The following is a 114,239-nucleotide window of genomic DNA, read 5'->3' on the forward strand; positions in this document are numbered from 1 at the left end:
GCCGCACTGGATGTTCTCCAAATACGATCTGAAATACCTGGAAGATCCGAAGAAATCGTACGGCGACGCGGAAGAAATCCATACGATCGCCCGCAAAGGACTGGAACAGGATCACCCTGAAGCTTACCAGTTCCTGAGCAACTTCAAATGGACGGAAGACGAAATGGGCGAGCTCATGATCGCGATCCAGGACGGCACGCCGGCCGAACAAGCGGCCAAAGACTTCGTAGCCGCCCATCCGGAGCGCGTCGCCGAATGGACCGACGGCATTACGCCGGCAAGCGGCGACACCGTTACCCTCGCGTACGTCGCTTGGGATTCCGAGATCGCAAGCTTCAGCCTCGTGCAGGAAATCATGCAGGAGAAACTCGGCCTGACAGTCAAAGGCCTGCAGGTCGAAGCCGGCCCAATGTGGCTCGGCGTCGCTCAAGGCGATGCCGACGCGAGCCTTGCCGCATGGCTGCCGCTTACCCACGCCGACTACTGGGGCCAGTACAAGGACAAGCTGGACGACCTCGGCGCCAACATGACGGGCGTCAAGACCGGCCTGGTCGTACCGGCTTACGTCGACGCGACTTCGATCGAAGACATGGTCGACGCGAAGTAAGATTCGAAGTGAAATTCGAAGTAAGCAGTAAGATTTGAAGTCATGATGAAGCGATCCTTTCGGGGATCGCTTTTTGTTATGGATTCGGCGATAGCAGCGCCCGATCCACAGCAAAACGATACACCAAAAAGACGCGGCCCCAACCGGGGTCGCGTCTTTGGGCTGCCTTGCGGCAGCGCAGGCATGCGGGAACTTCGAACCGTCAGCCTGCGAAAAGCGCGTCTTATGCTTTCTCGCCGACTACGCTGAAGCGTTGGTTCACATGCTTGGCGTTCTCGATCTCGTCGACGATCGCGATCGCGTAATCGGCGTAGCTGATATAGCTGTCGCCCGCGGCATTGACGGTGAGCACTTCGCCCGCGGTCTGGTAGCGGCCGGTTCTGGCTCCGGCTTCGTCGAAGAACGCGGCCGGGCTCAGGAACGTCCAGCGGATGCCTTCGGAAGCCTGAAGGTCCTGCAGGTTCTGGCCCTGGCTGGACGCGGTCGGCTTGAACAGGTCGGGGAAGTCCGGCGTATCGACCAGGCGGGTCGTCTGCGCTTCGTCCACGAACAGGCTGCCGGCTCCGCCGACGACGATCAGGCGGGAATCCGGCGCGCCCTGGAACGCTTGGATCAGCGTGCGGCCCGCTTCGATATGGCCCGATTCCCGGCCGGGAGGCATGCCGATCGCGTTGACGACGGCGTCGAAGCCGATGACGTCTTCGGCGGTCAGGTTCATCACGTCTTTTTGCACGGCCTGCACGCCTTCCAGATCGAACTTGGACGTATCGCGCACAAAGGCCGTCACGTCATGGCCGCGCTGCACGGCTTCCTTCACGATCAACTGTCCCGCTTTGCCTGTGGCGCCGATTACTGCAATCTTCATAATATAAAACCTCCATTGGGTTGAGTGTGGACCGATCCGTGTCCGGCCGCCGAACCGCAGTGCGCATCCGGCGAATCTCTCGAATCGATATAATGTAACTATTATAGTTACATTAACTTTCTTTTGTCAACCCTCTTCTGCCCGTTCCAATCGTTCGGCGTACAAAAAAACGGCTTTTCGCGTCAACCCTCGTTGAAACGCGAAAAGCCGTCCAGATCAAACAGGATGTTTTTTTACGAACAAGACGCCGACAAAACAACGTTGTTAAAAAACGATCAGGCTTCGCCCTTAGGTCCGCGGTACAGCGCTTTGCCTTCCAGCACGCGCAGGGGTACGGTCCATTGTTCGTTGTCCGGCATCATGTCGAGCGCGTCTTCGGCCGCCTGCAGCTTGGCATCGAGCTGATCGATATAATGCAGCGCGATCGCTTCGGCCGTCTGCGGCTGCACCGGGCTGCCCCACTCGCCTTTGTTATGGTGCGCAAGTACCATATGCTGCATCAGGATGACTTTCTCCGACGCCGGGTCCATCGCAAGCTTGATCGCCGCTTCCGTGATCCAGGTCGAAGCGAGCGCCAGATGTCCCATCAGTTTGCCGGTGAAGCTGTACTCGGACACAACGCCGAGTTCGGCGGTCATCTCTTCCGTCTTGGCGATGTCATGCAAGATGATGCCCGCGAGCAGCATGTCCCGGTTCAGGAACGGACGCTGTTTGCAGAGGAATTCCGCCAGTTCGAGCATGCGGACGGTGTGGTAGGCGAGACCCGCGTAGAACGCGTGGTGCATCGCTTTGGCAGCCGGATAATGCATCAGCTTGTCGCCGACTTTGTCGATGCAGTAATCGACGAGGCGGCGCAGATCCGTGTCCGAGATGCCCGCGGCGGTCGTCTTGATCGTGTAGACCAGATCGTTCGGCGGCACGGGAGCGGAGCGGATAAAGTCGGTCAGCGTGTAGCCGTCTTCCGGATCGGCCGGACGAAGCTTGCTGACTTTGAACTGCGGCTTTTCTCTGTATTTCTGGACGATACCGCGCACTTTGACGAGCATGGGCGGGAAAAAGGTCTCTTTGTCCGCGGTGCTGACGTCCCAAAGCTTGGCCGGAATCTCGCCGCTGGCATCCGCCAGCACGAGATCGAAATAGTCTTTGGGCGGCGTGGAATTGGTCTGTTTGAGATCGGCGGACTTTAACAGGTAGAACCCGATAATATCGTCGCCTTCGATAAATTCTTTGATGGTTTTCATTGCGTTCCTCCATGAGTTGAGTCCGGGGACGAAAAACAGATTGTTCTGGCGCCCCTTTCTTCTATTATATAGGTTTACGGCTCAGGAACGAAATACGAATCCGCACGGGTGGGTGCGATTTTTGCGAAGAGAACGTATTCATTCGGCAAAAAAAGTTTCGCGGCAGGCGGACCGAACCGATTCGGGCCGCTGCGCCGCGAAGCACCATGCACAATCCGGGCTTATCGGATCAACCGGACTTTGCCGCTTCCGGCCGGAACATGGAACGTCGTCCCGCGGATTTCCGCCAGAAAAGGAATCGCTTCCCCGTTCAATTCTACCGACGAAGCGGAGCGTCCGTGTACCGTCAGCCGGAACGAGGCGTAAGTCTCCCTGTCATAACCGGCATGGCCGGCTTCCCAGGCGATCTCAAGCTCGCCGTCTTGTTCGCTCTGGCTGAAGCGGTACTCGTTGTAGCTGCCGCTGCGGTAATCGAAGCTCTCGCCGTCGTCCTGCGTATGCACGTATTCGCCTGTGCCGGGATAGACGTCCAGCAGCAGTTCCTTGATCTTCAGCTCGCCCACATACTTCTGATCCGGGTAAGCGGGCAGGAACGAACCGGCGCGCACGTAGATCGGGCAGACGTCGAGCGGAGCTTCCGCCAGAATGACGCGGCCGCCTTCGAGCGTCTCGCCGCTGCGGTAATCGATCCACGAGCCTTCCGGCAGGTAGACGGCCCGATGCCGCTTGCCCTGCTCGATCACGGGCGCGACCAGCATCCGGCTGCCGAACAGGAACTGATCGTCGAGTTCGTGCACGTGCTCGTCTTCCGGGAATTCCAGCAGCAGCGGACGCATCGGCGGCAGGCCGGTCTGTTCCGCTTCGCGCATCAGGTCGTACAGATACGGCAGCAGGCGATAGCGCAGCTTCATCGCTTTGCGGTACGCGTCGAGCGTGTCTTCGTCGTACGCCCACGGTTCCTGATCGCGCGTGCCGATCGCCGTGTGGTTGCGGAACAGCGGGCTGAACGCCCCGACCTGCACCCAGCGCGCAAGCAGCTCCGGCGTGCAGTCGTGCGAGAACCCGCCGACGTCGCAGCCGTTGAACGCGAATCCGCTCAAGCCCAGATTGAGCGTCATCGGAATCGACAGCCGCAGATGTTCCCAGAAGCTCTGGTTGTCGCCGGTCCAGACGGTCGAATACTTTTGCGTGCCCGCGTAAGCGGCGCGCGTAATGACGAACGGCCGTTTGCCGGAAGCTTCGAGTATGCCGTCATACGTCGATTTGGACATCAAATGGCCGTAGACGTTATGGATCTCCAGGTGATCGGCGCTTCGTCCGTCGTTCTTGAAGCGCACGTCGTCCGGCAGCGGTCCGTTGAAGCTCGCCGGTTCGTTCATGTCGTTCCAGATGCCCGCGATGCCGGCGTCGAGCATGATCTTCTGGTTATTCGCCCACCATCGGCGCACCGGCTCGTCGGAGAAGTCCGGGTAGACGGAGTCGCCCGGCCAGACCGCGTTGACGTAAGGCACGCCGTCGCGGTCGGTCGCATAGAACCCTTTTTCCAACCCTTCTTCATAGATGCCGTACCCGCGGTCTTTTTTGACGCCCGGATCGATGATCGTGACGACCTTGATCCCCATTTCGCCGAGCCGTTTCGTGAGCGCCGCCGGGTCGGGGAAGCGTTCGTCGTCCCACGTGAACACGCGGTAGCCGTCCATGTAATCGACATCCAGATGGATGACGTCGAGCGGCAGATCGTGTTCCCGGAATTTCTCCGCGATCTCCAGCACTCTCGATTCCGGCGCGTACGACCATCTCGACTGATGCGCACCGAGCGTCCACAGCTGCGGAAGCGGCGTGCGGCCGGTCAATGCGGTGTAGCGCGACACGACGTTTTTGGGATCGGGACCGTAGATGAAGTAATAATCCAGATTGCCGCCGTCGGCGCCGAAGTAATAGTAGTCCGAATTTTCTTTGCCCAGATCGAAAAACGTTTTGAACGGATTGTCGAAAAAGAGCCCGTACGCGGCCCGCTCCTTCAGCGTAATGAAAAACGGAATGCTTTTGTACAGCGATTTATGGCTCTCGACATGCGGCGACGGATCGTCCGTATTCCACATTTCGTATTCGTAGCCCCGTTTGTTGAGCGGTCCCGTCTTGTCGCCGAGGCCGTAAAATTTCTCTTCGCCTTCCATTGCTTTGAGGACCTGGATCTTGTGGTGTTCGCTCGTGCGCATGGCGGCGTGGCCTTCGCCTTCCGCGATGCTGACGTTGCCCCGGCGCGGGAACGGTTCGCGTTCGCCCCGGTAATCGAGGCAGAGCGGCGTGCCCGCGGCATCGTAAAAATCGACTTTGAAATGATCGTAGACGCGCACTGTCAGCTGCTCCGTGACGATCTCGATCCGTCCGTCGCGTTCGCTGACCGTATAATCGCATACCACGAACGCCGGATTCGGCTGCTCGACCGCGCGTGATTCGTGCTCCTGCGTGTGCAGCGGCGCAAACACGTTGATGACCCCCGCATTCACGACTTCGATCCGCCCGATGCCTCCTTCGAATTGAATCGAGACGCGGCGTCCTTCTTTTTCGTATGCTGTTCGTTTGCCCCACATATCGCTGTTGTCCTCCTTCGGCGTCATATCGTGCTTTCTCTCTATTAACCTTGAACGATGGGGGAAGCGTTGTCAAATGGGCAAAAAAGAATCAATAAATCGCTTATCCGCTGCGCCCTGCCGGAAAACCGGTGTTCGCGGAAGCCTCAAGTTGACACCTTCGCTTATATATCGTATTATTTGAATATTACGATATATAAAAGGAGTGAGCCGTATGACTCTTCCCGACTTCAACGGGAACGACCTGCAAAAATTCGACGAGCCGGCCAATCTACTGAAAGCTCTGTCCCATCCGGTGCGGCTGTGCATCGTGCGCGGACTGATGCGCAAAAAGAAATGCAACGTGTCGTACATGCAGGAATGCCTCGGCATCCCGCAGTCGACCGTCTCGCAGCATCTGCAAAAGCTGCGCGGCGCGGGCATCGTCTCGACCGAACGCAGCGGACTGGAAATGAACTATGTGTTGGCGGATCGACGGATCGAAGAAATCGTAAAAGCGTTATTCGGAGAGGAAGAGTGCGAATCGTGAGCAAAAAAGTATTGATCGTCGGCGGCGTGGCGGGAGGCGCTTCGGCCGCCGCGCGGCTGCGGCGTCTGGACGAACACGCGGACATTATCCTGTTCGAAAAAGGCCCTTATATCTCGTTCGCCAACTGCGGCCTGCCTTATTACATCGGCGGAGCCATCGCCGATCGCGAACGGCTGCTCGTGCAGACGCCCACAGGAATGGCCGACCGCTTCCGCATCGACGTGCGCACGAGAAGCGAAGTGATCTCGATCGATCCGCAGCGCCGCACCGTGCAGGTGCAAAGCGGGGAACGCGGCCTGTACGAGGAAAGCTACGACGAGCTGATTCTGTCGCCGGGCGCCCGCCCGGTCGTGCCGGACGTGCCGGGTGCCGACCATCCGCTGATCCACACGGTGCGCAATATTCCGGATATCGACCGGATCAAAGAACAAGTATCGCCGGGCGGCGGCAAATCCGCCATCGTGATCGGAGGCGGATTCATCGGGGTCGAAATGGCGGAGAACCTCAAGGAAGCCGGTCTGGACGTTACGCTCGTCGAAGGCAATCCGCAGCTGCTCGCGCCGTTCGATCCCGAACTCGCCGCGATCTTGGCGCAGGAGATGGAGCAGCGCGGCGTTCGGCTGCTGTTCTCGCAGCGCGTGCAGGGCTTCCGCTCTGTCGGCGCGGGCATCGGCGTCGAGCTGCCCGACAATCGCGTACTGACCGCCGATCTCGTCATTCTGGCGGTCGGGGTGAAGCCGGATACGGCTTTTCTCGCGGCTAGCGGCCTTGAACTCGGCCCGCGCGGACATATCGTCGTCAACGAGGCGCTGGAGACGAGCGCTCCGCACGTGTACGCGGTCGGCGACGCGATCGAAGTCGCCGATTACGTGCACGGCACCCGGACCGCGGTGCCGCTGGCCGGCCCGGCCAACAAGCAGGGCCGGATCGCGGCGGACCGGATCGGCGGCCTGAACTCGACGTACCGCGGCACGATGGGCACCGCCGTCATCAAAGTGTTCGACCTGACGGGCGCTTCCGTAGGCAGCAGCGAGAAGACGCTCAAACGTCTCGGCGTCCCTTACCGCAGCGTCATCGTGCATCCTTCGTCGCACGCTTCCTATTATCCGGGCTCCAGCGCGATCACGCTGAAGCTGCTGTTCGCGCCGGAAGGCAAAGTGCTCGGCGCGCAGGCCGTCGGCTACGCAGGCGTCGAGAAACGGATCGACGATATCGCTGTCGCGATCCATTTCGGCGGTCAGGTGCAGGATCTGACCGAACTGGAACTGAGCTATGCGCCGCCGTTCTCTTCCGCCAAAGATCCGGTGAACATGGCCGGCTACGCGGCGGACAATATTCTCGCCGGCCGGGTCCGGTCGTTCTCCTACGACCAACTGGCCGACCGCCGGCCGGAAAGTTCCGTGCTGCTCGACGTGCGCAGCGAACTGGAACATGCCGGCGGGCATATTCCCGGCTCGATCTCTATCCCGGTCGACGAGCTGCGCGACCGGCTCGGCGAACTGGACCCGACCCTGGAAGTCTGGGTCTACTGCCAGGTCGGCTTGCGCGGGTATACCGCGTCCCAAATCCTGCGCCAGCACGGCTTCGACGCGCGGAATCTCAGCGGCGGCTACAAGACGTACCGGCAGGCCGCGTTCCGGCCGCGGGAGCTGCCGTTCGAGCCCGATTCCGAGCCCAATTCCGATTCTGGTTCGGGCTTCGGTTCCGATCGCAAGCCCGATTCCGATCCCGATCGCAACTCCGGTCTCTACTCCGATTCGGACTCCGGCTTCGACCGCAGCCCGGATGCCGGGATGCTTCCGCAGAAGACGCGGCCGCTTGCGGTCGACCGCGAGCTGGATGCCCGCGGCTTGAGCTGCCCCGGTCCGCTTATGCAGGTCAAGCAGGCGATGGATCAGCTCGCGGACGGGCAGACGCTGCGCGTGCGCGCGTCCGATCCCGGCTTCTACGAAGACATCCGCGCCTGGGCCGATATGACCGCGTCTTCGCTGCTGCGGCTCGAACGCGGAGCCGGCGGCGTTATCGAAGCGACGCTCGCCAAGCGCGCAGCCGCGCCGGACCCCGCTGCGCCGCATACGCCGGCCGCGGCCGAGCCGGCCAGTACGATGGTCGTATTCAGCGGAGAACTGGACAAAGCGATCGCGTCCTTCATCATTGCGAACGGCGCGGCGGCCAGCGGACGCAAAGTGACGATGTTCTTCACGTTCTGGGGACTGAACGTCATTCGCAAGCCCGAACGCCAAGCCGTCAAGAAGACGACGATGGGCCGCCTGTTCGATCTTATGCTGCCCCGCAGCAGCCGCAAGCTCGGCTTGTCCCGCATGAACATGCTGGGCGCAGGACCCAAGATGATTCGCGGGCTGATGAAGACCCACAACGTCGATTCGCTGGAATCGCTGATCCGGAGCGCGGCCGATCAGGGCGTGGAGATGGTCGCCTGCCAGATGTCGATGGACCTGATGGGCATCCGGCGCGAAGAATTGATGGATCACGTACAGAGCGGCGGCGTCGGCCATTATCTCGGCCGGGCGGCGCAGGCCAACCATAATCTGTTCGTCTGAATGCCGTGCGTACGTCCGAACGCCGGACGCACGTACGGCATCGGCAGACATACCGAAAAGATCCGCTCCTTCCAAGTAAGGGAGCGGATCTTTGGCATGCAGGATGCAAGTCCTATCGGAGCGGGGCGTGTCTGGAAGATCCGAAGACGGAACCTGCGCACAAGCCTGCCCTTTTTGGCGTATACTGGTCAAGAGGAACTTCGAATTTTCGGCTCGTTAGCCCAGAAATTGTTCGGCGGACGTCACGCGGGCATACATGCCGTCGAGCGCGCCAATGAAAGAGTAATGAACCTGTTCGGCCGTTACGGTCTTGCCTCCGTAAGCCAATTCTCTCGTTGCGCAGGCGTCTTCGATCAGCGTCACTTTGTAGCCCATGTCAACCGCGGCGCGCACGGTAGCATCAATGCACATATGCGTCATCATGCCCACGATCACGAGATCGGTCACGTCTTTGGCTTTCAGTTTGCTTTCCAGATCGGTCTGCAGGAAGCTGTTCGGGAAATGCTTCGTCGTGACGCTCTCGTCGCCTTCCGGCTTGACGGCGGCGTGGATCTCCACTCCGTTCGTATCCGGCAGGAAGAAGCCCATAGCCGGATCGGCCGCGATATGCTGCACATGGAAAATCAGATCCTGGCGGTCTTGTCTGAATGATTCAAGTACTTGCGCGGCCTTGGCGGCAGCTTGCTCCGGCTGGCTCAGTTCCATATTGCCGTTTGGGAAATAGTCGTTCTGAATATCGATCAAGATCAAAGCGGTTGTCATTAGGTTCACCTCATCCGTAATTTGCTTACCTTCCAATCATAGAGAACAATCGGGAAACGGTACAGGCGCCGGCGAAACGCTTTGACGCCAACCGGTTTCACCGCGAAAGGAGTTGCACGATGCAGCTGGATTCCATCGACGTTCAGATTCTTCAAGCGCTGTCCGAGCATTCGCGCATTCAATGGAAAGACCTCGGGGAACGTATTCACATGACGGGACAAGCGGTCGGCGCCCGGATCAAAAAGCTGGAAGACAGCGGCGTCATCAAAGCGTATTCCCTGATTCTGGACGAGGTGAAATTGGGTTTTCCTTATACGGCGTTCGTCATCATCTATATGAAAACGACCGACCACGACGCGTTCGTCCGTTTCGTCAACGAACGCAGCGAGATTACGGAAGCCCACCGTATCTCCGGGGAAGGGTGCTATCACCTGACGTTGAAGATCGAATCGCAGGAGCGGTTGAATGCCTGCCTGGACCAACTGCTGCACTACGGCAATTACAACGTCAACCTGTCGATCAAAACGGTCAAAGACCACGGCCGCCCGATGCCGCAGCTGTCCCCGCAGCCTGCGCAAACAGAGACCTGAGCCTGCTCGGGTCTCTGTTTTTTTCTATTTTTCGCAGCGTCTTATCCGTTCAGGTCTTCCCCGTTCGTTTTACCGGAAAGTCCGGCGAACCCATTCGGCTATGCCGGACAAGTCAAGCTGTGCTTTTACCTCGTCGTCCACGTCTGCAAATTGTGGAAGAAGGTTCGTATGGGCGCTGACCCATTGATACATCCCTTTGAGGCCCGCCGCGGTTTGCGCACCGAGCATCGGCGCCATTGCGGCTTCGAAATGGTCGAATGGAAGCGACACGAACCGTACGTCTTGGCCAAGCGCGCTTGCGAAAATATTCGCCAGCTCGTCGCCGGTCACGTTCTCCGCGCCCGGAGCCGTTAATACGCTTCCCGCCAATTCCGGATGCGTCAACGCATAGACATGATACTGCGCCGCGTCGTCCAGACTGATCCAGGAGATCGGCCGATCGGACGGAACCGGATAAGCGAGTACGCCTTCGTTAAATACGCCCGGAATCAAAAGGTTTTCCAAATAATTGATCGGCTCTACCCCGATCCACGGAAGCCCGCTTTGCCGCACCTGATCGAGCAGGTTCCGTCTGATCTCTACGGCCAGCGTATCGGTAGGCTGATCGGCCGGAACGTAGCCGCCCGTATTTACGACGAGCAGCTCGACTTTGGCTTGAACGGCCGCTTCGATCGCATTCTTCACGTAAGTATCGAACCTGGCCGTGTCGAATTCGACGGGAATGTTCAGGAATACCCGATCCACGCCCGCATGCGCTTGATGCAAAGCTTGCATATCGGCCATATCTCCCACGAAAGCTTCGATGCCCTGCTCTTCAAGCTTCTTCGCGCTGGCCGAATGGCGCGTGAGGCTGCGTACGTGTTGTCCTTGGTCCAATAAACGGGCGGCGACCGCTCCTCCTTGTGCGCCGGAAGCGCCATATACGAAATAAACCGGGTTTTTGGGCATGTCCAACAACCTTCCTCTCTCCAAGCTGATTATTCCAAGCGGGTTCCCGACCAGATATTTGTGCAAACGATCCTATCTGTAGTCTAACGAACCTGAATCCGCAAAAGAAGTACGCACCTTTCGGATAGAAGGTATCCTGCAAGATACCCGGCTATTACGCTTTGTCCAGCACGATCGACAGTTTGTAATTGGCATGCTCGTTCAGCTCGACCAAAAATTCGTTCAGCGCTTCGTTGCTCGGAAACCGGCTCTCCAGCAAGTAGCAGCCGTCTCCGCTAATCTTGTAATTGTTCAGCACATACCCTTTTTTCTCCCGGGTAAACGCCAGATAAGGTTGATGCGACGTTTCCTTAATGTAGATATTCAAAAAAGCATACGTGTAACAGCCCATCTTCGCATGGTTGACCTGCACCCCGTAGCCTTCGATAATCCCTTGGTCTTCCAACTTCTCGACCCGCGTGGCGGCGGCCGGGCCGGTCAGATGTACCCGTTCTCCCAATTCTTTCATCGTGATCCGGCTGTTGAGGCCCAATTCTTCGATAATCCGTTTATCGGTCTGATCCACAACCAATCTCCTTTCAAAAACAAAGTAAATCGGGCCGAACGCTTTATTTAGGCCGTTTATTCGAACCCGCTGTCTAGTATAGACTGAAAAGCGTACGAAAAAACAGACCCGATAGGAGAATTTACAGTCATGCACATTCAACAAATCCGAAACGCTACCGTTATCCTTCAATATGCAGGCCAGACCTTTCTGATCGATCCGATGCTCGCCGAACAAGGCCGCTACGAACCTTTTGCTCTGGGTTACGGCGAACAGCTGCGCAATCCGACCGTCGAGCTGCCGATGCCGATCGAACAGATTCTCGACGGCGTCGACGCCGTCATCTTGACGCATCTGCATCTGGACCATTACGACGAAGTCGCCAAAGAAGCCATTCCCAAAACTCTCAAAATGTTCGTTCAAAACGAGCGCGATGCGGACCTTATCCGGGCGGACGGATTCCTCGACGTGGAAGTGCTGACGGCGCAGACGCGGTTCAACGGAATCTCCCTGATCAAAACGCAGGGCGAACACGGCAGAGGCGAAGTTCTCCTCCAGCAGATGGGCGACGTATGCGGCGTCATGTTCAAGCATGCCGACGAGAAGACGCTGTATTTGGCCGGCGATACCGTCTGGTACGCAGGCGTCAAGCACGAGATCGACGCGCACGAACCCGAAGTCATTATCGTGAACGGCGGCAAGAACAGCGTTCGGGATCAAGGCGCACTGATCATGGGCGAAGACGACATCTACGAAGTGCACCGGGCCGCTCCGGACGCCGCCCTGGTCTCTGTCCATATGGAAGCGGTCAACCACTGGCTGCTGCCTCGGGCAGACCTGAAGCGGTTCGCGCAGCACAAAGGCTTCGATGCCAAGCTGCTCATTCCGGAAGACGGCGAATCGCTCGTGTTCTAAGATGACGAACTTTCCGCAGGACCGGCAGGGCCGGCCGGAACAGGCCAGGCTGTGGACGAAAAACTTCGTTGTGCTGTCGACCGTCAACTTTTTCGTCACGCTGATTTTCTTTTTGCTCAACGCGACGATCGCGCTGTACGCGATGCGGGAATTTCAGGCGTCCAGCGGCCAGACCGGCCTGATCGCCGGCATTTTCATTATCGGTTCTTTGACGGGCCGATTGTGGGTCGGGCGCCTTGCACCTTCCAAGACCAAGCTGCTGCTCGCGCTGCTGCTGTTCGCCCTCACAACGCTGCTCTATTTCGTCCAGCTCGGTATCGGATTCCTGGTGCTGAGCCGCTTTCTGAACGGCGTGACGCTCGGCGTAATCTCGACGGTCGTCAGCACGATCGTCGTGCTCAGCCTGCCCGCATCGCGCAAAGGCGAAGGCATCAGCTATTTCGCGGTCAGTACGGCGCTTGCGACCGGTCTCGGACCGTTTATCGGCTTGTACATGATCCAGCACACGAGCTTCGGCGCGATTTTCGTCTTCTGCCTTGCGCTTGGCCTCGTCAATCTGCTGATCGCCTTTCCGCTGGCCGTGCCCGCTTTTCCCGCCAGCCTTCCGCAGCCGGGCTCGCGCTTCAAGCTGTCCAACTTCATCGAGCCGAGAGCGCTGCCGATTTCGATCCACATATTCGTCATGACATTTTGCTTCTCGGCGATCGTCTCGTACCTGAACCTGTATGCGATAGAGTTGGATCTGGTCGATACGGCCGGCTTTTTCTTCATGGTCTATACCGTGTTCGTGCTTGTGTCGCGGCCGTTCACCGGCAAATTGATCGACAAAAAAGGCGCCAATCTCATCATGTATCCGGCATTTGTCTTGTTCGGCGCCGGAATGATCCTGCTCGGCTCCGCCTGGGAAAGCGTCGGCCTGCTGGCCGCGGCCGCGCTGATCGCACTCGGGTTCGGCAATCTCTCGTCCGTGTCGCAGACCGCAGCTGTGCAGTCGGTCGAACCCGGAAGGGTCGGCCTTGCGACCGCGACGTTCTTTTTGTTTTTCGATCTCGGGAACGGATTCGGGCCGGCGCTGATCGGACTGCTGATCCCGCTGACCGGTTATCGCGGCTTGTACGTGCTGCTCGGCGGAATCATCTGGGCTTCCATTCTGCTTTATTACTTTTTGTACGGCAAAAAAGAAAGTCGGGTACGCAAGCTTGAAGCGGCGACCCGGAAAAACGGTTGACCGCCACATCACGAACGGTTGACTCGTTCAACACGCACGCCAAAAAGCCCAAACTCAGGTTTGGGCTTTTTGGCGTGCAATTCATATTCATGCGCTTCGCGCGATAGACAAGCGTTCCGGTGTATGCAAGCGCAGAATCAGCGATGTTTGTCGATCATCTGCTTCAACGCGCTTTTGCTCTGTACGCCGACGACGCCTTCGACAGGTTGGCCGTTTTTGAACAGGACCAACGCCGGAATACTTTTCACGCCGATCGCGCCCGAAATTTGCGGATTCTCGTCCACGTTCAGCTTGATGATATGCGCGGAACCCGCGAGTTCGGTGTCCAGCTCGTCCAGAATCGGAGCGATCGTCCGGCACGGGCCGCACCACGGCGCCCAAAAGTCGACCAGTGTCAACCCGTCTTGAACATCCTGCATAAAAGTCTGATCGGACGTATGTGTAACAGCCATTATAAATTCCTCCTATACGGTTATGGGATTGGGATTATGGGATTAGAGTCATGGAATTACGGTTGTGGCATTGGATGGGACAAGATTCATCCCGCATACAATTCGTGAATGCGGTCCAACCGCTCCCGCAGCGGACCGAACCGCACGAAGCGGTCTTCCCGCAGGTATTCCCGGCCGTCGATCAGCAGCAGCAGAATCGGCGCGGCCAGAATAAGGAAACGTTCCGCGACTTCTTCGACCTCGGCGGCGTCCACATGCGCGAACTCAATCGCGGGATAATCGCCGAGCAGCTCTTGCAGCTTGGGCAGCAGCGCCCGGCACGTGCTGCAATCGGGCGCGGACACGTACAGGAAACGCAGCCCCGGCTGTCCGACGAACTCGTCCATCGCCTGGGCCGTATGCAGGTCATGCCCTTCTTTCATGCGTGTTGCACCTCCTCGATCTTGCATTCCGGTTCAGAAAGCGCCGGCGCCGGCCGATACGCGGCCTTCGATCTCGATCTCGACGCCGGCTTTCTTGAGCAGATTGCCTACGCTGCACTGGCGGTCGGCCGCTTCGAACGTCCGCTCGGCAAGCTGCAGCGACTCGTCCGGCGTGCCGTCGGCAAATACAAGCTCCGGACGATGGATCATCTTCATGATCCCTTCCGGCGAAATCGACACTTCCGAGTTCATCGCCAAGCGGACGGCAGGCAACTTGCGCGATTCCAGCAGCCCGATCAGCGTCATCGTGAAGCAGGCCGAGGCGGAAGCCAGCAGCAGTTCTTTCGGTTCCGTGCCTGCGCCTGTTCCGCCGAACGCCTGCGGAATCGCGATCGGCGCGTTCAGGGAACCGGACTCGATCGTACCTTGACCGCTTCGGTCTCCGTGCCAAACCGTGCTTATACTCGTTTTCGATTGATCCATGTTCATTCACTCCTTTTCAATTAACTAGTTAAATAATCATTTGTGTATATAGAATATTCCTTTTGCTTGAGGTTGTCAAGAGAGCACGAACGTTCAGCCTGCCGAATATAAGAGGCGAAGGCGGTAAAGCTTGATTTTTACCGGATTCTTTTTTAAGCTTAACTTATCTATATCAATAGGCAACCCAGAAAGCAGGTCGTGTCCCATGCAAACGTCGAGCCCTTTATTCAGAGTCGATCCCCAGTCTCCGCTGCCTATCCATGTCCAGATCAAGGAACAGATCAAATGGCTGATCGGCAAAGAGCTGCTCAAACCCGGCGATGCGCTGCCTTCCACGAACCAGTTGGCGGATCAGCTGTCTATCAACCGCAACACGATTCAGGGCGTCTACACGCAGTTAAAAGAAGACGGCCTGCTGCTCATGCAAAAAGGCCGCGGCACGCAGGTGGCAGGCGAACGGCAGATCGAACGGTTCAAGGCGGACCATCCCCATTTTGCTTTTACGGAAAAGATGATCGAACAAGCCCGGCAGGAGAAGCTGAAGCCGGACGACGTGCTGTTGTCGGGCTTCGCTTACGTGCAGCTGTTCGGAGAACGCCGGCAGCCGCAGCCGCGCTATCTGTTTATCGAATGCACGGACAGCTCCTGCATTTTCTATCTGGACGAAATCAGGCGCCTGACGTCGGCCGACGTGCAAAGCGTGGACATCTCTTCGCTGTCGGAAGAAGAAGTGACGCGGGCGATCCGCGCCGCGGACGTGATCGTCACGCGGGCGGACCTGGCCGAGAAGCTGCAGCGATTCGCCGACGAAGCCGGCAAACGCATCATCTCCGTCGGCTCGGCCCGCGACGTGCCGCTGCTGCTTAATCTGGTGCGGCACGACTGACGGCGGCGTCTCCGCAGGGAGGCGCCGCGCCAAACAGTGAACAGGCTTTTCCCGCTGCGGGAAAAGCCTGTTTGTCCTGCCGGGCCTGCTTGGTCTGCTTGGTCTGATTGAGGGCCGCTCAGACGCCGGCTTTCTCAAGCTTCGGGGCGAAAAACTGCGGCAGATACGCTTGATGCGCGTCCAGCAGTTCGTCCAGCACGAGTCTGGCGACGTCGCCGCTCGTGACCAGCGGATTCAGCGTGAACGCCTGAAGCGCCGTCGCGTAATCGCCGGTCACCGCCGCTTCGACGGTCAGTTCCTCCATCGCTTTCATCACCTGCAGCAGACCGCGCTGCGCGGGCGGAAACGCGCCGAAATGGACCGGCTCCGCGCCGTGCGCCGTAATGAGGCAGGTCACTTCGACGGCGCTGTCGTACGGCAGATCGCTTATGGCTCCGCGGTTGCGCGTATTGACAACCATCTGCGTGCCTTTGTTGTTATGGATCGCGTTGATGGTCTCGCAGGCGGCATCGCTGTAATAGGCGCCGCCGCGCTGCTCCAGCTCTTTCGGTTTGTAGTCGAGCTTCGGATCCTGGTACAGCTCGAACAGACTCTCTTCCAGCTGCTTCACGACCTGTCCGCGCGTGCCCGCCTGCCGCGCTTCTTCGCGTTCTTCTTCCAGCATGTTATCCGTCATGTAATAGTAGCGATGATACGGACACGGCAGCATGCCGAGCTGGGCGATCTGCTCCGGCAGGAAGCGCATATCGCGAATATTCTCGACAATTCGGCCCGGATCGGCCTCCGGCCCGTACAGCTTGTCGATCAGCTCCGCCGTCACTTCGCTGCCGTCCTTGTCGTAGACCCGATGCCAATGCAGATGGTTGATGCCCGCAAATTTGAAAAACAGCTCCGACTCTTCTTTTTGCAGCAGCGCCGATTCCGTCTTGACCGCCATGACCGGAACGTTGCACAATCCGATCACCTTTTCCCACTGTCCGTAACGCAGCACCGCTTCCGTGACCATGCCGGCCGGGTTCGTGAAGTTGATCAGCCAGGCGTTCGGGCACAGCTCTTTCATGTCTTCGACGATGCCGAGCACGACCGGAACGGTCCGGAACGCTTTAAGCATGCCGCCGGCTCCGTTCGTCTCCTGCCCGATCATGCCGTGCTTGAGCGGAATCGCTTCGTCCTTGATCCGCGCGTCGAGCAGGCCGACCCGGAACTGGGTCGTGACGAAGTCCGCGCCCTGCAGCGCCTCCCGGCGATCCAGCGTCAGACGGATCTCGCAGTCGATGCCGGCCGCTTGCACCATCCGCTTCGCCATCGCGCCCACGATCTCCAGCTTCTCCCGGCCGGCTTCGATATCGACCAGCCACAGTTCGCGTACGGGCAGTTCGCCGTGACGCTTGATAAACCCTTCGATCAATTCCGGCGTGTAGCTCGATCCTCCGCCGATCGTGACGATTTTCAGTCCTTTTTCCATCCAAAAAACCTCCTCGTATTCGGGTTGAATGCTTCCTGCATTCACCTTAATCCCTGTCATGCATTACAGGTCAAGCTTCTTTTGGGAACGTTCTCAACAAGCCGGCTCCGGAAAAGCGAACAATCCGCGGCCGGGCCGAATTATGCTATGCTTACACGAGAGGTGAAGCCCATGACGAATATTCGGGAAATCGCGCGGCTTGCCGGCGTCTCCACCGCCACCGTATCCCGCGTACTCAATAATCATCCTTACGTAAACGAGGACAAACGCCGCAAAGTGCAGGATCTGATCGACCGGTTGGACTATGTGCCCAATTCGAATGCCACTTCCCTCAAAAAAGGCATGACCCGTATCGTCGGCGTCGTCAGCAGCATGTATACGGCGTCTTCGACTTCGTTCATTCAAGCGTTCAGCCTGATCGCGCAGCGGCACGGCTTCAATATCATGATTTTTCTGACGGATCAGGACCCGGGCAAAGAAAAGGTGGCGCTGGAGATGCTGCGCAGCAAGCAGTTGGATGCGCTCGTCTGCCTGCACCGCTCCAACGAATGGAACTTTATCGAGTCGTATGCCAAATACGGACCGATCGTCACCTGGCAGCGTCTCGTGAGCGACCGGATCCCCTCGGTCTTCATGGACCAGTACGAAGGGTACCGGCTCGGACTGGAACATCTGTATGCGCGCGGGTTCCGGCGCATCCTGAACGTGTATTCGTCGCGGGGGCTGAATACGCCGCAGCGGATGCGGGCGTACGCGGACTTTGCGGCGGCGCACGAACTCGGCGGATCCGGCCATGCGGACTTTCACGGCAAAATGTCGCTCGAAGACGGCGAGGAACTGGCGCGTTGGTGGATCGATCAATCCGATCCGCCGGACGCGATCGCCTGCTCGAACGACGACGTGGCGGCCGGGCTGCTGACCGAACTGCGGCGCCGCGGCGTCTCCGTTCCGGGCGAAGTCGGCATCCTCGGCTTCGACAACAACGATCTGGCGCGGCTGCTCGATTTGTCGACGGTGCATTATCCGTCGGACAAGCAGGCGGAGAACGCTTTTTCCATCCTGTTGGAGCGGCTGGGCCAGCCTGCTCCGCAGACGCATGAGCTGGCGTTCAAACTGATTGCGCGCCAGTCCACGTAACCTCTTCGCGCAACGCCAAAAAAGCCTGTCCGGGGCGGATTCAGCTGCTCCGGTCAGGCTTTTTTGAAGCTTTTTTGGCAATTCGGATCGCTCGGCTCATTAGGACTAGGACACAGCGTTCGGACCTACCATTCGCTCGGGCGAAGCCACGCTTTCCCGTCAGCCCAACCGCACAAAGTAAGCGAACAGCTCTTCCATTTCCTCATACGCGATCGTGCCGTTTACGGCCAGCGTCTCCAACACGACCCCTTTTTCATTGGTAAACAGATAAGGCTGCGATTCAAATCCCAAGGACAGATAAAAATCTTTGCGTTTCACCCGCTGCGTATAATTCTCGTATTTGGCATCGACTTCTTCGATATTGAGGTAAATCCGATAATCGGGATACCGGCGCAGGATTTCACGGATGACCGCTTTGCCGTAGCCTTTGCTTTGGTGACCGTCGGCAATTGCCAAATATAGCACGTAGAGCCGGTCTTCTTTTACAATCAGATAATTCAACCCGACCAAGGCTTCGTCGTCACAAATTGCATAGAACAGATGATCCGTATCGTTGCTCACGTCAATCAGCGCCTGATACGTAATCTGTTCTTCTTCGGGAAACGAATATCCGTAAATCTGTTCCAGCGCTTTGAAGTTTGTGCCGTCCGCTTTTCTCAACTGTATCGTCATGTCCATTCTCTCCTGTTCTGTGCGTTTACCGGATCGGCTGCGCCGATTATGTTCGCCGGTTCCAGTGTATCCCGGAATCGGTATGCACATACACGGAAATAGTGAAGTATATCGGCCGATAATCTTCATTATTCAAAGAAATTCAAGGCGCGGACGACCGGATCAAATCTCGCGTACGAGGATAAGCGTCGGAGACTGTATCGATCCTTCCTCTCATCCTTCCCCTTCTGCCGGCTCCGGCAGGGCGGACAATTTCGGAATCGGCGAGAACACGATCCACAGCAGCGCCAGCAAAGTTCCGGCCGCTCCGATAGCCAGCGTGGTTTGGAGCCCGAACGTACTGCCGAGAACGCCGCCCAGCAGCGATCCGACCGGCGCGGCACCCGTAACGACGAAGCGATAACTCGCATTCATGCGTCCGAGCAGGCGATCGGGAGTTACCGTTTGCCTCAAGCTGACGACATGGATGTTGGAGATCACTACCCCAAGCCCGCCGAAGAAAAAAGATACGAACAAAATGACCCCGGAAAGCATGTCCGATCCGTACGTCAAAAGCACAAGCATTGGGGCGCCGCAGCCGAGCAGCATCGAGACGTAGGTCGCCCGCCCCAATCGGAACCGCTTCGCCAGAGGTCCGGCCAGCAGCGAACCGAGAATCGAACCGGCTCCGGCTGCGCCCATGATCAATCCGAGCGGCCCGGCCCCGATTCCCAGTTCGCGAGTGATATACAAGATCAGCACGGCGCCGGTCACCTGACTGAAAAAGTTGTAGGTCGTCGCTTCACCCGCAATGGCTTTGAGATAAGGATTGCGAAAAACGAGCGATAAACCTTCCCGAATCTCGGACAACAGCATCCCTCGCTCCGGCGGACGCGGATCTGGCTTTCGTTCGATCCGGCGAATCCTGCCTATGGACGCAGCCGAAATCAGCAGCATGGCGGAATGCACGAGAAGAGCAAACGGAGCGGCCAGAATACCGATCAAGGCCCCGGCCAACCCGGGACCGGCGATCTCGGCCGCCGAACGGCTGATTTCCAGTTTGCTGTTTCCTTCTACCAGGTCTTTCCTTCCGACCAGCGCAGGCAGATACGACTGATATGCCAGGTCGAATACGAGCGTGCAAGCCCCGATCCCAAATCCGCACGCGTACAACATGCCCATGCCGAGCAGATCGAGTGCGTACGCGGCAGGAATGAACGACAGCAGCAGCGCGCGGACCAGATTGGCCGTCAACATCAGCGGTCGCTTGCGCATACGGTCGATCCATACGCCTGCCGGCAGCGTCAGGAGCAGATAAGGCAGAATCTGTACCGCGTTGAGCATCCCCATTTGAAGCGGCGTGGCGCCCAGCGTCAAAGCGGCAACAAACGGAATCGCCAGCAGCGTAATCCGTCCTCCGAACATGGCCAGCGTCTCTCCGAACCAGAATACCGCAAAATCCCGATTGCCCGACAATCCTGTCTGTTTCCCTATCGTTTTCTTTTTCATACGCCGCTCCTTCGTAATGTTTTAAATAACTTTTAACCATTACAAATTCATAAAAAAATAACCTCACTATGTAATGTCTTATTTCAATTTTACACATTACATGGTAAACTGATAAAAATCAACGGCGAACTTTAAGGAGGCGAATGAAGATGGGCGAACGCCTATTGGCGGTAGAAGTCGTCAATTCGATGTGGTACGACCATCTGGGCACCCGATCCGAAGACCGATTGGATTATGCAAGCTGGCTCTCGGCGTTTTTGGAAGATTGGAACGCTTATGCGGCGCCGGACGCCAAGCAGCTCGAACAGCTCAAACATTTGCGTGCGCTGCTGCGCGACATGCTGGATTTGACCACCGCGGGTGAACCGGTCACGGACGCTCAATTGAATCGGTTGAACGCGTACATGGCTTGTGCCCCCAGACACCCGGGTTTGATCCGGCAAAACGGCGAGTACAAGTTGGAGCACGTTCCCGCCGAACAAAACTGGGACGCTTTTCTCGCCGAAGCGGCTTTGTCGTTTGCGAGCCTCTGTGCGGAAAATCGGATTCAGCGCGTCAAAATTTGCCGGAACAGCGTGTGCAAGTGGGTCTTTTACGACGATACGAAAAACGGCAGGCGTCAATGGTGCAGCAGCGACACTTGCGGCAACGTGGCACGCGTAAGGCGTCATCGGGACAAGCATTGACCAATGCGGCGAAACGGCAAACAGGACCGAAGCAGGATGCTCGATCCTTGATCCGATCCGTTTGGTTTTTCGGTTTGCATACAGGTTCCGGCCTGTGCCAGCAACAGCCTAAGCGCTCGTTCGCTTGGCGGCCGCGGCAGTTCCCGCCTTCATTGCCAGCAGCATCTCGACCAGTTCGTCGCGCGCGATCAGCCGCACGTTGTTGGACCTGGCCAGCTTCTTCGCCTGTTCCGTGTACTGGCTGTTGGTCACGACCCACGCTTCGTTCGCCCGGTAATGCGCTTTGGCGCTCTGCACTTCCTGCACCGCTTTGAGCCCGACGTTTTTGGTATACCGTTTGGCCTGCACGACGATCCGCCGATTGCCCTGCGTCAGCACCAGATCGGCGCCGTAATCGCCCCGGGCCTGCGTCACTTCGGCTCTGAAGCCCTGCGACCGGAACAGATGGCCCAAATACTGCTCGAAGCGGACCCCGTCCATCCGGTCGATCTCGCCGATGCCGGAACGCTTGAGCCGCGCCGAACGCGCGAGTCTGACGTTGATCAGGATGAAGACGGCCACGATAAATCCGGCTGCGCCGACGCCGGCCGCGATCTGCCACGATTGCGTGAAATGCAGCGTCGCAAGTCCCGGCACGACCGCCGACAGTCCCATCACTCCCTGCAAAAATTCTTCCTGCTGTTTGGCTTTGCTTTTTCTTCTGGCCAACCGAACCCCTCCGCTATGTCCAATGCTTGCTTGCCGCAGCATGATCCAGTATACACCAACATGAGGGTTTCTTCCTTAATTTGTCTGAATTAAAAAGAGATTTTTCGCGTCTTTGCGCGGCGGATGCGTCCAGACTACGATTTGCGGCCGCCCGTTTCCTGAACCGTCATCCCTCGTTCGAACTCGTCCGGCGGAACCGGGCGCCCGAACAGGTAACCCTGAATCTCGTCGCAGCCGTTCGCTTCCAGAAAAGCGAGCTGGTCTTCGTTCTCGACACCTTCGGCGATTACCGTAATCTTGAGGTTATGCGCCATCGCGATAATCGCTTTGACGATATCGCGGTCGCCCAGATCGGTCTCGATATCGCGGACGAAAGAGCGGTCGACTTTGAGCCGGCTGATCGGCAGGCGCTTCAGGTAATTGAGCGAACTGTAGCCCGTACCGAAATCGTCGATCGAAATCTGGACGCCGAGATCGCGCAGCTGCCGCATTTTGCCCGAAGCCGATTCCACGTCCAGCGTCATGCCTTCGGTCACTTCGAGTTCCAAATATTCGGGCGGATACCCGGTCTCGCGCAAAATGCTGCGAATCAGGTCGACCAGCCCGGACTGCCTGAACTGACGCGGAGACAGATTGACGGCCATAATGAAAGGTTCGTATCCGGCATCGATCCACTGCTTGCCCTGCCTGCACGCTTCCCGGATGACCCATTCGCCGATCTGGAGAATCAGGCCCGTTTCTTCGGCAAGCGGGATGAAATCGCCCGGCGAGATCCATTCGGATTGCCCGCGATGCCAGCGCAGCAGCGCTTCGGCCCCGATCCGCCGCGTCGGAAACAGCGACACCTGCGGCTGATAGAACAGCTGCAGCTCGCGGCGTTCGAGCGATTTGCGCAGGTCGTTCTCAAGCAGGATGCGCGCTCCGTCCTGCGTCTCGCTATGCGCGTCGTAGACGGCATACGTGTCTTTGCCGGCTTCTTTGGCCGCATACATGGCGGCATCGGCGTTTTGCAGCAGCGCCGCCGCGTCCGCGCCGTGCTCGGGGTAGATGCTGATGCCGATACTCGGCGTGACGAACAGTTCGTACCCGCCGACCTCGAACGGCCGAATGAAGATGTCGAGAATGCGCTGGGCGATCAGCTCGCTCTCCGGCACCTGCCCGTCGATCAGCAGGACGACGAATTCGTCGCCTCCGTGCCGGGCCACGAATTTGTCCGGGCCGAGCGAAGCGCCGAGCCGCCGGGCGATTTCGACGAGCAGCTCGTCTCCCGAACCGTGGCCGAGCGAATCGTTGACCATTTTGAAGCGGTCGAGATCCAGATACAAGATGGCCAGTTTGAGCCCGTCCGCCTCCACCTGCCGGATCGTCTCGCTCAGCTTCTCCTGGAAAAAGCGCCGGTTCGGCAGGCCGGTCAGACTATCATGGTAAGCCATCCGGTAGATCATGGCGTCGGAGCGGTTCTGCTCGATCGCAAGCTTCGCCAAATAACACACTTTGCGGGTCAGCTCCAGTTCTTTTTCGGTCGGCAGGCGCACCTGCTCGTAATACATGGCGAACGTCCCGAGCGCTTCGCCTTCGCCGTCCAGCATCGGGAGCGACCAACTGGCGCACAAATTGTATTTGAGCGCTACCGTCCTATATTTTTCCCACACTTCGCTGCGCTGGATATCTTCGACGATCACGATTTCTTTGCGCAGCACGGAAGCCCCGCACGAACCGCCCCGTTCGTCCGCGGAGATGCCGTCGATCGTGCGCAAATAGTCCCGAGGCAGGCTTGGCGCGGCCAGATGAAACAGCGCGTTGCGGCTCGGATCGTAGCGCAAAATCGAACATTTCGCCCCCGTCTGGTATTCCGTCATCCGCAGCAGTTTGTCGAGCGTCTCTTCCAGCGGAGTCGATTTGGCGATCATCTCCAGCACCCGGTTCTGATCGTCCAAAATTTGCACAGCCTGCTCCTGCTGCGTAATGTCCCGCGATATGCCGAGCAGGCCGATCACCTCGCCCTGCCTGAGCACGGGCACGACCCTGGCATCGACCGTGACGAGCCCGCCCGTTTTTGACCGAAAAGAAAATCCGACCTGCTCGGGACAGCCTTCCGTCAGCACTTTCCGAAAGCTTCGTCTGGCCCGGCGCAGATCGGTCGGCAGCAGGTAACTGCTGAATCGGGTTCGCAGCAGTTCCGCCCGCTCGTAACCGCTTACCCGTTCGCCGCTCGGATTGGTGTCCGCGATTCGTCCGTCGGCATACAGCAGAAACACCGCCTCCGTGCTGTAGATGTACAAAGAACGGTAAATTTGCTGTGCTTCTTCGAACAAGGGATGCGACGTATCCGGATTTTCTTCTATTCCGCTCATGGTCATCTACCTTTCGGATTGCTTCTCTATCTCAATACCTTTAAAAGGGACTATTGTAACACATTCTCTTCAAAAGGGGACGTGTCCTGTCGGCGCAAAATAAAAAAACCGGGAACGCCCGTCAACTGCCGGGAATTCTCGGTTTTTGTTTGTGTAAGACGACGCCAAGCGCAGGCAGCAGAATGCCTTTATTCCAAAATCAAGACGCCGTAAGCCGGAATCTCTACCCGGCCTTCGATTTGCGTTCCGCCCAGCAGCTCGGTCCGGCGTTCGCTTAGCACGATCGCCGCCGGAGCCGCTCCGTAATTGAGCAGGAACACATAAGAGCGATGATCGTCCGCCCGGATGCCGATCTCGACCTGTTCCGGCACGCTCAGCCAGTCCGCGGTCGGCGATTGTACGTCCAGCAGGTCGAGGATACCGTCCACGACCGGTTCGCTGAAAGCCGCCCCGTAATACCACGCTTCGCCGGCGCCGTGACGGCGCTTCGTCAGCGCAGGACGGCCCGCATAATACTCTTCCGCGTATTCCGCCATCACCTCGACCGCCGGATCTTCCACCGCCAAAATGTCGTTGAACCCTTCGGCCCAAGCCTCCGGTCCGCTGCCGCCCTGCGTCCAGCGCAGCGCCGGGGCTGCGGCCGTGCCGGCGATCGCCGTAAAATCTTCGACCGTAATGCCGCACAGCTGCGCTACCGGTCCCGGCATCGGCTGCATCGGACATTGTCCCCGCTCGTCCTTGTACCCCGTGCGCGCGCCGAAGATCAGCTTTCCGCCGCTCTCGACATAAGCGCTCAGCAGCCCGGCCGTCTCCGGCGTCAGAATCGCGGCATGCGGATAGATCAGCACTTTGTATTTTTGCAGCACTGCCAGTTGGTCTTGGGCCTGCGTCCGCAGGTAGACCAGATCGACCGGAATATGCCGGTACTGAAGCTGCTTGTACCAGGCATGGGCGCTGCGCCCGGTCAGCGGACCGTGCCAAATATCGAATTCGCCGTCCCATTCGTTGTCGTAATCGCGCAGAATCGCCACGTCGGCCCGGTACGTCGTGCCCGCGATCTTCCCGCCGATTGCCGCAAACTCCCGGCCGACTTCGCCCGCTTCCCACACCCGGCGGTTCGGACGATTGGCATAGTCGTTCAAGCCGTGCCAGTAGATTTCCGTGCCGACCGTCGCCGTGCGCCAGCGGAAATACAAGACCAGATCGGCGCCGTGCAGCACCGATTGATACGTCCACAGCCGCATCTGCCCCGGACGCGGAGACGGCATCTTCATCCGGTTCACCCAGCCGCCGGGTCCGGCCTGCTGCTCCATGACGCAGAAGTTCGGCGATACGTCGCGCACGGCGCTCAGATTGAGACTCCATTTGCGGTCCGACAGCGGCTTTTCTTCCGTACTCCCGGAAATGCTGGCGAACTGCGGATACGAATCGTACGAGAAAAAGTCCAGCATCGAATCCGTCAGCGCATGGCTGTCCAGATGCCCGAACATGCCGTTGGTCGTGACGTAATGGCCGGGAGCGGCTTCCCGCACAATATCGGCCTGAATCTGAGCGAATTCCAGCACGCTGTCCGAGATGAACCGTTTCTCGTCCAGTGCCAGATGCGGGTTCGGCGAATCGGCCACGGTCGGGCGCGGCAGATGCACCTGCTCCCAATCGGTATACGTCTGGCTCCAGACGACCGTTCCCCACGCTTCGTTCAGCGCGTCCAGCGTGGAATATTTGCGGCGCGCCCAGGCCCGGAACGCGGCGTGATCGGCTTCGGCGTAGAAGACGTTCGTCTCGCAGTTGAATTCGTTGTCGAGCTGCCAGCCGACGACCGCCGGATGGTCTTGGAAATGCACGGCCATTTCCCGGGTAATGATCGCGCACAGTTCCCGGTACTTGGGGCTGTTGTAGTTATAATGGCGGCGCATGCCGTGACGGTATAACGTCCCGTCCTGCGCGGCGTTCAGCACTTCGGGATACTTGTGCGTCAGCCAGGCGGGCGGCGTTGCCGTAGGCGTGCCGAGAATGACCTTGAGCGCGTAGCGATGCGCGGCATCCAGCGCCCGGTCGAACAGGCCGAATTCGAACACGCCTTCTTGCGGCTCAAGCAGCGCCCAGGCGAATTCGCCGACGCGGATCGTCGACATCTTCAGCTCGCGCATGCGTCTGAAATCGTCTTCCCACAGTTCTTCCTGCCAATGTTCCGGGTAATAGCACACGCCGAGTTCCAGCTGCTTCAGGCGAATCGATTTGACCATCGGGATATTCCTCCGTTTTCGTTAATGAGTCCTGCCTGTATTGTAAGCGGATTCGGCCTCATGCGATATAACGGGTTCTTGCGCCGATACCATTTTTTTGCGATTGCAGCGTTATGATCATCCCTTTGCGATGGTATAATCCGTTCAGGCATAGCATTCATTTCTTCTACTCCAAAGGAGCTCAACCATGCAGGAACATCTTTTTTTCCCGACGCCTTCTTCTCCGCATCTGCTCTGTTACCCGGACTTCGTCGGCGGCTACAGCGAGCATCCTTCGCACGCGGTAGATCGGCCCGCCCGAAGCGACGACCTCCAGCTGAACAGCCTGTACAATCTGCATCTGATTCTCGGCGGCACAGGCACCGTTCATGCCGCTAACGGCACGTTCGAACTGGGCGCGGGCTGCGGCTTTCTGTACGGCCCCGGCCTCGCGCAGCGCTACGCGTCGGGCACGGCCGATCCGTGGAATATCCGCTGGGTCCATTTCGCCTGCCCGTCCGCCGACCGGCTGCTCGGCGGCCGCGGATTAGGCGAACCGTGGCTGTTCCGCATGCCCGACCTGTCCGCGGTCATGCTCTGCATGGACGGGCTGCTCCGGCTCGGCCGGTCTGTCGACCGCGACCGGGAAGCGGAAGCGTCGGCGCGGCTGTACGAGCTGCTGCTGCATCTCGTCAACCGGGCGTCGCCGCTTGCGGTGCCCAGCGATCCGTCGATTCCGGGCATCCGTGCGGCCGCCGACCATATCCGCAGCCGCTGCACGGACGCTGCGCTGTCCATGAGCGAGGTCGCCGCCTTGACCGGCTACAGCGTGCCTTACTTCAGCCGCAAATTCCACCAGCTCATGGGCCGCACGCCGAGTGCTTACCTGCTCGAATCGCGGGTGCTGCACGCCAAGCATCTGCTGGTATCGTCTTCGCTCACCGTCCAGGAAATCGCGGCGGCGTCCGGCTTTTCGCGAAGCAGCTACTTTATCCACTGCTTCCGCAAGCTGGAGCGCACAACGCCGGAGCGCTTCCGGTTGAGCCGGCGGGCTTAATCCCCGAACGGGCCGAACGGGCTGAGCGGGCCAAGCGAGCCAAGCGGGTTAAGTGGGCCAAGCGGGTTAAGCGGATTCAGCGGGCCAAAAGAGGCCGGCCGCTAAAGTTAGGACGCTCGGCCGGCTTTACGAGTTCTTTACGAGCCTTTCACGAGCGCTTTACGAACCTTTTACGAGACCTTGACGAGCCCGTTACGAGCCTTTTTCTCGCGCCTTTCACGCGCCGAAATCGTATCCCTGCTTCAGCTCGTCCGTCAGGCTGCGCTGCATCGGCTCCCAGCCCAGCCGCGAGCTCGTAAGCTCGGCCGATACGGGATTGTCGGCCGCCGCAAAAGGGCTCAGCCAACCGAACTGCGCCGCGGCCTGATTCGCGCCAATCGATTGCGCCGGCCTGCCGACCTCCCGGCCGATCGCTTCGGCAAGGTCCGCAAAAGCCATGCCTTCGTCGGCGATCGCATGGTACCTCGCGCCTGCGGCTCCCTGCTCCGCGGCCAAGCGGAACAGCCGCGCCGCATCCAGCCGATGAACCGACGGCCAACGATTCTGTCCGTCCCCGATGTACGCCGCCGATTCGGTCCGCTTGGCGATTGCAATTAGCGAAGGCAGCAGGCCGCTCCGGTCTTCCCGGCCGTACACGATCGGCGGCAGCCGCACGATCGAAGCCCGGATGCCGCGTTCCGCCTGCGCCAGCAGCGCTTGTTCCGAAGCCGCTCGGCCGCCGCCGACCGAACCGGGGTCCGCGAAGTCTTCTTCGGTCGCCAGCCGACCCGGAGCAAGCGTCATCGTCGGCATCGCGATCACGAGCGCCCCCTGCTTGGCAGACAGCGCCGCGCCGAAGATCCCGATCGCGCGCCGCTCCGCGTTGATCGCCGCCGCCATGAAGCGCGCGGGCGCCTGCCGCGGACTGCCCCCGAGCGCGATCCGCAGCCGCGTCGACAGCCCCGCATGCGTAAATTTATGGAAAAACGCCGTATGGATGACCGCATCCATGCCGTCCGCCGCTTGGCGCAGCACGTCCGTCCGTTCGACCGAACCCCGAACCGCCGCCGCGCCGATCTCTTCAAGCCGCTGCGCCGCTTCCCGCGAACGAACGAGCCCTACGACTTCATGTCCGCTGCCGAGCAGTTCCCGTACGACGGCCGACCCGATAAATCCGCTTGCTCCCGTAACCAACACACGCATCGTATATCCTCCTAGTATGAACAACCTTTTTTGACAAATCGCACGAACGATTTGAGCTTGTTCTTACTATAGTAGGAAAAACGAGGCCACGATTGACCGTTCCGCGCCGCTTCTTGCCCGATTCGGGGCGTCTGCGCGCGGCGCTTACGATCTCCATTTGGCGATGTCGCGACTGGGCGGACTGCCGAAAAAGCGGCTGTAATCGCGGCTGAACTGCGAATCGCTGATGTAGCCGACCAACCGGCAGGCGGTCATCGCGTCCCTTTCGCCGGACAGCATCAGCCGCCGCGCTTCCTGAAGGCGAAGCGCTTTCTGGTATTGCAGCGGGCTGACGCCGGTGACCGATTTGAAATGTTCGCGAAACGACGATTCGCTCAAATGGACCCTGTCCGCGAGTTCCGCGATTTTGAACGACTCCGCATAATGGTTCCGCAGCCAGTCGATCGCTTTGGCGACGCGCTGGACGCTCGATCCGGCCAGCACCGTCTCCGCCACGTAGACGCCGATCGGACTGCGCAGCAGGCGGATAAAGATTTCGTTCTCGGCCAGCGAGATCAGCAGCTCGTCGTCGACGGCGTCGTCCAGGCACGAGACGAGGCGGGACATGGCTGCGATCAGCGCGGGTTCGGCTTCCAACGCGTAGCTCGGACTGCGCTGTTCGATATTCGGCAGGCCGTCCGGGTACACGCTCGGCACCAGAGCCGCGATCTTCTGCGGATCGAGATAGAGCCCGACGGCCAGAAAAGGTTCGGACGGACTTGCCTGCACGGTCCGAATCGCCACCGGGAGCGCGACCGGCGCGACGAGCAGCCGGGCTCCTTCATATTCGACCGTTTCTTCGCCGATCCGGATGATCTTTTTGCCCTGCGCCGCGATGCCTACGGTCGGCCAATACATCGTATGCAGGTAAGCGGACGGTTCTTCCTGCGAGTACCGGTTAAAATAGACGCCCGGAATACGCGCGGCGGCGGTTCCGTCCCGCTTCATATGGGCATCGATCAGTCGGGCCAGCCGTACCGTCTCTTCCTGCGCCCGTTCCCGCTTGTGCTCCATCGCATATTCGCTCCCTTTGTTCATGGTCCGGCATACAGCTCCTGTCGAATCGTTTTGATGTTTATTTTACCACAGTTCGAATTTGCAAATAAAAAAGGCGAACAGAACTGGGAATTTGTTTCCTTTTGCAAATTTGGTGGTATGTATACTTAGCCATTACGATTTGCAGGAGGAGAACATCATTTTGATCAATTTGAACCAAGCCATCCAAATTTCGCTGCCTGTCCGTTTACACGCCATCAGCGGCGAGTTTTACGAAGGGGTCTGCACGCCAAATCCCAAAAACTCGTCGATGTTCGATATCCATGTCGATCAAGAAATCGTTACCCTGCCGCATTGGGCGGTCAAACGCATCTGGAAAAAGAAAACGACGTAACAAGCGCCCCGGCAGCCAACAATTGCATGCCTCTGCGGGCGTTTTTTTTATGCGAAAAATTCGGGATAAGCTAATCCGGATTTTTTCCCGCTGCAGGCCGGAACGGCTTGTTGAAAGCCGTTTCGGCGGTAAGCTGATCGTTCAAACTATCGTAACGCGCGAAAATAACTGCGTGAATCCAGCTATTTCCGGGAGTTGGCTGTTGGCTGGAGTTGGATGACGTTCTGAAGAAGATCAGTCATCTTGCCCACTTTTTAATCCAATCCCCCTCAAACAAGAAAAAAGACTCCGAAAGGAGCCTTAACCACACATCTCTTAGATTTTCTCTCAAAGCGTCGACCAAAGTTCAGGACAAATCGTCCGGCGTCCGGCACGCTGCGGCCAGCCCGCCGATACCGTACACGCCGGCCGCCCCTACGGCATTCACACCTTGATCTTGCGCCCTTTCCAACTCACGGAATGGAAAACGTTCACGCGGATGAAGGAATACAAATAGATGCCTGCAAAAAACGCAAACCAAATCGGATGAACCGCAAACACCGCTTTGTGGAAATTGCCGATCCTGCCGGCAAACACGGCGGTCTGGATCGCATACAGAAGATACAAGCCTGCGCTGAGCGCGATCGCGGCCGGATTCCATGAGACCAGAGCCGAGATCAGGGCCGCGGCAGAGATAAAGCTGCCGGCAATCCAGAAGATGACCAGCAGCATGACGGCCGGATGCGTCGATTTGGACCCGACGGCAAAGCTTTTACACCAACCTTCGATCAGGCTGCCGACGCCTTCCGGGTACATGCGGAAAGACAGAATGCCTTTGCCGCCGAGGCAGCGAACAGGAAGATCCTGTTCGAGAAATGCTTCGCCCAGCGCCAGATCGTCCATGATGGCGCCTTCGATTTTTTTATGCCCGCCGGACACAAAGTAATCGTCGCGATTGCATAAAATGCACGGGCCGAACGAACCGGCCGTTTTGAAGCGCGATCCCCACACCGTAAACAGGTTCATCCCGACTACGACAATGATGTTAAACACGATAGAGATGTATTCGTACAAACGCTCTACCGTATGAAAAGGCTGGAGCGCGGTAATGCCTCTGGCCCCTTTTTCCCGATAAAAATGCAGCAGATGGCTTAATCCGTCCGCGCTTTCGAACCGGGTATCGGCGTCCAAAAACAATAACCAGCTTCCTTGGGCCTGTTCGGCGCCGTACCAGCAGGCGGACGATTTGCCCGACCCCTTGTTGCGCAGCACGGTGGCCCCGTAGCTTGCCGCGATGGCGGCGGTCCCGTCGGACGAGTCGTCGTCCACGACGAGAATCTCGAATGCGGTGAACCGCTGCTCCTGCAGCGACTTCAGCAGCGGCACGATACGGCCCGCTTCGTTTCTGGCCGGCACGATAATGGACAGAAACGGCAGGCCGGACACGGCACCGGAGGAAGAAGACGCCGGCACCGGCAGCGACCGGAATACGAGGAAGCCGGCCACGACTGCCGCAAGTCCGATCCCAAGTTTGATAAGGTCCACAACCGTTATGATTTTCGCCACCTTTCTTTAGTCCTTGTTCTTCGTTATCCTCTTCTTCATTGCACCGAATAATCAAAGATATTGCCCGTATCGTCCTGGATCAATTCCTGGGCGGCGATGCGAGCCGACAGAAGCACGATCGGAACGCCGGCGCCGGGATGCGTGCTGCTTCCAGTAAAGTACAGATGCTCGCAATCGCTCGCTTTGCTCTGCGGGCGGTAGTGGTTGCTCTGCTTGAGAATAGGCTGCAGCCCGAACGCGGCGCCGTGATGCGCATTGAACCTGGAACTGAAATCCAGCGGCGTCGTATGCGTTTCGGCCACGATCTCGTTCTCGATATTTTCAAAGCCGCGTATCTTCTTCAACTCGTTCAGGATGTACCCGCGATAATAAGACACCGTCTCTTCGTTCCATTCGTACTTGGATTCGGCCACATTCGATACCGGCATCAGAATATACAACCCCTCTTTGCCTTCGGGCGCCAGAGACGCATCCATTTTCGAAGCGATGTACACGTAGAAAGAAGCATTCGTCAGTTTTTTGCCGTCAAAAATATCTTTGAGATTCTGGTCGAGGTTCTCGTTGAACATAAAATTGTGCACATGTTCGATTTCTTCGTACTTTCGGTCCATGCCGAGATAGAGCAGGAAGCAGGAACACGAATATTTCATGCTGTCCACTTTTTTGTCGGTATGTTTGCCTTTGGAAGGCTTGTCCTGCACCAGATTTTTGATCGCGTACGGGAAATCGGCGTTGCACACGACGTAATCCGAAGCGATCTTTTGCCCGCCCACGACGATCCCTTCCGCTTGTTGATTCTGAATCGAGATCTGCTGCACGTCCTGCCCGTAATGAACGACTCCGCCGAGCTCTTTGAACAGCCTTTCCATCGACAAAGCCATCGTATACATGCCGCCTTTGATAAACCAGACTCCGTACAAAAATTGCAGCATCGGAATCATCGTATAAAAAGAAGGGCTGGTCAGCGGAGAGATGCCGATATACAACGTTTGAAAACTGATCATCTGTCTCAACCGCTTGTTTTTGATATACCGACCGACAAATTTGTCCGCGGTGTCGTACGGTTTGAGCTTCAACGCTTTTTTCAGCATCGCCAGGTTATAAAAGTCGCTCCGTTTGCGGAAAGGTCTCGGCAAAATATAACGCTTGGCAATAATGAATTTCTGGTAAATCTCATGCAAATATCGAAAAAAACCGGCCGTATCTTCTTCGCTCATCGCTTCGATTGTTTGGGTCAGCTTGGTGAGGTCGGAGGAAATATCGAACGGCTGGTCGGGAATATCGCTAAAATAAGCCCGGTAAATCGGGTCCAGCCGCTCCATCGGAATGTAATCGTCCGGATTGCGGCCGCACACTTCGAAAATTTCCCGGTACAGTTCCGGCATCATGACGATACTCGGTCCCAGATCGAATTTGTAGCCTCCGTCCAGTTCGATCCGATTCATTTTGCCGCCGGGCGTGGACCCTTTTTCATAGATCTCTACCCGGTAACCGGCATGCTGCAGCCGGATAGCCGCAGCAAGCCCCGCTACACCTCCTCCGATGACGATGACCTTTTTACTCATGCCAAGAACCCTCATTTCCGTCTCGTATTTGCTTTGTGCTTTTTTCCTACAGCAGCCATTTTCTTAACTTCTTCAACGCGTTCAGGTTGGTGTCGGAATACGGCGGAAATTTGCCTTGAAAACGCAAATAATGATACGTTCGGTAGTTGGTTTTCTCGTAACTGAACGCCAGAAACCCGGCTTTGCCGTGGTAAGCGCCGTATCCGCTGCGGCCGACCCCGCCGAATGCGATATGGGGACTCGCGGCATGATGGATGACCTGATTGACGCCGATCGTCGACGAGCGCATATAGTCGTTGAACCGCCGAATGCGGTCGTTGTTCTGACTGAACATGTAGCCGGTGAGCGCATCACGCTGCAGGCTGCCGCCGGACAGCAAAGACTCCAGATCGGCATAGGGAATGACCGGAAGAACCGGCCCGAAAATCTCTTCTTCCAACACCGGACTGCCCGGTCGAATATCCGTCAGCACGGTCGGCGCGACGAACCGGTCGGCGCGATCGGACGCGCCGCCGTGCCGAACCGTTCCCTGCCCGACAAACCCGGTCACTTTGTCAAAATGATTCTCGGTACAGATCCGGCCGTAATCTGTGCTTGCCTGAGGCAGCTCGCCGTAGAAAGCGGTCAGCGCCGCGGAAATTTCGTCCAGCGTCTGTTCGTACACGGACTGATGGACATACAGCGTATCCGGCGCGATGCAGGTCTGGCCGGCATTCAGAAATTTTCCCCAGACGATATCCCGGACAGCGGCTGCGGAAAAGCCCGTTTCATCCAGAATGCACGGATTTTTCCCGCCCAGTTCCAGAATGACCGGCGTGAGCCGTTTGGCGGCCTGATCGGCTACCGCTTTGCCTGTTCCGCCGCTGCCCGTGAAAAAGATCAAATCGAACGGAGCCGAAGTCAACTGCTTGGCCGTCTCCGCATCTCCGGTCACGACATACAGCTGTTCCGGCGGAAACTGTTGATTGATCAGCCGTTTGAGCAGTTCGGCCGAAGCCGGCGCGGATTCGGACGGTTTGATGACGCAGGCGTTGCCGCCGGCGATCGCTCCGATGACCGGCATCAACGTCAGCTGGACCGGATAATTCCATGATCCGATCACAAGTACGCTTCCGTGCGGATGCCTTTTTTTGTGAAGCGATTGGATATAGCCCAGCTTGAGATGCCGCGATCTCCGGGGCCGATTCCATTTGTCGATATGCTTGCAGACGTAATCGATTTCGTTCAACAGAACGGCGAGCTCGGACGAAAAAGATTCAAACGCCGGTTTGCCCAAATCGGCATGCAGCGCATCGGTCAACGCTTTTTCGTGCTCGACCAGCATATTTTTCAGCTGGATCAGCCGTTTTTTGCGCTGCTCGCTCGAAGGAACTCCTTTGGACAAAAGTTCTGCCCGCTGCCTGTCCGGTAAATTCTCCGGAAGGAGGTGTTCATTGTCCGGCATGGCCGGAATCTCTTTGCACGATTTTTTTGCTGACCAGTTGGCCGCTCAACGTTACCATCGGCATGCCGCCTCCCGGGTTTACCGTTCCGCCCACGAAGTACAGGTTGTTGTACCGTTCGCTTTGTTTCGGATGTTTGAAGCCTTTATTTTTTTTGCGATCGGACAACGTTCCATAGATGGCGCCCCGATCCGAGCCGTACATCTGTCTGATCTTGTCCGGCGTCCAGACGTCTTTGGTCACGATGTTGGCCCGCAGATCGTCCAGACCCATTCTCTCCAACTTCATCAGCGTACGCTCGGCAAACTGCTCGTATTCCTGCTCGGTAATCGGTTTCTCGTCTTGAATATAAGGAATATGCGGCAGCACTTTAATATTCTCGTGTCCTTCGGGAGCCTGCGACGGGTCTGTCTTGTTGACGTTGACCAAATAAATGACCGGATCGTCCGGCAGTCTGTGCTCATGGAAAATCGACTGCATCTGCTGCTTCATATTTTCCGCGAAAAAGAAGTTGTGGTGACGAAGCTGCGGATAACTCTTCTTGACGCCCAAATGCATAACGAGACCGGAACTGGCCGGTTCGAATTTTTTCTTCAATTTGCCGACAAAATCTTTGTCTTCTTCCAGCAGCCGTTCGTACACCGGAATGACTTCCATATTGGAAACGTAATAGTCCGCGGTCAGCTTCGTGCCGTCCGGCAGCACCGCTCCCGTAATCTCGCCGTTCTTCTTCTCCAGCTTGGCGATCGGGGTTCCGAGATGGAACTGGACGCCGACTTCTTCGGCCAACTTCACCAGACCGTCCGCCAGTTTGTTCAACCCGCCGGGTACGTACCAGACGCCCTGATCATGCTGCATGTAGATCATCATGTTCAACACGGCCGGCGCGTCGTAAGGCGACGAACCGACATATTTGATAAAGTAGGACAGCATATCGCTGAACTGCTTGTTGCTGATCCGTTTGTCGATCGCTCCGCGCACGGTCGAGAACAGATCGAAATTGCGCAGAGCGCCGAGCAGCGTCGTATGCTTCATGATCTCTCTCGTCGAATCGACGCCATGCTTGAAATACGTTTTATCCGTCATGTCATACAGCTTTTTGGAATAGTTCAGCAAATTCTGATACTCGCGCATGTCTTTTTCGCTCAGTACGGTGTTCTTCTCCTGCATTTCCTGCAAATCTTCGTACAGGTCGATAATATTGCCGTCCGGGAAAAACGAACGCCATTGATGATCCAGCTTCTCGGTCCGCACGTAGTCCTGCATCGATTTGCCACTGGCCGTGAACAAATCTTCGAACACCCGGGGCATCGTCAAAATGGACGGGCCCAAATCAAAGCCGAACCCGTCCTGATCCAGCCGGTTCAGCTTGCCGCCGATATGATCGTTTTTCTCGTACAAAGAGACGCCGTATCCGGCTTGTGCCAGCGAGATCGCGGCCGACAGTCCTCCAAGTCCGCCTCCGATAACCAGTACGTTTTTGTTTGTCGTTTTCACTTGTCGGGTTTCTCCTTCCGGTAAATCGAAAATGGGGTTCAGCGTTGCGCCAAGCAGGCTTGCACCTTCCGTTATTCTACACGCCGTTTATTGGGCCGTCTCCCTAATTTTGCGGGCGATCAGCTCCCACGCTTCTTCCGCTTTTTGTCTCGGACCCAGATGGGTAAACGCGTGTTTGCAGTTTTTGAACAGCTTTTGCTCGACAGATACGCCGGCTACCTGTAATTTCTTCGCATAATGTTCCGCTTCCGGTCTGAAAGCGTCGAATTCCGCGATAAGAATAAAAGCGGACGCCAATCGATCGCTGACGACAGCGCGAACCGGGGAAGCGAGCGGATGCTCCGCCTGGCCTTTGCCCGGTACGTAGCACAGGTTCAAAAAATGGGCGACTTGGGGATACCGCGCACGCCATGGATTCGGTTCCGGTTTATGCGAAAAAGGAGTGGCAAAATCGAGCATCGGGCAGGACAGCATCTGGAGCAGCGGCTGCTCTTCTTCTTTTTGTTCCAAATACAGACAAAGCGCCGCGGCCAGATTAGCCCCCGAACTTTGTCCGCCGACCATCATTTTGTCCGCATCGATGTTCAATTCGCCGGCGTTCTTCTTGATCCAGCGGAACACTTCATACACCTGCTCGACCGGGCCGGGAAAAGGACACTCCGGCGCTTTGGCGTACTCCACGTTCGCGATGACGCAGCCGGTCCGGTTGGCCAGGTAGCGGCAGTACGGATCGTCCATCTCCTTGTCGTGCATAATGAACGCTCCGCCGTGAAAATTAACGTAAACCGGAAGATTGTGCGATTCGGTATTCGAGGGATAGTAGAAGGAAATATCCGTGGTTTTGACGGAAGTTTCGACCTGCATCTCTTTTTTGTCTTGTACGGGCTCACTCGGGAGCATCGGCGTCTTTTTCGCCCGATTGGGCAGAAGACGAAGGCACCTTGCCGCCATAAGGGTCAACACTAGCATTACCTCGCTTTTTACGGTTTGAACTTGAACGTCGATCGGGGCCAACATTTGTTCTCTATCGCTATTACCCTTTATTCCATTAAAGGTACTAACATAGCAAAAAAAAAGCCTGCTGCGGGCTGGAACCCGAGCAGGCTTTCGCTTAGGCGGCCACAACAATGGCATCACCAAGCTGCATATATTTTGGAAGCAGAAAAATTAATGGGACCTCCTACTATACCGCCACCCCAAAATGTGTCAACATACACACCTCTGCCTTGGTCTGTATAGACCATTCGAGCACCTGTAAATACTACGACACCAATTATAATGTTAGAGATCCACCCAGGAATACCTAACTTAGTTAATGTTCCATTTAACAAACCTGTGGCAATGCCTCCTGTACTCGCTACATATAATGTATGGGACTTAATGTCCTGAATCAGAGCATGAGAAAAGAAATTGCGATTGCCCCACCAAAGCACTTCAAAATCATAATATGAAGAAGTATTGATAGCATTAATTGCTATCTCATCAGAAGGTTCTGCGGGAGCTGTAAATCTAATTTTAATACTATCTCTTTCGATGGTCGCATAACCTTGATCGTCGTCTAAAATCAATTTGGCTTGTAAATTGGCTGTTTCCAATGCAGAAGTAACAAGGGAAATTTCATCTTTGTTTAGTACTTTAAAAGCTTCTGGGGAAAGTTTGAATTGTGATTTTTCCAAAGTAACATAAGGATCCGCCTTTTGTTTTAATTCTGCACTGATTTTAAGATCGGTTTGATCTGCCAACAAAATCTCCGTTGAATTCTCAGCAAAAGCAGACGATACAACCGTAGTCATAAGCATAACACTAGCCATAGCAGCTGTTACAATTTTCTTCATTTTCAATCTCCTTTTAAAAGAAATATGATATAATTTAAAAATACCACATTATTCTTATGATGTGTATAATATATTTATTTTATTTTATTAATTTCTCTAAATCTATTTTATATAATACGTTGTGTATTCTTAATTAAATGATTAAACAGAAGATGAAAATACTTGCATAGCTAGACAATGCATATTCCAATAGTCTATTGAATGCCGATTGGATAAATGCCTTCTATAGGAGTTGACTTAGAAACCACGAAATTAAGCATTCAAAACAAGAAAAGAGGAATATCATGAAACGGAATGAAATGATTAGCAATCTGATTTTAACGTTTTTAACCGGGATTTTTATCGCTTATGTACTAGGTCGAACTTTAACGCTCGCTTCCGTACTCGCTTCCCTACTGGCTACCGTAGTCGTCGCTTTAGGCTATCTTTTTCTACATGTACTCCAAAAAAGGAAAGCTAAAAAAAAGGAAAAAGGCTCTCAAAGAAGACTTTAAATATGTATGAGTAAGGTTCTGAGCGAATCTGTTATATCATACCTCTATATCCTAATGACGTTGTAATAACTTTTGCTTATAAGAATGTATGGAATTATGGTATTTAAAGGTCCTATGCGCCGTCAGCTTTAGCATCTTTAACGAGACTTAAATTTATTTGACAAGAGCGCGTTAAATTTTCGTTAAATTTAACATGATATCGGCGATGAAAAATTCATATCTAACTTCTCTTCTATTCTAGTACCCTTTTGATGGTCCATATCAGGTAGGGGAATAATTTTGACAGCAGTATTCGGCATTTTTTTATCGCTTTCATCATCTTTTGGATGATGGCTATGGTCAATCTCCTACGGAAGAAAAAGCCTAAACTTAAACACAATGGCCTAATCGCGCTCGGGTGCTTCGTAATCGCGACGATCACAGTTGCCAACTCTCCGGCAGCAACGACGGCAAAAGCTACAGTCGAAAAAAAGTAGTAACCAAGCCGATAACTGAAGAACTTTTTACTGAACCTGCAGTCGAACCTGCTATTGCTGGAGATTGGCGAGCCGAGATCGAGAAGATCGAAAGCTTCAACGGATCACCGCCCGAAAAGGCTGATGCGCTCGAAGCTGTGGCTATGGATTATGCTTCGAGCAACAGTGAAATTAAGGAGTTTAAAATATATGTCATCGGCTAATTTGAGAGTAGAAATTATCTGACTGAGCTAACCGATGATAGGTATGAGCTAACAAATATCCCCCAAAATCTTTAGAAGAATTTATTTAAGTCCATTTTAATTAAGGACGGGTTAGTGTTACTCAAGAAGAAGCAAAGCCGAGACATGCAATTCATTATAGGAATGTAATTATGCGAAGAGACGAACTTATAATTAATAAATATAGAGAAGAGGATTGGCCGGAAGACATCATGCGTATTACACTGAATGGCTTCTGACATAATCAGATGTATAAAAAATAATTACTATAGATAAAAAAGAATTATCCTATATAAAAAATCCCGCTACAGGATTTCTCCTGTGCGAGTTTTTCGGAAAACTAATGTAAAAAATCAGTTCTTCTCTTCAGTAATCAATTCTTGTCCGAGATTTGTCTTTTTGTCTTCTTTATTTTTGGTCGGTATATTCAGCTTATTATTAACCCCAGTAATACTTGGGGTGTCATTGATTTGTTCACCACTTTGCGTAGAGTCAGACTTGAACAATATTTCGAGCAATAGACGAATCACTCGGAAAGAAGAAATTACGAATAGACAGCAAAAAAATAACCAGGTTGCAAAAAAATACTGTACCCACGATTCTTTTGAAGCCAAGAGCAATTGAAGTATGGTAGACATGATAACGACGATAAATCCACATAATATAGGTTCTATGAAATAGTATTTCAATACAGGCAATTGTTTTTCTTTTTCTATAACTTTCATTATTGGCGTATTACGAATAGTCATTAAAATACCTAATAATGTAGCCAAGAATCCGACCATGATAGAACTAAATGGAATGAAGGAATCGAGCACTTTCTCAAATTTATTTAACATGTAAGAAAAACCTAAGTAAAGAGAGAGCGTAACAATAGAAATCGAAACAAGCCATGGAATCAAGCGAGGAATCCACTCTTTATACTTGCTTTTATCACTCATCGCACTCTCCCTCTCAGGTTTACTTTAGCGTAAATATGCCATTACTTCTGCTTGTCTATTGCCGTTTCGAGGATGGTATTTTAAATACATAGCTTCAGCAATAGCATAGTGATTTAAAGTTGTTCTGGCCTCCATTCTAAACGTGGCATAATCGTGTGCCACATTATTCAAGAGGTCGATTAATTCAACTTTCCCTTCATCACTTTCTTTGACTGTTATTTCTGCCCCCGAAAACAACTCTGGATTTTCCTCGATATCATTCAGTATACGTCCCACTTCTTCTTCATTCAAATTTTCTTCTTTTTTCATACCCATTGTTATTGTAATCTGTGCATTAACTCCATTAAGTGACCCAAAAGAATCGACGATTTGAGAAAGTCGTGAATTTAAATTATTTAAAATTCCTTGTTCTTTTGCTTGGGTAACATTTGCAAGTCGAAGATTTATTTTTCTGTAGATAGTAGGTCTCCTTGCCAGCATAAATGGATCGGGTATTGCAATCGCTCTTAAAGAGAGAGTTTCATTTCCACCCCAAGATAAATTAAAATAATCTTCAATTCCTGTCGGACTCAAGCTGTATTTATTTCTTTGGAGCATAAGTATATTGCGAGACTCATCATAAAGCGCTGAGACCTCTTCTCCTAAGTATTCGTCATCCTCTAACTCCATAGGTTCGACGTTGGTGTCTAGTTTTGCTCTTGAAGGAATATTAGTGGCTCTGAGTCTTACAAAATGAAGAAAATAGAATTCGAAGTCCTCATCATAATACGCTTCTTCTAACCGTGCACTCTCTCTCCATTGTATTCTTTAACTCTGTTCTCTAAAGAGGTTGTTGCCATTTGAGATATCCACTGCTTGAGATCAAAAAGGTTCGGAGCTCCCCCTAGAGCTTGACTAAAAACTTGAAAGTATTGAAATTTAACTTTCCTGTAATTCATTATAATCATCCTCTGCTATTTACATTATTAAGCATAGTTGCTCAGTAATGTATTCTTCAGAAGATCAAAATCACCTTTTATAAATAAATATTTTTCGATTTTTTTGAATTATCTTTATAATTCAAGTATATACGAACAAATGTTCCTAATCAATATAATATCACTTTTATCTCATTATAAAAATAAACCTAATCAAAATTGACCTAATTAGGTTTATTACCAATGCTATTGGATTACGACCGTAAAGCTTCGGAATGTATCTAAATCATATTTCCACCAGCTTTAACGAGCTATTATGCTTTTCACATGCAGAAGCTACGTTTAGTAGGCGCTTTAATGGCTACCTGAACAAGACCAGCAATTTCTTCGGAGTTTGCTTAGCCGGTCAGTCACGTTGAGCATTGTGTGAATGTTTGTCGTATGTCAAACACGCTTACAAGATGTTATGTAGTCATTGAAATTACTCAAAATTCGACAAGCAGACTTCAGGCTCCAAACTCCAAAATATTTTAATGGCGGATTTGTTTCTGCAATTATGGGTAATCGCAAAAATCCGGGCTACCCCGACGTTTTTAAAAAGATCGCACTGCGCATGCAGCGCATTATCAAAATCTCCGGGCTGAGTGAGTCATTCACGCCGCACACCTTCCGCCATACGCATACCTCTTTGCTGGCTGAGGTTCGAGCCACGCTCGATTCTATCATGGAGCGTCTGGGCCACGCTGACGACGAAGTAACGCGGCTGATCTAAGCCCACGTTACACAAAACCTCAAAAAAGAAGCCGCCCAGAGATTTAGTGATCTCATGAGCGGCCTACGTTAAACATTCGTTAAATATTCAGTTCGTGTGTCGAGGCAAAGCCTTATGCAGCAAGGGTTTGAAACGCCTACTTACATCATGCCGCCCATACCGCCCATGCCGCCCATATCCGGAGCCGCAGCGCCGGCCGGTTCAGGCTTGTCGGCGATAACCGCTTCCGTCGTCAGGAACATAGCTGCTACGGAAGCCGCGTTTTGCAGAGCGGAACGCGTGACTTTCGCAGGGTCTACGATGCCCGCTTCGAACATGTTGACCCATTCGCCGGTAGCGGCGTTGTAGCCAATGCCCACTTCTTCTTTTTTGAGACGGTCCACGATAACGGAACCTTCTTCGCCGGCGTTAGCCGCGATCGTGCGGATCGGTTCTTCCAGAGCGCGCAGAACGATGTTGACGCCCGTTCTTTCGTCGCCGGTTACCGTCAGAGCCGCTACAGCTTTGTATACGTTAACCAGAGCCGTGCCGCCGCCGGATACGATACCTTCTTCAACGGCTGCGCGAGTCGCGTTCAACGCGTCTTCGATGCGCAGTTTGCGTTCTTTCAGTTCCGTTTCCGTTGCCGCGCCGACTTTGACAACCGCTACGCCGCCGGCAAGTTTAGCCAGACGCTCCTGCAGTTTTTCTTTGTCGAACTCGGAAGTCGTTTCTTCCAGCTGCGAACGAATTTGGTTAACGCGAGCGTCGATGTCGGTCTTCACGCCGGCACCGTCCACGATCGTCGTGTTTTCTTTCGTTACGCGAACCTGGCGAGCCGAACCCAACTGCTCGATCGTCGTCGCTTTCAGTTCCAGACCGAGCTTCTCGGTGATCACTTGTCCACCGGTCAGAGCGGCGATATCCTGCAGCATCGCTTCGCGGCGGTCGCCGAAGCCCGGAGCTTTGACGGCAACGGCGTTGAACGTGCCGCGCAGTTTGTTCAGGACGAGCATCGGAAGCGCTTCGCCTTCGATATCTTCAGCCACGATTACGAGCGCGCGGCCCTGCTGAACGATTTTCTCAAGCAGCGGCAGAATTTCCTGCGTCGTGCTGATTTTCTTGTCGGTGATCAGGATGTAAGGGTTGTCGAGAACCGCTTCCATCTTGTCCGTGTCGGTAATCATGTAAGGGGAAATGTAGCCGCGATCGAACTGCATACCTTCCACGACTTCCAGCTCCGTTGCGAATCCGCGGGATTCTTCAACGGTGATAACGCCGTCTTTGCCCACTTTTTCCATCGCTTCGGCGATCAGTTCGCCCACTTCTTCGTCAGCCGCGGAGATAGCCGCAACCTGGGCGATCGATTGTTTGCCTTCGATCGGCTTCGCGATGTTCTGCAGTTCGATGACCGCAGCTTTGACCGCTTTGTCGATGCCTTTGCGGATAACCATAGGGTTTGCGCCGGCCGTTACGTTCTTGAGGCCTTCGCGGATCATCGCTTGAGCGAGAACGGTAGCGGTTGTCGTTCCGTCACCGGCTACGTCGTTCGTTTTCGTTGCGACTTCCTTGACGAGCTGGGCGCCCATGTTCTCGAAAGCGTCTTCCAGTTCGATTTCCTTTGCGATCGTCACGCCGTCGTTCGTGATCAGCGGGCTGCCGAATTTTTTCTCCAGCACCACGTTGCGTCCTTTTGGACCGAGCGTTACTTTTACCGCATTTGCAAGTGCATCTACGCCGCGAAGCATCGAGCGACGGGCTTCTTCTCCGAACAGAATCTCTTTAGCCATGGTCGAATAACCTCCCTGGGATATGGAATTGCGCTGCTGCGTTCAAGACGCTGCATTCAATCACTTTCGTTCAAAAAACGTATGTGTAAGGGGACATTTACGCCAGGATGGCGTGGATGTCGCTTTCTTTCATAATCAGGTATTCTTTGCCTTCGTATTTCACTTCGGTGCCGGCATATTTGGAGAACAGTACCACGTCGCCTTCTTTCACTTCGAGCGGAGTACGAACGCCGTCTTTGAGGGTTCCGCTGCCTACGGCAACGACTTTACCTTCCTGCGGCTTTTCTTTCGAAGCATCCGGAAGCACGATACCGAACGAAGTCGTTTCCTCCTGCTGGATCGCTTCTACGAGTACGCGTTCACCTAACGGTTTGATCATGAAAAATAGCCTCCTTGTAAAGGTTGATTGAAGTGTTGAATCTTCTTCGTTAGCACTCGACAACGCCTAGTGCTAACAGCCAAGTCTTATATTACTAGTCTCGCCGCAAAATTTCAAGTCCCCCCCGCACAAAAAAAGACACCCCGCATGCCTGGGGCCGTCCTTCTTGTTGCGTGCCCGGGATTACTGCCGGTACTGCCCCGTCACCATCAGCAGCGCTTCCGGCAGTTGGTCCATGATGGCCGCCAGGTTCTCGTGCACGCCTTTTGGCGTGCCGGGCAGATTGACGATCAGCGAACGGCCGCGAATGCCGCAGATGCCGCGGAACAGCATCGCCGCCCGGTTCTTGTGCATCACGTTCATCCGCATCGCTTCGGCCATGCCCGGCACTTCCCGCTCGATGACCCGCTTCGTCGCCTCCGGCGTCACGTCGCGGTTCGCAAGCTCGGTGCCTCCGGTCGTCAGCACGAGATCCGCCTGGAAATAGTCCGTCATTTCGATCAATGCCGCCACGATCTCGTCCGACTCGTCCGGCACGATCCGGTATTCGATAATTTCGCCGCCTACTTCTTCCTCCACCAACTCCCGGATCACCTGCGCGCTCGTGTCCTCACGCTCGCCTCGTGCTCCCTTATCGCTGGCCGTCAAGATTGCCACTTTCCACAGCATGGGGTCACCTCTTCTCATCCATCGCTCTTCTTGCGTCCGTTCCTATCTATACGACCGAAGCCGCTGCCGTCAGACCAGGTCCTGCGTACTGTTCATGCCCGACGGCACGATCAGAAGTTCTATCCGGAAATCGTGCGGTTCCATCGGCACTTCCTCCACCGTCTGCTCGGCAAAAGACAGCGCCCAAATGCCCGGGCTTGCGCCGCAGGCTTCGAAACGCTCCATCAACCGGTCGTAAAACCCGCCTCCGTAGCCGACGCGCCCGCCCTTGAAGTCGAAAGCCAGGCCCGGCACAAACATCACGTCGATGCTGCCGAGCCGGTCTTCCGGCCATTCGGACAGATGCTCCTTCGGCTCGGGAATGCCCCAACTACCGGACGCCTCGTCTGCCGCGCTCTTGAGTTCCAACAGCCGCATGCGGCGCGTTCCCCGCTCGATGCGCGGCGCAAGCACCGTATCCCCGCAACCGCGGCATGTCTCCAGCAGCGGGCGGATATCCAGTTCTCCGCGGTAAGGCAGGTAGCCGAGCACGACCAGAGGAGAACCTTTGCGCTCGCGCAGGGCGTCCAGCCGATCGGCGGCATATTCGCAAACGAAGGAAGAAGCCTCAAGGCGCAGCGATTCGGGCAGCTCTGCTCTCACCCGTTCCATTCGAAGCCGCAGCTCCGTCTTGTCCGGTAAAGGTTCGATGCCGCTCGCCTCCCGTATTCTCTTCTGTTCTCTTTTTTGTTCTCACATGCTCAAGTTTATCATTGTTTTGCGCAAATAACCACCGCTGTAGAGGCTCTGCGAAGCCCCCGGAGGCTTTTTCCTAAAAAAACTTTCGCGCCCCGATCGCCGCCGATTTTCCGGCCGCGCCGCGCCCGCAAACCGTTTGCGCACGTCCTCTTTGGTTTTTTCACCTTTCTACGGTAAAATGAAATCACAAAAGACCAATTTGATAAGCGCGGAGGACTTCGAATTATGCTGCTGCAAGCAACGGGAATCGCAAAAAGATACGGCGTCCAGAGCATTCTGGAAGGCATTACGTTTCAAATACTGGAGCGCGAACGCATCGGCCTCGTCGGCGTCAACGGCGCGGGCAAATCGACGCTGCTCAAAATTTTGGCGGGCGAAATGTCTCATGAAGAAGGCCAGATTTTCAAAAACAAAGAAACAACCATCGGCTACCTGGCCCAGAACAGCGGGCTGCAGTCGGATCGCACGATCCAGGAAGAGATGCTGGACGTTTTCGCCGACCTGCTGGAAGCCGAGCGGGAAATCCGCGAGATGGAGCTTGCGATCACCGAAGGCTCCTCGCACTCCGAGCAGGACAAAGCGTATCAGGATCTGCTGAACCGCTACGCCATGCGTTCGGACTGGTTCCGCGACCACGGCGGCTACGAGATCGGCACGAAGATCCGCAGCGTGCTGCACGGGATGGGCTTCGGCGATTTCGATCCTTCGACGATCGTCTCGACGCTCAGCGGCGGACAGCGGACCCGGCTCGCGCTGGCGAAAATGCTGCTGCGCGGACCCGACCTGCTCATGCTCGACGAACCGACCAACCATTTGGACATCGAGACGCTCACCTGGCTCGAAGATTATTTGCGCGGCTATGACGGCGGCCTGCTGATCGTGTCCCACGACCGCTATTTCCTCGACAAGACGGTTACGGCGATCGTGGAGATCGAACGCCACCGGGCGCGCCGCTATACGGGCAACTACAGCCGGTATACCGAGCTCAAAGCGGCCGAGTACGAAGCGGACCTCAAACAGTTCGAGAAGCAGCAGGGCGAGATCGCGAAGATGGAAACTTTCATTCAGCAAAATATCGTCCGGGCTTCCACGACGAAGCGGGCCCAGAGCCGGCGCAAAGCGCTGGAGAAAATGGATCGGCTCGACCGTCCGGCCGGCGATCTCAAACGCGCCAACTTCTCGTTCCAATCGGCATATTCGTCCGGCAAGGACGTGCTGCACGTGGACGGGTTGTCCGCGTCCTATGACGACGGCGACAAGCTGTTCCGGCAGACGTCGTTCGCGCTCAGCCGCGGCGAGACGGTCGCGCTGATCGGGCCGAACGGCGTCGGCAAGTCGACCCTGCTCAAAGCGCTGATCGGCCGGCTCAAGCCGGACGAAGGCCGGATCACGTGGGGTGCCAAAGTCCAGATCGGCTACTACGACCAGGAGCAGGACACGCTCAATCCGCAAAATACGGTGCTCGAAGAACTGTGGAGCACGTATCCGCATATGGAAGAAGCGCGGATTCGCACCGTGCTCGGCAGTTTCCTGTTCAGCGGCGAAGACGTGCTCAAGCGCATCTCCGCACTCAGCGGCGGGGAAAAAGCGCGCGTCTCGCTGGCCAAGCTGATGCTGCTCGAAGCGAACACGCTCGTGCTCGACGAACCGACCAACCATTTGGACCTGTACAGCAAAGAAGTGCTGGAGTCCGCCCTGATCGATTTTGACGGCACGCTGCTGTTCATCTCGCACGACCGTTACTTCCTGAACAAGATGGCCGAACGCGTGATCGAACTGAGCGCAAACGGCGTGACCAGCTACCTCGGCAACTACGACGACTATGTCGACAAAAAGCAGGAGCTCGAAGAGATCGCCCAGGAAGCGGCGCTGTTCGGCGGGAAAAGCAAGTCCGCGGCCGCCCAGGCCAGCGAAGCCGACGAGTCCAAAAACACGCAGGCCGTGTTCGAGGAAAGCAAGCAGGCCAAGCGCGAAGAACGCGCCCGGCAGCGCCGCATGGAACAGCTGGAGACGCTGATCGCGGAACTGGAGAGCTCCGTGGCCGCTCTTGAACTGGAGTTGACACTTCCGGAAATTTACGAAGATTACATGGCTATTCAAGAACGCCAGACGCAGATCGATACCCACAAAACGCAGCTCGCCGCCGCTTACGAAGAATGGGAAACACTCGCGGCGGAATAATTTTTTTGTCAATACGATTTTTCGCTTATCCCTGTTATCCACCGTGTTATCCACAGAAATAGGTATGAATTGCAGATTGAGCCGGCCCTTAGGGTCGGTTTTTTGCTTTTATACCGCCTATTTTCACTCCAAACCAATTTTATCCACTTTTTCGTCCACATTATCCACAGATTGCGAACTTCCATTTTGAAAAACATATCCCCTTTTGCATAAAAACCGAAGCAGGCATTTGGCGCGGGATTGAAGCACTTACCCACAAGCGGACGGGGATATGTGGACAAGTTTATGCAGGGATTGACAACGGGGAGTAAAGCCTGCGTTAACTGCCGATACGGCACACTTGCGAATAACGATCAACGTTTACACAAAAAGACCTCTTCCGCCGGGGAAGAGGTCTTGATTGAGAGGCGAAGCGGGCAAGTCTCCGCTTCGTGGCGGCTGGCAAACGGATCACTCCGCGACCGACCATTGTTCCAGCGACATGCCGGGTTCGCCTTTGATGAACAAATCGCTCAGTTCGCCGCGGGTCCACTTCACGTAAGCGGCGGCTCCGATCATCGCGGCGTTGTCGGTGCAGTATGGCATCGGCGGAATCGCGAGCGGAATCCCTTCCGCCGCGCAGCGCGCCGTCAGTTCGCGGCGCAGGCCGCCGTTCGCGGCGACGCCGCCGCACAGCAGCAGCTGCTTCGCGCCGAATTGGTGCGCGGCGCGCACCGCTTTGGCGACGAGCACTTCGACGACGGATTCCTGGAAACCGCGCGCGATCGCGCCTTGATCGATCTCCTCGCCTTTCATCCGGCTCTGGTTGACCAGGTTCAGCACGGCGGACTTCAGTCCGCTGAGGCTGAAATCGTACGAGCCTTCTTCCAGCCAGACGCGCGGCAGCGCGGCAGCCGTGTCCGAAGCCTGCGCCGCCCGGTCGACGTGCGGCCCGCCCGGATACGGAAATCCGAGCGAACGCGCGACTTTGTCGTACGCTTCGCCGACCGCGTCGTCGCGCGTCTGCCCGACCACTTCGAACCGGCCTTCGCTCTCCATGCGGACGATCTCGGTATGCCCGCCCGAGACGACCAACGCGATCGCCGGATATTGAATCTCGTCCGTCAACCGGTTGGCATAAATATGCCCCGCGATATGATGCGTGCCGATCAGCGGCTTGTCCAGCGCGAACGCCAGCGCTTTGGCCGCCATGATGCCGACGAGCAGCGCGCCGACGAGTCCCGGCCCTTCGGTGACGGCGATCGCCGACAATTCGTCCGGCTCAAGCCCGGACTCCGCAATCGCCTGCTCCATCAGCCGCGTGATGCATTCCACATGCTGGCGCGAAGCCACTTCGGGCACGACGCCGCCGAACGCTTTGTGCGTCTCGATCTGGCTGGCCACGAGATTGACCAGCACGTCGCGGCCGTCTCTGACGATGGCGACCGACGTCTCGTCGCAGCTCGTCTCGACCGCGAGAATGTACGTGCCTGCCCGCCCTGTTTGCTGTTCTGCTACGTTATCCATGCCTGTTACACGCTTCCTTCCGTATGCCCTGCCGCGCCGGAGCGCCCCTGCAGGCCAATCCACATGATGACGGCGTCTTCGTTGTTGTCGGAATAATACCCTTTGCGGATTCCGACTTCGCGGAACCCCGTTTTGACGTACAATTTGCGGGCCACATCGTTGCTGACCCGCACTTCGAGCGTCGCCCGCTCCAGGCCGAGCGACCCGGCCATGCCGAGCAGTTCGTCCAGCAGCCGTTCGCCCAACTTGCGTCCACGGTACGCTGTGCGCACCGCGATATTCGTAATATGCGCTTCGTCCATAACCGTCCACATGCCGGCATAACCGGCCGCTTCGCCGTCCACTTCCATGATCAGGTAGCGGGCAAAATGATTCAGCGTCATCTCGCTGCGAAACGCCTGTTCCGTCCACGGCAGCGAAAACGATTCATGTTCGATCACCATCACGTCCGGGATGTCTTCGAGCCGCATCGTCCGAAAATGTACGGACGGCTCGTTCGAAGACGACGAAGATTCGATTTCTCTATGCTGCATGCTGCGCGGATCCCCTTTCTCTGTTCCATTCGGCCTGCGTTATGGTCGGCTGCGCAGCAGATTCGCTTCCGCTTCCGTAACCTGCGTATAATTCGGCAGCAGCGCATGCGCGTCTACCGTGTCGCCGCTCTCCAGCTTGCGCGTGCCGATCCGCCCGATCCAGCGGGCTTCGGCCGTGCAGTCCTGCAGCAGCACCCGCTCCGCTGGCAGGCCGGTCAATCCGGCCAGACTGCGCACGGTCTCACCGTGCTTGTCCGTCTCGCCGGTGAACAGCACGTATTCCGGGCGTTCGCCAATCGGCAGCGCGTTCCATCGTTCGGCCAACCGCGCCGTCCAGTCGTCCACCATCAAGATGGCGTCGTCGGCCAACCGGGTCAGCGGCTGCGCCTCTTGCCCTTCTGGCGCCGCGCCGATCGGGCCGGCCGCTTCGAACAGCGCCGTATACGCCTGGCCGCGCCGCGCGTCGACGAGCGGCACGATCCAGCTCCGCCCCTGCGGAGCGGCAACTTCCAGTCCGGAGCAAGCCTGAGCTTCCAGGCTCGATACGGCCGCGACCGGCAGCTTCAGCGCCCACGCCAGCGTCTTCGCCGTCGTAACGGCGATCCGCACGCCCGTATATGAGCCGGGTCCGATGCCGACGGCGATACCCGCAAGCGCCCGCTTGTCCGTGCCGGACTCCCGCAGCGCGCGTTCGATCTCCGGCAGCAGATTGACCGAATGGTTGCGCTCGGCCAGGCTGCTGCTTTCGAACCGTATGTCTTGTCCTTCGAGTACCGCGACGGCCTGGGAAGCGCTCGACGTATCGAGCGCCAACACCCGGCCCTGCGCCCCGTTATTGTTTTCCATCTGCAATGTCTCCATCCCTGTTCGATTATTCAGGCTTATTCGGTCATTCGGAATTGTTCGACTGTTCGAGCACGCCCGGTTCCGGCAGGTTCTCGACCCATGCCGCATACGGCGCGCCGATGCCTTCGCATGTCACGAGGCGGCCTTCTCCGCCCGCATGTTCGATATGCAGATTCAGCCGGCCCGCCGGAAGCAGGTCGGGAATGATCGAAGCCCATTCCACGAGCGATACGCCGCGGCCTTCGAAATATTCGTCCAGCCCCAGGTCTTCGGCTTCATCTTGCGTAATCCGGTAGACGTCCATATGGTACAGCGGCAGCCGGCCTTCGTATTCCTTGATCAGCGTGAACGTCGGACTGTTCACGATGCCTCGCACGCCAAGCGCGGCGGCAAACCCCTGCGAAAACTTCGTTTTGCCCGCTCCCAGATCGCCGTCCAGCGCAATGACCGTTCCGGGCTGCGCCAGCGCGGCAAAATAGCCGGCCAACCGCGCCGTATCGGCTTCGCCGCGCGAGATCCATGTCCTGCTGTATGTTTCGTATGCCTCCACGCTTCGTTCCACCTTCATTTCCTCACCGGCACGAAGCTCCCGCGAGCGGTCCGGTTCGTTGATCTCTCCATTATAACGCAAATGTTTCGCCGAGGGCACCCTGCCGCTTCCCGAATCCGGGCAAATCAAAACCCGTTTCCGCACCCGCCGAAGCGGAAGCGAAAACGGGCCGAGTGTCCGGGCACAGCCGGCTCCCGTTCGGGCGCCGAAGCGCCGCCGGTTACGCCGCGACGTCCCTTTTGCGGAAAACCCAGAAGGTCAACGCCAGGAAGACGACGTAATAGACGGCCAGTACCGCCAGCGAAAATCCGAGCGACGACACGCCGTAAGCGCCGGTCTCCGCGTTGATATACTGACTCAAGTTCAGGTTCGCGAACAGCAGGTAGCGGCCGATCTCGTATTTGGCCGGATCGATCAGCAGCGTGATCAGCCCGCCCATGAACAGCAGGATAATCGTAAGCGCCACCGACAGCGAATTGCTGCGGAACACGGCCGAGAACATGAAGGCCATCGTGACATAGATCAGGCAGTCGACGATCCGGTACAGCAGCGCCCACCAGAAGTAATCGGACATACTGCCCATCAGTTCGCCCAGCACGTCCGTCGTGCCGGTCGAAGTCCCGAACAGCAGCGCCGACATCCCGAGTCCGAGCCCGAACAGCAGCGCGTACAGCGTAAGCATGAACATCAGCACCGCGACGTATTTGGACAGCAGAATCTTGACGCGGCTCCACGGGCGAATCAGCAGCAGCTTGATCGTGCCGCGCGAAAATTCGCCGGCGACCGTATCCGCGGCGACCGCGATCGTGAACACCGTCGGCAGGAACCAGAACTGCAGCAGCGCGTTCATCGAACTCCACAATCCGATATTTTCGCTGACGTACCGAAACAGCACCGGCATCAGCAGGCCGACCAGCCCGATAACGCCGAGCATGATCCAGGTCCGCGTCCTCGCGTGAATTTTAATATTTTCGTTATGTACCAGCTTGAAAAAGTTAGACAATCGGTCCGCCTCCCGTCATCTCCAGGAATTGATCTTCCAGCGTACGGGTCAGCGCGCGAATGCCGTAGACCGGTATGCCCGCCTGCACGAAGCGAAGATTAATCTCCGCGATGCCCTGCCGGTTCGTGCGCACGACCAGCTGCCTGCTGCGGATCTCGCCGCCGCCGAGCAGGGACAGTGCTTCTTCGATCCGTTCCCCGACGTCGAACATCGTTTCGAGCGTTGCGTCGGCGTCCGCCTCGCCGTGCAGCTCGTGCACGTCGATCAGCCGGCCGGCCTGAATGATCGCCACCGTATCGCACATCAGCTCCATTTCGCTGAGCAGATGGCTCGATACGAATACGGTCGTGCCGTCGACGCGCGTCAGTTCGCGCAAATAATCGCGCAGCTCGCGGATGCCCTGCGGATCGAGTCCGTTCGTCGGCTCATCGAGGATCAGCAGCTTGGGACGATGCAGGATCGCCTGCGCGACGCCGAGCCGCTGGCGCATGCCGAGCGAGTAGGTCGAGACTTTCTCGTGAATACGGCGCTCCAGCCCCATGAAACGCACGACTTCGTCGATGCGCTCCTTGGGCACGTCGGCGCGCATACGCGCATATTGGAGCAGGTTGCGATATCCGCTGAGATAACCGTACATCTCGGGATTCTCCACGATCGCGCCGACCTGCGAGATCGCCTGTTCGAAATTCCGCGTGATGCTGCGGCCGTCGATCAGAATGTCTCCCGCACTCGGCGCCATCAATCCGGTCATCATGCGGATCGTTGTCGTCTTGCCCGAACCGTTCGGTCCGAGAAAGCCGAATACTTGTCCCGGCGGCACGTCGAGCGTCAATCCTTCGATGATCGTCTTGCGGCCGATCCGTTTGACCACGTTGTCGAAACGGACGATCGGCTCGCCGCTCCTTGCGCTCGCAGCGCTTGGAACAGGCATCTTGTCACTGATGGTTTCCATAGGTTTCGGTGTCCTCCTTGTTCGTGGTTCTTCGATAGGCCGAACGGCAAACGCACACTTCTTGTACCAATGTAACATAGACGAACGCCACGGCAGACCTTTTTCCGGCAAAAAAAAGCCCGTTCGCTTCTCCTGCGAGAAACGAACGGGCCTGCCAAGCTACGATCAATAGGTCGTACGCCGGCTAGAGATGCGGCGAAATCAGCCGCCCGCGCGGGCCAGTTCGCGCATATTGGCTTCAAAAGCGGCCAACAGCGCGGCATCGCCGGTCAAGCCGGTCGATTCGGCTTTTTCGATCTGTTCCAGCATGCGCTTGTAGTCTTTCGGGATCACGCGGACGAAGCGGCTCGACGTCTGTTCCCAGCCGTCGAGAATGAGCTTGGCTACGCCGCTTCCGGTCAGGTCGGCGTGACGCTGAATCAGTTCGCGCACTTCTTCCTTCTCCGCCGGATCTTCGAGCGTCTCCAGCAGCACCATCTCCAGGTTGCAGCGGTCGACGAAGTCGCCCGCGCCGTCGTAGATGTACGCGACGCCGCCCGACATGCCGGCCGCGAAGTTGCGGCCCGTCGTGCCGAGCACGACGACGCGTCCGCCGGTCATGTATTCGCAGCCATGGTCGCCGGTGCCTTCGACGACGATCTTCGCGCCCGAGTTGCGGACCGCGAAGCGTTCGCCGGCGATGCCGCTGATATACGCTTCGCCGCCGGTCGCGCCGTACAGCGCCGTGTTGCCGATAATGATATTCTCTTCCGACTTGAACGTCGCTTTCGGATCGGGCTTGACGATCAGTTTGCCGCCCGACAGCCCTTTGCCGACGTAGTCGTTGGAATCGCCCGACACTTCGAGCGTGATGCCTTTCGGCACGAACGCGCCGAAGCTCTGGCCGGCCGAGCCGGTGAAGTGCAGCTTGATCGTGTCTTCCGGCAGCCCGGCCGCGCCGTACTTGCGGGTCACTTCGCTGCCGAGAATAGTGCCGGCCGCGCGATCGACGTTCGTGATCTTGAAGTGCGCTTCGACTTTCTCTCCGCGTTCCAGCGCCGGAGCGGCGGCCGTCAGCAGTTCGCGCATGTCGAGCGTATGCTCCAGACCGTGGTTCTGGGTCTGCGAACGGAACGGCGTGCTGCCTTCCGGAAGGGTCGGCACGTGCAGCAGCGGCGTGAGGTCGAGCCCTTTCTTCTTCCAGTGGTGCGAAGCGTCGACCGCATCGAGACAGTCGGTGCGTCCAACCATCTCCTGAATGGTGCGGAAGCCGAGTTCGGCCATGATCTCGCGCAGATCTTCCGCCACGAACTTCATGAAGTTCACGACGTGTTCCGGATCGCCCATGAAGTTTTTGCGCAGTTCCGGGTTCTGGGTCGCGACGCCGACCGGACAGGTGTCCAGCTGGCAGACCCGCATCATGATGCAGCCGACAGCGACGAGAGGCGCGGTCGAGAAGCCGTATTCTTCGGCTCCGAGCAGCGCGGCGACGGCAAGGTCGCGGCCCGACAGCATTTTGCCGTCCGTCTCCAGAACGACGCGGTCGCGCAGATTGTTCAGGATCAGCGTCTGGTGCGTCTCGGCCAGACCGAGTTCCCACGGCATGCCCGCGTGGCGGATCGAACCCTGCGGCGACGCTCCGGTTCCGCCATCGTAGCCGCTGACGAGAATGATGTCGGCGCGGCCTTTGGCGACGCCGGCCGCGATCGTGCCGACGCCTACTTCCGACACGAGCTTGACGTTGATGTCGGCGCGCGGATTGGCATTTTTCAAATCGTAGATCAATTCCGCCAAATCTTCGATCGAATAGATGTCATGGTGCGGCGGAGGCGAGATCAGGCCGACGCCCGGCGTCGAGCCCCGGACTTCCGCTACCCACGGATACACTTTGCGGCCTGGCAGCTGTCCGCCTTCGCCCGGTTTGGCGCCCTGCGCCATCTTGATCTGGATCTCGTCGGCGTTGACGAGGTAGTTCGACGTAACGCCGAAGCGTCCCGACGCAACCTGCTTGATCGCGCTGCGGCGGGAATCGCCGTTCGCGTCCGGAATGAAGCGCGCCGGATCTTCGCCGCCTTCGCCCGTGTTGCTTTTGCCGCCTACGCGGTTCATGCCGATCGCAAGCGATTCGTGCGCTTCCTTGCTGATCGAACCGAACGACATCGCTCCGGTCTTGAAGCGTCTCATGATGGCGGTCGCCGGTTCGACTTCGTCGAGCGGAATCGGTTGGCCTACCGGCTTGAGGTTGAGCAGCGCGCGCAGCGTCAGATGCTTCTTGGACTCGCCTTCGACGAGGCGCGCGTATTTTTTGTACGTCTCGTAATCGCCCGTGCGCACGGCGTGCTGGAGCAGGTGAATCGTCTGCGGATTGAACAGATGCTCTTCGCCGTCGCTGCGCCATTGGTAATCGCCGCCGGAATCCAGCACCTTGTCGATGCCGTCTTTGTCGGAGAACGCCCGGTTATGCTGAAGCAGCGCGTCGAAAGCGACTTCTTCGAGCCCGATGCCGCCGATGCGGGTCGGCGTCCAGGTGAAGTAGCGATCCACGAATTCCGGCTTCAAGCCGACCGCTTCGAAAATTTGCGCCCCGCGGTACGACTGGATCGTGGAGATGCCCATTTTGGACAAAATCTTCACGACGCCTTTCGTCATCCCCTTGATATAGTTCTTGACCGCTTTGTCGTGCGAGACGCCGCGCAGCAGACCCTGCGCGATCATGTCGTCCAGCGTCTCGAACGCGAGGTACGGGTTCACGGCGCTGATGCCGTAGCCGAGCAGGAGCGCGAAATGGTGCACGTCGCGCGGCTCGCCGGATTCGAGCAGCAGCGTCACTTTGGTGCGCGTGCCCTGGCGAATCAGATGGTGATGCATCGTCGAGACGGCCAGCAATGCCGGAATGGCCGCATTGTCCCGGTTCACGCCTTTGTCGGACAGGATAAGGATGTTATGGCCTTTCTTGATGACGCGGTCGGCCGCTTTGCACATGGCGTCCAGCGCGGCGCGCAGACCGTCGGCGCCGCTTGCCGCTTCGAAGAAGATCGGAATCGTCATCGCGCGGAAGCCCGGGCGGTGACGATGCACGTGGCGGATCTTCGCGAAATCTTCGTTCGACAGCACCGGCGTATCGAGCGAGATCATCCGGCAGCTCTCCGGTTCGGGCAGCAGCAGATTGCGCTCGGCTCCGATCGCCGTCGAAGCCGACGTGACGATTTCTTCGCGGATCGCGTCGATCGGCGGGTTGGTCACCTGCGCGAACATCTGCTTGAAATAGTTGTAGAGACGCTGCGGCTTGTCGGACAGGACGGCCAACGGCGCGTCGTAGCCCATCGAGCCCGTCGCTTCGATACCTGTCGAGGCGATCGGTTCGAACACTTTGCGCAGTTCTTCGAACGTATAGCCGAACGACAGCTGCAGCTGCGTCACGTTCTCGTGCTTCGGAGCCGGCGGTTCCTGGGCTTCCGGCAGTTCGTCGAGGTTTATCATATGCTCGTCCAGCCAGTCGCGGTACGGAAGCTCGGACGAAATCTGCTGCTTCACTTCCTCGTCGGAAATGATGCGGCCTTCCTTCGTGTCGATCAGCAGCATCCGGCCCGGACGCAGGCGGTCTTTGTACAAAATATCTTCCGGCGCGATGTCGAGCACGCCCGCTTCGGAAGACAGAATGATCGTGTCGTCCTTCGTCACGTAATAGCGCGCCGGACGCAGTCCGTTGCGGTCGAGGATGGCGCCGATCTGCACGCCGTCGGTGAACGCCATGGCGGCCGGTCCGTCCCACGGCTCCATCAGGCAGCTGTGGTATTCGTAGAACGCCTTCTTGGTATCGTCCATCGTCTCGTGCTTGCTCCACGGTTCCGGTACCATCATCATCGCCACGTGCGGCAGCGAACGTCCGCTCAGGTAGAGGAATTCGAACGTGTTGTCGAACATGGCCGTATCGGAACCGTCCGGGTTAATGACCGGCTTGACCTTGTCGAGGTCGGGACCGAACACTTCGCTCTCGAACAGCGCCTGGCGGGCATGCATCCAGTTGACGTTGCCCCGCATCGTGTTGATCTCGCCGTTATGGATCATGAACCGGTAAGGGTGGGCGCGGTCCCAGCTCGGGAATGTGTTCGTGCTAAAGCGCGAGTGGATCAGCGCGATCGCCGAACTCAGCTTCTCGTCGCGCAGGTCCGGATAGAACAAGCCGACCTGTGCCGTCGTAAGCATGCCTTTGTAGACAATCTTGCGGCTCGACAAGCTCGGGATGTAGAACGATTCCGCGCCTTCTTCGCCTTCCGCGTAGCGGATCGACATCTCGGCGAGGCGGCGAATCACGTACAGTTTGCGCTCAAAAGCCAAATCGTCCGTGCCGTTTACTTCGCCGCGCCCGATAAACACCTGGCGCACGCAAGGCTTGGCGGCTTTGGCGGAAAATCCGAGGGTGCTGTCGTCGGTCGGAACGGTGCGGAAGCCGAGCAGCTTCTGTCCTTCGGCCTGGATGATTTCGCCGAGCAGGTATTCGTGACGGGCCCGAATCTTGTCGTCGGTCGACAGGAACAGCATGCCGACTCCGTAGTCGCCGGACGCAGGCAGCGTGAAGCCAAGCTCCTGGGAAGCGAAAAAGTCGTGCGGGATTTGCAGCATGATGCCGGCTCCGTCGCCGGAGTTCGGCTCGGCGCCCTGGCCGCCGCGGTGTTCCATGTTCTCGAGCATAGTCAGCGCGCGGCTGACGATATCGTGCGCGGGCGCTCCCTTAATATTGGCGATAAAGCCCATGCCGCAGGCATCTTTTTCGAATTGGGGATCGTAAAGACCCTGTTTCGGAGGTAATCCAGTCATTTCATCAAACAACCTTTCTATAATGAAATTCATTCATCCCGACGGGAGATAAAGGCGCTCGCTCGCGGCAGGCCACCGAAAAACCTCGAATAAGTAGAAGCTCGAATTCTGACAATCCCGAAATCGGAACAACCTCGAATCGTAAACCCCGAAAGTAAAAAGCCTCGGATATAAGAGAACAGACTCCTTTTCGCACCCGGCGGGGCGCTCCGCTGGGGGTCAAAAAGCAGTCTTCCACATCCCGCGATAAGCGGTCTCGCAGTTGGATTTTTAGTTTCCCCATTGTAACATTCAGTTTCCACGCCGTGCAATTTAAATCTTTTATCCGCCCGATAAAATTTCCTTGTGCGGAGAAGCATTAGCGCACTGATGTGTCGAATGAAACGGTCTCCCGACCGGAACGGATGCCCGGCAGGAGACGGCATGATTTTGAGTCATTATACGACAAAATTTACGCTTTGCCTATGGATGCGGCAATTTGTCCAAGCAATGATGCAAAATGTGCAAAAGCCGAAAAACGGCCCGCCGACGGATAGGCGATCCGTGGGCGGGCCGTGAACGAAGCCGAAAAAGGCGAGCGAAAAAGGCGAACGAAAAAACGGTGTCGCCCTCAGGCGGCCGTTCCGGCTCCCGTGCGCGACACCGGTTAACGATATCGCGTCCCTACATTATAGAAGCCGCATAGAAAGGGAAGCCGCACGCCGACAGGCAGGTTCTCGCGGCCCCTAAGGCTCAAGGCGCGGCGGTGAAACCTTCGGTCAGGAACGTGAACATATGCCCCTTCAATTCTTCCTTGGTCATCGGCTCGTGGTGCATCTCCCATTCGCCGGTCAGCGCGATAAACAGCTTGAGCATGCCGAAAGCGATCACCTCGACGCTGCCGCGACGAATCGCGCCTTTGTCCATCGATTCGCGGATGATGCGTTCGAGGAACTCCAGCACGACACTTTCCACTTTGAACAGGGCGGCTCTGGCCTGCGGCGTTCCGATATCCCGCAGTTCCTGCGACAGCTTGATAAACAGCTCGTGTTCCTCGCGGAACTCCAGGATCGCGTCCAGCGCCTGATAGACGTTTTCGTAAAACGGGCGTTCCGCATGGATCTCCGCTTCGGCCCTGCGCCGCAGCTCGCGGATCGCGTCCAGCAAAATTTCGTCGAACAGTTCTTCCTTGTTTTCGAAAAACGTGTAGATGGTTCCCTTGCCCACGTTGGCGATCTTGGCCACCTGATCCATCGTGGTCGCTTTGTACCCGAACAGCGAGAACGACTGGGCAGCCGCATGCAGCACCTGTTCGCGGCGGTCGACGACAGCCATGGTCCCCCTCCTCTATCTCTATGGATTGACTAAATTCAAAAAACGGTCATTCAATGAAGTTCAATTTAGCATACGGCGTTTCAAATGACAAGGCGTTTCGCGCAGCGGCGCTTCCGGGCGGGCCTGGCATCAAAAAAGATCCTTCCCGCCGCGGCGGAAAGGATCTGCTGCATACGGACGTGCCGCGGAAGTGGAGGCTACACTTCGAGGCTCTCCCGGTTGCCCAGGGCGATGCCTTCGATACCGTCTTCCTTGAGCGCGGCGCAGAACGCTTCGACATCCTGCTCGATCGCCGGGAACGTGTCGTAATGCAGCGGCAGCACCTTCGGTGCGCCGATCCATTGGGCGGCGATACGGGCGTCTTCCGGTCCCATCGTGAAGAAATCCCCGATCGGCAGCGCCGCGATATCGATTTGGTTCAGTTCGCCGATGATCTTCATGTCGCCGAACAAGGCGGTATCGCCGGCGTGGTACAGCGTCTTGCCGCCCATCGTCAGCAGGATGCCGGCCGGTTCGCCTCCGTACACGACGCGGTCGTCCAGTGTCAGCGAAGAACTGTGGAACGCAAGCGTATACTTGACCTTGAATCCGTCGAACTGATGCGAGCCGCCGATGTTCATGCCGACCGCGGTCACGCCCTGCTCCACGCAATAATTCGCCAGCTCCACCGGAGCGATGACGGGGCAGTCGTTCGCTTTGGCGATACCGATCGTATCGCCGAAGTGGTCGTTGTGCGCATGGGTCAGCAGGACGGCGTCGACTTTGATGTCGGCCGGCTTGACGCCCGAATTCGGGTTGCCGGTCAGAAACGGATCGATGATAACGGATTTGCCTTCGCTTTCCACCAACAAGGCGGAGTGTCCGAGATACGTGATTTTCATGAACGAAAAGCTCCTCTCGCGTTCGAATAGGCCCGCGCCGGGAAGTCGTTGGAACTGGCCGCCCGGGCCGAGACCGAATGTTGAATACGGCTTTCGCTTTATTATACCGCGTCAAAAAGGGTATACCAAATTCGCGATCGCTTCGCTGAAGCTTTTGTAAATCGAGTATGTCCTGCGAGTATGTCTGATTATTGTTTCTCGAAAAAACTTATGTGCGTAAGCTTATTTGAAAAACGTATGGTGTCCGATCTTCTTGACCGGGGTGCGCGTGTTCGGAACCGTCATATCAGTCGCAAGTTCCAGGGACACGAAAAAGTACGTATCGTCCGGAACTTCCTTGCGGCCGTTCAAAGCTTCGGCGGCGGCTTTCACGGAATCCTCGGAAGGTACGACACGGTCAAAACGTCCGTTGAGCACGGGCGAAAATTGGTATCTCTGATAGATGACGTCTCGAATGGTATCGGGATAGTTGGCGGAACGGAGACGATTCAGGACAACGTTGGCGACAGCCACTTTGCCTGCGTACGGTTCGCCTTCGGCTTCGGCCATCACGATGCGCTGAAGCAGGAGAAGTTCTTCGTCGGAAACGGCGTAAGTCCAGGTCGCCTCGGAGGCTTGATCCGGATGAAGCAGAGCCGTTTTGCTGAAGAGCAGTTGGGTTGGGGGAGTTTGGGATGCTGCCGCTGCCTCGGCTGCTGCCGGGACTGCTTTGGCGGATTGAACCGACGAATCGGACTTGAGGTCGGCTTGGGCCGCAGCTGCGGACTTGTGAGCGGAAACGGTCGCGGACGCAGCCGTCTGCTTGTCGCTCTTGGTTGATTCGGAGTCGTTCGAAGAAGCCGCGGTGCGGGTCTTGTTCGAAGAAAGGGCTGCCGTTTCGGACTTTTGGCCGGAAACGGTCTGCGCGGCGGCAGCTGCCTGTGCCGCTTTGCGGTTGGCCGATTTCTGGTCGGCGAGTTTTTTGGCCGCAAGTTTTTGATTGGCGAATTTTTGCTCGGCCTTTTTCTTGGCGGCTTGTTTGTCGGCCCGCTCTTGCTTGGCCTTTGCGTCGGACGACGTCTCGCTGGACAGCTTGTTCGCCAAAGAAGCGGACTTTTCGCCTTCTGTTTGCGTCCAAGCAGCGGTCCTTGCTATAAATTCGGGATGAAGAACGTCGTCGAAGACGACATCGGTCAGTTCGCAGGCCCCCATGCCGGCGCTTGCCGCTTCGGCGTAGGATGGGCGCACTCCGTTCGATGCCCATACCGTGGCCGCACAAATGAAAATCAAGATCACGCCGACCAGCAGCACGACCCAACGATTGTTTTTAAGTAGTTCCATAATGTCCTCCTAGCTCTCGGCATACTCCCTTCCTATGTAACCGTTCAAATGCGGTTTGAATCCGCCTTTTGCCGAAAGCATGTTCGCTTTTTTTGGTAATATTCATAGTAGGAAAGGCAAAACTAAAAAATGCACAAACGCAATTATACCGCAAATGACGGAACTTTTCATCTTTTTTCATAAAACGGGTCATTTCGTGGCATTTTTCGATTGCGCCCGAGCCGGGGCTTTTTACGTTTGCGTTTCTTTTTTCGGTTCTCTTTTCGGCTCTGCTGCGCGGTTTCGGGTCTGTCTCTGAAAAAAAGGATTTCCGCTGGCGAACGTCAAAAATAAAGGGAGGGGCTTTTTACGTTTCCGACACGTTTGCCGAGTAGTTTTTCCCAGATTGATCCAGCTCTCTCGTCTTCCTGTTCCGATTCCCGTCTCGTCCACGCTGCATGTTATGGGCTTATATGGAAATGATTTTTTTGAAAAAAGACAAGACGCCAAAAAAATTTATTTTGCATGTAACCGATTTATTGGCTTTTCAAGTAATCCATAGCAAAAGATTTTGCGAACGTTATAATAGGAGCATGAATATCGAAAGGAGCTCCTGGATGAATGAACAATCGGAAGACCTGCAGCTGATCCGGCAAATCGCCGGAAAAGATGCGGAAGCGCTCGAACAATTGTACGATGCCTACGAAAGGCCCCTGTATGCTCTTGCGTATCGCCTGTTGAACGATGCGATGGCGGCGGAAGAAGCGGTACAGGAATTGTTCCTTCGAATTTGGAACAATGCGGAGCGCTACGACTCTTCTTACGGAAAGCTCTCGACGTGGATGTTCGCGCTCACGCGCAACATTTCGATCGACATGCTCCGGAGACGTAACGCGCGTGCGGCATCGGTTCCCGTGGAAGACGAGTATTTGAACGCAATCGTGGATACGGCCTCCGATACGGAGCTTGCCGTGGAACAAACGCTGCAGGGCGAGTCGGTCAGGGCCGCCCTCGGCGAGCTCGGCAGCGAACAGCAGCAGGTAATCGAATTGATTTATTACAAGGGATTGACGCAGCAGGAGGTCTCCGATCGCTGCTCCATCCCGCTCGGGACGGTCAAGAGCCGGGTCAGATTGGCACTCAAGCAGCTGCATAAGCGGCTGTCGGAAACGGAAAGGGGGGANGCGTACGGCCGAACTGAAAGATACGGTCGGTATGCTGGCTCTGGCTGTAAAGCCTGCAGCTCCCCCGACCGGAATGAAGAAAAGAATTCTGGGGAATGTGCTGGGCAGCGAAGCGCCTCGCGGCGGATTGTCCGCCGCGGGCGACCAAGCGGCGGCCGAACGCGAAACACAGCGCCTGCTTGAACAGGCGCGGCAGAACATTGAAGTCGACGAGACCCGCCGCGAGGCGGAGCAGCTCGGGGGGATCGACGGAAATGGCGGTGCGGGCGTCTTGGGCCCCGTAACCGGAAACGAGCGTTCCGGCAGCCGGAACGCGGCGGACGCGCAGCGTCCGGAAGACGGCCAGGCGCTCAAGCCGGCCGTGCGCGGCGAATCCCGCCATACCCGGCGGGAACAGACGGCCGCGCGGATCGGCAGCGAAGCCGACGCTCCGGCCGAAGCGCGCATTGGCGCGTCCCGTGCCCGCGCGGGACGGGGACTATGGGCCGGAGTCGCTTCGGTCATGGCCGCGGCAGCCGTGCTGCTCGGCATCTACTCTTCCCAGCTGCGCGGGGAAATGAACGACATGCGCTCGGACATGACGGCCATGCAGCAGCAGACGGCCGATATGGAGCAGCAGCTCGCCGCCGGCACACAGCCGGCCGTAGGCGCACAGGTAGCCCGCACGGTCGCCCTGGTCGGCAGCGAAGACAGCCCGAACGCAACCGGCATGGCCGCGATGGTCGAAGACCAGAGCGGGATGCAGCTGGTCGTTCAGGCCGAAGACCTGCCCGCGCTCAGCGGCAGCGAAGCGTATCAGGTGTGGCTGATCAAAGACGGACAGCCGATCAATGCCGGCACGTTCCAGTCCGGCAGCGGCAGCGGCGCTTTGACGTACAAGATGCAGCCGGACGAGTACGACATGGTCGCCATTACGCTGGAACCGGATGCCGAAGGGCAGCAGCCCCGCGGACAGATGGTCTTGACCGGAGCGTTGAACGGGTAACGCCGACGAACGGGCCGCGGAATTTGCGGCCCTATCCTATAGATGCTTGACGAAAGCCCCGGATCGCCTCCGTTATGTTGGAGACGATCCGGGGCTTTTGGGTTTGAACGCTTTGCGCGGCCGCCATTCAGCGGCCGCCGAGCGGAAATTCCGCGATCCGCTCGTACATCGGACGCCGGTGCATCCGCGTCCGGTACAGCACGGCCCGGTCCACCGTACCGGCCGGCACCGCCGGAGCCGTCCGCAGCCGCGACGGCTCGAAGTTGTCCTGGCCCGGCGCATATTTGCGGGCCAGGGTCAAATGCGCGCGGAAGCTGCGCTTCTCCGGCGCGAAGCCTAGCGGCGCAAGCGCCGCTTCCGCCGCCGCGGCCAGGCGGCCCAGCGCGCCCGAGCCTTCGGCCGGCTCGGCGAACAGCACGCGCGGCGCTTCGGGCAGGCCGAAGGTGCCCGCGCCCTGCAGATGCAGCGCGAACGGCGTCTCGCGCGCGAAGCCTTCCCGCAGCGCGGCTTCGATCCCCGCGATGTCCCCGCTCTCCACGTCGCCGAGAAACTTCAGCGTCAGGTGATAATCGCGGACGTCCGTCCAGCGGCGAAACCGCTCCGCGCCGTAAGCCGACACCGCCCAGTCGAAAAGGATCTGCGCCGCCGGCTTCCCGATCGGGACCGCGACGAAGATCCGCGGCTGGCATTCTTCGATCGTTTCGATCGTTTTGATTTTTTCGATCGTTTCGGCCTCTTCGCCCGGTTCGATCTTCTCGCCCTCTTCGTCCGGTTCGCCCGATGAGTCGCCCGGGCGGACAGGGCTTTTTTTCAACCTATCGCGTTCGTTCTCCATGTCGGCCTCCTCCCGCCGTTACGCCCTTTTCGTCGTATGCCGCACGCGCCGCTTATCGCTTTTGCCCGCTTTGAGCGTCGCGTTCACTTCGCCTCCGACCATAATGATGATCGAGCTGAGATACAGCCACGTCAGCAAGATGATAATGCCGCCAAGACTGCCGTACGTTTTGGTAAAGTTGCCGAAGTTGTTCACGTAAAACGAGAACGCCAGCGAAGTGACAATCCAGCCGAGCGTGGCGAATACCGCACCCGGAATCGCTTCGCGCAGCCGGATCTGCCGGTTCGGCGCGATCCAGTACAGCGCCGTGAACACCGCGATCAGCACAATCAGCGGAATGCTGTACTGCACCAGGCTCCACATGCGTTCGAATCCCGGCGGATTGTTCAACAGTTGGTTGAGCTGCGTGCCGATCCAGCGTCCGAACACGAGCAGCAGCACGCTGACGAGCAGCACCGCACCCAACACGAGCGTAGACAGCAGCGAGACGAGGCGAATCTGCCAAAACTTGCGGTTTTCCTCGACGTCGTAAGCTTTGTTCAGACCTTTGATCACGGCATTGATGCCTCTCGAAGCCGTCCACAGCGTCGCGATCATCCCGATCGACAGCAGCGCGCCGCCGCCCTGGGTCACTTCGCTCAAAATGCTTTCGACCGTATCCATCGCCGCGCCCGGTACCATTTCGCGCGCCAAGCGCATCATTTCTTCGATCGACAAGTCGACGTAGCCGACCAGCGTGACGAGAAAGATCAGAAACGGAAAAAAAGACAGCAGCAAATAATAAGCGAGCTGCGCGCCGATCCCGCTCACCTCGTCGTCGCGCATCCGGATAAACAGTCGGTAACCGAAATCGAAAGCGTACATTGCGTATTTTCCGATCATGAGTGCTCCTTAAACGTTATTCGGCCGGAACGTCCGCGGGAAGTTTTCCTGCCTTCTCCCCCCGCGCTTCCTTGCCTACTCGTATTATACCCGTTTTCTTCCCCGGCCTTCGCTCTTCGCGGGCGGCAGGAAGATTTCCGGTTCAAACTTTGTTAAGATGAACAGGTAGATTTTGCAAACCGAGAAGGAGGAATCCGAAATGCCGATCATTTTGACCCAGTACGAATTCCCCGAAGAACAGGTGCGGCAGATCCGCGAGATCGCGCCGGATTACGAACTGAAAAGCGTCCCGATCAAAGAAGTCACGCCCGAACAGATCCGCGAAGCGGATATTCTGGTCGGCTGGAATCGCAAAATGGAACAGGCGGCGCTGGAAAGCGACAACCTGAAATGGGTGCAGGCGTGGTCCGCCGGCGTCGATTATTTCCCGATTGACCGTTTTGCCGAGAAAAATGTGCAGCTGACCAACGCCGGAGGGGTGCACGCGATTCCGATCTCCGAGCATATCTTCGCCGTTCTGCTGGCCATGTCGCGCAATCTGCACGGCAATATTCGCAGCCAGGCCCGGGGCAAGTGGGAGAAAAGCGGCTCGTACGGCGAAATTTCCGGCTTGACGATGGTCATCGTGGGCACCGGCCATATCGGACGGGCCACGGCAAGGCTCGCCAAAGCGTTCGGCATGCGCACGGTCGGCGTTCGCCACTCGGGCCGGCCGGAAGAGCATATCGACGAGATGTATACAACGGACGGTATTCGCGAAGCATTTGCCCAAGGCGACGTGATTGTGAACATTTTGCCGCTGACCGACGAGACGCGCCATTTCTTCGATCGGGAAAGCTTCGGCTACATGAAAAAAGGAGCGCGGTTCGTCAACGTGGGCCGCGGCCAAAGCGTCGACACCGAAGCGTTGATCGAAGCGCTTGAGACCGGCATCTTGTCCGGCGCCGCGCTCGACGTGTTCGAACAGGAGCCGCTGCCGGAAGATCATCCGCTGTGGACGCGCGAAGACGTCGTGATTACGCCGCACGTCGCGGGCAACACCGACCATTACGACGCACGCGCCGCCGACATTTTCCTCGACAACCTGCGGGCGTTCGTGCAGGGCGAGACGCTGCCGCGCAATCTGGTCGACTATTCCAAAAAATACTGAGCGCAAAAACGCCGGGGCGCAGGCTGTCGATTCACGGCTGTCTCCTCCTTGTTCCATAGTTGTGCTGCCAGTTGTTCTCCTGATTGTTCTATAGTAGAAAAAGAACGCAAAAAGCACGGGCTTGCGGACGATCTCGTCCGAAAGTCCGTGCTTTTTGGCAGGCGTTCAGCAGGCAAGCAGGACCGGGTTAGCCGCCGCTTCCTTTGCCGGCTGCGGCTTTGCGGGTGCGCAGCATGAGGCGAATGGGCTCGATGTTCGTGAGCAGCACGCCGGCCAGCACGACGACCGAGCCGGCCGCCGCATTCGCGTGCAGCGGTTCGCCGTTTAGCCAGGCGCCGAGCGCAAGCGCGATAAACGGCGACACGTACAGCCAGGTCGTCGGGAACACGGGATGTGTCCGCGACACGAGCCAGTAGAACAGCGTATGCCCGGCCATCGAGCCGACCAGCATCAGATAGAGCAGCGACAGCAGCGCCGGCGCGAGATCGGAGATGCCGGCGGAACCGCGCTCCGCGGCCAGCGACAGCAGGAGCAGCATCCAGCCGCCGTGCATCATCTGGGCCGCGTTAAGCGCTACCGGCGAAGCCTGCGGCAGCTTGGCGCTCGCATGCTTGGCCAGCAGCGCACCGCTCGCGTAGCCGATCTCGCCGGCCACGATAACGAGCCCGGCGATCAGCCACATCCGGCCTCCGCCTCCGCCCGAATTCGGCAGCAGCAGCAGCGCCACGCCGGCCGTCCCGATCAGCGTGCCGGCAAGCGCAAGCTTCGGAATCCGTATCCGGTACACGCCGGCCTGCAGCAGCAGAATAAACGCCGGTCCGGTCGCCGACAGCACCGACGCGAGCCCCGAAGAGACGTACTGCTCCGCCCAGTACAGCGCCGCGAACGTGCAGAAGGTCAGACCGAAGCCGGTCAACAGCGTTTCTTTGCGCAGCAGCAGCGAAAAGCTGAGCCGGCGCCTGAACGCCATCCACAGCATCATCAGCAGGCCGGCGGCAAAAAAGCGCACGCCCGCTCCGAGAAAAGGCGGGAGGCCGGCTTCGACGCCAAGCTTGATCGCCAGAAAAGTCGTCCCGAAAATCAGGCACATGGTCAAATAGCCGAGTATAATCATTTGTTCTTCCTCCTCCGTTTGTTCCATTGTAAAAGCCGGTCCATAGAACAGATGGCTTCGCGCAGAACAGTTTCCTTTCCCTAACGGGAAATAATCGGTTATGATAGCGATATCACAGACGGAGCAGGAGGAGTCGACCATGGCCCAACATCATTCCTTTCACCCGAACGGACCGCGCCGGATCGATCAAGCCGTCGGCGCGGCAGACCGCATGCCCCCGGGCACGTCGCCCGGATTTCCGCTGCCGCTCGCCACTTCGCTGGAACTTGCCGCCGAACTGCGGATTCGTATCGCGCGCGGCGACTGGATCGAAGGCGAGAAGCTGCCTTCGGTGCGCCGCATCTCGGAAGAGACCGGCCTTCACCGGCTGACCGTATACAAAGCCTACGGGCTGCTCAAGGAAGAAGGACTGCTCGAATCGCGCGAGAAGTCCGGCTATTACCTGACCGTGTCCCGCCGGCCCGTGGACGCGGGCTTCGGCAGCCTGGACGGCTTTCGGCGCCGGAGCGGCGAAGAGTCCGCTGTCCCCGGCGAAAACGAAGACCCTCCGCTGCCGACGCTGCTCGGCGAGCTGCACAGCGTCGATTGCAGCTACCACTTCTCGCAGGCGCTGATCGATCCGCTGCTGCTGCCCAATACGTATCTGGCCGAAGAAGCCAAGCGCGTATTCGACCTGTATCCGCGCGTGCTCGGCACGTACGCGCCGCTGCGCGGAGACGCCGAGCTGCTGAACGTGCTGCGCCGCTATCTGTCCGAGACGTGCGGATTCGTGCCCGAAGGGCAGGAACTGCTCGTCACGGGCGGCGCGCAGGAAGCGATCCACCTGACGTGCGAAGCGCTTGTCCGCCCCGGCGACGCGGTGCTCGTGGAACAGCCCAGCTACAGCGTCGCGATCGAGATCTTCAAGCACCGCAACGCGCGGCTGCTGCCGATCGAGATTCATCCGGACGGCTACCGGCTGGACGAACTGGAAGAACTGATGCGCCGCCACCGGCCCGTCCTGTTCTACCTCAATCCGACTTTCCATAATCCGACCGGACGCTGCGTGCCCGCCGAGCAGCGCAAACAGCTTGCGGACCTTGCGGAAACGTACGGCTGCGTGCTCGTCGAAGACGATGCGTTCCGCGACGTTTATTTCGGGGACCCTCCCCCGCCGCCCGTCTACAGCTACGACACGGCCGGCAATACGATTTACGTGCGCAGCTTCAGCAAGTATATTTTCCCGGGTCTGCGAATCGGCTGCCTGGCGGCCCGCTCGGACCTCATGCGGCGCCTGCTCACCGCCAAAGCGCGCAGCGTCGGCGGCACGCCGCTGCTGAACCAGAAAGTGTTCGCGCATCATTTCCAGTCGGAGCGCTCGCGCCGACATCTGCACAAGCTGCGCACCGCGCTCCAGCTGCGCAAGGAAGCGATGGAGAACGCGCTGGAAGGCTCGGGCTGGACGTGGCATTCGCCCGCGGGCGGGCTGAACCTGTGGGTCGAGCTGCCGGAAGGCGTCGACCCGGAGCGACTGCTGGCCGATGCGCTGGACGGCCAGGCCGCAGGGCTGGTCGAAGAAGCTGCCGGCGGCGGAAGCCGCGGTAGTAAGCTTGCGGCGGTCGCCGGCGGCGGGTTCGCTTTGGGCGGCTCGCCGGACGCGGCGAAGTCGCAAGCAGTGACGGCGGCGAAGTCGACGGCGAAGTCGGCAACCGCCAACGGTAGGTTCGCCTCGGATGGCTCGCCGGACGCGGCGAATCCGCAAGCGGTGAAGACGGTGAAAACGTCGGCGAAGTCGGCGGCCGCGGCAGCTCCTCGCCCGGTCGTCAGCCTCGTCTCCGGCAAAGGCGATCCGGGCGGCAATACGGTCTCGTTCGTGCCGGGTTCGTTCTTCGACCCGGCCGGGCGGCCGGATCGCCATATCCGGCTCAGCTATTCGCAGATGGACGAACGGCGCATCGCGCAGGGCATCGCCCTGCTGCGCGGCTACGCCGATCGGCAGCTCGGGAAATAAGCGGATCATTCAATAGAGGGATTCTAGCTAATCCCCTCCAGTCCGACCGATTTCCATCCTATTCAGACGATAAAGTCCGGGCTTTTGGCCCGGACTTTGGTCTGCCCGGAGAACGCTCACACCCCGGCGGCTCTAACGAATCCTCAGCACGCTATATCGGCTTCGGACCGCTTTTCTCATTTCTAACGAATCGTTATCACGCTATTCGGGCCAAATCGACCGAAATCGGCCGTTTAACGCCCAATAAGAATACGTGGGTTCGTTAGTTTCTTCAAACGGCCAATATCGGCAAATAGCGATCTCAGGATTCGTTGGCATCGCGGATTCGTTGGCATCGCGAGATGCCGCACGGACTCGGCGTTCAAGCAAACGTCAAGACTGCCGGGTATAGGCAGCAGGACAAGAGAACGAAGCCGCGTTACTCACGCGCAAGAAAAAGCCTGCCATAAGCCAAGGATGGACTCCTTCGCTTGGGCAGGCTTTTGTCTTTCGATCCTCGAATGCGAAACGGCCGGTCGGCCGAACGAATTCGAACGCTCCGGCCCCGCACCCCCGCAGCTCCAACCGCTCCGGCGCACTCTACGCCGCTTTCCTCCGCCGCTTAACTACCCGATCCGCCAAGCTCCGCGGCTTCGGCGATCAGGCGGAACGATTCCATCCGCGCCTCGTATTCGATGCCCGGGCAGACGATCATGATCTCGTCGGCTTGATACAGGTCGCGCAGCTCCAGCAGGCGCTCGCGTACGCGCTGCCGATCGCCGACGATCAGCGCCATCCGGTCGTCGTTGCCTTTGAGTTCCGAACGGCCAACCGGCGATTCCGGGAACTGCGACCGGAATTGGTCGGCCAGCGTAAGGGCCGCTCCGTCAGTCTCGGCGCAGATGGCATTTATCGCAATGATGACATGGGGTTTGTCCCGTTCCGGCGACGGTACGAACGTGTCCCGGTAAGTCCGGACGATCTCGGGTCCGTCGCTCGAACTCATGAACTGCCCGAACGCGTAATACGCGCCGCAGGAAGCAGCCAGCTTGGCACTTTTCGTATTCGTGCCGAGCATCCACAGCTGCGGAGGCTGCGCCGGCGTCGGACGCGCGCGCACCGGCTCGCCGTCGTAACGGTAGCTGCCGCCGATCAGCGCGCAGAGCTGCTCCACCTTCTCCGGCATGTCGCCCACATGCGCGAGGAAGTTGCCGCTCAGCGCCATCGTCGTGTGCGCATCCCCGCCCGGCGCGCGGCCGATGCCGAGATCGATCCGGCCCGGATACAGCGCCGCCAGCAGATTGAAGCATTCCGCCACTTTCAGCGGACTGTAATGCGGCAGCAGCACGGCGCCCGCGCCGATTCGAATCCGGCTCGTGCGCGCGCCGATATGCGCCAGCAGCACTTCCGGCGCCGTGCAGGCCAGCGCGTCCATGCCGTGGTGCTCGGACAGCCAATACCGGCCGTATCCCCATTGTTCCGCGTTGGCCGCAAGCCTCGCCGATTGGCCGAGCGCTTGCTCGTCCGAAGCTTCGCCGAGTCGAGGCGACATATCCAGGATTCCCAAAGCCAATTTCGTCATGATGCCTTTCCCCTCCCTGGCGGCCGGATCTTCCCGGTCCGCGCCGTGCTCTCTTTGTCGATCGGATGACCCGCTGCGGCGAGTCAGTCGATATCGTAGATGGAACCGACTTTCAGACCGTAGAGCTCGTTATAGATTTTTTCGGCAAACATGTCCGTCATGCCCGCAATATAATCGACGACCATGCGCTCCCACGTCCAGACGGGCACGGCTTGGCGCTGATCGCGTTCGAAACGTTGAATCCAGTCGCTCGGAATGATCGAAGTCGCGGTCGCCGGATCGACGAACGCGTCCCACAGCCGCCGGATGATCCATTCGCTGCGTTTTTGCAGCCGCTGGACGCGCAGATCGCGAATCATCGTCACCCACGCAAAGCTTTTGAGCACGCTCACCGTCCGCAGCATGTCGTCGTTTTCCGCGCCGTCTCTGACGAACGTGACTTTTTTCCAGCCGCCGTCGTCGATCACGCCAAGACTGCTGACGAACTGGTTGACCCAATACGCTTTCACTTCGCGGCGCGTCCTCGAGAAATCGCGGTCGCATACCGGCCATTTGGAATTCCACGCCTGAAGATAATCATCCAGCACCGCGCTGACTTTCATGCTTATCGCTTCGCGGTCCATCCCCTGCCACACCCGGTCTTCGAGCGTCTGGATTTTGTCCAAAATAAGCTGGTGCGTGCCTTCGTCGTGCATGAAATGCTCGTGGACTTCGATTTTGCCCGCTTTGATGCCGTCTTCCAGATCGTGCGCGGAGTACGCGATATCGTCGCACAGATCCATCAGCTGCGCTTCGAGCGTCGTCCGGCGTTCCGGTATCCCCCACTCTTTGCGGATAGCGGAAATATAACTCCATTCGTTGCGGTACATCCCTTTTTTATTTTCAAGTCCGGAGAACGGATATTTGTTGACGCCCAGCAGAACCGCGTCGGACAAATTGAGCCCGTCAAGGTTTTCTCTTTTCTCCAAAAACATCATTAACCGAAAATTGTGCGCGTTGCCCTCGAAATGTTCGTAACGGTAGCGCATTTCGCTATGTTTTTCTCTTTTTTGCTCATTGGATTCCTTTTTGCCCCTAAGCGCTTTGCGCGTTCGCTCCTCGATCAGCTTGTCCAGGATGTCGGCCAGCACTTCCTCGCCTTTGTGCCCGAACGGAGGATGACCGAAATCGTGCGCGATCGACGCGCATTCGACGACTTCCGGGTCCAGCACCAATCCCGGGCTGTCGGCGCGTTCCAGCGTGATCTCCGGATACTGGAACACGAGGTTTTTGGCCGCCTGCCGCGCGATCTGCGCCACTTCGAGCGAGTGCGTGAGCCGCGTGCGGTAGTAATCTCCCGTGCCCGCGCCGAATACCTGCGACTTGCCCTGCAGCCGGCGGAACGTCGGGGAGTGGATCAGCCTCGAGTAATCCCGTTCGAACGAGGATCTCGACGCTTCGTGTTTGTCTTCGGCATGCTGCCGGTGTTCTCTTTTGCTCGTCAAACTCATGTCTCTCAAGCCCCGCCCTCTCTGCCTCATCCATCAGTTGGAGTCGATTATACCTGTTTTTGCCCGCGTGTAAAAGAGGTTCGGGCGTCCGTTATTCATTATACCAGAGGCATGAGTTTGAATCCGGGAACGCTTGTGCGGTCAGGGTAAAAAAAGGCGGGGCCGATCGTCGGCTCCCGGAAAAATTCCGGCGGCCAACGTAAGTATATTCGCGGCAAACGCCGGATTGGATCAAAAAACCTCCCCTTTTACGCATTTCCGCGCAAAATCCACGCAAAAAAACCGGCATGCCTTCCGCAATCGGAAGACATGCCGGCGTTCGGTTCGTATCGTGGAATCCGCTCTTTTTGCGCGTGGACGGCCGTTTACTGCTTAGGAAGACCCGCGGCCAGGCGCAGGGCGTTGGCCTGTTCGTGCGCGGCGGACGCCGCAGCGGAATCGCCTGTCGCTTTGGCCCGGTACCAGGCAGGCGACAGCCAGCGGAAGACCAGTTCCTGCACATTGGACTTGTGCAGCTTGACCGCCTGCGGCAGCTTCGCGCCCCGCTCGTTGATGCCTGCAGCAGCACGCAGGTTATCGGCCAGCCGGTGAAAATGTTCCGCTTCCGGCACCTGCTGCGCGGCGCGCGCGGCAGCCCAGGCGGGACGGACGTAATCGGCGATCAGCGCCTGCGCAAGATCGGCGTCCAGCGGAGCATAAGCGCCGTCCGCGGCTCCGGCTCCCGCCGATGCGCCCGTGCCCTGCCCGCCCGGCGGTCGGTTCGCGGGCTGTGCCAGTTCCGCCGTCACGTCGGCAATCAGCTCTTTGAGCGTTCGGCCGCCGGACCTCAGTGCGTTGTCGCAGTCGATTTTCCGCGCCGGGTCCAGCTGTTTATGGCTCGGAATGAACAGGCGCGGGTCTTTGTTCCATTTTTTGCAGCAGAACGCCAGGTACCAGACGAAACGCTTGTACGCTTCTTCGAAATTGATGCGCCCTCCGTAGCACAATTCCACGCCCAGCGCGGCATCGTTGGCATCGTAACCGAAACGTTCGTTGTCCGCCTTGACGTTGTAGAGGACATGCCACGCTTTTTCGGCGGGGTCTGTGTCCGTTCCGGCGGGGATGATCTCAAGAATCTTTGTGTCGTCGATAAACGTATGCGCCGAAGCGGAACGGTCCGTCAGCGCGTTAAAGTAGCGGTAATGGCTCTCCGCGCCCGCGCCCGGATTGCCCGTGTCGTGCGCAACAAAAAAAGCCGGCGTTCCGGTGGTCAGCCGGAGGCCGGGTCTGGTGTTCGAACGCTTGGCGATGTAGCGGCGCTCGATCGGATATTTATTCGCTTGCAAAACATTCCCTCCTTGCGTTCGGTTTGTATCCGCTGTCGGTCAGACCGTTTTGTTCTCTTCGGCTTCGGCCGCGGCGTTCTATTCGGCTTTGTCGGCTTTGACGATTTCCGGCTGGGCTTCCGGGATCAGCTGCGGATTTTCTTCCGGCTTGGTCCGGCTCTCGAAGATGCGGACGGCATCGCGCAGAATCGGCGGCATCGGTACGCCCATTTTGCCGACATTTTCGATAACGCTCAACAACTCATTGGCCAGATAGAAAAAGATCACCGCATCGCGAAACATATGCAGATCGCCGAGAGCCTGATCGACCAGATGCGCCACGGCCACCACGACGAAGATCGCGGCCTTGCGGACGATCCCGAAATACCCCACCCGGCTGCGCAGTTCCCCGCGCACCCACGCCGCCGCCAATCCTGTTGCCCAATCCACGATGATAAGTACCAGCAGCAATGTGACCATCACGTTCAACCCTCCCAATAGGCAGCCGACCACGGCCCCCACGGCCGCGGCCGTTCCCTTTATGATGTGCTCCCCCATATTCCCCATAGGCATGCTCCCGTTTGTACAAAATGAATTTGAAATGAGCCCCCGGATCGGTTCCGGGGGCGTAGAAATAACCGCTCCCGAGGCGGGGCGGTTTAGTCGGCGGCGAGGAAGCCTACGCCTGCGTTTTCCAGTTGTTCTCTGACCGACAGTTTCAGCGATTCCGGAACAGTCTTGTATTCCAGTTTGCCGATAATAATGCGGTTTGCGAGCATCACAGCCAACATCTCTTGTCCACCTCCCTCCTGCATCAAATACAAAACCCAAGCAGGACGCGAAAATCATTTGTAGACGTGCATCACAATCTCCGTAATAACGTCTTCCTGTATTTCTTGTCCGCTTGAGAGCGCCGAAGCTTTCGCAGTTAACGTATCAAGCTGTCGTTGGAGCTTTGCGAGCTGCGTTTCTTCTGGCTCCGGGATCGCGACGTAATCGTAATAGGTTTCATACTCATCATCCGGCAGGAATCGAACGTAATAGACGGCCATCAAACCCTGTTTTTCTGGCGCCTTCTCCAAACGTTCTAACCAGATACCGCCCGGCTGGTATTTTTCGATTCCAGAGAACGGATTCTCTGCAATCGTTACAATTTGAGCATGATCCCCTTCCGTTTTTGCATATGTGATGTAATAACGCATTTTTCTTCCTCCTTTTATCCGCCAATAGCGACGTAATCTCCTTGCCAATAACCGCCAGCCGACGCGTTGTAATTTGTGACGGCAATACGAATCGGTATATCAAAACGGAAAGCGGCCGGAACCGACGCATTGATTGTATCTGCATTACTCGACTTTCGGTATTGGACAGTCCGTGCGGCTCGGTCCAAAATTATAGCCGAAACCCCCATCACGTTACCGGTTGAGATCAGCCCAACTACACTTTCTTGCGCGTCGATCAAATATAAAAACATCTCGCCACCAGATGAATTGAAATTCAAAGAAATTTGAATGCCAGGGCTTCTCATCGCTGTCAAAGACAAGTAGCGATTAACGGGCGGCAGCGTTCCGATTACGAACGATTGTCCCGTTCCTATCGCACCTCCGTTTTGACTCCCACCTGTAGATCGATAAACAAGTGGGATGCTGTTAACCCCTGCCGCCAACTCTGCATGCGTAGGAACGCTTCCGGCCTGGGAAACAATTCCCCCTTTGCCGATAACGGCCGTTTTAACTGCGGCCTTGCCGTTAACGACAGATTGAAAAAGCAGGGCCGAATCTTTGTCATTGTTGTATGCGTCGAAATCGCCTGCAACCAAGGATACTTGCGTAATAGCCCGGAACGCAGCAGGCTTGTTAAGGTATATTACGAGACGAAGCGTCACACTGGTTACGCCTACAGGAATTGTGAGGGTGCGAGATTCGCGGGTCACCATGGTCCCATTCGTTATCGAGCCTAAAATGCCTGTGCTTCCACTGACTTCCACGCCATAACTAACGGCTCCTGCCACCGAATTATTCCCTACAAACGTTGCTCCGACGGTATAGCGTGAACCTGGAATAACGAGAATCGGGTCAGAATCACATGTAATATACGTTGACGTCGTAGCTCCGTTGTAGGCAAAATAACTACCATAAGTTGGATCGGTTTTAGTTGATCCAAAACCGTTATTAGCCCAGCCCACGAAATCCATCATTCCAGAAGGATTCCATACCAGATTCGGAGGCCGAAGCCCTTGTTCCTCTCTGTGGAACTTGCTCCAAGTCGCAGCGCTTTCGCTTGTCCTGGTGTATACACGTCCTGTCGTCATTCCGTACCCTGTTTGAAGCGTCACTCCGGCAGAATCGTCAACCCACGGCCGCCGTGTTTCCAGGTAAACGTAATTTTCGAAATCCGCAAGGCCAAGCGTTCCGCCTTGCTTAAATTCTCTTGTCACGCCCTGCGCATACGTATTCGGTGCGGCATTCGTCATACGCGTGTCCGCCACGCTGTTCGACCACGTCGTAAGCAGCGCCCGATCCGCTTCCGTCAATGTCCGATTCCACTCCTGCCAAAACCCGTTCGCATCCCGCTTCGACCGCGTCCAGATCCGGGCCGTCTTCTCGCTCTGTACATTGCCCGTGTACATCTCGAAATACAGCTGAACACCGCCGCTGCCGGCGCGCATCGTCATGACGTAGCCGTTCGAGGTCGGCCAGCCGCCCGCGGCGCTGCTGACTTTGAAGAACGAGAAACCGTCCGGGTAGGACCGGTTCTGCGCGTCCGGCGCCGCATTGATCAAAGCCGAAGCCGCCAAATAATTATCGGCCAGGCGAACGGTATTCTGTTTCGTCTCCAGGCCGCGCCGAACCGCGTCGGCGGAAATGGCCGTCGCTTGATCCGTGCTGGCATAATCCTGCGTCAAAGCAATCGCGACCTGGCCGATCGCTTCCGTCAGCTGTCGCTCCGAGACCGCGCCCTTGTCGACCGCCTGAATCAGGTCGAGAAAAAACTGCCGATTCACATTCTCGTTTCCAAGCGGAATCGGCAGGTTCAAATTCGTTGTTTGTTCCGGCATTATTTCCAGACCTCCAGTTCATCCCAATTTTTTTGAAGCGTGTCGAATCGATCCCAAGTGATGTTTTTCGCATCGAGTTCGTCCCACCGCAGATACGTAAACGCATACTCCACCGCCAGATGCGCCGGCTTGATCGCTTCGATCGCGGCTTTCAGGTCGTCCAGGTTCGGAGGCAGTCCGCGCGTTCCGACGAAAGTGATCGTAAACGACCACTGTTCGGGCTTGAAGCGGACCGAGACTTCGCCCTGGTCGTAAGCTGCCGCCACGTTCCGCACCATGCTCCCGGAGAACACGCCGCCGCCCCGCAGCTTCGACTCCACAACCGAACGGCGCTGATCGAGCGGCTTGGCCGGGTCGACCGCGATATCCAGCTCCCGTTCCCAAATATCCAGTCCCCAGGTCGCCGTCCGCACGAAAAATTGATCCAGCGTCTCGTTCAGCGCGGCGTAGAGCAGATCCATCTCGCGCCCTTTTGTCTCGGCGTCCGCCCGCATGATGCGCGAAGTCTCGTAATAATGAGGCAAATAAGAAAAAAGCTCACGCCCTTTCGAGGAAAGGGGAAGCTCTTGATCCCGAGCGGCGGCCTGCGCAGCCAAGCTGCCCGAAGCTTCGTTTACGGCATTATCCATGCACCGTCACCGTCCCCGGAACCGCCACCTGATGCTCTTTGATCTCGATATTGCGCTCGCTCGTACCGTTTACCGTCAGCTGCGCGTAATCGATCAGCGGCGGAATATCGAGCAGGATCGCCGCAATGCGGGTGTACCGGACAAGCGGATCGCGAAAAGCAAGCTGTTTGAGGTAAGACGCGACGCCGGCCTGAATCTGCGCTTTGACGTCCGCCGCGGACGCTCCGCTTGCGAGCGTCGGCGTCACTTCGATATGAATCGGCACTTCCTCCGCCGGCATAACCGTGACGACCGGCCCGGCCGGAGCCATCCCTTCGCCCTGCCCGTCCTGCGTCGGATCGATATAATCCTGCACTTTCGATACGATCGAGGCGCCGGCGGCCCGCTTGTCGTTGTCGAGCAAATAGACGGCCACCGTGCCGGGCCCTTTCCACAGCGGAAGAACCCGGCTTGCGCCCACGCCCGGAATCTCGCCGGCCCACTGCATGTACTGCGATTTGTTGCCGCTGGTCCCCTGATTGCGAACTTTGGCGTAAAAGCGTTCCAGCAGCGAAACATCCGATTCGATATGGCTTCCTCCGGTCGCAGCCGCCGCGTTCGTAACTCCCGTCACGCCGGCAACCGAATCGGACAGCAGCGTAATCGCGCCCGGCGGGATATTGCCCGCTTTGCCCGCAAGTAGGGCACGGATCGGCGCGGAGCCTTTGCCGCTTTCGCTCAGCGTGACCGCAGCCAACGTTTCGTATTCTTTGGCAGCTTCGCCGGAACCGTCGTCCGAGAGCGACGAGACCATCGTGCCGGCCGGCACGAGTCGGCCCGGTTCGCCCGTAAACGTGGCCGTCCCTTCCGCAAAAGTCGCGCCGCGACGCGTCACTCCGTGCTCCGCCGCGCGCAGGTCCAGTTCGTCCGAGCGAAAATTGTCGTCCGTGCTGGCCGCCGTGCTGACGAACCCGCGCCGCAGCAGCTCCTGGGCCCACGAAGCCGCTTCCGACAGCATAAAAGCCGCCGGGGCCTGCGTATCCCACAGAAAAGACCCTTCCGATTTATCCAGATCCGCAGGCAGCCGATCCAGCATGCGCCGCCGGATCGCTTCTTCTGTCTGTCCTTGCAAATAATAAGGGAAATCAGCCAATGCCCATCACCTCGCTTTCCAAAATTCCGACGTCTTCCTGTACGCTGGTGACGTAACAGGTCAGCGTGCAGCGGTCCCCGTCCCAGGCAAAAGAAAACCGGTCCACCGAGCCGGTGCGACGATCCGCCAGCAGCGCTTCCGTCACCATACGTTCGATTTCGCTCTCCACGATGGCGTGCGCATACCCGCTGCCGATCAGGTCTTCCAGCTCGCTTCCATAATCGCTCGAATAGATGACGTGGCGGTAACGCGGAGTCCGGATCGCTTTTTCGCACCACTGCACCCAGGCTTCGCGCGCGTCGGCCGACGCGATCCGGCCGCCGGGCGTCACGACGAATTCGCCTGCGCCGTAATCGAATTTCCAGCCCCGGCCGAACGCGATCGCAGCCGTTTCCGCTTCGGCCGCCGCCGTTTCGTCTCCCCAGAAGAAGCCGTCATGTTCCGGAAAAAGATTAGCCATCCGCGCCCACCACCTTGCAGAGCACGACGATGTCGCTGCCGCCGTTGATCCGGATCGCCAGCACGCGGTCGCCGGGCAGCAGCCCGACCGGCAGTTCCGCCGTCATGTAATCGCGGATCTCATGCTTGAAATCGTCCAGTTTGAGACCCGAAGAAGTGACCGTGCCCAGCACGCCGCCGAGTCCGCTCGCCATCTGCCGGGTATGTCCTTTCATTGCGGAACTCATCATATCGGCGAATTGTCCATACGGATCTTTAGTCAAGATAATACCTCCTTTTTACGGCCGCTTCGGTCGCCAGCTCCAGCGTCATCGTGCCCGGATTCCCGAGATCGTGACTGGCCGACGTGACCAACAGCTTCATGCCGCTCAACGTGACCGCGTCTCCGGCCCGAATCGTGTTCACGTCGGGCGCGGTCACCGTAAACGTCTCCTGAATGCCGGTGAGATAACTGGCCGCAAGCTTTTTGGCCGCTTTTGCCGTTTTGACCTGATCGTCCGAGACGACTTTTTGCAGCGTTCCCAGTTTGTCCGTGCCTTTTTCGTCGACGGTCAGAATTTTGGACTTCACTTCTTTTCCGTTGGAAGAGTCCGCGGCGGCCAGCACTTTGACTTTGGTCACCGCGCCTTCCAGCGTACGCATCTGGGCCACGTCGATCAGGCGATCCAGCTCATGCACCTGCGCGTTGCTGCCAAGCTTGAACAGCTCCAGCCCGCGGCCCGTCATTCGGGGATGGTACATCGCGCCGCCGGATTTGGCCGTTTCTTTGAGATCCGCGAACAGCATCGAAAAGATCGTCTGCGCCCGGTATACCGCTTTGCCCAACTTGATTTCGGTGTCCATCTCGTCAGCCAGCTTGATCTTCCAGTCTTTGGCGTATTTGCTCAAGCGCTGCGTCGCCGTCTGGTCTTTGGGAAACAGATATTCGTCTTCGGATTTCTCCAGATAGATCATCCGGTCGTACACGGTGAGCGAAATGCGTTTGGTGCCGCTGTTGGTGCTTTCCGCGTCCCAGATGACGCCGGGATTCAGCAGCGGCACACTCTCCTCTTTGCCATAAGGCACGCCGCTGACGCGGATAGCCGTTCCGGGCGTCAAGTCCGGCAGCTGCCGCGTGTTCGAGACTGCCAGACGAATATTGGCCTGGTAAGCGATTTGATCGAGCGCGTCGCGCATGCTGATGCTTTCGACCATCGGCGTCAGATCGGCGCTGCTGCCCACAATGACGTGATAGCTCACGACGGCATCACCAACCTCTGGCCCGGCTTGATCACATTCGGATTGCTGCCGATCACGCTTTTGTTGGCCGCGTAGATCAGCTGCCATTTTTCGCCGGAACCGAGCTCCAGCTTGGCAATTTTGTGCAGCGAATCGCCGCTTTTGACGGTATAGGTTTTGCTGGCGGTTCGGAGATCGCTTCGGATCGCTTTTATCGCCGTGCCGCCTTCGCCCTGAAGCTTGGCATCCCGCCACGTGCGGAATGTCAGCTCGAAATAAATATCGCCCGGCTCGCCGCCCCGGAACGAACTGTTATACGAGATCAGGTACACAGGCACGTTGATGCCGGTATGCGAGATGACCAGGCGGACCGGTTCGGCCGAGACGAGAAACCGGTTCAGCACGTTCACTGCGGCCATCGGGTCGGGGATTTTGCTGAATCGGCAGTAGGAAGGATCGTATTTTTTCGGAAAAAAAGACGAAAACGTGATCTCCTTGATCTTGTCTCCCTGCGCAAAATCGAATTCCCCATGTTGAAGCATATTGACCGTTTCGTAACCTTTGGAGCGCGAGAAATGGATCTCTTCGGGATTGACGGGAAAACGAAAATTTTTTTTGTATCCGTAAAACAAATAAATATCCACGGCTTTCCTCCTTTCCGGGCCTGCTTGAATCGTTACGTCGCCATCGCCGTCGAAGGTCCGCCCGAACCGCCGCCCGTCGGTTTGTAGTTATTGAACGCCTGCCGCACTTTCGCGACGATCGCGGCGCCGATCTTGCCTTCGATCTCCGCGTAGTCGATCTCTTCGTGAATATCCAACTGCACGGTGCCCGGCGAGATATTGATCGAGACCTGGTTGGTCACTTCGGTCTTCGCTTCCTGGATCATGCCGGAGAGGGCGCCCATCTGCGTCTGGCTCATCTCGACGCTGATCTGACCGCCGCTTCCGGCGGCGTTGGCGCCGGCGATGCCCGCAGGCGGCGTGGCCGGTTGCGGCGGTACGGCCGGAGGCAGAACCTTAGGCGCAGCCTGACTGATGAGCCGCTGGTTCATCATCGCGATCGGATCCATCGGATCGGCAAAACGCGAAGGCGCAGGATCGCGCATGGGACCGTACATCGCCGGAGACGGAATGCCGGCCGCCTGGGCAAGCGTGGGAGAAAGCGGCGCGGACGGTTTCGTCGCGGGCTTTTCTTCTTCTTTTTTGCCGGAGAAGAAATTCATTACATTTTCTCCCATCGACTTAAATTTATTTCCGATATCATCAACGACTTTTACAGTCGTTTCTCCTATTTGCTTGAGATTTTCTTCTCCAATGACCGAACTCACAACATTTTTTGCCTCACCCAGCTTATTGTTTATCCAATCTTGATTGTTGTAGATTAAGGAACCCACCTTGTCTCCTGCCCATTCTCCAGCTAGTCCGCCCAATGCAGCCCCTCCCATACTCCCCACAACAGGAATTGGAATAAACGAACCTGCGAATCCTCCAATGGCACTGCCTATTGAGCCGCCCACTGCAGAACCCACAGCTTTTGATCGTTCTTCTCCTTCTGTTGCCTGGGCAATATTTGCAATATCAAAAGCGTAACTAAGAGGTCCCAAAGCTCGTTTTGCTCCACCTTTAAGAACTCCTCCAAGTAGGGATTCGCCAATATCGCCTCCGCCTTTAGTAAAGAAGTCCACTGCATCCCCAACAAGTCCGCTAACTCCATCGATTCCGTCGACCAGTACACCTGCACCTTTTTCAGCCAAGCCAAAGTAACCAGCGCTAAGTTTCCACCGTTTATCTCTCATCTTGTTTCTTCTGTCTTGGTCTCGTTCGGCTTGAGTCGCTCCTTCTCCAACAATTGTAGTATCGCGAAGATCTTTAAGAGCCTTATAATCGCCTCGAAGCTCACTCCCACCTTTACCCGCTGCTGCCAAACTCTTCGTATGGTCAACCGCATCTCTCAATTTTTCCCACCACTTTTTAGGTTTTTCTTCCTCTCCGCCCCCTGCACCAACCTGCAAATTCCCAAGCTTGCTCGTCAACTGCACGAGCGCATCGGTGTTGATCGTCAGCGCCGTGACCAGCGGCTGAAAATCGATCGGCGGAAAGCTCGGGGCGGGATTGATAATGGAAAGCTTCAGACTTTGCTGCTGCTGCACGATCGACGGCTTTTGCGCCGCAGGATCGGGTTTGGGCGCGATAGGCTTGTCCTTGATTATTTTCGAAGCCCCTGTAGCGATCGGCGGCAGCGGCTCGACCCGCTGAGGCACTTTCGGCGCGGCCGGAGCCGCTTGGGCAATCCGGGGCAGCGCTTCGACCTTCTGCCGCACTTTCGGCATGGCCGGAACCGCGGGCATCTGTATATCCGCCGACACCTGAATGCGCTTCGAGCGAATCTGCCCAAGTTTTTCCAGCAGCCGGTCGATGTCTCTGGAAGCTTTGTCGTCAAGCGTTACCTTGGGCATCAGCTTCAACCTCGACAGCTTGAGCGCGGTTCGGTAGATCTGGTCGAAATAGCGGGCCGTAAATTTGAGTTCGTTATTCAACTTGACGATGTTCTGGTACCGGGTCCGGCCGAGCCGGTCGGAAGCCCGTTGGATCTGGTCGAAGTAGCGCGCCGTCGCTTTGAGTTCGCCGGCATTCATCGCAAACCCGTTCGGATCTGCCATAGGTTCACCTCCTCTTATCTGTAGGCAGCTCTACGCGCGGCTGCTCAGCGCTTCCAGCTCTTCTTCCGAAAAAGCCAGCAGCAGCAGGCGTTCTCCGCGCGGCAGCTTCCAAAATTCTCCGGGACGGAGATGATGGCGCACCCACATGTGGTACATCATCGTCGTCACCCCGCCGGAGCGGATCAGTTTTTTACGTCAGCGAGCTCCACGCCGAAGCCGGACAGCTCCAGGACCTTGTCGCCGACCGCGTCGAGTTCGCCCGCCAGCAGCATCCGGCGCACGGCCTGCTCCCCGCCGGACAACTTCAAGCGGCTGGTGATCCGCGGGTCGCCCCATCCGTTCAGCTCCAGCCTTTTGACTTCGAGCTTGGCCGTCGCTTCCGAGATCAACAGCGCGTTGAACGTCTCGCTGTCGACTTTTTCCTCCGTGCGGCCTTTGACCGTTTTGCGGACCATGCAGCGCTCGCGAATACCGTCCACTTTGCTCGACGTCAGGCCGCGCAGCGTCATGCGCAGATCGAGCCGGCGAATCGCCACCGTTTCTTCGGGCAGTTTGTCGGCGGCTTCGAACAGCACGTCCAGGATTTGTTCTTCGGACAGGTTTTCGTTGATGCTCATTGCTAATTCCTCCTTGAATGATTGAATGGTTAAACGGTTAAAAGAAGGTCAAAAAACGGCCGCGGCCCGATTTCGGTGCCGCGGCTGTGTTCGATACAGAAAAACGGGGGTGAGAATCAGTTCGCGCGAATCGGATCGAGCAGCTCGTAGCCTTCGAACGTGAACGTCGTTTCTTCCGCGACTTCCTCGCCGGCATTCCAGTTCGCAAGCTGGATCTTGTCGGGCATGCAGCGGATCAGGCGCACGCGTTCATGGCCGTACGATTCCGGATCGTCGAGCTTGGAGATGATATCGAACTTGCGGAAACCGCGGCGGATCATGTCCGACGTCACTTTGTAGCCGCTCATCGTACCGGTGCCTTTTTTGGCTCCGTTTTTGTGGACTTTCCAATCGGTGCCGGTCAGATTGAGTTCGCGCTTTTCGATCTCCACGCTGGCTTCCAGCTTATTGATATGGGACTGCCACACCCCGTCGATGTGCAGTTGGCCGTACGTACCGAGAATGACTTTCGAAGCATCCAACATAGATTGTTCCTCCTTGGGATCTTGAATCGTTTAGTTTGATCGATCGGTTGTTTGGCGGACGATAGAAAAATCTTTATTGCACGTAAAACGTACCGAACAGCTGCTCCATCACGTCGGACAGTTTCACGTTCCACTGCAGGAAGACCTGGTCGGCTTCCGGCTTGATCAGCGGCGCATCGCCGTAGTAAGCCGGGTCCTGCACGACGTCGAAGCCGTCCGCTTCGATCACGCCGCTTTGGGCGAGCAGCGCCAAATATTCTTTCATCGCGCCGATCAGCGCCAGGCGGCCTTCTTCGGTGTTGTTCACTTTGCCGATGTACGAATCTTCGGCCGTACGCTGAAGATCGCTGCGGATCGCGTCCATAACGCGAACGGAACGGATTTTTTTCCAGGCGTTGTTCTGGCCCGCATCCGGCGCGACCAGCGTGTTGATGCCGCGCAGCGTTTTGACCTGGCGGCCGTCATGGAACAGCAGGAACACGCCGTTCTTGACCGCCGTTTCCTGTTCGGAACGGCTCCAGCGGCGGGTCACGTCATCGAACGGCGCCGCATGGTACGTCGTCGATTCGTTCAGGCGTTGGCCCGCGATCAGGCCGGCCACGTAAGCGCTCGTCTGCGCCGAGCTGTACGCCGCGCTGCCGAGCTTGACGCCCGTGCCAACATTGACGATGCCTTCGTGGTTCAAGGCCGCCGAACGGGCAGACGCGATCTCCGGCGCTTTGGCGGCCGTATCTTCCGCCTGCGTGCCGCCGATCACCAGCGTCACGCCGCGCCCTTCGCCGCGAAGACGTTTGATAAACGCGGCGAAGCTTTGAAGCAGGGCCGCGTCGGGAGCGAAATCGAGCGCCAGCACGTCGAAATCCGTCCCTTCGAGCGCCGACTGCGCCGCGACGTAATCGGCGTTGCTCAGCTCGCTGCTGCCGCTTGCACCACCGGCGAAGGCCGAACCGGATACGGCCGACAGCACCGCTTCCGGAGCCGCGGCTTCGGCTTTGATCCAGGCGTTGCCGGTGTCCGCGTTGACCGCCGCCGCAAACGTCGACGCTTTGCCGTCCGCCGCCACGAACGTGCGCAGCAGCTTGGCTCCTTCGTACAAGCGAAGTTCGAGCGTATTCCCGTCGGTTACGCGGGGCTGAACCGCTGCGCGGAATCCGTTGGCCCGGCTGCCGGTATGGACCGCCGTCAGGCGCAGCGCGTCATTCTCGCCGGACTTGAGCGTCAGGGAAGCCGCTGCCGCCGTATCGTCGGCGATACGGTAAGCGAGCAGCTTTTTCGGGCCGCCCAGCAGAGCCAGATAGAGCGAATCGCGGGCCGTCGAACCGTTCGTGCCGTTATTCGAATACATGCGGTCGATCGCCGCCTCGCTGCCGATCTCGACGAATTGGCGTTCCGGGCCCCAGTCGCTTTTGACCAGAACCGCGACCGTGCCGCGGCTGCCCGGCTGGACCGCCGAAGCGGCCGCCGCCTGAAAATTCATATACAATCCGGGAAGGACCGGTTTTTCCGTCATACTCCAAGTTCCGCCTGCCATATTACTTCACCTTCGCTTTCATAAATTGTTTGATCTTCCGCGCGGCCTGCCAGACGGTAAAACGTTCCGCCGGGTCCAGGCACAGCGCGCCGTGCAGCACTTCTTCACGCACGCCGAACAGTTCGTTCGCGTGCTCCGCCAGTTCGCCGGCCGTATATTCGGCCGGCTGCCGGCTGCCGCCACTTGCGGCTTCCGCCGGTGCCGGGCTCTTTGTCCCGGGTTGGGTCTCCTGCATGTCGATCCCGCCTTTATCCAAGTGTGTCCCGCCGCGCGGCCTTCAGTCTGCCTGCTTGAAGCCGACGTACCCGATCCGAACAGGCGGATCGGGCTCTCCCGGCCGAACGGGCGCCGCGGCGGCGCGCTCCAGCACGTCAAGCCGCAGTTGGCCTTTGACGAAGCCGTCCGCTTCCAGATCCGCGACCACGTCCGCGATCGTCGCTCCGCGTGTTCCCGGCGCGGACGCCTCAAGGCGCTGCGCGCCGCTGATGCGCAGCGTCAAGCGTTCGAGCGCTGCGCGTTCTTCCGCCGGCCCGCGGCCAAGCACATGCGCGGCATATGTTCGCCGCACATCGAAAGCCGACGGCTTGGCCGTCACTTTGCGGCTGCCCGAGAGCCGCCACAACACGCACGGGCGCTTGACGGCGTTCGGCCAGCGATCGGCCGCCACGTGCCAGTCCGAGCCGAGCAGCTCGGACGACAGCTTGGCCAGCGCGGTCAGTTCCGCGCCCGCCGGGCCCGCATCGGCCGGCACACCGGCCGGCTGCCGGTAGACGGCGAAGCGCAGGCCCCGCGTCAGGCCGCCAAGCAGAGCGTCCGCCCGGTCCCCGTCGGCAGAGCCGACGTAGACACAGGCGAAACTTTGAGCTTCGCCTACGGCTCCGGCTTCCGGTTCGCTGTGCAGAACCGCTTCATGCAGCGCGGCTTCGATACGGCCGGCCAGTTCTTCGATCTTGTCGAAGCCACCCGACGCCGCGTCGGCATACGGCCAGACCTTGACGATCCGACGATAGCCGATCCAGTCGTTTTTGCGAATCTCTTCGCCGAACGTCACGACGGCGCCGAATCCGCCAAGGGCCGATCCGACGACGGGCAGATCATGCACGCGGCCGTTCAATCCGGCCACCTGTTCTTCCAGCCTTTTTTTGATCGCCTTCCGAATCGCAATCCCCTCCTCCCTTTGCGTATTTCCCTTTCTTTTCCTATCCAACCTTCGCCTTGTCGCTTATTGCGCTTACGGCTCTTACGATTCTTACAGCGCTTATCGCGCCTGCCGCACTGCCGCGTTCAAAGCTTCGGGAGTCTCGCAAGGACCGGCTCTCGCCGCGAGGCGCATGACAAAGACGGCTGCCTGACCCCGTGGGGCCGCATCCGTCCGTGCTGCGTGATTTGGCTTCTTCGAGCTTTCGGCGCCCGGCCTCTTGCTCAACTTCCCGATGATATAATCTTACCGCCTTTCGCGCCAAACGAAGGCGGCGAAGCGTCCGGTTTTCGTCCGATAAACGGAGACAAAAAGACGAGGCTTGGGCGGAAAAAAGGCGACTGACGCGGCAAACCCCGCAGCACGGCGGTTTGCGCTCTTTTTCCGGAGCGGCATAACCTTATATTCCCGCCCTGCCCCGCCGCGTTCCGAATTCGTTTCTTCATCTATATAGCGAATATATAATGGATACGGATCGGAGATCGAAGCCGGCCCGCAGCCTGTTCCGAGGCATCCGCGCCTTCGCTCTTGTGCGGGATCGAGATTTCTCTTATAATTGTTTATTGTCAATACGCTTGCCCTATGCTACTATATAGTGTATGTGATTATTGATTATTTTAAGAAGGAGTTGAAAATAAATGAAACAAGGAATCCACCCGGACTTCCAACCCGTCGTATTCATGGACACGAGCACAGGGCACCAGTTCCTGAGCGCCTCGACTCGTAAATCCAACGAAACCGTAGCTTGGGAAGACGGCAACACTTACCCGCTGATCAAAGTGGAAGTGAGCTCCGATTCGCACCCATTCTTCACTGGCAAACAGAAAATTCTGGATGCCGGCGGTCAAGTTGAACGCTTCAAAAAGAAATACAACATGTAAGCTCAAGTCCGCTAAGCGGACTTCTACGACCAGGCAGCGGATTTTTCCGACGCCTGTTTTTTTTGCAATTTTGCCGCTTTCCGGCAGCCGTCAAAANTGCCGGCTCTTCCGCCCCCGACAGTTCCGGCTGCGCCAGCTTGTACAATTCCAGGAAACTCTCTTTATCCGGCGCGTCTTTCTGCACTTTCCAGCCGTTCTCGCCTTTTTGCATCCGGATCGAGCCTTTCATCGGCAGCGGATCGCGTCCGCCGGAAAATACGAGGTTCAGCGTGTAATCGAACGTCACCTGCTCCTGCTCCAGGTCCACGCTTCTCGTCGTCATGTCGATCTGCTCGACGCTCAGTTCGGAATCGGTATGGATCGCGGCTTCGTAAGGCACGTTGGCTGCCTGATTCGTGAAATACACCGACAAAAACTCGCTTTCCGCATACGGCGACAGCTCGCCGTGCCGTCGTTCGATCCAGTCGATCATGCTCGGTTCGCCCTGCCGGAATTCTTGTTTGAACACATCCAGCTTATCCTGCGTGACGGTGAGATCTTCGCGCTTGAAGTCCGCCGCCGCTTCCCGCGCTTCGGCTTCGGCTGCCGCCTGCGCCTGCTGCTCCGCCGGCGTGCCGCCGAGAATGCCGCCCGCGTTCGGACCGCTCTGGCCCGATCCGGGATTGACCTGCGTCTGCGCGACGTTCGGCGCCTGCGCCTGATCCAGCCAGCCTGCCGAGTTCGCGCCCCAGAGGCCGCCAAGCAGCACTCCGGCCGCCAGCACCGCGCCTCCGACGAATTTGCCTCTGCGTTTTACCGTTGTCTGTGTATGTTCCATGTTTGTCTCCTCCTTGATCCTGCTCATTTGCGCGAGCGTGGGTTCTGTCGGGATCGGACCCGGCTCGCGTTCCAGCGCCGAATACCAATTCGGCCGTTCGCCCCGATGTTCTTCGCGGGCTCGTCTCGGTTCCGGCTCGTTGAATCGGCTCATGCTCGTTCCTCCTCTTCCATCAGGCGATCCATCCGGCTTCGGGCGCGCGACAGCCTCGATTTGTACGTGCCTTCCGGAATGCCGAGCAGCTCCGCGCCTTCGCGCGCCGTCATGCCGTAATGCGCTTCGAGCAGCAGCGTCTCGCGCAGCTTGTCCGGCAGCCGGAACACGAGCTCCCACACCCGGCGTTCCCCGGCTTCGGCCAGATACGCTTTTTCCGCCGAAGCCGCCATCCGGTCCGGTTCGATCTCGGCGGACGGGACGACCCGGCGCATCCACGCCGAACGTTTGTGGTTGACGTACGTATTTCTCGCGATGCGCATCAGCCACGTTTTGAGCGAAGATTCCCGCCTGAAGCGATCCAGCGAACGCAGCGCCTTGACGAAAGTATCCTGCGTCAGATCGTCGGCGGTGACGCGGCTGCCGGACATGAAGAAGAGATACTTCCACACGTCGCCCCAATGCGTGCGCACGACGGTATCCGGATCGATCGCTTCCATCTCCCCGTCGGAACGTTCCTTCATTTTGTCCATCTTCTCACCTCTTCTATACCTTATAGACAAAGGCGAAGCCGAATCGTTCCCTTTTTGCGCAAAAAAGTTCAAAACCCTTTTTCCGCCGCGCGGCTGTTCTCACTCTTCCCGGCCTGCCCGTTTTCGCGCGCCTTCTCCTTTTTGGGCCGTCAAACCTTCGAGATCCAGCATGCCCATCGCGGACAGCGTCAGCGCCATTTTGTAAAAAGCGCCCGTGCGCACTTTGACGTACGTGTCTTTGCTGATCGGCGGATCGAACACGTGATTGTACACTTTGTAGTCGAACACGTCGTCCTGCTTCATGTAACGCTCGCGCAGCAGCAGACGTTCCCGGTCGTTCAGCCGCTCGACGATCCGTTCGATCCGTTCGCAGTAAGCGGCGCGGGCGGCGGGCATGTCGACGTTGTACAAAGCGACGGACGCAGTGGAATCGCTGACCGTGCCCGTGAAGCCGGAAGGCACTTCATTATAGGAAGAAGTGAGGCGCGCTTCCCTTTCCTCGAACGTGATCGTTTTGTAAATGCGGTATTTTTCCATGACCCCTTCGACGGCGGCCTGCGTTTTGCGGCGGTCGAGCTTGGGCAGCTCCAATGCGTCATCCATTGTTTTGGTCTCCTTTTGTTGTCTTTTGGCAATAATTAAGGCAGACAACTCTCTTTTTTTAAGCTGGCGTTCGTATTTTGTTCGTATCTCTGTTTTAACCTTACCACATCTTTTCCAAACTCGTAAAGAAACATTTTGGCGTTTTTTTCCACCTGTAGGAGACAATCCTTTGCGGGGCGCGGTTTCCGCCTTTTGGCAATATTTTGTCCGTGCATTTACCCGGCAGCCGATATTGGGTATATTAAAATAGAGAAGGAGCGCCGCAGGGCGATCGGCCAAATTGACGAAGCGAGGAAGGGTGCGCATATGGAAAAGCGGTTCGGCAGTTATTTGAGACAGGTTCGCGAACGCAAAGGCTGGAGCATCAACCGCCTGGCCGGAGCTGCAGGCGTCAGCACGTCGCAGATTTCCCGGATCGAGCATGGCCTGCGCGGAGTGCCCAAGCCGCAGACGATTACCAAGATTGCCCAGGCCCTCGGCGTTCCGTACGAAGAGATGATGAACGAAGCCGGCTATCTGCACGACCCGAACGAGAGCCCGGCTCCGGATTGGGCGACTACGCGCGACAAGCGGGACTTCAAGAAGATGCTCGAAGAAGACGGCGAGCTGATGTTCGACGGCATTCCGCTGGACAAGGAAGACAAGCAGCGCATCAAGGACGTGCTGACCGGCCTGTTCTGGGAAGCGAAGCAGATGAACAAACGCAAACCGTAAAGTTTCGACCGCGCTGCACCCCATATTCCGCCAAAGGAGGACACGGACGGTGGAACCGATGCAAAAACTCGTGACCCGCCTCATAGGCAAGACCCGCACGACCGATCCGTTCGCCATGGCGGAAGCGCTCGGCATTCATATTCGCTACATGGACCTCGGCAAATCGACCAAAGGCTTGTATTACCGCAAGCTGCGCAGGCGCTTTATCGTCATCAACGAGCAGCTGCCGGAGGAATGGCGGAATTTCGTCTGCGCGCACGAGCTGGGCCACGACCGGCTGCACAAAGGGATCAACCGCTTTTTTATCGAGGAACATTCGTTTTTCAGCGCGGGCAAGCTGGAGCGGCAGGCCAACCGGTTCGCCATGCTGCTGCTGACGAGCGGAACGGAACCGATTCCCGGGGAATCGTTCGAGACTTTTTTGCTGCGCAGCGGCATTCCCGCGGATTGCGTTTATTTTTTTGCCCGTTGACCGAACATACGTTCCAGTGTCGAATTTTGGTATACACTAGGTCAAATTGACCATTTCCAATTTTTTATAAAAGAAGTGTAACCTTATAGGGCTTTTTGTTCGATAATAGACAAGACGGCCGTGACCGCAAGGTCCGCCACCCGATTTACAAACTTGCTTATCGAAGGAGAAGATCATGATCCGACAAAAAAGAGTAATGCGTACCCTGGCCCTTCTGCTGATGATTGCCGCGATCGCTTTCCCGGCCAACGCTTTTGCCGCCACAGGAGACGTTAGCTCGATTGCGTTCGACGACGCCACCAAAAAAGAACTGGTTATCGGCCAATCGGCGAAGCAGCTCAAAGTCTACGCCACGGTCGAAGGCTCCACTTTCAAAAAAGACATAACGGCCACCGCTGCCTGGACTTCCTCGAACCCCAACGTCGCACTGGTCACCAAAGGCCTCGTTTCGGCAGCAGGAAGCGGAAGTGCGATCATCACCGCCACTTACGAAGGCGCGGTCGCGACGGTTGAAGTCTCGGCCTCCCATCCGTACACCAAGCTTGCTCTCAAGCCGGTCAAAAGCGGTACATACAAGCTGGGCGATCCCGCATCCGATCTCAAAATCGCGGCCAAGCTTACAGGCGGCGAAGACAAAGACAAAGTGACCGACGTGACGTCGCTCGCGACCTGGACCAGCTCCAATCCGGCCGTGCTGACCGTCGAAGCCGGACAGCTGAAGCTCGTCGGCAAAGGCACGTCCGTCGTGACCGCCAAATACGCGGGACAGACGGGTACGTTCACGGCGACCGTCGATCTTCCGTATTCGTCGCTGGAGATCCGCGATCTTGGCAAAGCGGCTTCCGATCTCGAACTGCTCGTCGGCGACGAGCTGAAGCTCTCCGCCGTCGCGCCGGCTGCCGGAGGCAGCACCGAAAAAGACTTGACGGCCGACGCTGCGTGGACCACGTCCAACGAAGCCGTCGTATCCGTCGACAAAGGCGTGCTTACGGTCAAAACGGCCGGCAAAGCAACGGTTACCGCCCAATATCTCGGCGTGACCGGCTCGCTTGACGTCTACGTGCGTTCGCCGTACGAAGCGCTGGTGCTCGTGCCTTCGGAACCGACGCCTCTGTTCCTCGGCGAGACGCTCGACGTCAAAGCCGAAGTGCGCGATCGCGCCAACTCTTCGCTGGACGTGTCGGCGGATTCCAAATGGTCGTCGAGCAACCTGCTGACGGCAACGGTCGACAACGGCAAAGTGAGCGCCAAATCGATCGGCACCAGCACGATCAAAGCCGATTACGTCGGCATTTCCAAAGAAATCAAGCTTACGGTCTATCCGACGCTCAAATCGCTTGAAGCGCCCAAAGCCGACACCGAGCTGTACCGCGGCGAGACGGAAGCCCTGCCGAAGATCAGCGGGGTCAAGCTCGACGGGTCCAAGCTCGATCTGAGCGGCGACGTCAAATGGACGTCCGGCGACAACGCGATCGCCTCGATCGAGAACGGCAAGATCGTCGCCAAATCGTCGGGTACGGCGACGCTGTCTGCCGCTCTGCCGGCAGCCCCTTCCGTCGTCACGCCTGCCGGCGACGTATCGGTACGCAAAGAGACGGTCCAGTTCAAAGTGACCGTCAACGAGAAAGTACTGCTGCTGATGGGACCGGATGAAGCGTTCAATCTGATCGTCGGCGAGACGTCCCCGATGCCGACCGTGAATGCGGTATGGGAAGACGGTCAGGAGAAAGACGCTTCGGCGCTCGTCAAATGGACTGTCAGCGGCACGAACGCCGTCATCAAGACGACCGACAAAGGCCAGGAGATCAAAGCGCTGGTCAAAGGTTCCGTGTCGCTCAAAGGCACGTACCTGAATAAATCGATTACCGTTCCGGTGAAGATCGAACCGAAGATCACGAAGATCGTCGTCGATCCGACTTCGATCCAGCTCAATATCAAGTCCAGCAAATCGATCAAAGCGACCGCGTTCTACGCGGACGGCTCCAAAGTATCGCTCGGCAGCAAAGTCGGTTGGGTCTCGTCCAATCCGCTCGTGGCTTCGATCGCGACCACTTCGGTCAAAGGCCTTGCCGAAGGCAAAGCGACGCTGACCGGCTCGTATCAGGGCATGCCGCTGAGCGTGGAAGTCACCGTCGTGCCGAAGCTGACCAAGCTGACCGTTGCCGAGAAGACGCTGAAGCTCGCTCCCAAAGCGACCGCCAAAATCAGCGTGACCGCGCTTTATGACACCGGCGCTACGGCCGAAGTGTCCGGTCAGACGACATGGACCAGTTCGAAGCCTAACGTTGCGACCGTATCGGCTGCCGGACAGATCACGACGCTTGCCGAAGGCAAGACGATGATCCGCGGCAAGTTCGGCGGCAAGCTCGTTACCGTCTCCGTCACGGTCAAAAATTAAATCGTATCTTGCCCCGCCCGTTAAAAGGCACGCAAAAAGGCCCTCTCCGTCGCCGGAGAGGGCCTTTTTGTACGGTCATGCGTTCACGTATGGTCATGCGTTCACACAGGCAATTTGCGTCTGCGCATCCCTTGCGAGGGAAGCGTCGGCTTGCCGCGACCGCCGGGGAACGCCGTTACAGCTCCGAAGACACGTCTTCGCTTGCGCTGCCGTTCTCGGTTTCGCCCACCGGGCGATACGTGACGCTGTCGAGCAGCAGGCCTTTGCCTACAGGCTCTCCGTTCAGCGTAATCATGATTCTCATCGGGTTTTCGGATTCGGTATGCATCATGTTCAGTCACTCCTGTTCGCTTCGTTATGAATGTATGAGAGATTCGTTATAGTCGGCCTGAAAGATTGGTATTTTAAAAGGAACTTCGGTACACTTGTTAACGTACAACCTTTTGCGACCTTTCGAACCGCCGATCGTTCGGCTAAAAGTTCGATCCATAAGCCGCCCGCTGCGGGCGCCCTTTTATTTATACCCGTTCCTTGCGCCCGTTAAACGCTTTCTCGATTCGCCCCTCTCGGCGTTCCGCACGACCGATTGTCTTGTTATCCCACTCTCATGATCGAGGTGACTGTTCACGATGAACTACGGAATTTCCCGAATTCTTCGCAAAAGCGTCCCTGCCGCCCTGCTGCTCGGTCTGCTGCTGCTTCCTGCGGGGCGCCCGGCCCATGCCTGGGAACCTTTCGATAATTTTGTAAACGGATTGGAAATGTTCGGCCAGCTTCCGAGCGAAGTCAACGAACTGAAGCAGAGCTACGACGAGACTGTCAACAAGTTGGAAGACGCCCAGGCGGATATCCAGGCTTACCGCGACGACATGGATATGTACCGCTCCCAGGTCACCGAGCTGAGCGAGCAGAATCAACGGCTGGACGAGCAAAACAAACAGCTGCAAGATACGGTAGCGCTGCTCAATAACGCCCAGCAGGAACGCGACCGGAGCGCCCGCACGATGAAATTTATCATCTTCGCCCTGGTCGGCCTGTTCGTCGGGTATTTCCTGCTGATTCGCGTGCTGCGCCTCGGCCTGCGGGGCAGACGATGATCGGAGGACCGTCATGAACATCATCCACGAACAATCCGGCGACTCGTTCGGCGCCCAGGCGTATACGTTCGAACTCGGCGAGAGCGACGTCGCGCACGTGCTGCATCCCCAGCAGGTCATCGCGTATCGGGGCGACCCGCGAAAACGCAGCGATCGCCTGCTGGAGATCAGCCGCATGATGCGCAAGCGCAAGCTGATCCGCGCCGACTTTCAGGGCGAATGCGCGTTTACCGCCGTGCTGCCGGCCGGCTTTGGCCTGCAAACGCTCGAACTGAACGGCGGGAGCGACATGCTGTACGATTTCCGCCACCTGTTCTTCTACACGGACGGCATCGACATGAAAAGCCGGTTCCTGAAGCTCAAAAATATGCTGATTACGCAGGACGCGATCAAGATGAAGTTTTCCGGCCAGGGACAGATCGGCATTATGACCCAGGGCACCGTTTTTCAAGCCGAGCTGCACGAGAAAGAACCGCTGTTCGTCCATGCCGGCAGCATTCTCGCTTACCCCGAGAACGCCCGGCTCGACTTGTCCGTCTACGGCAACCACCTCGCCAGCCAGCATATGCATTATCATTGGAAAATGACCGGCCGCGGCCATGTCCTGCTTCAGGCCGGCGGCACCCGCAGCCAGGAACTGCGCGAACATATGGAAGACGACGGTTTGGTGAAACGCATTTTGAGAGAAGCCATTCCTTTTGGGAACGTATTTATTAAATGACTTTCAAAACCCCATTAGCGATTTGATTCAGAGCTTTGAACGCGGACGGTTCAACCGCGTTCAAAGCTTTCCAGAGAGCAATCCCAATCCATTTTGAAAGTCATCACACCCGATTTTGGCAAACTAAAGCTTCAAAGCCCCAATCCCAAAAAAAGCCGCCCTTCCCCCCGTCAACCGGGAAAAGGCGGCCTTCTTTATAATCTTCTTATAATCCTCTTATAATCGTCCATCCACGTCCGCTTACGCTTCGTCCCCTGCCGGCTCCATCGTATCCCAAGCCGCGTCGACCAGCGTATCAAACGCTTCTCCGTCGTTCTCGATAAACTCCTCGAACGCGAGAATCTCTTCTTCCGGGCCGGGCTGCTTCAGGAAATGCAGGCTGTATTCCCACATGTCCCCGCTTTTGCTGTAGATCGTCAGTTCGTAAGGCTCTTTGTGCCCGGCCACTTCCGCTTCGACCTTGCCTTTGTAGCTTTTGTCTTCCATGCGTTCCATGCGGGCATTCAGGATCTTGATGTCCATATTCCGGTCGTCCTCCTCAATCTTCTTGCTTCTCATATTCCCGCTGCGGCTACTCCAGCAGGCTGGAGATGGACTGGAGGCGCTTCGATTCGCTCTGCGCCGCCGCCACCTGCGCCGGTTCGGAGCCCGCGCCGCTGCCCTGCATCAATCCCAGACGATCGTTCATCTTCTGGTTGATCTCCGTCATGCGGCCGGTCTGCTCCGTAGCCGATTTGATAATCGTCCGGTTGGACTGTTCGTACAGATCCATCGCCGTGAACAGGTCGCCCATCGCGCGTTCGACCGCTTCCAGCTGCATGGCCGGCTTGCCGAGCAGTTCGTTCGTTTTCTGCGTCGTTTCCTTGAGCATGCGCGAGTTGTCCTCGAACATGTTCTGGAGCGTCTGATTGGCCGTATTGACCGCCTCGATCGTCTCCATCTGATCCTGCAGCGCCATGGCGATCATCGCCGACACCGTAATCAGATGCTGCGTCTTGTCGATCGTGGAGTCGACGGAATCGATCAGCTTGTCGTTGTTGTCGTTGATAATGTCCGTGCCCGCAATCGCCTGCTGGTACAGCATGATCATCTCGGTAAACGATTGGATGCGCGTCACGACTTTGCGCAGTCCGCGTTCCAGCGTCGGCTTGCGGCCCGCATTTTCCGGCTTCGCGATTTCTTCCTCGAACAGAACCTTCAGGCGGTTGCCCATCGCAATCCGCATTTGCAGATTGTACACTTCCTCGATCGACGTCCGTTTGAGATTGCGCATATACGCCATATTTTCTTCCAGCGTGTCTTTGCCATTGCGCAGCGACATGACGATGGCGTCGACGTTCGTTTTGACCGACTGGTATTTGTAGATGTAGTTTTTGAGCGGCGTTTTGCGCAGGATCTTGTCGAAAAAGCCGACCTGTTTGCTTTTGCTGAGCGAGTCGATCTCGGTCCGCAGGCGCAAAATGTTGTTGCCGACTTCCGAGCGCTTGCCGGCTACCATATCGTTGACCGGGCGCTGGAGCATTTCCAGCGACTGGCCCGCTTTTTCCATCGTGCGCTGGCCCATCCGTCCGATCTGGTCCATCAGTTCGTCGAGCTGCATATTGTCGGTGTTGGCGACTTTTTGAATGACCTGCTTCGCTTCCTGCTCGACTTTGTCCATATCGTTCTTTTTCAGTTCGACCGCAAGGTTCATAGACATGAATAGTCCTCCTTTGGCGATTTGCTCTTAATCCGAAGTCCGGTAACGCTGCTGAATGAGATCGACGCGGCTTTGCAGTTCGATCAGGTCCCGATGTTCGATCGTCTCCACGTACAGCGACAGCCGGGAATTGATATCCTTGATTCCGTCGAGCAGCAGGCGGCGATTTTTGCGTTTGGCTTCGCCGCTCAGCTTCAGGAACGGATTGATCGCGCCGTTGAGGTCTTTGAACACCAGACGCTGAATATTATGGTTGATCTTGCTATCGTTGATTTCTTTGAGCTGCGGAATAAGGCGGGAAATGCGGGCCAGCAGCGAGATCGTTTTCTCGACGATTTCGTCGTCCAGCGAGTTTTTCTGACCTTCGGAAATGAGCATCTCCTCGATCACCGAAATGTACTCGTGCACGGGGTCCCACATTTCGTCGGCTTCCGACCGGGGCGTCTGCGTCCGCGTCGCAGCCGGGGCCGCAGCGGGAACGGGAGCGACGGAAGGCGTAGGCGCCGGAACGGCGTCGTAGGCCGAACGTCTGCGCTCCTGCTCGCCGCGCGCGGCCGCTTCTTCGCGCAGCCTGCGCTGCACCGCTTCGTCGACGGCCGGAATGCCGGTCCGTCTTCCGCTCGGCGGCAGCACTTCCGGCTGCGGCCGGGACTGCGGCGATACGTCGATCGGCAGCGGCTTGGGCTTGCGCCGTTTGAAGGCGCCGATACTGAGCAGCACCGCGCCGCCGGGAATAAGCATCGAGATCGGCTCCGGCAGGAACCCCTGCGAGACGAGCGCGACCGCATAACCCGCGATAAGGGCCGTAAAGGGCAGCCCGAAACGTTTGATATAATCGATCATGCTTGAACACCTCCAGCTTGATCGCGGAGCCTGGACCGGCCGGGCCGGCGTTCGCGTCAGAGGTCGGACACAGCCGACCCGCCGCGGACGCTATCCAGCCTGACGGCCTGCTCCACGTAACTTGCCTTGATGCCGAACTCCGGCTCGGGCGGCCGGCACTCTTCGCCGAACGCCGCTTTGACGGCGAAATACGGGAAATTGACGCCCGAGAGACAGGTAATATACAAACCGCCGGACATGCGCGGATTGATTTCCAGCAGTTTGGGAACACCTTTATTGTACTTTACTTGAACGTTAAAAGCATAGGGAATGCGGCAATTTTCCGCGATGCGCCGCGACAGGGCGAGCAGTTCTTCCGAATATTCGAGCTGGTACACGCGGCCTTCGGACTTCAGCCGCGGCACGGCCGTCAGCAGGCGGCCGCTCGCGTCGGCCAGGCAATCGATACTGTATTCGTCGCCTTCGAGCATCTCCATCACCATCAGATCGTCGAAGCTCTCGACCGACGATAACGTCCGGTACGCTTCTTCGTACGTCGTCTCAAGCGTGACCCAGCCGTACAATTCTTCCAGCGGATCGCCGGCTTCTTCCTTGATGATCCGGAAGCCCATGCCGCCTTCCGCTTCGGTCGGCTTGAAGCAGACCGTCTCGCCGGCTTCCCGCAGTTCCCGGTACGCCTGCGCGAACTGTTCGGCCGTGCGGACGACCCGGTAATTCGGGATGTCCACGATGCCTTTGCCTTCGAGCGAACGGTAAAATTTCTCTTTGTTCATCATGTTCTCCAGCAGTTCCATATCGCCGCAGACCATTACGCGCGTGCCGATCTCTTCGAAGCGGCCGATATGCCGGGCAATCAGTTCCATATGCAGGCGCGGAATGAACAGGTCGATCCCGTGTCTGCGGCAAAAGTCGAGGCAAAATTCGATATAGGCTTCGCCTTCGACTTTGGGTTCGGTCTCTTTGACGTCGCAGGCGCTCAGCGAAACGTGGTCGATGCTCGGATGCGTGCCGTAAAATTCGAACCGCTCTCCGTCTTCATTGTTGCGGATCAGGTTCACGTAATGGTAAGCGACCGAGAACCAGCGGTTCAGCCATATTTTTCTCATCGTTCATCTTCCTCTTCTGCATTTTTGCACAGCGATGTCTAACGGCATTACGGGGTAGTACGCGGGACAAAGCGATCCGGTTTCGTTCAGCGCTTCTCGCCGGACGCCAATCCGGACTCCGCAGCAGGCAGCGCGAACCATTCGGCGATTTTGGCGATCAGATCTTCCGCCGCTCCCATGCCGTCCCGTTCGGTGAACGCATAGACGCCCGATTCCATATGCGCGGCATAAATTTCTCCGTGCCGCGGCACGATCGCGTAATCGGCCGCTTTCAGCAGGCTTTCGTCCAGCAGCGAATCGCCGGAAGCGGCGATCCGGGACGCACCGGACAATTTTTTGACATGCAGCAGACCGTCTCCCTTGCTTACGCCGTCCGGCACGAGATACATTTTGCGTCCCTGCACCGACAAATTCCACCGCATGCCGGCAAGTTCCGCGCGAAACTCTTCGACGGCGTCCAGCGGCATATTGTCCCGGTCCAAAATAATCGAAAAGAACAGGTTGTCGGAATGCCGGTACGACTTGACCCATTCCGGCGAAGAGATGCGTCCGAACGCTTCGATCACTTTGTCCGCATGCTCGCTGCGCGATAGCGCTTCCGCCACGTGGCGCTGCCAATCGGGGTCCGGCACGCCGTCGACCAGCACATTGCCTCCGTTGCTCGTCACGGCGTACTTCGGATTGAACGTTTCCCGAATGTAGAAAATGCGCTCGTACTGCTCGATCGTCCGCGTCGTGACAGGCACGAACAGCGTCGTTTTCGCCAGTTCGACGAGCAGCCTCGCCGTCTCCGGCGACATGAACGAGATATGCTCGCCCTGGTACAGCTCCACGGGGATGACGTCGGCGGCTTCGAAGTTCGGGCCCATCGCTTTTTTGGAATAGATCAGGGTACGGTCAAGATCGCTCGCGAAAATCATGGCGTGCCTCCGTTCATCGGTTTGATGATGCCGCAGCAGGAATAGGTCAGGCCCGGGTACACTTCCACCGGAACGCCGCGGTCTTCGGCCAGCAGCAGGATATGGCGCAGATGCGGATTGTCGAGCCGGTCGACGAGAATCTTCCACGGCACGCGGCGCAGCAGCACCCGCGTCGTCTCGCCGACACCCGGCTTGACCAGATTGACGTCGGCAATGCCGTAATCGTGCTGGATACGGGCGATGTCTTTCATGCCCTGCCAGCTGGATACGTTCGCTTCCGGCAGATTCTCAAGCTTCTCCGCTTCGAGCCGCGCTTCGGCTTGAATATCTGCGTAGTAGCTGCTCACGCGATCGACGAACACGTTGGAGACGTCGTCTTCCAGCCATTCCTTGTAATACTTCGCCCCGTGAAAATCGTCCGGGCCGATCAGGTCGCCGCGCAGTACGGTACGGCTCATCAGTCCCGAGACGGTCGAATTCAGGCAGGCGCTCGGAATAAGGAAATCTTCGCGCGTGCCGAATGTTTCCGAGCAGCGGCCCGGATCGGCCAACACGGCCAGATCGTCGTCGAGCTCGATGCCGTATTTGGCCGCCATCGTCTCGCGGGCTTCTTCCAGCACTTTGCGGATAGCGCCTTTGCCGGTCCACCCGTCCACGAACTGGATACGGCGGCCGGGATGCTGCCGCTGCATGTACAGCACGGCATTTTCGTCGATGCCTTTGCCGCGGATGATCGAGATGCTGTAATGCGGCAGTTCCGCGCCGTACACCTCGCGGAAATACCGTTTGATCAGGATACCGATCGGCGTGCCCGCGCGGGCCAGCGAAGCGAGCACGAAGTCGGTGCCGTGACGGGCTCTCAAGCGTTCCGAGACGATGCCTGCCGCAAGCGACACCTCGCGCGCCGTCTCCTCCAGCGTCTCGTGGAACAGCGCCAGATACTCCGGCGTCGGCCGGTATTCGACCGGCAGCATTTCCGAATAATGCGTGCCGCCCTGGATCGCTTCTTCGCGGTCTTCGGTCGGGCGTTCCAGGTGGACATCGCTCAGGTCTTTCAGCAAAAAGACGACGTCTTCCGGGCTGTAGCTGCCGAGCTTCTCGGGAACCGGCAGCGATTTGGAATTCACGGTATCGTTCGACATGGTCATTGTCCTCCTTGTGGGTTCGCGCTGCGAGGCCGGCTCGCGACCGCCAGATGCACGACCGGCACGCCGGTATGCGCAAGCGCCGCAAGCAGCGGCTTCAGATTCTCTTCGGGCGGCGTCCGCTCCAGGAAAACGAAAATTTCGTCGTACGCCCCTTCGGGGATATTGTAAAAGAAATTCGGCACGCCGGCATCGTCCGGCGACGTATGCGCAAAAGCGCTGCGCACGGCGTAGCCTTCTTCGTCGAGGACGTGGATCGGACTGCGCGTGCTCGACTGGTACAGCACGCCGTCGCCCAATTCCGCGGCGATGCGCATCGGCACGTACATGAATTCCCCGGTGCCCATGCAGAGCGTCCGGCTGCCTGTGCGCCGGCTCCGCAAGTAAGCGGCGGCGTCCCGCACCTGCCGCTCCAGTTCGGCGTTGTCGGCTTCGCGCATGCCGAAACGTCCGGTCCATTCCAGATACGGACAGTCCGAAGCCCGGCCGGACGTCTCTTCCGACACCGCGTCCAGGTGGCTGAAGAACGAAGAAAGTTCATGCCGGACAAGCTCCGTGCCGCCTTCCGGGCGAGGGGCCTGCGCCGGTTGGGTCAACCGTTCGACCGGTCCGCCGTCCACCTGGATCTCTCCTTCGATCAGCGAGATCGTCTCGATCGAAATGGCCAGTTCCGCTTCAAGCTCCGCAAAGCGCCGGCGGTCGGCTTCTCCGCGCCAGTCCAGCAGGCTGGCGACGACGTAACGGCGGCGCGGATGCTTGCCCTGCAAATCGCGAATGATGTTCAGCGCGGTGTTGCCGGTCGTCACTTCGTCGTCGACGAGCACGACCGTGTCTTCCCCGGCGAAAAACGACGTCTCGCGCGCATAACAGCGATGCGCCGTCGCGTGCGAATGTTCTTCTTCGAAGCTCAATACGGGCTGCTTGTCGACAAGCGCTTCGCGGGTCGTATGCAAAAAGCGCGTATCGCCCGCGAAGCAGTCGTACATCGCATGCCCGAGCGCGGTCGCCGTCTCGGCAAAAGCGATAAACAGCGCCGGTTCGCCGACCGGCAGCTTGTCGGCCTGGAGCCGGGCGTACAGCTGCCGGGCCGATTCGGCGTCGCCCTGAAGCGCTGCGCATGCTTCTTCGAGGCTGTAGGCGCCGCTCTCCGCGGCCGGCAGCGCCGACTCCCCTGCGGCCGCTTCCGCGCGGCGGCGCTGCCACAGCAGGGCAAGCGCCGCTCCGCCGAGCAGCGATTTGTGCGGATCGACCGGAATATGCTTGCCGAGAATCCGGCTGACGAACAGGAAGCTGCGCTTCTTGTTGATCCGCGCCGCCATACGGAACAGGTCGTCGGGATGCAGGCCGAGCGGATTGGACGTCAGGCGGACGTGTACGGTCAGCCCTTCGGGCATGTTGTACACGTACGTCTCCTGCGGTTCTTCCGATTCGTTCCTAGCGAACGAGTAAGGCAGTGAAGTTTTGGTTCTCATTAAGCACCCCGTAAATTTCCGAACGGATCATGATGCGCCGTGCCCAGTTGAGATGAGGCTTGATCTCGTTCATTTTATTGTCGTATCCGCTTTTGACGACGCCGATCTCGCCGCCGCTGCTGGCCAAAATATGCGAAGCGTCGACATACTCTTCGTGCGTGACCGTATAGAGCGCCTGAACGGGGCAAATATGCGTCGGATGAATGATCGTTTTGCCGACGATGCCGTTTTCTTTGTCCAGTTCCACTTCGCGAATCAGGCCGTCGACGTATTTGTTGATGTACTGCATGCGCAGCAGAAGCCCTTCGCGTCCCGCCGACTCCTGGAACGGCGTCTCGCGCAGCTGCGGCTTCAGCACCCGTTCGCTTTTGAAATATTCCCACACCGGTCCCGAGATCACGTAGCCGCCCTGCGCCCGCCCGAACAAATTGACGATGTCCGCGACGCAGTCGCGAATGACGCCGATATCGTAGATCGTCATGTCCGGCTTGCGCCGAAGACCGAACAAGCTGGAGAAGTCGGTCGCCCCGATACGTACGTTCAATATGTATTCGCGGTGACGATCGAGCAGATTTTTGATCGCAAGCAGCGTCTGCTGGCGCGTCTCCGCATAGATGATCTCGGGACTTTCCAGAATTGGCATACCGTACAGTACGGGAATGCCGGCCGGCCGCTGTTGGTTGTAACGGCTCAGCAGCTCCAAATACGCTTCGCCGCTTACGGCGTCGAATTTCGGGAACACGAGCCCGGTCAGCCGGACAGCCGCCTGGCCCAACTGCTCCAAAATGTGCCGGGCCTGCTCCGGCGTACGAATGCGGATAAAGATCAGCGGGAGCGATTCGGGATCGAGGCTTCCGCCGCGGCTCCACTCGTCCAACTGCCGAATCTGGGATACCAGCAGCGATTCCGCTTCCGCCAGCTTGAGATCGCCGACGGCGTCTTCCAGGTCGATGACGACCGAGGTCAATCCCATATGCTTGCCGGAACTCAAATCCTGCGCGATCGTCGGCCGGGTCGCCGGCATGTACAGGGCTGCCCCGATCGCATGGGCCAACAGCTCTTTGTCCGATCGGTTGCAAAAAGAGGCGGGAGCCAGGTGGAACAATTTTTCCGTTTCTTCCACCGATAAATAATCGAAATAACGCATGATCTTTCCTCCCACAATATTGAGTCCATTCCATCCGCCCTGCATGCTGCGTCAAACGGATGCGGCCTGCCCCTTGGGCAAACCTCCGGCAAATTTGAAAAAACTCCGCTTATGCGGAGCAATAAGATTGACAAAGCGGATCTGCCCGCTTCCCGAACCGGCCGNGCGATAAGCAGCGGGAAGAAAATCTCCTGCGGCAGCTCGTAATCGAACACCGCCGCCGCGATCATCTTCAAGCCGATGATCGTGATCAGGATGAACGCGGCCCGCTCCAGCTCCGGGAACTTTTCAAGCAGCTTGAGGAACAGCTGCGCGACGCCGCGCATCATCAACACGCCGATCATGCCGCCGAGCAGCAGAACCCATACTTCCTGACTGACGCCGAACGCAGCCAGTACGCTGTCGATGCTGAACGCGATATCCATCAGTTCGACGGCCAGCACGGTGCGCCAGAATCCGTAATGGTTCTCCGGCGCTTCTTCCCCGGGGTCCGCTGCCGGCTTACGGCCGATCTTAGGCAAGAGCGGGACTCCGCCGACGCGGCCCCAGCGCAGTTCGAGACCGAACAGATTGCTCATCGCGATCCACAGCAGATAGACCCCGCCGACGATTTTGACCCACGTGATCTTGACGAGAAACGTCCCGACCCCGATCGCGAAAAAGCGGAACAGATAAGCGCCGATAATGCCGTAGAACAGCGCTTTTTTGCGCTGCTGCGGCGGCAGATGCCGAACCATGACGGCCAGCACCAGCGCGTTATCGGCCGAGAGCAGTCCTTCCAAAATGACGAGCGTACCGATCACGCCCCACGTTGCCGGTTCGCTCAAAAGCGCGCCGACATGCTCCCATTGAAAATAGCCGGCAAAATTGCCGAAGAAACCCTGAAAAAAATCCGCCATGATCTTTCGCTCCTTCAAGGCGGTTCAGAGGCGGCCTGCTGCGGAGACTGCGGGCATGACGATGCGGGCAGAGACCCGGAGAGCCGATCGCGTTGCACCCGTGCGATCGGCTCTCCGGTACAGGACGGAACGAACCGTCGTACTTTTCCGAACATCTTGCTCCTGCCCAGGTCAGGCAGAAGCCGTTACTTGCTTCCGGTCTGCCAGCGAAGTCCCCAGTTGTAAGCCTGGTCGAGTTCGCGGTGGCCGGAGAAATATTCGACGAGGCGTTCGATGCTGAACGTCTGGTCGCCGACGTTTGTAATCATGGCGACGGCGCACATGCCTTTGCGGCTGCCGTGCTCGTCCATACGGACGATGATGTCGGGACCGCCGCCCTTGATCGTGACGACGCCGTCGGCCTGCGCCCAGTTCGCCGCGCCTTCATAGATGAACGCGTAGACGACGATGCGCTTGATGTCGCGCAGACGCGCGCCGTTGATGCGCATATTTTCGCCGCCGGCTTTGGTGCCGGTGCGATCGTCGCCGTCAAGCATCACGTAAGGTTCGTCGTTTAGCGAACCGAAAGCGCGTCCGAGCGCCTGAACGGTCCCTTTGTGGCCGTCCTTCAGCTCGAACAGGCAGCCGAGATCGAGATCGACGCCGGCCGTTTTGCCGAAGAAACCGGTGCTTTTGCGCTGGTTCCAGTTGAGATTGATCAGAATCTCGCCGATCGAATCGGTGCCTGCTTTTTTCTCCAGGCTGATCTTGTCGCCGCGCTTCGTCAGCTCGATCTTCTGCAGGCTCGGCGCCGCGGGCGGCGCCTGAGCGGGCGCGGAGCTTGCAGGCGGTGCGCTCTGCGGCTGGGCCGGTGCAGGCGCAGGTCTTGCGCCCGGAGCCGGCGGCAGTACGCGCGGCGAAGCCGCGTCCGGTCCGCCGACCGGAGGCGCGGGCGGTGTGCCGCCGCCCTGCTGCGAAGGGCGGCCGAGGTTGAGCGGCGACCGAGTGCCGCCCGGAGGCTGCGCCGGAGGTGCCGGTTGGGCCGGCGGCGCCGGCTTGGACGGCTGGGCCGAAGGCGCAGGAGGCGGTGCGGGCGGTGCCGGTGCGGGCGCCGGGGGCGCGGGAGCGGGCTCCGCCACGTCGATGCCGAAGCTGCCGCACAGCGCGGCGAGGCCGCCCGTATAGCCGCTGCCGACGGCGTTGAACTTCCATTCGCCGTTATGGCGATACAATTCGCCGACGACGATCGCCGTCTCGACGCCGGAAGTGCGGTCCAGCGTGAACCGGATCAATTCCGAGCCGCCGCGTTCGTCGACGATGCGCAGGTACACGCCGCCTACGCCGGCAAAGTTCTGCCGCCGCTGCTCGCCTTCGTACAGCGTAAGCGAAAAAGCGATCCGTTCGTAAGCCGCCGGAACGGAACCGAGCGAGATCGACACCTGTTCGTTGTCGGTGAGGCCCGCATAAGCGCTGCGGCTTCCGGTCTGAAGCTGCATGGCGCCGCCGGCACCGGCAGGATTGCCGTAGAAGATCAGGTCTTCGTCGGCCGTCGCTTTGGAACCCGGGCCAAGCAGAAACGCCGAGAAGTCGAGATCGACTCCCGGCGAAGCCTGCCAGCCCATTCCGACGACGATCCGGTCGAGACCGGGATTGCTTTTGGTCAGGTCGGCTTTTTGCCCCCTGATAATCGTGGTCGTCACAGGAAATTCCGCCTTTCGGTTAAGTTGCGGATCGGATTATTGCGCGTCGAGACCGTAGTTTTTGCACAGCGCGGCGAGGCCGCCCGCAAAGCCGGAACCGATCGCCTGGAATTTCCAGTCGTCGCCCTGCCGGTACAGTTCGCAGATGACGACAGCCGTCTCGATAGAAAATTCTTCGCCCAGGTCGTACCGCAGCACTTCGCGGTTGTCCTGCGCGTCGACGACGCGCACGAAAGCGTTCGAGACCTGGCCAAAGTTTTGCGCGCGGGTCTCGGCATCGTGAATCGTTACCGTAATGCCCAGGCGCGTAATATTGGACGGCACGAGCGAGAAGTCGACCAGAATCTGCTCGTCGTCCCCTTCGCCTTCGCCGGTACGGTTATCGCCCGTATGCTCGACCGCGCCGTTTGGCGTTTTGGGATTGTTGTAGAAGACGAAATCCTCGATGCCTTTGGCGCGTCCGTCTTCGTGCAGCAGGAACACCGAAGCGTCCAGATCGTAATCCGCGCCGCTGCTATATTTGTTCGTATCCCAGCCGAGGCCGATCATGACCTTTTTGAGGCCCGGATTCGTTTTGGTCAGATCAATGCGTTGTCCTTTTGAAAGGCTGATGGTCATTGAAAATTCCTCCTTTTATTGGTCGCGAGCATTCCGACAAGTTCGCGAGTACGGCCGAAGGCCGTCCATGGAGCAGACGGCCTTCGGGGTGAAGCGGGATGGTGCGACGTATGCGTGAAAAGGATTAGGATACGGCCAGACCGAAGTCGCGTACCAGACCTTCGAGTCCGTCCTGGTAACCGCTGCCCACGGCGCTGAATTTCCATTCGCCGGCGTTGCGGTACAGTTCGGCTACGACGATCGCCGTTTCCACGGAGAAATCTTCGCCCAGATCGTAGCGGATCAGTTCTTCGTTCGTTTCTTCGTTGACGATACGCACGAAGGCGTTCGACACTTGACCGAAGTTTTGCGAACGGCCCGCGCCGTCGTGGATCGTGATGCAGAACGAGACTTTTTCGACTTCGGCAGGCACGGTCGCGAGTTCAACCGTCAGCTGCTCGTCGTCGCCGTCGCCCGCGCCCGTACGGTTGTCGCCCGTGTGCACGACCGCGCCGTTGGCGTTTTTCGGGTTGTTGTAGAAGATGAAGTCCGTGTCGGCCGTGACTTTTCCGTTCGCTCCGAGCAGGAATGCCGAAGCGTCAAGGTCGAAGTCCGCGCCGCCGTCATATTTGTTCGTGTCCCAACCGAGACCGATAAGTACTTTTTTGAGACCCGGGTTTGTTTTCGTCAGATCGACTTTTTGACCTTTTTGCAAGCTGATTGCCATGAATGATTCCTTCTTTCGTATAGGAGTGGGTATAACTCGAACTCAAAATTCGGATATTCCGGTCTGGCTATTCTTGCGATTTAGCTGTAGCGGCGAGCCAGCAGGTCGATATGCGGAGCCTGAGCGCCTTCGCCGACGGCGCTGAATTTCCATTCGCCGCCGTGACGGTAGATCTCGCCGACGAGCAGCGCGGTCATGCCGGAGTAGTCGTCCGTCAGGTTGAAGCGGATCAGTTCGCGACCGCTGCCCGACTCGAATACGCGGATGAACGCGGAGCGGATCATGCCGAAATGCTGTTTGCGTGCTTCGCAATCGTAGATGTTCACGACGGCGAGCAGGCGGTGCACGTCGGCCGGAACCGCGGACAGATCGATATGGATCTGCTCGTCGTCTCCGTCGCCCGCACCGGTCAGGTTATCTCCGCCGTGTACGACGGAACCGTTCGGGCTTTGCAGGTTGTGGAAACAGACGACGTTCTTGCCCTGCGACAGTTTGCCTTGTTCGCTCAGCAGCAGTACCGATGCGTCGCAATCGATATTGGCCGCTTTCTTCTTCATCCCGAATAGGCCGCGGCTTTCGGATTCGGCCGGGTCCCAGCCGAGTCCGACCGTGATCTTGGACAGGCCGGCGTTCCCTTTCGTCAGATCGACTTTCTGACCTTTTACCAAAGAAATTGTCATTGCGGTTCATAGACCTCCAATTGGAATGGTATGGTTGCTGTCGCCTACTTGAATTATACCTGTTCGCCCGGGTACAAAACAACTTTGCGGCGATCGCGCGATCTTGCCCCGTTCAGCTCCCGGCAACGATGCCCGGCTGCACGCTTTATGTATACGCCGCGAACATGTACCCGGTTTCAACGTTTTCGAAATCAATGTGTGCACAGGCGGCGCGAACCGAACAAACCGCTCCGGTCCGTGCCGCCGAATTCCTTACAGGCCGAACTCGCCCGGGCTGAGGTTCAGCACGTTGCAGATGTCGCGCACCGCCGATTTTTCCAGTTCGTCGAAGTCGCCGTCGGCCGCGCCGATCGCGCAGCATACGCCCACGATGACCCGTCCCACTTCCGGTTTCGATTTGAACTTGGCGATCGTGCGCAGCGCTTCCTGCTTGCCGACCATCACGTCGAATTCCATATTGCCCGCAAAATGGTTGAACCGGTCGATGACTTCGCTCATGTTGAACACTTTGAGCTGGTCGTTGCGTCCGATGTAACCGGCCATCTTTTGTTTCTCCTCCGCGTCGACCTTGCCGTCTGCGACCGATACGATCGCGCAGCCCGCTACGATCGCGTCCATCAGGTCTTTATTTTTGAAGCGGCCTACCTGGTCCTGCAGCCCTGTCTTGGTCTTGTTGAGCCAACTTTGAAAAGAACTCATCTTAAGCGCCTCCAATGGGTATGAAATGGGTGAAGCTTGCTTCGAAGATCGGTCTCTAAGATGTAAGTAACCATTCGCAGTCCCAGTATAACTCATTTAATGAGCGATTTCTTCTTTGCCTCCGCGAGCCAGTCCGGAAATTCGCCGAGCAGCCGGTCGTACAGCTCCTCGTCGGAAATCTTTTTCAGGTCGTTCACCTGGAAAAAATTCGCGTTGTCGATCAGGCGCCCGTCCAGATCGTCGAGCCGTTTGAGGAACTCGAAGTTCTCGCGGCCGACGCCGACGAACTGCCAGAAAATGCCCAGATGCGACGTCTGCCGCACGATCTCGGCTGCGCGCTCCCCGTCGAAGCAGTTGCCGTCGGTGACGAAAATGACGTATACCGGCTGTGCTTCGGGCGGCGGCGCTTTTACCGTCACTTTGCCGCGGCCCAGTCCGAACAGTCCTTTTTTGACGCCGATCGCGCCCGGAAAATATTCGTCGGCGATCCGCTGCATGACGCCCGCGTAATTCGTCCCGTTTTCCAGCGGATAGTTCGGCCGGATCTCCCGGCTGACGAATTCGTAAAAGTTTTCTTTGCGGATTTCGCCGACGGAATAATCTTTGACCCCGAACAGGAACACGTCCGCGGCTCCGTTGTCGTCGAAATTCATGCCGAGTCCGAGCGTGCGCTCGCACACCGACTGCACGATGCCGTTCGTGAACAGTCCCGTCATCGAGCCGGAGATATCGAGCGACAGCGCGACGCGCGCCCGCTGGCCGCCCAGTCCTTTTTTGTCCAGCGAAATAACGGCCGTTTTGGCCAGGCTGATCAGGTTCTCCTCGGCTTTTTTGCGCAAATCGATAGTCATGGCTGCAGCCTCCTCTTTCCCGCCTGCGGCAGGAAGACGTTTTGTCCACTGTACCATCGGAACGCTTTTCCCGAAAGGCGTCTATCGCCTTTCGATACGGTCCGGGGTCGAATCCGAAGTTGAATCCAGATCCGCGAAATGGCGCCGCACGAAGAGTCCGATCGCGAACGCAAGCAGCGACATGCCTCCGGCATACAGGTACAAATTCACGATGCCGACCGACTCCGCCAGCTTGGCCATGCCGAGCAGCGAAGCGCAGAAGATCAGATTGAGCACCGTCGCCTGGGCGGACAGCACTTTGGGCAGCTCGTCGTCGCTTGCGCTCTGCTGGATCAGCGTGCGCCGCGAGACCATCGACAGTTCGGCGAACGGTCCCATGATCAGCACGAGCAGCAGCGCGGCGGCGGGCGAAGTCGTCACGGCGTAGACGAGCGTGATCGCCGCATACCCGAAAATGCCCGCCAGCATGGAATCGAACAGCCGGCGCTGCAATTTGCGCACCAGCGCGACGACGAGCAGACCGCCCAGCACCGCTCCGGCGAAATACGAGGCGTTGATGAATCCCCACCATTCTTCGCCCTGTCCGAGCGCTTCCTGCACGAACAGCAGCGTGAACGCGCCGACCCAGACCGATCCGCCGAGCATGTCGATCGAATCGATCAGCGTCAAGCCGCGCAGCCGCGGGCTTCGCCCGATCAGCTTCCACCCTTCGAGCAGCGCTTCGCGGCGCGTCTGCGGTGCGGCCGGCCTCCCCCCGCCGCCCGGCTCCGTATCCGCCGCCTGCCCCCGGTTCGCGGCGGGTTCGCGGATCAGCGCCGTGAACAACATCGCGGCCGCGTACAGCACCCCGGCCAGCAGCAGCGTGCGGGACGTGCCCGCGAAAGCGACGAGCACGCCGCTCACGCCCCAGCCGGCAAACTGGACCGTCTGATCGCTGACCGAGATCAGGCCGTTGGCGCGCATGAGCCAGTCTTTGCCGACGAGCCGCGGCACGAGCGCGTTGCGCACAGGCGTCGTCCAGCCGTCGAGAAACGACATGGCGAACACGAGCGCGAAGATCGCGGCGAGCGACGCCGACGTCCCGGCCGCGTGCAAATACAGCGCCAGCGCGGCGAACAGCGCAAACTGCCCGCCCTGCGACAGCAGCATCAGGCGCGGCAGGCGGAATTTGCGCAGCAGCAGCGGAGCGAGAAATCCGCTTATGATTTGCGAGCATATACGAAAAAACGGCACGAGAATCGTCGACACGACCGATTCCGTACCTTGCAGCACCAGGACGGTCAGCGCCGTCACGTATAAAATGTCGGCTGCGTTCGACATCGTCTGGGACGACCACAGCCAATAGAAAGAACGTCTGTTGTAAAAATTTCTGCTCATCGCGCACTCTCCTCCTGCGGCTGCTGACACTTCGTTACGAAGTCAGCCGGACGTACAGCCGCGCTCCGTATTCGATCAGCCGGATGCCGAATACGCCGGCGAACAGGATCGCCGTGATCCAGATCCCGATCCGTTCGATCCGCTGGCCGGACTTCTTGCCGGTCGTCATGATCGCGAAGCGCAGCTTCCATTTGAACGGCGGCAACGGGCGTATCCCGTTCTTGCTTAGCGAGTCGCAGATCAGGTGCAGCGCGTAGCCCAGGCCGCCGGCGAGCCAGATCGAAGGGCCGTGCGAGCCGGTAAGTCCGTACAGCAGCAGCGTCCAGGCTCCCAGCGCGTACAGCGTATGCGTGATGCCCCGATGGGGAGCGAGCGAGAACACGATCAGCAGGATGCCGCCCATCCGGTTCCACGGCGCATAGCGCTCGCCGAGCACGATGACGGCCAGCCCGATCAGCACGAACGCGCCTTTGCGCAGCGCCTGCTCGGGCAGGAACATGGCGACGACCGCGACGGCGGCCAGCACGCTGTTCCACGGCTGTTCGACCGGCGCGTAGAACAGCAGCGCGGCCGCGATCAGCAGCATCGCCGATTGCAGCACGCGCAGCAGCCGGTCGGGCAGCGCCCGCGTCACGAGCAGCGAGTTCGGATGGTCGATATCCGGCAGCAGCGAGCTGATCCCCGCGATTGCGACCGCTCCGACGGTGACCGGAGCGCCGGTCAGGGCCAGCAGGGACAGCGATACGCCGGTCCCGATAATAAAGTGAGCTTTTCCCATCATGGTCTTCGTTGTCCTTTCGTGCGAAACCGAGTCTGTCAGACGTTCGATCTTCCTTGTTCCCACCCGTCTTCGGCTATGACCTTTTGGCAAAGCTTGAGTCGGATTTTGCTGCTCCAATCATACCATAGCCCCTCCGTACTCTCAATACGAACACCGCGATTTTGCGAACAAATATTCGTGCTCTCGCGATGACAAAATTGTTCACGAATGTATCGCGCGAATGGTATCTATGATATAATGAACCACGCCGCGGCGGCCTGCCTGCCCGGTAACCTATTGCCAACAGTTGCTTATACGAAAAGAATCCGCGCCGATCCGACCCATGGCGCGGGAGAGGTTCGAGAACTCCCTCTATAAAAAACTATCGCCGCCCCGCCGTTTGCGAGGCTTCTTTTGGCGTGCTCCTTGCGAGCCTACTCCGAAAGAAGCGCGGGAGCGCACGGATGAATGTCCGTGCGTGCGGCGCCGAGTACCGCCCATGTCGGAGATCAGACGCCGACCTGCGGCCGGACCTGTTTTTTTACGGCAAGTTCCTGAACCTCTTTCCTGTCCATCCCAGATGAAGAAAGAGGTTTTTTGCATGCTTAAAAATGAAAAAGCGGTCGTCGTGTTCAGCGGCGGCCAGGACAGCACGACGTGCCTGTTCTGGGCTCTGCGGACGTTCGCGGAAGTCCAGGCGGTCACGTTCGATTACGGCCAGCGCCACAAGCTGGAGATCGACTGCGCGCGGGAGATTGCCGCGGAGCTTGGCGTCAAGCACACCGTGCTCGACATGAGCCTGCTGAACCAGTTGGCTCCGAACGCGCTGACCCGCGACGATATCGACATTACGCATGAAGAAGGCGAACTGCCGAGCACGTTCGTCGAAGGCCGCAACCTGCTGTTTCTCAGCTTCGCGGCGATTCTCGCCAAAACGTCCGGCGCGCGCCATATCGTGACGGGCGTCTGCGAGACGGACTTCAGCGGCTACCCGGACTGCCGGGACACGTTCGTCAAGTCGCTGGACGTCACCTTGAACCTGGCGATGGATTATCCGTTCGTCATCCATACGCCGCTCATGTGGCTCGACAAAGCCGAGACGTGGGCGCTGGCCGACCAACTGGACGCGTTCGACTTCGTGCGCGAACGTACGCTGACTTGTTATAACGGCGTCATCGGCGACGGCTGCGGCGAATGCCCGGCCTGTCAGCTGCGCCGCGCCGGTCTCGACAAATACGTCGGGGAACGGCAGGCGACGGTATGAGCGAACGCGAACAACACCGGCGCAGTCCGGGCCCTTACCAGATCGTGGAGCGGCTTCAGGTGTTCGGCGAAGACATCTCCGGCGAGCAGCTGCGCTACCACCGCAAGCGCGTGCTGGTGAGCAAATCGTTTACTTTCGACGCCGCCCATCATCTGCACGATTACGAAGGCAAATGCAAAAACCTGCACGGCCACACGTACGAAGTCGTATTCGGCCTCTCGGCGATTCCGTCCGCCAATGGCATCGCGGTCGATTTCGGCGAGATCAAGCAGATCTGGAAAGAAGAGATCGAGACGTATCTGGATCACCGCTACCTGAACGAGACGCTGCCGCTTATGAACACGACGGCGGAGAATATGGTCGTCTGGATCTACGAGCAGATGGAAGACGCTCTCGCTTCGGAACGTTATGCGCACCTCGAAGCCCGCACCGAATTCGTCCGCTTGTTCGAAACGCCGACGTCCTACGCGGAAGCCCGACGGGAGTGGATGGAACGATGAACGTCTCCGCCTCCTCCCGCCCGATTCCCGTCCTCGAAGTGTTCGGTCCGACCATTCAGGGCGAAGGCATGTCGATCGGCCGCAAAACGATGTTCGTCCGCACGGCCGGCTGCGATTACCGCTGCTCGTGGTGCGATTCCAAATTCACGTGGGACGGCAGCGCCAAAGACCAGATCCGCATGCTCTCGCCGGAGCAGATCGTCGAAGAACTGCTTGATCTCGGCGGCGACACCTTCGATCACGTGACGATCTCCGGCGGCAATCCGCTGCTGCTGCCGCAAATTGCCTACCTGATCCAGGAGCTGCACGGACGCGGCATCCGGACCGCCGTCGAAACGCAAGGTTCGCGCTGGCAGGACTGGCTCGTGCGGATCGACGAAGTGACGCTATCGCCCAAGCCGCCGAGCTCGGGTATGGAGACCGATTTCGACGTGCTGGACGATATCGTAGCCCGGCTGCGCGAAGCTTCCGGCCGGCGCGAACTGTGTCTCAAGATCGTCATTTTCGACGAAGAAGATCTGACGTACGCCCGCTTCGTGCACAAACGCTACCCGGACGTGCCGTTCATTTTGCAGACCGGCAACCCCCAAGTCGCCGGCGAAGTGCAGGATCACGTCTCTTCGCTGCTGCAGCGTTACGAATGGCTGATCGGACGATTGTCCGACCTGCCGGACCTTAGAGACGCCCGGGCGCTGCCGCAGCTGCACACGCTCGTCTGGGGCAACAAACGCGGCGTGTAAGGTACGCAGCCGCCTTATTTACGCTTTATTTTACACGCTCTATTTTACAACCAAAGGAGAATTTCCATGA

109 protein-coding genes and 2 pseudogenes (2 of these 111 cut by a window edge) are annotated in these 114,239 nt (G+C 57.9%); 28 read left to right on the forward strand and 83 right to left on the reverse strand.

Going from position 1 to position 114,239, the window contains the following annotated elements:
- A pseudogene (locus tag FTE24_RS23600) lies at window positions 1-592 on the forward strand (glycine betaine ABC transporter substrate-binding protein); its annotated part reaches 1,165 nt to the left of the window's first position; the annotation flags it as partial.
- A 238-nt stretch (window positions 593-830) separates the two neighbouring features.
- Here FTE24_RS23600 and FTE24_RS06225 read toward each other — a convergent pair.
- From FTE24_RS06225 to FTE24_RS06235, 3 genes are all read right to left on the reverse strand, one after another.
- Entirely contained in the window at window positions 831-1,472 is a 642-nt protein-coding gene (locus FTE24_RS06225) for an NAD(P)-dependent oxidoreductase (protein WP_150231630.1), read from the reverse strand.
- 275 nt (window positions 1,473-1,747) lie between these two features.
- The gene (locus FTE24_RS06230) at window positions 1,748-2,713 is read right to left on the reverse strand and encodes a 3'-5' exoribonuclease YhaM family protein (RefSeq protein WP_150231631.1); all 966 of its coding nucleotides are present in this window, start codon (window positions 2,711-2,713) and stop codon (window positions 1,748-1,750) included.
- Window positions 2,714-2,934: 221 nt separating this feature from the next.
- Window positions 2,935-5,307, reverse strand: coding sequence for a glycoside hydrolase family 31 protein (locus FTE24_RS06235; protein ID WP_150231634.1), 2,373 nt, complete (start codon window positions 5,305-5,307; stop codon window positions 2,935-2,937).
- A gap of 214 nt (window positions 5,308-5,521) precedes the next feature.
- Between FTE24_RS06235 and FTE24_RS06240 the strand changes: the two genes are divergently transcribed.
- Both FTE24_RS06240 and FTE24_RS06245 read left to right on the forward strand, forming a co-directional pair.
- A complete protein-coding gene (locus FTE24_RS06240) occupies window positions 5,522-5,836 on the forward strand; it encodes an ArsR/SmtB family transcription factor (RefSeq protein WP_150231636.1) in 315 nt (104 codons plus the stop codon).
- Window positions 5,833-8,397 (forward strand): FAD-dependent oxidoreductase, encoded by a 2,565-nt coding sequence (locus FTE24_RS06245; protein ID WP_150231638.1) that lies wholly within the window; start codon window positions 5,833-5,835, stop codon window positions 8,395-8,397. The genes FTE24_RS06240 and FTE24_RS06245 overlap by 4 nt, the downstream gene beginning before the upstream one ends.
- Window positions 8,398-8,613: 216 nt before the next feature.
- Here FTE24_RS06245 and FTE24_RS06250 read toward each other — a convergent pair whose 3' ends face one another.
- Window positions 8,614-9,159, reverse strand: coding sequence for a cysteine hydrolase family protein (locus FTE24_RS06250; RefSeq protein WP_150231640.1), 546 nt, complete (start codon window positions 9,157-9,159; stop codon window positions 8,614-8,616).
- Between the two features lie 119 nt (window positions 9,160-9,278).
- On the opposite strand from FTE24_RS06250, the gene FTE24_RS06255 reads away from it, so the two are divergent.
- Window positions 9,279-9,749 (forward strand): Lrp/AsnC family transcriptional regulator, encoded by a 471-nt coding sequence (locus FTE24_RS06255; RefSeq protein WP_141448901.1) that lies wholly within the window; start codon window positions 9,279-9,281, stop codon window positions 9,747-9,749.
- Between the two features lie 69 nt (window positions 9,750-9,818).
- Here FTE24_RS06255 and FTE24_RS06260 read toward each other — a convergent pair whose 3' ends face one another.
- Together FTE24_RS06260 and FTE24_RS06265 are read right to left on the reverse strand one after the other, a co-directional pair.
- Window positions 9,819-10,697: an SDR family oxidoreductase gene (locus tag FTE24_RS06260; protein WP_150231642.1), complete on the reverse strand. Its 879-nt coding sequence runs from the start codon at window positions 10,695-10,697 to the stop codon at window positions 9,819-9,821.
- 154 nt (window positions 10,698-10,851) lie between these two features.
- A complete protein-coding gene (locus tag FTE24_RS06265) occupies window positions 10,852-11,268 on the reverse strand; it encodes an Lrp/AsnC family transcriptional regulator (RefSeq protein ID WP_272915059.1) in 417 nt (138 codons plus the stop codon).
- 123 nt (window positions 11,269-11,391) lie between these two features.
- On the opposite strand from FTE24_RS06265, the gene FTE24_RS06270 reads away from it, so the two are divergent.
- Window positions 11,392-12,156, forward strand: a complete 765-nt coding sequence (locus FTE24_RS06270; protein WP_150231646.1) for an MBL fold metallo-hydrolase — start codon at window positions 11,392-11,394, stop codon at window positions 12,154-12,156.
- Window position 12,157: 1 nt separating this feature from the next.
- Complete coding sequence (locus FTE24_RS06275; RefSeq protein WP_150231648.1) at window positions 12,158-13,384, forward strand: MFS transporter; 1,227 nt, start codon at window positions 12,158-12,160, stop codon at window positions 13,382-13,384.
- A gap of 137 nt (window positions 13,385-13,521) precedes the next feature.
- Here FTE24_RS06275 and trxA read toward each other — a convergent pair whose 3' ends face one another.
- From trxA to FTE24_RS06290, 3 genes are all read right to left on the reverse strand, one after another.
- Entirely contained in the window at window positions 13,522-13,836 is a 315-nt protein-coding gene (gene trxA, locus FTE24_RS06280; RefSeq protein WP_150231650.1) for a thioredoxin, read from the reverse strand.
- 86 nt (window positions 13,837-13,922) lie between these two features.
- Entirely contained in the window at window positions 13,923-14,258 is a 336-nt protein-coding gene (locus tag FTE24_RS06285; protein ID WP_150231651.1) for a thioredoxin family protein, read from the reverse strand.
- A gap of 33 nt (window positions 14,259-14,291) precedes the next feature.
- A complete protein-coding gene (locus FTE24_RS06290; protein ID WP_160441677.1) occupies window positions 14,292-14,741 on the reverse strand; it encodes an OsmC family protein in 450 nt (149 codons plus the stop codon).
- A gap of 205 nt (window positions 14,742-14,946) precedes the next feature.
- Between FTE24_RS06290 and FTE24_RS06295 the strand changes: the two genes are divergently transcribed.
- A complete protein-coding gene (locus FTE24_RS06295; protein WP_150231656.1) occupies window positions 14,947-15,627 on the forward strand; it encodes a GntR family transcriptional regulator in 681 nt (226 codons plus the stop codon).
- Window positions 15,628-15,745: 118 nt separating this feature from the next.
- On the opposite strand, the gene FTE24_RS06300 is transcribed toward FTE24_RS06295, so the two are convergent.
- Complete coding sequence (locus FTE24_RS06300; protein WP_150231658.1) at window positions 15,746-17,092, reverse strand: 6-phospho-beta-glucosidase; 1,347 nt, start codon at window positions 17,090-17,092, stop codon at window positions 15,746-15,748.
- 171 nt (window positions 17,093-17,263) lie between these two features.
- On the opposite strand from FTE24_RS06300, the gene FTE24_RS06305 reads away from it, so the two are divergent.
- The gene (locus FTE24_RS06305) at window positions 17,264-18,229 is read left to right on the forward strand and encodes a LacI family DNA-binding transcriptional regulator (RefSeq protein ID WP_150231660.1); all 966 of its coding nucleotides are present in this window, start codon (window positions 17,264-17,266) and stop codon (window positions 18,227-18,229) included.
- Between the two features lie 159 nt (window positions 18,230-18,388).
- Here FTE24_RS06305 and FTE24_RS06310 read toward each other — a convergent pair whose 3' ends face one another.
- Both FTE24_RS06310 and FTE24_RS06315 read right to left on the reverse strand, forming a co-directional pair.
- A complete protein-coding gene (locus FTE24_RS06310; RefSeq protein WP_160441678.1) occupies window positions 18,389-18,901 on the reverse strand; it encodes a GNAT family N-acetyltransferase in 513 nt (170 codons plus the stop codon).
- A gap of 213 nt (window positions 18,902-19,114) precedes the next feature.
- Window positions 19,115-20,389: an MFS transporter gene (locus tag FTE24_RS06315; RefSeq protein ID WP_150231664.1), complete on the reverse strand. Its 1,275-nt coding sequence runs from the start codon at window positions 20,387-20,389 to the stop codon at window positions 19,115-19,117.
- A 149-nt stretch (window positions 20,390-20,538) separates the two neighbouring features.
- Between FTE24_RS06315 and FTE24_RS06320 the strand changes: the two genes are divergently transcribed.
- Window positions 20,539-21,075, forward strand: a complete 537-nt coding sequence (locus FTE24_RS06320; RefSeq protein ID WP_160441679.1) for a CGNR zinc finger domain-containing protein — start codon at window positions 20,539-20,541, stop codon at window positions 21,073-21,075.
- A 108-nt stretch (window positions 21,076-21,183) separates the two neighbouring features.
- Here FTE24_RS06320 and FTE24_RS06325 read toward each other — a convergent pair whose 3' ends face one another.
- From FTE24_RS06325 to FTE24_RS06335, 3 genes are all read right to left on the reverse strand, one after another.
- Window positions 21,184-21,783, reverse strand: a complete 600-nt coding sequence (locus FTE24_RS06325) for a restriction endonuclease (protein WP_237401668.1) — start codon at window positions 21,781-21,783, stop codon at window positions 21,184-21,186.
- 134 nt (window positions 21,784-21,917) lie between these two features.
- Window positions 21,918-24,137: a bifunctional diguanylate cyclase/phosphodiesterase gene (locus FTE24_RS06330; RefSeq protein ID WP_160441680.1), complete on the reverse strand. Its 2,220-nt coding sequence runs from the start codon at window positions 24,135-24,137 to the stop codon at window positions 21,918-21,920.
- A gap of 188 nt (window positions 24,138-24,325) precedes the next feature.
- Window positions 24,326-26,383, reverse strand: a complete 2,058-nt coding sequence (locus tag FTE24_RS06335) for a beta-galactosidase (RefSeq protein WP_150231670.1) — start codon at window positions 26,381-26,383, stop codon at window positions 24,326-24,328.
- Between the two features lie 187 nt (window positions 26,384-26,570).
- On the opposite strand from FTE24_RS06335, the gene FTE24_RS06340 reads away from it, so the two are divergent.
- On the forward strand, window positions 26,571-27,419 hold the full coding sequence (locus FTE24_RS06340; protein ID WP_150231672.1) for an AraC family transcriptional regulator: 849 nt from the start codon (window positions 26,571-26,573) through the stop codon (window positions 27,417-27,419).
- Window positions 27,420-27,635: 216 nt separating this feature from the next.
- Here the strand turns inward: FTE24_RS06340 and FTE24_RS06345 are convergent, their stop codons facing one another.
- Window positions 27,636-28,601: an SDR family oxidoreductase gene (locus FTE24_RS06345; RefSeq protein ID WP_150231674.1), complete on the reverse strand. Its 966-nt coding sequence runs from the start codon at window positions 28,599-28,601 to the stop codon at window positions 27,636-27,638.
- Between the two features lie 144 nt (window positions 28,602-28,745).
- The gene (locus FTE24_RS06350) at window positions 28,746-29,678 is read right to left on the reverse strand and encodes an AraC family transcriptional regulator (RefSeq protein WP_150231676.1); all 933 of its coding nucleotides are present in this window, start codon (window positions 29,676-29,678) and stop codon (window positions 28,746-28,748) included.
- A 160-nt stretch (window positions 29,679-29,838) separates the two neighbouring features.
- Between FTE24_RS06350 and FTE24_RS06355 the strand changes: the two genes are divergently transcribed.
- Window positions 29,839-30,030, forward strand: a complete 192-nt coding sequence (locus tag FTE24_RS06355) for a hypothetical protein (RefSeq protein ID WP_150231678.1) — start codon at window positions 29,839-29,841, stop codon at window positions 30,028-30,030.
- A gap of 423 nt (window positions 30,031-30,453) precedes the next feature.
- Here the strand turns inward: FTE24_RS06355 and FTE24_RS06360 are convergent, their stop codons facing one another.
- From FTE24_RS06360 to FTE24_RS06385, 6 genes are all read right to left on the reverse strand, one after another.
- A complete protein-coding gene (locus FTE24_RS06360; protein ID WP_337190023.1) occupies window positions 30,454-31,575 on the reverse strand; it encodes a glycosyltransferase in 1,122 nt (373 codons plus the stop codon).
- Window positions 31,576-31,610: 35 nt separating this feature from the next.
- Window positions 31,611-33,140: a phytoene desaturase family protein gene (locus FTE24_RS06365; RefSeq protein ID WP_150231680.1), complete on the reverse strand. Its 1,530-nt coding sequence runs from the start codon at window positions 33,138-33,140 to the stop codon at window positions 31,611-31,613.
- A gap of 46 nt (window positions 33,141-33,186) precedes the next feature.
- Window positions 33,187-34,524, reverse strand: a complete 1,338-nt coding sequence (locus FTE24_RS06370) for an aldehyde dehydrogenase family protein (protein ID WP_237401669.1) — start codon at window positions 34,522-34,524, stop codon at window positions 33,187-33,189.
- A 46-nt stretch (window positions 34,525-34,570) separates the two neighbouring features.
- Entirely contained in the window at window positions 34,571-36,079 is a 1,509-nt protein-coding gene (locus FTE24_RS06375; RefSeq protein WP_150231684.1) for a phytoene desaturase family protein, read from the reverse strand.
- An 87-nt stretch (window positions 36,080-36,166) separates the two neighbouring features.
- Window positions 36,167-36,979, reverse strand: a complete 813-nt coding sequence (locus FTE24_RS06380; protein WP_337190024.1) for an alpha/beta hydrolase — start codon at window positions 36,977-36,979, stop codon at window positions 36,167-36,169.
- Between the two features lie 233 nt (window positions 36,980-37,212).
- Complete coding sequence (locus FTE24_RS06385; protein WP_150231688.1) at window positions 37,213-37,914, reverse strand: hypothetical protein; 702 nt, start codon at window positions 37,912-37,914, stop codon at window positions 37,213-37,215.
- A 284-nt stretch (window positions 37,915-38,198) separates the two neighbouring features.
- Between FTE24_RS06385 and FTE24_RS06390 the strand changes: the two genes are divergently transcribed.
- Entirely contained in the window at window positions 38,199-38,408 is a 210-nt protein-coding gene (locus tag FTE24_RS06390) for a hypothetical protein (RefSeq protein WP_150231690.1), read from the forward strand.
- Window positions 38,409-39,458: 1,050 nt separating this feature from the next.
- On the opposite strand, the gene FTE24_RS06395 is transcribed toward FTE24_RS06390, so the two are convergent.
- The 3 genes from FTE24_RS06395 to FTE24_RS23605 are packed head-to-tail and all read right to left on the reverse strand — an operon-like array spanning window position 39,459 to window position 40,993.
- The gene (locus FTE24_RS06395) at window positions 39,459-40,046 is read right to left on the reverse strand and encodes a hypothetical protein (protein WP_150231691.1); all 588 of its coding nucleotides are present in this window, start codon (window positions 40,044-40,046) and stop codon (window positions 39,459-39,461) included.
- 24 nt (window positions 40,047-40,070) lie between these two features.
- Window positions 40,071-40,850, reverse strand: coding sequence for a DUF6731 family protein (locus tag FTE24_RS06400; protein ID WP_337190029.1), 780 nt, complete (start codon window positions 40,848-40,850; stop codon window positions 40,071-40,073).
- Complete coding sequence (locus tag FTE24_RS23605) at window positions 40,823-40,993, reverse strand: DUF6731 family protein (protein ID WP_415663171.1); 171 nt, start codon at window positions 40,991-40,993, stop codon at window positions 40,823-40,825. Before FTE24_RS23605 ends, FTE24_RS06400 begins: the two co-directional genes overlap by 28 nt.
- A gap of 445 nt (window positions 40,994-41,438) precedes the next feature.
- On the opposite strand from FTE24_RS23605, the gene FTE24_RS06405 reads away from it, so the two are divergent.
- Window positions 41,439-41,735: a tyrosine-type recombinase/integrase gene (locus FTE24_RS06405; RefSeq protein ID WP_150231695.1), complete on the forward strand. Its 297-nt coding sequence runs from the start codon at window positions 41,439-41,441 to the stop codon at window positions 41,733-41,735.
- Window positions 41,736-41,875: 140 nt separating this feature from the next.
- On the opposite strand, the gene groL is transcribed toward FTE24_RS06405, so the two are convergent.
- The 4 genes from groL to FTE24_RS06425 form a co-directional block, all read right to left on the reverse strand.
- Window positions 41,876-43,504 (reverse strand): chaperonin GroEL, encoded by a 1,629-nt coding sequence (gene groL / locus FTE24_RS06410; RefSeq protein ID WP_141448878.1) that lies wholly within the window; start codon window positions 43,502-43,504, stop codon window positions 41,876-41,878.
- 97 nt (window positions 43,505-43,601) lie between these two features.
- The gene (groES, locus tag FTE24_RS06415) at window positions 43,602-43,883 is read right to left on the reverse strand and encodes a co-chaperone GroES (RefSeq protein WP_141448877.1); all 282 of its coding nucleotides are present in this window, start codon (window positions 43,881-43,883) and stop codon (window positions 43,602-43,604) included.
- A gap of 183 nt (window positions 43,884-44,066) precedes the next feature.
- Window positions 44,067-44,552, reverse strand: a complete 486-nt coding sequence (locus FTE24_RS06420; protein ID WP_141448876.1) for a MogA/MoaB family molybdenum cofactor biosynthesis protein — start codon at window positions 44,550-44,552, stop codon at window positions 44,067-44,069.
- Between the two features lie 69 nt (window positions 44,553-44,621).
- Window positions 44,622-45,260, reverse strand: coding sequence for a 5-formyltetrahydrofolate cyclo-ligase (locus FTE24_RS06425; protein WP_337190030.1), 639 nt, complete (start codon window positions 45,258-45,260; stop codon window positions 44,622-44,624).
- Window positions 45,261-45,515: 255 nt separating this feature from the next.
- On the opposite strand from FTE24_RS06425, the gene FTE24_RS06430 reads away from it, so the two are divergent.
- Window positions 45,516-47,471: an ABC transporter ATP-binding protein gene (locus tag FTE24_RS06430; RefSeq protein WP_150231699.1), complete on the forward strand. Its 1,956-nt coding sequence runs from the start codon at window positions 45,516-45,518 to the stop codon at window positions 47,469-47,471.
- Window positions 47,472-47,921: 450 nt separating this feature from the next.
- On the opposite strand, the gene tsaD is transcribed toward FTE24_RS06430, so the two are convergent.
- The 10 genes from tsaD to FTE24_RS06480 all read right to left on the reverse strand — a co-directional run bounded on the left by tsaD (window position 47,922) and on the right by FTE24_RS06480 (window position 61,173).
- Window positions 47,922-48,977 carry a tRNA (adenosine(37)-N6)-threonylcarbamoyltransferase complex transferase subunit TsaD gene (gene tsaD, locus FTE24_RS06435; RefSeq protein ID WP_150231701.1) on the reverse strand — a complete coding sequence of 352 codons (1,056 nt, stop codon included), beginning with the start codon at window positions 48,975-48,977 and terminating at the stop codon, window positions 47,922-47,924.
- A gap of 5 nt (window positions 48,978-48,982) precedes the next feature.
- Window positions 48,983-49,510: a ribosomal protein S18-alanine N-acetyltransferase gene (rimI, locus tag FTE24_RS06440; protein ID WP_150231703.1), complete on the reverse strand. Its 528-nt coding sequence runs from the start codon at window positions 49,508-49,510 to the stop codon at window positions 48,983-48,985.
- A gap of 39 nt (window positions 49,511-49,549) precedes the next feature.
- Window positions 49,550-50,356 (reverse strand): tRNA (adenosine(37)-N6)-threonylcarbamoyltransferase complex dimerization subunit type 1 TsaB, encoded by an 807-nt coding sequence (gene tsaB / locus FTE24_RS06445; RefSeq protein WP_150231705.1) that lies wholly within the window; start codon window positions 50,354-50,356, stop codon window positions 49,550-49,552.
- Between the two features lie 43 nt (window positions 50,357-50,399).
- Window positions 50,400-50,924 carry a tRNA (adenosine(37)-N6)-threonylcarbamoyltransferase complex ATPase subunit type 1 TsaE gene (gene tsaE / locus FTE24_RS06450; RefSeq protein ID WP_150232594.1) on the reverse strand — a complete coding sequence of 175 codons (525 nt, stop codon included), beginning with the start codon at window positions 50,922-50,924 and terminating at the stop codon, window positions 50,400-50,402.
- Between the two features lie 202 nt (window positions 50,925-51,126).
- The gene (locus FTE24_RS06455; RefSeq protein ID WP_150231707.1) at window positions 51,127-51,909 is read right to left on the reverse strand and encodes an ABC transporter permease; all 783 of its coding nucleotides are present in this window, start codon (window positions 51,907-51,909) and stop codon (window positions 51,127-51,129) included.
- Window positions 51,902-52,861: an ABC transporter ATP-binding protein gene (locus FTE24_RS06460; protein WP_150231708.1), complete on the reverse strand. Its 960-nt coding sequence runs from the start codon at window positions 52,859-52,861 to the stop codon at window positions 51,902-51,904. The genes FTE24_RS06455 and FTE24_RS06460 overlap by 8 nt, the downstream gene beginning before the upstream one ends.
- Before the next feature lie 201 nt (window positions 52,862-53,062).
- On the reverse strand, window positions 53,063-57,658 hold the full coding sequence (gene gltB, locus FTE24_RS06465) for a glutamate synthase large subunit (protein WP_150231710.1): 4,596 nt from the start codon (window positions 57,656-57,658) through the stop codon (window positions 53,063-53,065).
- 732 nt (window positions 57,659-58,390) lie between these two features.
- Window positions 58,391-58,972 (reverse strand): TetR/AcrR family transcriptional regulator, encoded by a 582-nt coding sequence (locus FTE24_RS06470; RefSeq protein WP_150231712.1) that lies wholly within the window; start codon window positions 58,970-58,972, stop codon window positions 58,391-58,393.
- A gap of 197 nt (window positions 58,973-59,169) precedes the next feature.
- Window positions 59,170-59,853 (reverse strand): metal-dependent hydrolase, encoded by a 684-nt coding sequence (locus FTE24_RS06475; protein WP_150231714.1) that lies wholly within the window; start codon window positions 59,851-59,853, stop codon window positions 59,170-59,172.
- Between the two features lie 222 nt (window positions 59,854-60,075).
- On the reverse strand, window positions 60,076-61,173 hold the full coding sequence (locus FTE24_RS06480; RefSeq protein ID WP_237401671.1) for a cell wall hydrolase: 1,098 nt from the start codon (window positions 61,171-61,173) through the stop codon (window positions 60,076-60,078).
- A gap of 596 nt (window positions 61,174-61,769) precedes the next feature.
- Between FTE24_RS06480 and FTE24_RS06485 the strand changes: the two genes are divergently transcribed.
- Window positions 61,770-62,519: a sigma-70 family RNA polymerase sigma factor gene (locus tag FTE24_RS06485; protein WP_160441689.1), complete on the forward strand. Its 750-nt coding sequence runs from the start codon at window positions 61,770-61,772 to the stop codon at window positions 62,517-62,519.
- Window positions 62,410-63,321: an anti-sigma factor gene (locus tag FTE24_RS06490; protein WP_160441681.1), complete on the forward strand. Its 912-nt coding sequence runs from the start codon at window positions 62,410-62,412 to the stop codon at window positions 63,319-63,321. Before FTE24_RS06485 ends, FTE24_RS06490 begins: the two co-directional genes overlap by 110 nt.
- A gap of 127 nt (window positions 63,322-63,448) precedes the next feature.
- Here the strand turns inward: FTE24_RS06490 and thpR are convergent, their stop codons facing one another.
- Entirely contained in the window at window positions 63,449-64,156 is a 708-nt protein-coding gene (thpR, locus tag FTE24_RS06495) for an RNA 2',3'-cyclic phosphodiesterase (RefSeq protein WP_150231718.1), read from the reverse strand.
- A gap of 18 nt (window positions 64,157-64,174) precedes the next feature.
- Window positions 64,175-65,038, reverse strand: a complete 864-nt coding sequence (locus tag FTE24_RS06500) for a YihY/virulence factor BrkB family protein (protein ID WP_141448862.1) — start codon at window positions 65,036-65,038, stop codon at window positions 64,175-64,177.
- A gap of 199 nt (window positions 65,039-65,237) precedes the next feature.
- Between FTE24_RS06500 and FTE24_RS06505 the strand changes: the two genes are divergently transcribed.
- Window positions 65,238-66,188, forward strand: a complete 951-nt coding sequence (locus tag FTE24_RS06505) for a D-2-hydroxyacid dehydrogenase (protein WP_150231720.1) — start codon at window positions 65,238-65,240, stop codon at window positions 66,186-66,188.
- Window positions 66,189-66,375: 187 nt separating this feature from the next.
- Here the strand turns inward: FTE24_RS06505 and FTE24_RS06510 are convergent, their stop codons facing one another.
- Window positions 66,376-67,302: a DMT family transporter gene (locus FTE24_RS06510; protein WP_141448860.1), complete on the reverse strand. Its 927-nt coding sequence runs from the start codon at window positions 67,300-67,302 to the stop codon at window positions 66,376-66,378.
- Between the two features lie 139 nt (window positions 67,303-67,441).
- On the opposite strand from FTE24_RS06510, the gene FTE24_RS06515 reads away from it, so the two are divergent.
- Window positions 67,442-69,292 (forward strand): aminotransferase-like domain-containing protein, encoded by a 1,851-nt coding sequence (locus tag FTE24_RS06515; RefSeq protein ID WP_237401673.1) that lies wholly within the window; start codon window positions 67,442-67,444, stop codon window positions 69,290-69,292.
- Window positions 69,293-69,893: 601 nt separating this feature from the next.
- Here FTE24_RS06515 and FTE24_RS06525 read toward each other — a convergent pair.
- The 20 genes from FTE24_RS06525 to FTE24_RS06605 form a co-directional block, all read right to left on the reverse strand.
- On the reverse strand, window positions 69,894-70,853 hold the full coding sequence (locus FTE24_RS06525; protein ID WP_150231722.1) for an LLM class flavin-dependent oxidoreductase: 960 nt from the start codon (window positions 70,851-70,853) through the stop codon (window positions 69,894-69,896).
- A gap of 83 nt (window positions 70,854-70,936) precedes the next feature.
- A complete protein-coding gene (locus FTE24_RS06530) occupies window positions 70,937-72,343 on the reverse strand; it encodes a deoxyguanosinetriphosphate triphosphohydrolase family protein (protein WP_141448858.1) in 1,407 nt (468 codons plus the stop codon).
- A gap of 365 nt (window positions 72,344-72,708) precedes the next feature.
- A complete protein-coding gene (locus FTE24_RS06535; RefSeq protein WP_150231724.1) occupies window positions 72,709-73,668 on the reverse strand; it encodes a peptidoglycan recognition protein family protein in 960 nt (319 codons plus the stop codon).
- A gap of 78 nt (window positions 73,669-73,746) precedes the next feature.
- Window positions 73,747-74,127 (reverse strand): phage holin family protein, encoded by a 381-nt coding sequence (locus tag FTE24_RS06540; protein ID WP_415663180.1) that lies wholly within the window; start codon window positions 74,125-74,127, stop codon window positions 73,747-73,749.
- 179 nt (window positions 74,128-74,306) lie between these two features.
- Window positions 74,307-74,438 carry a hypothetical protein gene (locus tag FTE24_RS23455; protein ID WP_272915060.1) on the reverse strand — a complete coding sequence of 44 codons (132 nt, stop codon included), beginning with the start codon at window positions 74,436-74,438 and terminating at the stop codon, window positions 74,307-74,309.
- A gap of 54 nt (window positions 74,439-74,492) precedes the next feature.
- Entirely contained in the window at window positions 74,493-74,849 is a 357-nt protein-coding gene (locus FTE24_RS06545; protein WP_150231726.1) for a hypothetical protein, read from the reverse strand.
- A gap of 14 nt (window positions 74,850-74,863) precedes the next feature.
- Window positions 74,864-76,705: a hypothetical protein gene (locus FTE24_RS06550; RefSeq protein ID WP_150231728.1), complete on the reverse strand. Its 1,842-nt coding sequence runs from the start codon at window positions 76,703-76,705 to the stop codon at window positions 74,864-74,866.
- Window positions 76,705-77,199, reverse strand: coding sequence for a putative phage tail protein (locus FTE24_RS06555; RefSeq protein ID WP_415663181.1), 495 nt, complete (start codon window positions 77,197-77,199; stop codon window positions 76,705-76,707). The genes FTE24_RS06550 and FTE24_RS06555 overlap by 1 nt, the downstream gene beginning before the upstream one ends.
- A 127-nt stretch (window positions 77,200-77,326) precedes the next feature.
- The gene (locus FTE24_RS06560) at window positions 77,327-78,466 is read right to left on the reverse strand and encodes a baseplate J/gp47 family protein (protein ID WP_150231732.1); all 1,140 of its coding nucleotides are present in this window, start codon (window positions 78,464-78,466) and stop codon (window positions 77,327-77,329) included.
- A complete protein-coding gene (locus FTE24_RS06565) occupies window positions 78,459-78,926 on the reverse strand; it encodes a DUF2634 domain-containing protein (RefSeq protein ID WP_150231734.1) in 468 nt (155 codons plus the stop codon). Before FTE24_RS06565 ends, FTE24_RS06560 begins: the two co-directional genes overlap by 8 nt.
- Entirely contained in the window at window positions 78,919-79,188 is a 270-nt protein-coding gene (locus FTE24_RS06570) for a hypothetical protein (protein ID WP_415663172.1), read from the reverse strand. Before FTE24_RS06570 ends, FTE24_RS06565 begins: the two co-directional genes overlap by 8 nt.
- Window positions 79,181-80,164: an XkdQ/YqbQ family protein gene (locus tag FTE24_RS06575; RefSeq protein ID WP_150231736.1), complete on the reverse strand. Its 984-nt coding sequence runs from the start codon at window positions 80,162-80,164 to the stop codon at window positions 79,181-79,183. The genes FTE24_RS06570 and FTE24_RS06575 overlap by 8 nt, the downstream gene beginning before the upstream one ends.
- Window positions 80,161-80,787 (reverse strand): LysM peptidoglycan-binding domain-containing protein, encoded by a 627-nt coding sequence (locus FTE24_RS06580; protein ID WP_337190026.1) that lies wholly within the window; start codon window positions 80,785-80,787, stop codon window positions 80,161-80,163. Before FTE24_RS06580 ends, FTE24_RS06575 begins: the two co-directional genes overlap by 4 nt.
- Window positions 80,788-80,819: 32 nt before the next feature.
- Window positions 80,820-82,805, reverse strand: coding sequence for a hypothetical protein (locus FTE24_RS06585; RefSeq protein ID WP_150231738.1), 1,986 nt, complete (start codon window positions 82,803-82,805; stop codon window positions 80,820-80,822).
- Window positions 82,806-82,835: 30 nt separating this feature from the next.
- Window positions 82,836-82,964 carry a hypothetical protein gene (locus FTE24_RS23460; protein ID WP_272915061.1) on the reverse strand — a complete coding sequence of 43 codons (129 nt, stop codon included), beginning with the start codon at window positions 82,962-82,964 and terminating at the stop codon, window positions 82,836-82,838.
- 23 nt (window positions 82,965-82,987) lie between these two features.
- The gene (locus FTE24_RS06590) at window positions 82,988-83,422 is read right to left on the reverse strand and encodes a phage tail assembly chaperone (protein WP_150231741.1); all 435 of its coding nucleotides are present in this window, start codon (window positions 83,420-83,422) and stop codon (window positions 82,988-82,990) included.
- Between the two features lie 116 nt (window positions 83,423-83,538).
- On the reverse strand, window positions 83,539-83,946 hold the full coding sequence (locus FTE24_RS06595) for a phage tail tube protein (RefSeq protein ID WP_141448848.1): 408 nt from the start codon (window positions 83,944-83,946) through the stop codon (window positions 83,539-83,541).
- Window positions 83,947-84,019: 73 nt separating this feature from the next.
- Window positions 84,020-85,477 (reverse strand): phage tail sheath subtilisin-like domain-containing protein, encoded by a 1,458-nt coding sequence (locus tag FTE24_RS06600; protein WP_150231743.1) that lies wholly within the window; start codon window positions 85,475-85,477, stop codon window positions 84,020-84,022.
- 1 nt (window position 85,478) lies between these two features.
- On the reverse strand, window positions 85,479-85,712 hold the full coding sequence (locus tag FTE24_RS22975; RefSeq protein ID WP_150231745.1) for a hypothetical protein: 234 nt from the start codon (window positions 85,710-85,712) through the stop codon (window positions 85,479-85,481).
- A gap of 42 nt (window positions 85,713-85,754) precedes the next feature.
- Window positions 85,755-86,600 carry a hypothetical protein gene (locus tag FTE24_RS06605; RefSeq protein WP_150231747.1) on the reverse strand — a complete coding sequence of 282 codons (846 nt, stop codon included), beginning with the start codon at window positions 86,598-86,600 and terminating at the stop codon, window positions 85,755-85,757.
- 713 nt (window positions 86,601-87,313) lie between these two features.
- Between FTE24_RS06605 and FTE24_RS06610 the strand changes: the two genes are divergently transcribed.
- Window positions 87,314-87,556, forward strand: coding sequence for a type B 50S ribosomal protein L31 (locus FTE24_RS06610; RefSeq protein ID WP_141448844.1), 243 nt, complete (start codon window positions 87,314-87,316; stop codon window positions 87,554-87,556).
- Between the two features lie 966 nt (window positions 87,557-88,522).
- On the opposite strand, the gene FTE24_RS06620 is transcribed toward FTE24_RS06610, so the two are convergent.
- On the reverse strand, window positions 88,523-89,059 hold the full coding sequence (locus FTE24_RS06620) for an RNA polymerase sigma factor (protein ID WP_141448842.1): 537 nt from the start codon (window positions 89,057-89,059) through the stop codon (window positions 88,523-88,525).
- 99 nt (window positions 89,060-89,158) lie between these two features.
- Window positions 89,159-89,662 (reverse strand): ArpU family phage packaging/lysis transcriptional regulator, encoded by a 504-nt coding sequence (locus FTE24_RS06625; protein WP_150231752.1) that lies wholly within the window; start codon window positions 89,660-89,662, stop codon window positions 89,159-89,161.
- A gap of 306 nt (window positions 89,663-89,968) precedes the next feature.
- Here FTE24_RS06625 and FTE24_RS06630 point away from each other — a divergent pair, with 306 nt between their 5' ends.
- The 3 genes from FTE24_RS06630 to FTE24_RS06640 all read left to right on the forward strand — a co-directional run bounded on the left by FTE24_RS06630 (window position 89,969) and on the right by FTE24_RS06640 (window position 93,246).
- Entirely contained in the window at window positions 89,969-90,376 is a 408-nt protein-coding gene (locus tag FTE24_RS06630; RefSeq protein ID WP_150231754.1) for a helix-turn-helix domain-containing protein, read from the forward strand.
- A gap of 58 nt (window positions 90,377-90,434) precedes the next feature.
- The gene (locus FTE24_RS06635) at window positions 90,435-90,848 is read left to right on the forward strand and encodes an ImmA/IrrE family metallo-endopeptidase (RefSeq protein WP_150232602.1); all 414 of its coding nucleotides are present in this window, start codon (window positions 90,435-90,437) and stop codon (window positions 90,846-90,848) included.
- Window positions 90,849-91,023: 175 nt separating this feature from the next.
- Complete coding sequence (locus tag FTE24_RS06640) at window positions 91,024-93,246, forward strand: Ig-like domain-containing protein (RefSeq protein ID WP_150231756.1); 2,223 nt, start codon at window positions 91,024-91,026, stop codon at window positions 93,244-93,246.
- Between the two features lie 175 nt (window positions 93,247-93,421).
- Here the strand turns inward: FTE24_RS06640 and FTE24_RS22980 are convergent, their stop codons facing one another.
- The gene (locus tag FTE24_RS22980) at window positions 93,422-93,577 is read right to left on the reverse strand and encodes a hypothetical protein (protein ID WP_170315058.1); all 156 of its coding nucleotides are present in this window, start codon (window positions 93,575-93,577) and stop codon (window positions 93,422-93,424) included.
- A gap of 298 nt (window positions 93,578-93,875) precedes the next feature.
- Here FTE24_RS22980 and FTE24_RS06645 point away from each other — a divergent pair, with 298 nt between their 5' ends.
- Both FTE24_RS06645 and FTE24_RS06650 read left to right on the forward strand, forming a co-directional pair.
- On the forward strand, window positions 93,876-94,343 hold the full coding sequence (locus tag FTE24_RS06645) for a hypothetical protein (RefSeq protein WP_150231758.1): 468 nt from the start codon (window positions 93,876-93,878) through the stop codon (window positions 94,341-94,343).
- Window positions 94,344-94,356: 13 nt separating this feature from the next.
- Window positions 94,357-95,064 (forward strand): AIM24 family protein, encoded by a 708-nt coding sequence (locus FTE24_RS06650; RefSeq protein ID WP_141448837.1) that lies wholly within the window; start codon window positions 94,357-94,359, stop codon window positions 95,062-95,064.
- A gap of 240 nt (window positions 95,065-95,304) precedes the next feature.
- Here the strand turns inward: FTE24_RS06650 and FTE24_RS06655 are convergent, their stop codons facing one another.
- The 17 genes and pseudogenes from FTE24_RS06655 to FTE24_RS06735 all read right to left on the reverse strand — a co-directional run bounded on the left by FTE24_RS06655 (window position 95,305) and on the right by FTE24_RS06735 (window position 111,686).
- Complete coding sequence (locus tag FTE24_RS06655; RefSeq protein ID WP_150231760.1) at window positions 95,305-95,586, reverse strand: hypothetical protein; 282 nt, start codon at window positions 95,584-95,586, stop codon at window positions 95,305-95,307.
- A gap of 49 nt (window positions 95,587-95,635) precedes the next feature.
- Complete coding sequence (locus tag FTE24_RS06660) at window positions 95,636-96,763, reverse strand: toxic anion resistance protein (RefSeq protein WP_150231762.1); 1,128 nt, start codon at window positions 96,761-96,763, stop codon at window positions 95,636-95,638.
- 27 nt (window positions 96,764-96,790) lie between these two features.
- Complete coding sequence (locus tag FTE24_RS06665; protein ID WP_150231763.1) at window positions 96,791-97,606, reverse strand: hypothetical protein; 816 nt, start codon at window positions 97,604-97,606, stop codon at window positions 96,791-96,793.
- A 56-nt stretch (window positions 97,607-97,662) separates the two neighbouring features.
- The gene (locus FTE24_RS06670) at window positions 97,663-98,712 is read right to left on the reverse strand and encodes an ATP-grasp domain-containing protein (protein ID WP_150231765.1); all 1,050 of its coding nucleotides are present in this window, start codon (window positions 98,710-98,712) and stop codon (window positions 97,663-97,665) included.
- A gap of 86 nt (window positions 98,713-98,798) precedes the next feature.
- A complete protein-coding gene (locus FTE24_RS06675; protein WP_150231767.1) occupies window positions 98,799-99,632 on the reverse strand; it encodes an HAD family hydrolase in 834 nt (277 codons plus the stop codon).
- The gene (locus tag FTE24_RS06680; RefSeq protein WP_415663173.1) at window positions 99,629-100,774 is read right to left on the reverse strand and encodes a cysteine protease StiP family protein; all 1,146 of its coding nucleotides are present in this window, start codon (window positions 100,772-100,774) and stop codon (window positions 99,629-99,631) included. The genes FTE24_RS06675 and FTE24_RS06680 overlap by 4 nt, the downstream gene beginning before the upstream one ends.
- Window positions 100,775-100,776: 2 nt before the next feature.
- Window positions 100,777-102,249 carry a phosphoribosyltransferase family protein gene (locus tag FTE24_RS06685; RefSeq protein WP_150231771.1) on the reverse strand — a complete coding sequence of 491 codons (1,473 nt, stop codon included), beginning with the start codon at window positions 102,247-102,249 and terminating at the stop codon, window positions 100,777-100,779.
- Window positions 102,212-103,396, reverse strand: coding sequence for an HpcH/HpaI aldolase/citrate lyase family protein (locus tag FTE24_RS06690; protein WP_150231773.1), 1,185 nt, complete (start codon window positions 103,394-103,396; stop codon window positions 102,212-102,214). Before FTE24_RS06690 ends, FTE24_RS06685 begins: the two co-directional genes overlap by 38 nt.
- A 167-nt stretch (window positions 103,397-103,563) precedes the next feature.
- Window positions 103,564-104,298 (reverse strand): annotated as a pseudogene (locus FTE24_RS06695) (TerC family protein); the annotation flags it as partial.
- A 182-nt stretch (window positions 104,299-104,480) separates the two neighbouring features.
- A complete protein-coding gene (locus FTE24_RS06700; protein WP_150231777.1) occupies window positions 104,481-105,974 on the reverse strand; it encodes a TerD family protein in 1,494 nt (497 codons plus the stop codon).
- Window positions 105,975-106,010: 36 nt separating this feature from the next.
- Window positions 106,011-106,592 carry a TerD family protein gene (locus FTE24_RS06705; RefSeq protein WP_141448826.1) on the reverse strand — a complete coding sequence of 194 codons (582 nt, stop codon included), beginning with the start codon at window positions 106,590-106,592 and terminating at the stop codon, window positions 106,011-106,013.
- A 124-nt stretch (window positions 106,593-106,716) separates the two neighbouring features.
- Window positions 106,717-107,298: a TerD family protein gene (locus FTE24_RS06710; protein ID WP_141448825.1), complete on the reverse strand. Its 582-nt coding sequence runs from the start codon at window positions 107,296-107,298 to the stop codon at window positions 106,717-106,719.
- A gap of 80 nt (window positions 107,299-107,378) precedes the next feature.
- A complete protein-coding gene (locus tag FTE24_RS06715) occupies window positions 107,379-107,978 on the reverse strand; it encodes a TerD family protein (RefSeq protein WP_141448824.1) in 600 nt (199 codons plus the stop codon).
- Between the two features lie 252 nt (window positions 107,979-108,230).
- Window positions 108,231-108,677 (reverse strand): tellurite resistance TerB family protein, encoded by a 447-nt coding sequence (locus FTE24_RS06720; RefSeq protein WP_150231779.1) that lies wholly within the window; start codon window positions 108,675-108,677, stop codon window positions 108,231-108,233.
- Window positions 108,678-108,769: 92 nt separating this feature from the next.
- Window positions 108,770-109,528, reverse strand: coding sequence for a VWA domain-containing protein (locus FTE24_RS06725; protein ID WP_150231782.1), 759 nt, complete (start codon window positions 109,526-109,528; stop codon window positions 108,770-108,772).
- Between the two features lie 81 nt (window positions 109,529-109,609).
- Window positions 109,610-110,905 (reverse strand): MFS transporter, encoded by a 1,296-nt coding sequence (locus tag FTE24_RS06730; protein WP_150231784.1) that lies wholly within the window; start codon window positions 110,903-110,905, stop codon window positions 109,610-109,612.
- Between the two features lie 34 nt (window positions 110,906-110,939).
- A complete protein-coding gene (locus tag FTE24_RS06735) occupies window positions 110,940-111,686 on the reverse strand; it encodes a metal-dependent hydrolase (protein WP_150231786.1) in 747 nt (248 codons plus the stop codon).
- 580 nt (window positions 111,687-112,266) lie between these two features.
- Here FTE24_RS06735 and queC point away from each other — a divergent pair.
- From queC to queF, 4 genes are all read left to right on the forward strand, one after another.
- Complete coding sequence (gene queC / locus FTE24_RS06740) at window positions 112,267-112,929, forward strand: 7-cyano-7-deazaguanine synthase QueC (RefSeq protein WP_141448819.1); 663 nt, start codon at window positions 112,267-112,269, stop codon at window positions 112,927-112,929.
- On the forward strand, window positions 112,926-113,429 hold the full coding sequence (gene queD, locus FTE24_RS06745) for a 6-carboxytetrahydropterin synthase QueD (RefSeq protein WP_150231788.1): 504 nt from the start codon (window positions 112,926-112,928) through the stop codon (window positions 113,427-113,429). Before queC ends, queD begins: the two co-directional genes overlap by 4 nt.
- Window positions 113,426-114,169 (forward strand): 7-carboxy-7-deazaguanine synthase QueE, encoded by a 744-nt coding sequence (queE, locus tag FTE24_RS06750; RefSeq protein ID WP_150232603.1) that lies wholly within the window; start codon window positions 113,426-113,428, stop codon window positions 114,167-114,169. Before queD ends, queE begins: the two co-directional genes overlap by 4 nt.
- Before the next feature lie 66 nt (window positions 114,170-114,235).
- Window positions 114,236-114,239, forward strand: the beginning of a protein-coding gene (gene queF / locus FTE24_RS06755; protein WP_141448816.1) for a preQ(1) synthase. Its footprint extends 494 nt past the window's final position; the window shows 4 of its 498 coding nt (coding positions 1-4); the start codon lies at window positions 114,236-114,238; its stop codon lies off the right edge, out of view.

The sequence above is a fragment of the Saccharibacillus sp. WB 17 genome, assembly GCF_008634075.2.
Taxonomy (GTDB): Bacteria; Bacillota; Bacilli; order Paenibacillales; family Paenibacillaceae; genus Saccharibacillus; species Saccharibacillus brassicae.

Coding starts and splice junctions, on each gene's coding strand:
- FTE24_RS06655 (WP_150231760.1), bottom strand. CDS start 95,586: ATGGACATCAAGATCCTGAATGCCCGCATGGAACGCATGGAAGACAAA.
- FTE24_RS06550 (WP_150231728.1), bottom strand. CDS start 76,705: ATGCCGGAACAAACAACGAATTTGAACCTGCCGATTCCGCTTGGAAAC.
- FTE24_RS06490 (WP_160441681.1), top strand. CDS start 62,410: ATGAAGAAAAGAATTCTGGGGAATGTGCTGGGCAGCGAAGCGCCTCGC.
- FTE24_RS06600 (WP_150231743.1), bottom strand. CDS start 85,477: ATGGCAGGCGGAACTTGGAGTATGACGGAAAAACCGGTCCTTCCCGGA.
- FTE24_RS06645 (WP_150231758.1), top strand. CDS start 93,876: ATGAACTACGGAATTTCCCGAATTCTTCGCAAAAGCGTCCCTGCCGCC.
- FTE24_RS06680 (WP_415663173.1), bottom strand. CDS start 100,774: ATGTCGAACGATACCGTGAATTCCAAATCGCTGCCGGTTCCCGAGAAG.
- FTE24_RS06275 (WP_150231648.1), top strand. CDS start 12,158: ATGACGAACTTTCCGCAGGACCGGCAGGGCCGGCCGGAACAGGCCAGG.
- FTE24_RS06475 (WP_150231714.1), bottom strand. CDS start 59,853: ATGAAAATCACGTATCTCGGACACTCCGCCTTGTTGGTGGAAAGCGAA.
- FTE24_RS06270 (WP_150231646.1), top strand. CDS start 11,392: ATGCACATTCAACAAATCCGAAACGCTACCGTTATCCTTCAATATGCA.
- FTE24_RS06665 (WP_150231763.1), bottom strand. CDS start 97,606: ATGATCGATTATATCAAACGTTTCGGGCTGCCCTTTACGGCCCTTATC.
- FTE24_RS06510 (WP_141448860.1), bottom strand. CDS start 67,302: ATGATTATACTCGGCTATTTGACCATGTGCCTGATTTTCGGGACGACT.
- FTE24_RS06685 (WP_150231771.1), bottom strand. CDS start 102,249: ATGAGAACCAAAACTTCACTGCCTTACTCGTTCGCTAGGAACGAATCG.
- FTE24_RS06315 (WP_150231664.1), bottom strand. CDS start 20,389: ATGAAAAAGAAAACGATAGGGAAACAGACAGGATTGTCGGGCAATCGG.
- FTE24_RS23460 (WP_272915061.1), bottom strand. CDS start 82,964: ATGATGTACCACATGTGGGTGCGCCATCATCTCCGTCCCGGAGAATTT.
- FTE24_RS06470 (WP_150231712.1), bottom strand. CDS start 58,972: ATGGCTGTCGTCGACCGCCGCGAACAGGTGCTGCATGCGGCTGCCCAG.
- FTE24_RS06715 (WP_141448824.1), bottom strand. CDS start 107,978: ATGACAATTTCTTTGGTAAAAGGTCAGAAAGTCGATCTGACGAAAGGG.
- FTE24_RS06255 (WP_141448901.1), top strand. CDS start 9,279: ATGCAGCTGGATTCCATCGACGTTCAGATTCTTCAAGCGCTGTCCGAG.
- FTE24_RS06565 (WP_150231734.1), bottom strand. CDS start 78,926: ATGGCTAATCTTTTTCCGGAACATGACGGCTTCTTCTGGGGAGACGAA.
- trxA (WP_150231650.1), bottom strand. CDS start 13,836: ATGGCTGTTACACATACGTCCGATCAGACTTTTATGCAGGATGTTCAA.
- FTE24_RS06710 (WP_141448825.1), bottom strand. CDS start 107,298: ATGGCAATCAGCTTGCAAAAAGGTCAAAAAGTCGATCTGACGAAAACA.
- FTE24_RS06235 (WP_150231634.1), bottom strand. CDS start 5,307: ATGTGGGGCAAACGAACAGCATACGAAAAAGAAGGACGCCGCGTCTCG.
- FTE24_RS06515 (WP_237401673.1), top strand. CDS start 67,442: ATGGCCCAACATCATTCCTTTCACCCGAACGGACCGCGCCGGATCGAT.
- FTE24_RS06735 (WP_150231786.1), bottom strand. CDS start 111,686: ATGATGGGAAAAGCTCACTTTATTATCGGGACCGGCGTATCGCTGTCC.
- FTE24_RS06230 (WP_150231631.1), bottom strand. CDS start 2,713: ATGAAAACCATCAAAGAATTTATCGAAGGCGACGATATTATCGGGTTC.
- FTE24_RS06530 (WP_141448858.1), bottom strand. CDS start 72,343: ATGAGTTTGACGAGCAAAAGAGAACACCGGCAGCATGCCGAAGACAAA.
- FTE24_RS06310 (WP_160441678.1), bottom strand. CDS start 18,901: ATGACGATACAGTTGAGAAAAGCGGACGGCACAAACTTCAAAGCGCTG.
- FTE24_RS06480 (WP_237401671.1), bottom strand. CDS start 61,173: ATGGAACTACTTAAAAACAATCGTTGGGTCGTGCTGCTGGTCGGCGTG.
- FTE24_RS06350 (WP_150231676.1), bottom strand. CDS start 29,678: ATGAACAAAGGGAGCGAATATGCGATGGAGCACAAGCGGGAACGGGCG.
- FTE24_RS22980 (WP_170315058.1), bottom strand. CDS start 93,577: ATGATGCATACCGAATCCGAAAACCCGATGAGAATCATGATTACGCTG.
- FTE24_RS06660 (WP_150231762.1), bottom strand. CDS start 96,763: ATGTCTATGAACCTTGCGGTCGAACTGAAAAAGAACGATATGGACAAA.
- FTE24_RS06285 (WP_150231651.1), bottom strand. CDS start 14,258: ATGAAAGAAGGGCATGACCTGCATACGGCCCAGGCGATGGACGAGTTC.
- FTE24_RS06385 (WP_150231688.1), bottom strand. CDS start 37,914: ATGAAGAAAATTGTAACAGCTGCTATGGCTAGTGTTATGCTTATGACT.
- FTE24_RS06690 (WP_150231773.1), bottom strand. CDS start 103,396: ATGCGTTATTTCGATTATTTATCGGTGGAAGAAACGGAAAAATTGTTC.
- queC (WP_141448819.1), top strand. CDS start 112,267: ATGCTTAAAAATGAAAAAGCGGTCGTCGTGTTCAGCGGCGGCCAGGAC.
- FTE24_RS06225 (WP_150231630.1), bottom strand. CDS start 1,472: ATGAAGATTGCAGTAATCGGCGCCACAGGCAAAGCGGGACAGTTGATC.
- queE (WP_150232603.1), top strand. CDS start 113,426: ATGAACGTCTCCGCCTCCTCCCGCCCGATTCCCGTCCTCGAAGTGTTC.
- FTE24_RS06380 (WP_337190024.1), bottom strand. CDS start 36,979: ATGCTCCCGAGTGAGCCCGTACAAGACAAAAAAGAGATGCAGGTCGAA.
- FTE24_RS06430 (WP_150231699.1), top strand. CDS start 45,516: ATGCTGCTGCAAGCAACGGGAATCGCAAAAAGATACGGCGTCCAGAGC.
- tsaB (WP_150231705.1), bottom strand. CDS start 50,356: ATGGAAAACAATAACGGGGCGCAGGGCCGGGTGTTGGCGCTCGATACG.
- FTE24_RS06260 (WP_150231642.1), bottom strand. CDS start 10,697: ATGCCCAAAAACCCGGTTTATTTCGTATATGGCGCTTCCGGCGCACAA.
- FTE24_RS06240 (WP_150231636.1), top strand. CDS start 5,522: ATGACTCTTCCCGACTTCAACGGGAACGACCTGCAAAAATTCGACGAG.
- FTE24_RS06345 (WP_150231674.1), bottom strand. CDS start 28,601: ATGCGTGTGTTGGTTACGGGAGCAAGCGGATTTATCGGGTCGGCCGTC.
- FTE24_RS06730 (WP_150231784.1), bottom strand. CDS start 110,905: ATGAGCAGAAATTTTTACAACAGACGTTCTTTCTATTGGCTGTGGTCG.
- FTE24_RS06290 (WP_160441677.1), bottom strand. CDS start 14,741: ATGGATCAATCGAAAACGAGTATAAGCACGGTTTGGCACGGAGACCGA.
- FTE24_RS06420 (WP_141448876.1), bottom strand. CDS start 44,552: ATGCTGTGGAAAGTGGCAATCTTGACGGCCAGCGATAAGGGAGCACGA.
- FTE24_RS06250 (WP_150231640.1), bottom strand. CDS start 9,159: ATGACAACCGCTTTGATCTTGATCGATATTCAGAACGACTATTTCCCA.
- FTE24_RS06625 (WP_150231752.1), bottom strand. CDS start 89,662: ATGGATGACGCATTGGAGCTGCCCAAGCTCGACCGCCGCAAAACGCAG.
- FTE24_RS06330 (WP_160441680.1), bottom strand. CDS start 24,137: ATGAGCGGAATAGAAGAAAATCCGGATACGTCGCATCCCTTGTTCGAA.
- gltB (WP_150231710.1), bottom strand. CDS start 57,658: ATGACTGGATTACCTCCGAAACAGGGTCTTTACGATCCCCAATTCGAA.
- FTE24_RS06675 (WP_150231767.1), bottom strand. CDS start 99,632: ATGATTTTCGCGAGCGATCTTGACCGTACCCTGATCTATTCCAAAAAA.
- FTE24_RS23605 (WP_415663171.1), bottom strand. CDS start 40,993: ATGATTATAATGAATTACAGGAAAGTTAAATTTCAATACTTTCAAGTT.
- FTE24_RS06365 (WP_150231680.1), bottom strand. CDS start 33,140: ATGAGTAAAAAGGTCATCGTCATCGGAGGAGGTGTAGCGGGGCTTGCT.
- FTE24_RS06505 (WP_150231720.1), top strand. CDS start 65,238: ATGCCGATCATTTTGACCCAGTACGAATTCCCCGAAGAACAGGTGCGG.
- FTE24_RS06640 (WP_150231756.1), top strand. CDS start 91,024: ATGATCCGACAAAAAAGAGTAATGCGTACCCTGGCCCTTCTGCTGATG.
- FTE24_RS06620 (WP_141448842.1), bottom strand. CDS start 89,059: ATGGACAAAATGAAGGAACGTTCCGACGGGGAGATGGAAGCGATCGAT.
- FTE24_RS23455 (WP_272915060.1), bottom strand. CDS start 74,438: ATGTTGGCTGTGATGCTCGCAAACCGCATTATTATCGGCAAACTGGAA.
- FTE24_RS06630 (WP_150231754.1), top strand. CDS start 89,969: ATGGAAAAGCGGTTCGGCAGTTATTTGAGACAGGTTCGCGAACGCAAA.
- FTE24_RS06705 (WP_141448826.1), bottom strand. CDS start 106,592: ATGACCATCAGCCTTTCAAAAGGACAACGCATTGATCTGACCAAAACG.
- FTE24_RS06540 (WP_415663180.1), bottom strand. CDS start 74,127: ATGGTCACATTGCTGCTGGTACTTATCATCGTGGATTGGGCAACAGGA.
- FTE24_RS06460 (WP_150231708.1), bottom strand. CDS start 52,861: ATGGAAACCATCAGTGACAAGATGCCTGTTCCAAGCGCTGCGAGCGCA.
- groL (WP_141448878.1), bottom strand. CDS start 43,504: ATGGCTAAAGAGATTCTGTTCGGAGAAGAAGCCCGTCGCTCGATGCTT.
- FTE24_RS06335 (WP_150231670.1), bottom strand. CDS start 26,383: ATGGTCAAATCGATTCGCCTGAAGCAGCTGGAACTCGGCGTGTGCTAT.
- FTE24_RS06305 (WP_150231660.1), top strand. CDS start 17,264: ATGACGAATATTCGGGAAATCGCGCGGCTTGCCGGCGTCTCCACCGCC.
- FTE24_RS06595 (WP_141448848.1), bottom strand. CDS start 83,946: ATGTTGGATGCTTCGAAAGTCATTCTCGGTACGTACGGCCAACTGCAC.
- FTE24_RS06545 (WP_150231726.1), bottom strand. CDS start 74,849: ATGCGTTATTACATCACATATGCAAAAACGGAAGGGGATCATGCTCAA.
- FTE24_RS06320 (WP_160441679.1), top strand. CDS start 20,539: ATGGGCGAACGCCTATTGGCGGTAGAAGTCGTCAATTCGATGTGGTAC.
- tsaE (WP_150232594.1), bottom strand. CDS start 50,924: ATGAAGGTGGAACGAAGCGTGGAGGCATACGAAACATACAGCAGGACA.
- FTE24_RS06670 (WP_150231765.1), bottom strand. CDS start 98,712: ATGAGAAAAATATGGCTGAACCGCTGGTTCTCGGTCGCTTACCATTAC.
- FTE24_RS06725 (WP_150231782.1), bottom strand. CDS start 109,528: ATGACTATCGATTTGCGCAAAAAAGCCGAGGAGAACCTGATCAGCCTG.
- FTE24_RS06585 (WP_150231738.1), bottom strand. CDS start 82,805: ATGGCAGATCCGAACGGGTTTGCGATGAATGCCGGCGAACTCAAAGCG.
- FTE24_RS06590 (WP_150231741.1), bottom strand. CDS start 83,422: ATGAGCATCAACGAAAACCTGTCCGAAGAACAAATCCTGGACGTGCTG.
- rimI (WP_150231703.1), bottom strand. CDS start 49,510: ATGCAGCATAGAGAAATCGAATCTTCGTCGTCTTCGAACGAGCCGTCC.
- FTE24_RS06555 (WP_415663181.1), bottom strand. CDS start 77,199: ATGCGGGCGGACGCCGAGACAAAAGGGCGCGAGATGGATCTGCTCTAC.
- queD (WP_150231788.1), top strand. CDS start 112,926: ATGAGCGAACGCGAACAACACCGGCGCAGTCCGGGCCCTTACCAGATC.
- tsaD (WP_150231701.1), bottom strand. CDS start 48,977: ATGGATAACGTAGCAGAACAGCAAACAGGGCGGGCAGGCACGTACATT.
- FTE24_RS06610 (WP_141448844.1), top strand. CDS start 87,314: ATGAAACAAGGAATCCACCCGGACTTCCAACCCGTCGTATTCATGGAC.
- FTE24_RS06390 (WP_150231690.1), top strand. CDS start 38,199: ATGAAACGGAATGAAATGATTAGCAATCTGATTTTAACGTTTTTAACC.
- thpR (WP_150231718.1), bottom strand. CDS start 64,156: ATGGAGAACGAACGCGATAGGTTGAAAAAAAGCCCTGTCCGCCCGGGC.
- FTE24_RS06525 (WP_150231722.1), bottom strand. CDS start 70,853: ATGACGAAATTGGCTTTGGGAATCCTGGATATGTCGCCTCGACTCGGC.
- FTE24_RS22975 (WP_150231745.1), bottom strand. CDS start 85,712: ATGCAGGAGACCCAACCCGGGACAAAGAGCCCGGCACCGGCGGAAGCC.
- FTE24_RS06395 (WP_150231691.1), bottom strand. CDS start 40,046: ATGAGTGATAAAAGCAAGTATAAAGAGTGGATTCCTCGCTTGATTCCA.
- groES (WP_141448877.1), bottom strand. CDS start 43,883: ATGATCAAACCGTTAGGTGAACGCGTACTCGTAGAAGCGATCCAGCAG.
- FTE24_RS06340 (WP_150231672.1), top strand. CDS start 26,571: ATGCAGGAACATCTTTTTTTCCCGACGCCTTCTTCTCCGCATCTGCTC.
- FTE24_RS06300 (WP_150231658.1), bottom strand. CDS start 17,092: ATGGAAAAAGGACTGAAAATCGTCACGATCGGCGGAGGATCGAGCTAC.
- FTE24_RS06720 (WP_150231779.1), bottom strand. CDS start 108,677: ATGAGTTCTTTTCAAAGTTGGCTCAACAAGACCAAGACAGGGCTGCAG.
- FTE24_RS06295 (WP_150231656.1), top strand. CDS start 14,947: ATGCAAACGTCGAGCCCTTTATTCAGAGTCGATCCCCAGTCTCCGCTG.
- FTE24_RS06635 (WP_150232602.1), top strand. CDS start 90,435: ATGCAAAAACTCGTGACCCGCCTCATAGGCAAGACCCGCACGACCGAT.
- FTE24_RS06650 (WP_141448837.1), top strand. CDS start 94,357: ATGAACATCATCCACGAACAATCCGGCGACTCGTTCGGCGCCCAGGCG.
- FTE24_RS06500 (WP_141448862.1), bottom strand. CDS start 65,038: ATGATCGGAAAATACGCAATGTACGCTTTCGATTTCGGTTACCGACTG.